91 protein-coding genes, 1 other RNA gene, 2 pseudogenes and 1 other annotated feature (1 of these 95 running past the window's edge) are annotated in these 115,343 nt (G+C 45.0%); of the genes and pseudogenes, 63 read left to right on the top strand and 31 right to left on the bottom strand.

The features are described from left to right. Together KHN78_RS05920 and rpsU are read right to left on the bottom strand one after the other, a co-directional pair. Positions 1–79, bottom strand: partial view of a GatB/YqeY domain-containing protein gene (locus KHN78_RS05920; RefSeq protein WP_211915443.1) — the 5' portion only. 365 nt of this gene lie to the left of the window's left edge; the window shows 79 of its 444 coding nt (coding positions 1–79); its start codon is at positions 77–79; the stop codon falls past the left edge of the window. A gap of 28 nt (positions 80–107) precedes the next feature. Then, positions 108–323 carry a 30S ribosomal protein S21 gene (gene rpsU, locus KHN78_RS05915; RefSeq protein WP_001145625.1) on the bottom strand — a complete coding sequence of 72 codons (216 nt, stop codon included), beginning with the start codon at positions 321–323 and terminating at the stop codon, positions 108–110. A gap of 230 nt (positions 324–553) precedes the next feature. Here rpsU and tsaD point away from each other — a divergent pair, with 230 nt between their 5' ends. After that, positions 554–1,570: a tRNA (adenosine(37)-N6)-threonylcarbamoyltransferase complex transferase subunit TsaD gene (gene tsaD, locus KHN78_RS05910; RefSeq protein ID WP_211916517.1), complete on the top strand. Its 1,017-nt coding sequence runs from the start codon at positions 554–556 to the stop codon at positions 1,568–1,570. Positions 1,571–1,689: 119 nt separating this feature from the next. After that, entirely contained in the window at positions 1,690–2,508 is an 819-nt protein-coding gene (locus KHN78_RS05905; RefSeq protein ID WP_211915442.1) for an alpha/beta fold hydrolase, read from the top strand. A 28-nt stretch (positions 2,509–2,536) separates the two neighbouring features. Here the strand turns inward: KHN78_RS05905 and plsY are convergent, their stop codons facing one another. Beyond that, on the bottom strand, positions 2,537–3,148 hold the full coding sequence (gene plsY / locus KHN78_RS05900) for a glycerol-3-phosphate 1-O-acyltransferase PlsY (RefSeq protein ID WP_128811710.1): 612 nt from the start codon (positions 3,146–3,148) through the stop codon (positions 2,537–2,539). A gap of 266 nt (positions 3,149–3,414) precedes the next feature. Here plsY and folB point away from each other — a divergent pair, with 266 nt between their 5' ends. From folB to KHN78_RS05885, 3 genes are read left to right on the top strand one after another with little or no spacing between them, the layout of a single operon-like run. After that, positions 3,415–3,774 (top strand): bifunctional dihydroneopterin aldolase/7,8-dihydroneopterin epimerase, encoded by a 360-nt coding sequence (gene folB / locus KHN78_RS05895; protein WP_005436044.1) that lies wholly within the window; start codon positions 3,415–3,417, stop codon positions 3,772–3,774. Then, entirely contained in the window at positions 3,771–4,253 is a 483-nt protein-coding gene (gene folK / locus KHN78_RS05890; RefSeq protein WP_211915441.1) for a 2-amino-4-hydroxy-6-hydroxymethyldihydropteridine diphosphokinase, read from the top strand. Before folB ends, folK begins: the two co-directional genes overlap by 4 nt. A gap of 15 nt (positions 4,254–4,268) precedes the next feature. Then, a complete protein-coding gene (locus KHN78_RS05885; RefSeq protein WP_211915440.1) occupies positions 4,269–5,072 on the top strand; it encodes an undecaprenyl-diphosphate phosphatase in 804 nt (267 codons plus the stop codon). 103 nt (positions 5,073–5,175) lie between these two features. On the opposite strand, the gene KHN78_RS05880 is transcribed toward KHN78_RS05885, so the two are convergent. After that, positions 5,176–6,399, bottom strand: coding sequence for a multifunctional CCA addition/repair protein (locus tag KHN78_RS05880; RefSeq protein ID WP_211915439.1), 1,224 nt, complete (start codon positions 6,397–6,399; stop codon positions 5,176–5,178). 137 nt (positions 6,400–6,536) lie between these two features. On the opposite strand from KHN78_RS05880, the gene KHN78_RS05875 reads away from it, so the two are divergent. Together KHN78_RS05875 and KHN78_RS05870 are read left to right on the top strand one after the other, a co-directional pair. After that, entirely contained in the window at positions 6,537–8,186 is a 1,650-nt protein-coding gene (locus KHN78_RS05875; RefSeq protein ID WP_211915438.1) for an ExeA family protein, read from the top strand. Then, complete coding sequence (locus KHN78_RS05870; protein WP_211915437.1) at positions 8,186–8,932, top strand: general secretion pathway protein GspB; 747 nt, start codon at positions 8,186–8,188, stop codon at positions 8,930–8,932. The genes KHN78_RS05875 and KHN78_RS05870 overlap by 1 nt, the downstream gene beginning before the upstream one ends. 97 nt (positions 8,933–9,029) lie before the next feature. On the opposite strand, the gene KHN78_RS05865 is transcribed toward KHN78_RS05870, so the two are convergent. From KHN78_RS05865 to KHN78_RS05855, 3 genes are all read right to left on the bottom strand, one after another. Next, positions 9,030–9,641 (bottom strand): TIGR04211 family SH3 domain-containing protein, encoded by a 612-nt coding sequence (locus KHN78_RS05865; protein ID WP_128811706.1) that lies wholly within the window; start codon positions 9,639–9,641, stop codon positions 9,030–9,032. A 195-nt stretch (positions 9,642–9,836) separates the two neighbouring features. Beyond that, complete coding sequence (locus KHN78_RS05860; protein WP_128811705.1) at positions 9,837–11,096, bottom strand: inorganic phosphate transporter; 1,260 nt, start codon at positions 11,094–11,096, stop codon at positions 9,837–9,839. A 130-nt stretch (positions 11,097–11,226) separates the two neighbouring features. Continuing rightward, positions 11,227–11,907: a TIGR00153 family protein gene (locus tag KHN78_RS05855; protein WP_164837221.1), complete on the bottom strand. Its 681-nt coding sequence runs from the start codon at positions 11,905–11,907 to the stop codon at positions 11,227–11,229. A 206-nt stretch (positions 11,908–12,113) separates the two neighbouring features. On the opposite strand from KHN78_RS05855, the gene KHN78_RS05850 reads away from it, so the two are divergent. The 4 genes from KHN78_RS05850 to hldE all read left to right on the top strand — a co-directional run bounded on the left by KHN78_RS05850 (position 12,114) and on the right by hldE (position 19,674). Further along, positions 12,114–13,646, top strand: a complete 1,533-nt coding sequence (locus KHN78_RS05850) for an inorganic triphosphatase (RefSeq protein ID WP_128811703.1) — start codon at positions 12,114–12,116, stop codon at positions 13,644–13,646. A gap of 328 nt (positions 13,647–13,974) precedes the next feature. Further along, positions 13,975–15,231 (top strand): methyl-accepting chemotaxis protein, encoded by a 1,257-nt coding sequence (locus KHN78_RS05845; protein ID WP_211915436.1) that lies wholly within the window; start codon positions 13,975–13,977, stop codon positions 15,229–15,231. 102 nt (positions 15,232–15,333) lie between these two features. Further along, positions 15,334–18,177 (top strand): bifunctional [glutamate--ammonia ligase]-adenylyl-L-tyrosine phosphorylase/[glutamate--ammonia-ligase] adenylyltransferase, encoded by a 2,844-nt coding sequence (gene glnE / locus KHN78_RS05840; protein WP_211915435.1) that lies wholly within the window; start codon positions 15,334–15,336, stop codon positions 18,175–18,177. A 66-nt stretch (positions 18,178–18,243) separates the two neighbouring features. Then, positions 18,244–19,674: a bifunctional D-glycero-beta-D-manno-heptose-7-phosphate kinase/D-glycero-beta-D-manno-heptose 1-phosphate adenylyltransferase HldE gene (gene hldE, locus KHN78_RS05835; RefSeq protein WP_211915434.1), complete on the top strand. Its 1,431-nt coding sequence runs from the start codon at positions 18,244–18,246 to the stop codon at positions 19,672–19,674. A gap of 149 nt (positions 19,675–19,823) precedes the next feature. Here the strand turns inward: hldE and tolC are convergent, their stop codons facing one another. Next, entirely contained in the window at positions 19,824–21,155 is a 1,332-nt protein-coding gene (tolC, locus tag KHN78_RS05830) for an outer membrane channel protein TolC (protein WP_211915433.1), read from the bottom strand. Positions 21,156–21,385: 230 nt separating this feature from the next. Between tolC and nudF the strand changes: the two genes are divergently transcribed. The 6 genes from nudF to parC all read left to right on the top strand — a co-directional run bounded on the left by nudF (position 21,386) and on the right by parC (position 28,410). Continuing rightward, complete coding sequence (gene nudF, locus KHN78_RS05825; RefSeq protein WP_211915432.1) at positions 21,386–22,036, top strand: ADP-ribose diphosphatase; 651 nt, start codon at positions 21,386–21,388, stop codon at positions 22,034–22,036. After that, positions 22,036–22,479: a DUF1249 family protein gene (locus KHN78_RS05820; RefSeq protein WP_211915431.1), complete on the top strand. Its 444-nt coding sequence runs from the start codon at positions 22,036–22,038 to the stop codon at positions 22,477–22,479. The genes nudF and KHN78_RS05820 overlap by 1 nt, the downstream gene beginning before the upstream one ends. Before the next feature lie 63 nt (positions 22,480–22,542). Continuing rightward, positions 22,543–23,349 (top strand): 3',5'-cyclic-AMP phosphodiesterase, encoded by an 807-nt coding sequence (gene cpdA / locus KHN78_RS05815; RefSeq protein WP_211915430.1) that lies wholly within the window; start codon positions 22,543–22,545, stop codon positions 23,347–23,349. A gap of 54 nt (positions 23,350–23,403) precedes the next feature. Further along, positions 23,404–23,988: an esterase YqiA gene (gene yqiA, locus KHN78_RS05810; RefSeq protein WP_211915429.1), complete on the top strand. Its 585-nt coding sequence runs from the start codon at positions 23,404–23,406 to the stop codon at positions 23,986–23,988. A gap of 249 nt (positions 23,989–24,237) precedes the next feature. After that, positions 24,238–26,118 (top strand): DNA topoisomerase IV subunit B, encoded by a 1,881-nt coding sequence (parE, locus tag KHN78_RS05805; protein WP_128811694.1) that lies wholly within the window; start codon positions 24,238–24,240, stop codon positions 26,116–26,118. 3 nt (positions 26,119–26,121) lie between these two features. Next, complete coding sequence (parC, locus tag KHN78_RS05800) at positions 26,122–28,410, top strand: DNA topoisomerase IV subunit A (protein WP_211915428.1); 2,289 nt, start codon at positions 26,122–26,124, stop codon at positions 28,408–28,410. A gap of 49 nt (positions 28,411–28,459) precedes the next feature. Here parC and degS read toward each other — a convergent pair whose 3' ends face one another. From degS to zapG, 3 genes are all read right to left on the bottom strand, one after another. Then, complete coding sequence (degS, locus tag KHN78_RS05795) at positions 28,460–29,527, bottom strand: outer membrane-stress sensor serine endopeptidase DegS (protein ID WP_211915427.1); 1,068 nt, start codon at positions 29,525–29,527, stop codon at positions 28,460–28,462. Between the two features lie 118 nt (positions 29,528–29,645). Further along, positions 29,646–31,013, bottom strand: a complete 1,368-nt coding sequence (locus KHN78_RS05790) for a DegQ family serine endoprotease (protein WP_211915426.1) — start codon at positions 31,011–31,013, stop codon at positions 29,646–29,648. 196 nt (positions 31,014–31,209) lie between these two features. Then, the gene (gene zapG, locus KHN78_RS05785) at positions 31,210–31,653 is read right to left on the bottom strand and encodes a Z-ring associated protein ZapG (RefSeq protein ID WP_128811690.1); all 444 of its coding nucleotides are present in this window, start codon (positions 31,651–31,653) and stop codon (positions 31,210–31,212) included. Between the two features lie 198 nt (positions 31,654–31,851). Between zapG and zapE the strand changes: the two genes are divergently transcribed. From zapE to sspB, 8 genes are all read left to right on the top strand, one after another. Beyond that, positions 31,852–32,955, top strand: coding sequence for a cell division protein ZapE (zapE, locus tag KHN78_RS05780; protein ID WP_211915425.1), 1,104 nt, complete (start codon positions 31,852–31,854; stop codon positions 32,953–32,955). 252 nt (positions 32,956–33,207) lie between these two features. Further along, complete coding sequence (gene rplM / locus KHN78_RS05775; protein ID WP_005372872.1) at positions 33,208–33,636, top strand: 50S ribosomal protein L13; 429 nt, start codon at positions 33,208–33,210, stop codon at positions 33,634–33,636. Between the two features lie 15 nt (positions 33,637–33,651). Continuing rightward, positions 33,652–34,044: a 30S ribosomal protein S9 gene (gene rpsI / locus KHN78_RS05770; protein WP_005436094.1), complete on the top strand. Its 393-nt coding sequence runs from the start codon at positions 33,652–33,654 to the stop codon at positions 34,042–34,044. Between the two features lie 544 nt (positions 34,045–34,588). After that, a complete protein-coding gene (gene petA, locus KHN78_RS05765; protein ID WP_211915424.1) occupies positions 34,589–35,179 on the top strand; it encodes a ubiquinol-cytochrome c reductase iron-sulfur subunit in 591 nt (196 codons plus the stop codon). After that, positions 35,179–36,444 (top strand): cytochrome b, encoded by a 1,266-nt coding sequence (locus KHN78_RS05760; RefSeq protein ID WP_211915423.1) that lies wholly within the window; start codon positions 35,179–35,181, stop codon positions 36,442–36,444. The genes petA and KHN78_RS05760 overlap by 1 nt, the downstream gene beginning before the upstream one ends. Further along, positions 36,441–37,178, top strand: a complete 738-nt coding sequence (locus tag KHN78_RS05755) for a cytochrome c1 (protein WP_211915422.1) — start codon at positions 36,441–36,443, stop codon at positions 37,176–37,178. The genes KHN78_RS05760 and KHN78_RS05755 overlap by 4 nt, the downstream gene beginning before the upstream one ends. A 96-nt stretch (positions 37,179–37,274) precedes the next feature. Continuing rightward, positions 37,275–37,910, top strand: coding sequence for a stringent starvation protein SspA (gene sspA, locus KHN78_RS05750; protein ID WP_005436105.1), 636 nt, complete (start codon positions 37,275–37,277; stop codon positions 37,908–37,910). A gap of 19 nt (positions 37,911–37,929) precedes the next feature. Continuing rightward, on the top strand, positions 37,930–38,409 hold the full coding sequence (sspB, locus tag KHN78_RS05745) for a ClpXP protease specificity-enhancing factor (protein ID WP_211915421.1): 480 nt from the start codon (positions 37,930–37,932) through the stop codon (positions 38,407–38,409). Between the two features lie 62 nt (positions 38,410–38,471). Here sspB and KHN78_RS05740 read toward each other — a convergent pair whose 3' ends face one another. From KHN78_RS05740 to KHN78_RS05725, 4 genes are read right to left on the bottom strand one after another with little or no spacing between them, the layout of a single operon-like run. After that, the gene (locus tag KHN78_RS05740) at positions 38,472–39,074 is read right to left on the bottom strand and encodes a BON domain-containing protein (RefSeq protein ID WP_211915420.1); all 603 of its coding nucleotides are present in this window, start codon (positions 39,072–39,074) and stop codon (positions 38,472–38,474) included. A 22-nt stretch (positions 39,075–39,096) separates the two neighbouring features. Further along, on the bottom strand, positions 39,097–39,687 hold the full coding sequence (locus KHN78_RS05735) for a phosphoheptose isomerase (RefSeq protein ID WP_128811682.1): 591 nt from the start codon (positions 39,685–39,687) through the stop codon (positions 39,097–39,099). A 3-nt stretch (positions 39,688–39,690) separates the two neighbouring features. Then, positions 39,691–40,056, bottom strand: coding sequence for a YraN family protein (locus KHN78_RS05730; protein WP_128811681.1), 366 nt, complete (start codon positions 40,054–40,056; stop codon positions 39,691–39,693). Continuing rightward, positions 40,046–41,857: a penicillin-binding protein activator gene (locus KHN78_RS05725; protein ID WP_211915419.1), complete on the bottom strand. Its 1,812-nt coding sequence runs from the start codon at positions 41,855–41,857 to the stop codon at positions 40,046–40,048. The genes KHN78_RS05730 and KHN78_RS05725 overlap by 11 nt, the downstream gene beginning before the upstream one ends. 68 nt (positions 41,858–41,925) lie before the next feature. On the opposite strand from KHN78_RS05725, the gene rsmI reads away from it, so the two are divergent. The 16 genes and pseudogenes from rsmI (at position 41,926) to lpxC (ending at position 60,380) form a co-directional block, all read left to right on the top strand. Next, the gene (gene rsmI / locus KHN78_RS05720; RefSeq protein WP_211915418.1) at positions 41,926–42,789 is read left to right on the top strand and encodes a 16S rRNA (cytidine(1402)-2'-O)-methyltransferase; all 864 of its coding nucleotides are present in this window, start codon (positions 41,926–41,928) and stop codon (positions 42,787–42,789) included. 282 nt (positions 42,790–43,071) lie between these two features. Beyond that, an RNA gene (gene rnpB / locus KHN78_RS05715) (RNase P RNA component class A) lies at positions 43,072–43,518 on the top strand. 177 nt (positions 43,519–43,695) lie between these two features. Then, a complete protein-coding gene (rsmH, locus tag KHN78_RS05710) occupies positions 43,696–44,646 on the top strand; it encodes a 16S rRNA (cytosine(1402)-N(4))-methyltransferase RsmH (protein ID WP_128811678.1) in 951 nt (316 codons plus the stop codon). A gap of 5 nt (positions 44,647–44,651) precedes the next feature. Continuing rightward, the gene (ftsL, locus tag KHN78_RS05705; RefSeq protein ID WP_128811677.1) at positions 44,652–44,969 is read left to right on the top strand and encodes a cell division protein FtsL; all 318 of its coding nucleotides are present in this window, start codon (positions 44,652–44,654) and stop codon (positions 44,967–44,969) included. Continuing rightward, positions 44,966–46,762, top strand: coding sequence for a penicillin-binding transpeptidase domain-containing protein (locus KHN78_RS05700; RefSeq protein ID WP_211915417.1), 1,797 nt, complete (start codon positions 44,966–44,968; stop codon positions 46,760–46,762). The genes ftsL and KHN78_RS05700 overlap by 4 nt, the downstream gene beginning before the upstream one ends. Before the next feature lie 72 nt (positions 46,763–46,834). Further along, a complete protein-coding gene (gene murE, locus KHN78_RS05695) occupies positions 46,835–48,316 on the top strand; it encodes a UDP-N-acetylmuramoyl-L-alanyl-D-glutamate--2,6-diaminopimelate ligase (RefSeq protein WP_211915416.1) in 1,482 nt (493 codons plus the stop codon). After that, positions 48,313–49,676: pseudogene (locus tag KHN78_RS05690) on the top strand (UDP-N-acetylmuramoyl-tripeptide--D-alanyl-D-alanine ligase). Before murE ends, KHN78_RS05690 begins: the two are co-directional and overlap by 4 nt. Then, positions 49,676–50,758 (top strand): phospho-N-acetylmuramoyl-pentapeptide-transferase, encoded by a 1,083-nt coding sequence (gene mraY / locus KHN78_RS05685; protein WP_211915415.1) that lies wholly within the window; start codon positions 49,676–49,678, stop codon positions 50,756–50,758. Before KHN78_RS05690 ends, mraY begins: the two are co-directional and overlap by 1 nt. A gap of 38 nt (positions 50,759–50,796) precedes the next feature. Continuing rightward, positions 50,797–52,110, top strand: a complete 1,314-nt coding sequence (gene murD / locus KHN78_RS05680) for a UDP-N-acetylmuramoyl-L-alanine--D-glutamate ligase (RefSeq protein ID WP_211915414.1) — start codon at positions 50,797–50,799, stop codon at positions 52,108–52,110. Between the two features lie 18 nt (positions 52,111–52,128). Further along, complete coding sequence (gene ftsW / locus KHN78_RS05675) at positions 52,129–53,325, top strand: cell division protein FtsW (RefSeq protein ID WP_211915413.1); 1,197 nt, start codon at positions 52,129–52,131, stop codon at positions 53,323–53,325. Then, positions 53,312–54,379: an undecaprenyldiphospho-muramoylpentapeptide beta-N-acetylglucosaminyltransferase gene (gene murG / locus KHN78_RS05670; protein ID WP_211915412.1), complete on the top strand. Its 1,068-nt coding sequence runs from the start codon at positions 53,312–53,314 to the stop codon at positions 54,377–54,379. Before ftsW ends, murG begins: the two co-directional genes overlap by 14 nt. 22 nt (positions 54,380–54,401) lie before the next feature. Then, on the top strand, positions 54,402–55,862 hold the full coding sequence (gene murC, locus KHN78_RS05665; RefSeq protein ID WP_164837220.1) for a UDP-N-acetylmuramate--L-alanine ligase: 1,461 nt from the start codon (positions 54,402–54,404) through the stop codon (positions 55,860–55,862). 186 nt (positions 55,863–56,048) lie between these two features. Next, positions 56,049–56,834, top strand: a complete 786-nt coding sequence (locus KHN78_RS05660) for a cell division protein FtsQ/DivIB (RefSeq protein ID WP_211915411.1) — start codon at positions 56,049–56,051, stop codon at positions 56,832–56,834. Beyond that, complete coding sequence (gene ftsA, locus KHN78_RS05655) at positions 56,827–58,095, top strand: cell division protein FtsA (RefSeq protein ID WP_128811668.1); 1,269 nt, start codon at positions 56,827–56,829, stop codon at positions 58,093–58,095. Before KHN78_RS05660 ends, ftsA begins: the two co-directional genes overlap by 8 nt. Before the next feature lie 30 nt (positions 58,096–58,125). After that, the gene (ftsZ, locus tag KHN78_RS05650; protein WP_211915410.1) at positions 58,126–59,361 is read left to right on the top strand and encodes a cell division protein FtsZ; all 1,236 of its coding nucleotides are present in this window, start codon (positions 58,126–58,128) and stop codon (positions 59,359–59,361) included. A 101-nt stretch (positions 59,362–59,462) separates the two neighbouring features. After that, positions 59,463–60,380, top strand: a complete 918-nt coding sequence (gene lpxC, locus KHN78_RS05645) for a UDP-3-O-acyl-N-acetylglucosamine deacetylase (RefSeq protein ID WP_128811666.1) — start codon at positions 59,463–59,465, stop codon at positions 60,378–60,380. Positions 60,381–60,496: 116 nt separating this feature from the next. On the opposite strand, the gene KHN78_RS05640 is transcribed toward lpxC, so the two are convergent. Then, positions 60,497–60,955 (bottom strand): DUF721 domain-containing protein, encoded by a 459-nt coding sequence (locus KHN78_RS05640; protein ID WP_211915409.1) that lies wholly within the window; start codon positions 60,953–60,955, stop codon positions 60,497–60,499. A 419-nt stretch (positions 60,956–61,374) separates the two neighbouring features. Between KHN78_RS05640 and secA the strand changes: the two genes are divergently transcribed. From secA to KHN78_RS05610, 6 genes are all read left to right on the top strand, one after another. Further along, on the top strand, positions 61,375–64,104 hold the full coding sequence (gene secA, locus KHN78_RS05635; protein WP_211915408.1) for a preprotein translocase subunit SecA: 2,730 nt from the start codon (positions 61,375–61,377) through the stop codon (positions 64,102–64,104). Between the two features lie 73 nt (positions 64,105–64,177). Next, the gene (gene mutT / locus KHN78_RS05630) at positions 64,178–64,576 is read left to right on the top strand and encodes an 8-oxo-dGTP diphosphatase MutT (protein ID WP_211915407.1); all 399 of its coding nucleotides are present in this window, start codon (positions 64,178–64,180) and stop codon (positions 64,574–64,576) included. A gap of 112 nt (positions 64,577–64,688) precedes the next feature. Next, positions 64,689–65,498 (top strand): 4-hydroxy-tetrahydrodipicolinate reductase, encoded by an 810-nt coding sequence (gene dapB, locus KHN78_RS05625; RefSeq protein WP_211915406.1) that lies wholly within the window; start codon positions 64,689–64,691, stop codon positions 65,496–65,498. 481 nt (positions 65,499–65,979) lie between these two features. Then, complete coding sequence (gene carA / locus KHN78_RS05620; protein WP_128811661.1) at positions 65,980–67,119, top strand: glutamine-hydrolyzing carbamoyl-phosphate synthase small subunit; 1,140 nt, start codon at positions 65,980–65,982, stop codon at positions 67,117–67,119. Between the two features lie 16 nt (positions 67,120–67,135). Next, on the top strand, positions 67,136–70,369 hold the full coding sequence (gene carB, locus KHN78_RS05615) for a carbamoyl-phosphate synthase large subunit (RefSeq protein WP_211915405.1): 3,234 nt from the start codon (positions 67,136–67,138) through the stop codon (positions 70,367–70,369). A 200-nt stretch (positions 70,370–70,569) separates the two neighbouring features. Next, positions 70,570–71,349: a TSUP family transporter gene (locus KHN78_RS05610; RefSeq protein ID WP_211915404.1), complete on the top strand. Its 780-nt coding sequence runs from the start codon at positions 70,570–70,572 to the stop codon at positions 71,347–71,349. On the opposite strand, the gene KHN78_RS05605 is transcribed toward KHN78_RS05610, so the two are convergent. The 10 genes and pseudogenes from KHN78_RS05605 to gltB (KHN78_RS05560) all read right to left on the bottom strand — a co-directional run bounded on the left by KHN78_RS05605 (position 71,285) and on the right by gltB (KHN78_RS05560) (position 88,413). Next, positions 71,285–72,145 (bottom strand): LysR family transcriptional regulator, encoded by an 861-nt coding sequence (locus tag KHN78_RS05605; protein WP_211915403.1) that lies wholly within the window; start codon positions 72,143–72,145, stop codon positions 71,285–71,287. The genes KHN78_RS05610 and KHN78_RS05605 overlap by 65 nt on opposite strands. Positions 72,146–72,274: 129 nt before the next feature. Next, complete coding sequence (locus KHN78_RS05600; protein WP_128811657.1) at positions 72,275–72,895, bottom strand: TRIC cation channel family protein; 621 nt, start codon at positions 72,893–72,895, stop codon at positions 72,275–72,277. A gap of 76 nt (positions 72,896–72,971) precedes the next feature. Next, positions 72,972–73,796, bottom strand: coding sequence for a vitamin B12 ABC transporter substrate-binding protein BtuF (gene btuF, locus KHN78_RS05595; protein ID WP_211916516.1), 825 nt, complete (start codon positions 73,794–73,796; stop codon positions 72,972–72,974). Beyond that, positions 73,796–74,749, bottom strand: coding sequence for a cobalamin biosynthesis family protein (locus tag KHN78_RS05590; protein ID WP_211915402.1), 954 nt, complete (start codon positions 74,747–74,749; stop codon positions 73,796–73,798). The genes btuF and KHN78_RS05590 overlap by 1 nt, the downstream gene beginning before the upstream one ends. Positions 74,750–74,763: 14 nt before the next feature. After that, positions 74,764–75,459 (bottom strand): 5'-methylthioadenosine/S-adenosylhomocysteine nucleosidase, encoded by a 696-nt coding sequence (mtnN, locus tag KHN78_RS05585; RefSeq protein ID WP_128811655.1) that lies wholly within the window; start codon positions 75,457–75,459, stop codon positions 74,764–74,766. 65 nt (positions 75,460–75,524) lie between these two features. After that, positions 75,525–75,954: pseudogene (locus KHN78_RS05580) on the bottom strand (DUF1499 domain-containing protein). Positions 75,955–76,044: 90 nt separating this feature from the next. Beyond that, positions 76,045–77,457 (bottom strand): FAD-dependent oxidoreductase, encoded by a 1,413-nt coding sequence (locus tag KHN78_RS05575; protein ID WP_211915401.1) that lies wholly within the window; start codon positions 77,455–77,457, stop codon positions 76,045–76,047. A 20-nt stretch (positions 77,458–77,477) separates the two neighbouring features. Continuing rightward, positions 77,478–81,941 (bottom strand): glutamate synthase large subunit, encoded by a 4,464-nt coding sequence (gene gltB / locus KHN78_RS05570; protein WP_211915400.1) that lies wholly within the window; start codon positions 81,939–81,941, stop codon positions 77,478–77,480. Positions 81,942–82,393: 452 nt separating this feature from the next. After that, positions 82,394–83,863: a glutamate synthase subunit beta gene (locus KHN78_RS05565; protein ID WP_211915399.1), complete on the bottom strand. Its 1,470-nt coding sequence runs from the start codon at positions 83,861–83,863 to the stop codon at positions 82,394–82,396. Then, positions 83,863–88,413 (bottom strand): glutamate synthase large subunit, encoded by a 4,551-nt coding sequence (gene gltB, locus KHN78_RS05560; RefSeq protein ID WP_211915398.1) that lies wholly within the window; start codon positions 88,411–88,413, stop codon positions 83,863–83,865. Before gltB (KHN78_RS05560) ends, KHN78_RS05565 begins: the two co-directional genes overlap by 1 nt. A 551-nt stretch (positions 88,414–88,964) precedes the next feature. On the opposite strand from gltB (KHN78_RS05560), the gene KHN78_RS05555 reads away from it, so the two are divergent. The 3 genes from KHN78_RS05555 (at position 88,965) to KHN78_RS05545 (ending at position 93,031) form a co-directional block, all read left to right on the top strand. Then, complete coding sequence (locus tag KHN78_RS05555) at positions 88,965–89,909, top strand: TIGR01212 family radical SAM protein (protein ID WP_211915397.1); 945 nt, start codon at positions 88,965–88,967, stop codon at positions 89,907–89,909. A 310-nt stretch (positions 89,910–90,219) separates the two neighbouring features. Then, positions 90,220–92,580, top strand: coding sequence for an aerobic respiration two-component sensor histidine kinase ArcB (arcB, locus tag KHN78_RS05550; protein WP_211915396.1), 2,361 nt, complete (start codon positions 90,220–90,222; stop codon positions 92,578–92,580). Between the two features lies 1 nt (position 92,581). Next, positions 92,582–93,031, top strand: a complete 450-nt coding sequence (locus KHN78_RS05545; RefSeq protein WP_211915395.1) for a hypothetical protein — start codon at positions 92,582–92,584, stop codon at positions 93,029–93,031. Positions 93,032–93,100: 69 nt separating this feature from the next. On the opposite strand, the gene arcA is transcribed toward KHN78_RS05545, so the two are convergent. Further along, positions 93,101–93,817, bottom strand: a complete 717-nt coding sequence (gene arcA, locus KHN78_RS05540) for a two-component system response regulator ArcA (RefSeq protein ID WP_211915394.1) — start codon at positions 93,815–93,817, stop codon at positions 93,101–93,103. Positions 93,818–94,178: 361 nt separating this feature from the next. On the opposite strand from arcA, the gene KHN78_RS05535 reads away from it, so the two are divergent. Then, on the top strand, positions 94,179–94,586 hold the full coding sequence (locus KHN78_RS05535; RefSeq protein WP_211915393.1) for a DUF3293 domain-containing protein: 408 nt from the start codon (positions 94,179–94,181) through the stop codon (positions 94,584–94,586). A gap of 53 nt (positions 94,587–94,639) precedes the next feature. Continuing rightward, positions 94,640–95,122, top strand: coding sequence for a putative 4-hydroxy-4-methyl-2-oxoglutarate aldolase (locus KHN78_RS05530; RefSeq protein WP_128811645.1), 483 nt, complete (start codon positions 94,640–94,642; stop codon positions 95,120–95,122). Here the strand turns inward: KHN78_RS05530 and KHN78_RS05525 are convergent. Then, positions 95,119–95,589, bottom strand: a complete 471-nt coding sequence (locus KHN78_RS05525) for a ribonuclease regulator (RefSeq protein WP_211915392.1) — start codon at positions 95,587–95,589, stop codon at positions 95,119–95,121. The two genes, KHN78_RS05530 and KHN78_RS05525, sit on opposite strands and share 4 nt — an antisense overlap. A 428-nt stretch (positions 95,590–96,017) precedes the next feature. Further along, positions 96,018–96,137 (top strand) — a sequence feature (Thr leader region). Positions 96,138–96,190: 53 nt separating this feature from the next. Here KHN78_RS05525 and thrA point away from each other — a divergent pair. The 3 genes from thrA to thrC are packed head-to-tail and all read left to right on the top strand — an operon-like array spanning position 96,191 to position 100,904. Beyond that, positions 96,191–98,650, top strand: coding sequence for a bifunctional aspartate kinase/homoserine dehydrogenase I (gene thrA, locus KHN78_RS05520; protein WP_211915391.1), 2,460 nt, complete (start codon positions 96,191–96,193; stop codon positions 98,648–98,650). 20 nt (positions 98,651–98,670) lie between these two features. Beyond that, a complete protein-coding gene (gene thrB, locus KHN78_RS05515) occupies positions 98,671–99,627 on the top strand; it encodes a homoserine kinase (protein WP_005447861.1) in 957 nt (318 codons plus the stop codon). After that, a complete protein-coding gene (thrC, locus tag KHN78_RS05510) occupies positions 99,624–100,904 on the top strand; it encodes a threonine synthase (protein WP_211915390.1) in 1,281 nt (426 codons plus the stop codon). Before thrB ends, thrC begins: the two co-directional genes overlap by 4 nt. 126 nt (positions 100,905–101,030) lie before the next feature. Here the strand turns inward: thrC and grcA are convergent, their stop codons facing one another. Next, positions 101,031–101,408, bottom strand: coding sequence for an autonomous glycyl radical cofactor GrcA (grcA, locus tag KHN78_RS05505; protein WP_128811641.1), 378 nt, complete (start codon positions 101,406–101,408; stop codon positions 101,031–101,033). A 326-nt stretch (positions 101,409–101,734) separates the two neighbouring features. Between grcA and nfo the strand changes: the two genes are divergently transcribed. The 3 genes from nfo to KHN78_RS05490 all read left to right on the top strand — a co-directional run bounded on the left by nfo (position 101,735) and on the right by KHN78_RS05490 (position 104,334). Continuing rightward, positions 101,735–102,622, top strand: a complete 888-nt coding sequence (gene nfo / locus KHN78_RS05500) for a deoxyribonuclease IV (RefSeq protein ID WP_128811640.1) — start codon at positions 101,735–101,737, stop codon at positions 102,620–102,622. Positions 102,623–102,960: 338 nt separating this feature from the next. Then, a complete protein-coding gene (gene ung / locus KHN78_RS05495) occupies positions 102,961–103,653 on the top strand; it encodes a uracil-DNA glycosylase (RefSeq protein WP_128811638.1) in 693 nt (230 codons plus the stop codon). Between the two features lie 129 nt (positions 103,654–103,782). Further along, positions 103,783–104,334: a hemerythrin domain-containing protein gene (locus tag KHN78_RS05490; RefSeq protein WP_211915389.1), complete on the top strand. Its 552-nt coding sequence runs from the start codon at positions 103,783–103,785 to the stop codon at positions 104,332–104,334. A 226-nt stretch (positions 104,335–104,560) separates the two neighbouring features. Here the strand turns inward: KHN78_RS05490 and KHN78_RS05485 are convergent, their stop codons facing one another. Beyond that, positions 104,561–104,746 (bottom strand): DUF3545 family protein, encoded by a 186-nt coding sequence (locus KHN78_RS05485; protein WP_211915388.1) that lies wholly within the window; start codon positions 104,744–104,746, stop codon positions 104,561–104,563. Between the two features lie 718 nt (positions 104,747–105,464). On the opposite strand from KHN78_RS05485, the gene KHN78_RS05480 reads away from it, so the two are divergent. From KHN78_RS05480 to KHN78_RS05460, 5 genes are all read left to right on the top strand, one after another. Continuing rightward, on the top strand, positions 105,465–106,901 hold the full coding sequence (locus KHN78_RS05480; protein WP_128811635.1) for an alanine/glycine:cation symporter family protein: 1,437 nt from the start codon (positions 105,465–105,467) through the stop codon (positions 106,899–106,901). Between the two features lie 186 nt (positions 106,902–107,087). Then, positions 107,088–108,314 (top strand): tyrosine recombinase XerC, encoded by a 1,227-nt coding sequence (gene xerC, locus KHN78_RS05475; RefSeq protein ID WP_211915387.1) that lies wholly within the window; start codon positions 107,088–107,090, stop codon positions 108,312–108,314. Next, positions 108,311–110,056 (top strand): hypothetical protein, encoded by a 1,746-nt coding sequence (locus tag KHN78_RS05470; RefSeq protein ID WP_211915386.1) that lies wholly within the window; start codon positions 108,311–108,313, stop codon positions 110,054–110,056. Before xerC ends, KHN78_RS05470 begins: the two co-directional genes overlap by 4 nt. A gap of 2 nt (positions 110,057–110,058) precedes the next feature. Next, a complete protein-coding gene (locus KHN78_RS05465) occupies positions 110,059–112,221 on the top strand; it encodes a site-specific integrase (RefSeq protein ID WP_211915385.1) in 2,163 nt (720 codons plus the stop codon). Then, positions 112,221–112,628, top strand: a complete 408-nt coding sequence (locus tag KHN78_RS05460; protein WP_211915384.1) for a hypothetical protein — start codon at positions 112,221–112,223, stop codon at positions 112,626–112,628. The genes KHN78_RS05465 and KHN78_RS05460 overlap by 1 nt, the downstream gene beginning before the upstream one ends. A 381-nt stretch (positions 112,629–113,009) precedes the next feature. Here KHN78_RS05460 and KHN78_RS05455 read toward each other — a convergent pair whose 3' ends face one another. Next, entirely contained in the window at positions 113,010–115,226 is a 2,217-nt protein-coding gene (locus tag KHN78_RS05455; protein ID WP_211915383.1) for an AAA family ATPase, read from the bottom strand. Positions 115,227–115,343 lie beyond the last annotated feature (117 nt).

Raw genomic sequence — 115,343 nt, 5'->3', positions numbered from 1 at the left:
GAATAGTGCCAAGGCGCAATTTGTCCTTGGCTTTCATCGCTAATTTTTGCTCTTCTTTGAGTTGATCAATCAGAGCCATAACTAAATTCCTTTCGGGAGCTCAGTTATTAGTACAGGCGAACGCGACGAGCGTTTTCGCGAGCTAGCTTCTTAGCGTGACGCTTTTGAGCTGCTGCTTTAGCGCGTTTGCGAACTGTAGTTGGTTTTTCGTAGTGCTCACGACGACGCACTTCAGAAAGGATACCTGCTTTTTCGCAAGAGCGCTTGAAACGACGTAGTGCAACGTCGAACGGTTCGTTTTCACGTACTTTAACTACTGGCATATGCCTTTCACCTCAGGGGTTATTCGTTAACGCTGGCGTTCAATGGACCAAATCACAATTGTTTGATCACTTACCAGCTTGATCAAAAATGGTGCGGAATTTTAATCCGATCACAACAGCTTTGTAAAGCCTTTTATCGTTTATTGTCTGTACAAAATTTGTTTGAAAGGGAAAGGCAGGGTAATATGACGCCCAAATTTCCTCTAGACAGAAAGCATACTGAGAAAACCATGCGCATTATCGGTATTGAAACCTCTTGTGACGAGACAGGCATCGCAATCTATGATGATGAAAAAGGCTTGTTGTCACACCAATTATACAGCCAAATTAAGCTACACGCAGATTATGGTGGCGTTGTTCCTGAGTTAGCTTCACGTGACCATGTTAAGAAGACCATTCCTCTTATTAAAGCAGCGTTGAAAGAAGCAAACTTAACGCCGAAAGATATTGATGGTGTGGCGTACACGGCGGGTCCGGGTTTAGTTGGTGCGTTATTGGTTGGAGCAACGATTGGCCGCAGTATTGCTTACGCGTGGGGAGTGCCAGCCGTACCTGTTCACCATATGGAAGGTCACTTGTTGGCGCCTATGCTCGAAGATAACCCACCACCGTTCCCATTTGTGGCGGTATTGGTGTCAGGCGGCCACTCTATGATGGTCGAAGTAAAAGGCATTGGTGAGTATAAGATCCTTGGTGAGTCAATTGATGACGCCGCGGGTGAAGCCTTTGATAAAACCGCTAAACTGATGGGCTTGGATTACCCAGGTGGTCCATTACTGTCTAAGCTGGCAGAAAAAGGCACGCCGGGTCGCTTTAAGTTTCCACGTCCGATGACGAATGTACCTGGTTTGGACATGAGTTTTTCTGGTCTAAAAACCTTTACAGCAAACACGATTGCAGCCAACGGTGATGATGAACAGACTCGTGCCGATATTGCTTACGCATTCGAAGATGCGGTATGCGCAACACTCGCGATTAAATGTAAGCGAGCACTTGAACAAACCGGTATGAAACGCATCGTTATTGCGGGTGGCGTGAGTGCTAACCGTCGCTTGCGAGCGGAACTTGAGAAGTTAGCGAAGAAAGTTGGCGGCGAAGTTTACTACTCACGTACTGAATTTTGTACAGATAATGGCGCGATGATTGCGTACGCTGGTATGCAACGCCTGAAGAATGGCGAAGTGTCTGACATGGCTGTAGAAGCACGTCCGCGTTGGCCGATTGATCAACTCAAGCCGATTGCGTAGTCTTGACTAAAATGATTCGTTAATTTGAAAGGTCTCTGAATGCAGAGACCTTTTGTTTATGGTCTCTTTGGACACCGTTGAAATGATGGATACGTTCAAACCGACACATGGAAATAAGCATGAACAAAATTGAAATTGAAGGTCAGTCACTCGCATACTTAGATAAGGGAAAGGGGCCAGTATTACTGTTTGGCCACAGTTATCTTTGGGATAGCCAAATGTGGGCGACTCAAATCGAAGTATTGAGCCAATCATATCGCTGTATTGTGCCAGACCTTTGGGCGCATGGTGAATCCGATAACGCACCGAGGTCTATGCGTTCGTTGGTGGATTATGCTCAGCACATGTTAGCATTGATGGACCACCTAGAAATCGAGCAATTCTCTATTATTGGTTTATCGGTTGGTGGTATGTGGGGAGCTGAGTTAACTTCTCAAGCACCACAGCGAGTGAAATCCTTGGTACTGATGGATACTTTTATCGGTTTAGAGCCGGAAGTGGCACACAAGAAATACTTCACAATGCTTGATACCATCGATGAACTTCAGTCTGTACCAGCATCGATTGTGGATGCGGTAACGCCATTGTTCTTTGCGAATAATGCCGAGCAAATTAATCCCGAACTGGTTGCATCATTTAGACAGAGGCTTGAATCATTACATGGCGAGCGAGCGGTCGAAGTAGCCCGAATTGGTCGCATGGTATTTGGTCGTCGTGATGTGATTGAAGATTCTGAAATGTTTGCTTTGCCAACCTTGATTGCTGTTGGTCGAGAAGATAAACCGCGTCCAGTGTTTGAGTCTTACTTGATGAGCGATTGTATTACGGGCAGCAAACTGGTGGAGATCCCACAAGCAGGCCACATTAGCTCACTTGAACAACCAGAATTTGTGAATCAGATGCTGATTGATTTCTTAAATAGCGTGCACGTGCAGTAGGGAATCAATCCCAAACGAAAACTCGGTATTATGCCGAGTTTTTTTCTGCCAGTTTTTTCTCACCGATCTTTGGTTCTTCACCAGAAAGTAGCCGACGAATGTTTTGGTGGTGTTTAAAGACAATCAAACAGCACAGCATGGCAACGGGCAAGGTGTATTGCGGCTTAAACATCCAAGCATAGAAAGGCGTGACCAGTACCGTCACTAAAGCGGCAAGCGAAGAGTAGCGGAATAATACGGCCACTAAGAGCCAAGTGATCATCACCAGACCAGTTAGGTCTAATCCGATAGGTGCAATTGCGCCTAATGCGGTTGCGACGCCTTTCCCTCCTTTAAAATGGAAGAAGATAGGGTACATGTGACCTAAACAAGCGGCTATGGCGATGACCCCAAGAATAATTGGATCGATGCCTAAGAAATAGCCTCCCCAAACAGGGATGGTGCCTTTGAGCATATCGCAAAGCAGTACAGACGCAGCAGCGCCTTTGCCCCCGATGCGCAGAACATTGGTAGCTCCAGGATTATGAGAGCCGACATCACGAGGGTCTGGCAGTTTTAACAAACGACAAATCAATACCGCGCTGGAGATCGAGCCCAGCAAGTATGCGGCCATTGTCATTATGAGAGCCAGTGCGTCCATAGAGGTCCTTGATGGATTGGAAATTAATGCTCAGTTCCAGAGTAGTTGCTATCATAGCGCGATTCTGCGGTGATCAAAATCACTCTCTGCGATTGAACTTGCATTATGAGTTTTCTTGTATATAAAGGGGCTTCACCGCTTCTATACCCAAGCGGCTTTTTCGCCCTTGCTATTTGGCTGTCGGTCACTTAGGTGGCTTGGGTATAGAATTTTACGATCAAATTGCCCTAAATGGGTATCCGACCTCTGAAACAGAAGGACACAAGATGGCTCTGGATAAAGTCTTTATTGAACAACTTGAAGTGATCACAACAATCGGCGTTTACGATTGGGAGCAGCAGATCAAGCAAAAGTTAGTTTTAGACATTGAAATGGCACATGACAATAAGCCAGCAGGCAAGAGCGATGATGTGCAAGATGCTTTGGATTACTCACAAGTGAGTGAAGCGGTATTGAATCACATCGAGAATGGTCGCTTTTTGTTGGTAGAGCGCGTTGCAGAAGAAGTTGCAGAGCTGATCATGCAACGCTTTTCTGTGCCTTGGGTGAAAATTCGCTTAGCGAAACCGGGTGCGGTTCCTCAAGCTCGCGCCGTAGGTGTCGTGATTGAACGAGGCCAAGCATGATAAAAGCCTATATCGGAATAGGTACGAATATTGATAGAGAGCGACATGCGAAGATAGCTTTCCAAGAGTTACAGCAGTTAGGCTCTGATCTTTGCGTATCGCCGATATATGAATGCGAGCCTATCGGGTTCAGCAGTTCTCGTTTTTATAATTTTGTCATCGGCTTTTCTACTCATTTATCACTTAACGAGCTCAGTGATCGTTTACGTGAAATCGAATACAAATGGGGACGAGAAGAAGATGCACAGAAGTATCAAGATCGCACGTTAGATCTCGATATCGTTTTGTTTGGTGAGTGTGTTTCGCAACAAAAACCTGAGCTACCTCGCAGTGATATCTATAAATATCCTTTTGTCACAAAGCCTCTGTATGATCTCGAACCTCATTTGGTGATACCAGGTGATGGACGAACAATCGCAGAGGTTTGGCTAGCGATGCAGCCTATCGACTCACTCAAACCCGTTTCTTTTTCTTTTTAATTTTGAGCTATTTACATGAGTTATTTTGAAGCCTTTATTTTGGCTCTTATTCAGGGGCTTACTGAGTTTTTACCGATCTCTAGTTCAGCACACTTGATCTTGCCATCGGCGATTTTTGGTTGGGAAGACCAAGGCTTGGCATTTGACGTTGCGGTTCACGTGGGGACGTTAATGGCGGTGGTGATTTACTTCCGTCAAGAAGTGATCACGCTGTTTCGCGCACTATTTGGTTCGATCTTTAAAGGCGAACGCAGTAAAGAGTCTAAGCTTGCATGGATGATTGTGATCGCGACGATCCCTGCGTGTGTGTTTGGCCTATTAATGAAAGACATCATTGAGGTTTACCTGCGCAGTGCTTATGTTATTGCGACCACCACCATCATTTTTGGTTTGCTGCTTTGGTGGGTAGATAAGAACGCGAAGCTCATTGCTGATGAGTATCAAACTGGTTGGAAAAAAGCCTTGTTCATTGGTATTGCGCAGGCTCTGGCGATGATCCCTGGTACATCTCGCTCTGGCGCAACTATCACTGCTGCACTTTACCTTGGCTTTACTCGTGAAGCTGCCGCTCGATTCTCATTTTTAATGTCTATTCCGATTATCACACTAGCGGGTGGTTATTTAGGGATGAAACTTGTGACGAGTGGAGAGCCGGTGCACGTTGGTTTCTTATTGACGGGTATTGTCACGTCGTTCATCAGTGCGTACATCTGCATTCACTTCTTTTTGAAGATGATTTCACGCATGGGTATGACGCCATTTGTTATCTACCGTCTGATTCTAGGTTTTGGCTTGTTTGCCATCTTACTGAGTGCGTAGCTCACAGCTCGATGAAGAACGCTGTTCTACCAAGAGCGTCAGATAAATTTAAAATGCCCACTCAGTTGAGTGGGCATTTTTTTGGTTACTTATTCGGATTGGTTTAGGTTCTATTTAGTGCAATGCAAACCGACTCAATGCGACGTTTTTCTTGTTCATCGCGAATGGCTGGCCCTTTGAAACCATCTTTGATAATGGCTTGAACCTCAACGGATGCCGCGGCTTGGTAAGCTCGCATAAACAAGCTGGCTTGCGGATAAGGTTGGTTTTCTGATCCTTTGCGCCCTGCATGGTCGGCTTGGCAGCAAATGAGAATATCTTGTAAGCGTTGGGGCTTGCGCCATACATCAAACTTGTTGAGGATCTTGATGATAGTTTGTGGCTTTAGCTCCGCAGCACGATGAATATTCGAATGTTGTTCACACACCATTAAGGCTAAATCACGGAACTCATTGGGAACTCGAACGCGATCGCACAAATTTTTGATCAGTTTTAATCCAGTATGGCAGTGCATTTTGTGGCTTGGCCATTCACTTTCTGGTGTCACACCTTTCCCTAAGTCATGCACTTGTGCCGCAAACCTAACGGGTAAGGAATCACTCAGTTTCGCAGCTTGCTGAGCGACCATTAAGGTGTGGATTCCGGTATCGATTTCTGGGTGCCATTTCTCTGGTTGAGGTACACCAAATAGCGCATCAATTTCAGGAAGAACAATGGCTAACGCGCCACACTCTTTTAAAACGGATAAGAATACATCTGGACGAGAGGTTGAAAGTGATTTGTGCCACTCTTGCCACATTCGTTCTGGTGTTAGTGTGCTTAATTCTCCGTTGTGAACCATATCGCGCATCAGTTGCATGGTTTCTTCTGCGACGTGAAAATCGAGGTGTGCCAGTTTTGCGGCAAAACGAGCCACCCGGAGTACGCGTAATGGATCTTCGATAAATGCCGCTGAAACATGACGAAGTACTTTTGCTTGTAGATCTTTTTGGCCGCCATAAGGATCATAGAGTTTACCCTCGTTATCCATTGCCATGGCATTGATGGTCAGATCGCGTCGAATCAAGTCATCTTCAAGCGTGACACTTTGATCAAAGAAACATTCGAATCCCGTATAACCGGCCCCTGATTTTCTTTCAGTGCGCGCTAGGGCGTGTTCTTCTTTTGTTTTTGGATGAAGGAATACGGGGAAGTCTTTGCCAACGGCGGTATAACCTTGGCTGAGCATGATCTCCGGGGTGGAACCCACCACGACCCAGTCTTGGTCATAACTACGGATTCCGAGCAAATGATCTCGAACGGCGCCACCAACTAAATAAACTTGCACGAATTACCTCTGAATTTATCGATATGACGTTGGACATTGTAGCAAGCAATGATACTTTTCTTTACTCCTAAGATCAGATGCTAGCCTACTTTGCCCAGTTCTGATGTTATGCGATCGTTTTTTTACTGGAGATCCTAATGTATAAGGACTTTTTCGGGTTTGCTGAACTGCCATTTTCGATTGTTCCAAACTCGCGTTATTTGTATCTAAGTCAACGCCATAAAGAGGCGATTACGCATCTGCAGGCGGGGTTAGGTGATGGTGGTGGTTTTGCCATGCTAACGGGCGAAGTGGGTACCGGTAAAACCACGGTCGCAAAAGCGATGTTGGCGAATCTGAATGAGAACACTAAGGCAGGGTTAATCCTTAATCCAACATTTTCTAGCCGTGATTTACTTGAAGCGATTTGTGATGAGTTCAGTGTGGCTTACCCACAAGATGCGACCTTGAAGCAACTTAATCAGGCGATCCATGGTTACTTACTCGATAATCACAAGTTGGGTTGGCAAACCTTATTGGTGATCGATGAAGCCCAGCATTTAGCTGCTGATGTGCTTGAGCAATTACGACTGTTAACCAATTTAGAGACGGACACCAGAAAGCTACTTAAGGTGTTATTGGTTGGTCAGCCAGAACTGCAAAGATTGCTACAAACGACTCAGCTTCGTCAACTCGCACAGCGCATTACGGGGCGCTATCACCTTCTACCTCTTGATGAGAAAGAAACTGCGGATTATATCGCCTTTCGTTTGCATACCGCTGGTGGCGATCAGCAACTGTTTGATCGGAGTTCGACTAAGCTCATTGCCAAATACAGCCATGGCATCCCTCGTTTGATTAACCTGATCTGCGATAAGTCGCTTAATCTGAGTTACTACAAAGGTAATCGAACGGTTGATAAGCAGACGGTCACTCAGGCTTGTGAAGAAGTGATGCAGTTCCAAGCCGAGATCTATCAGCAGGATAAGCCGAATCAGACGTTTGAATGGCCAGTCTGGGGCTCGGTCGCTATTGGCGTCTTAGCCGCTGTTGGCATTGGATGGGGGGTTACGCAGCAACTGACGTTAAAGCCATCATTGAATGTTCAGCCGCTCAATTCCGCGCAAACAGAGCTTCAGATGAGCTCACCAAAAGTGAGCGAGCATACCGTGATTGAGCCGCTAATTTACGATCAGCTAACGAACGAACAGCGCGATTTATTGTTGGAACAAAATCAGTCGAGTCTCGCGATTAATGAGCTTTATCAGCTTTGGGGTTATCGAGCATCGGTGCGTGACAATTTATGTTTATCGGAGCCGCAATCGACGATGCGTTGTCAGCGTAAAATGGCAACCTGGCCACAATTGGTGCAGCAAAATCGCCCTGTGGTGTTGGAGCTCAATTACCAAGGTCGGGTAGGCTATGTGATTTTGTACGCGATTGGTGACGGCAAAGTTGAAGTGCTTAATGGCAGCGAGCGCTTACGTTTACCGACGTCATGGCTAAAACCTCTTTGGCAAGGCAATATTCTTGAGTTGTGGCAAGCGCCACTCAAAGAGACGCTTCGCTTAGGGATGGAGGGGCCTGCTATTGCAATCCTTGATCAACTCTTAGCACAGGCTGTCAATGAACCAGCGATTGGAACTGAAAAATTCGATGCAGCCCTTCTTGAGCGTGTCGAGCTGTTTCAGCGTTGGCAAGGTATTCGCGTGGATGGCATTGCTGGTCAACGCACTTTGGAACTGTTACAGCAAGGCGTTCAACCTGACGCGCCAGAGTTAAAAGAAATTACAGAGGAGCAGGCATAATGTCAGTCATCAAACATGTTGGACTCTTCTTATTGCCTGTGACGATTACCGCAGTCGGTGCAGCTTGGTATCTGGAGTTGTTTGCTTTAGAAACTTCGACCGCAGCTGTGGAGAACAAAGCGAATCAAGAAGTCGAACTTAGCAAAGCAAGCAATGTAAGCAATGCCCTCTCTGCGATTAAACCTAAATTCGAAGTATTAAGTTATCCAGAGGTGACACAACTTGCTCAATTGTCGCGTGAATGGCCAATGGTTGAATCACCGTTAGATATGGAGAGTTTTGCTGGTGAAACTTTCACGCATGATCAGTTAGTACAAGATGAATACGAGCAGTTTGCATTGGATGGACAAGTGAAGAAAACGAGCCCAACAATGGAAAGCCAAGATGATTTAGGGTTATCTCTCGATGAGCTCGACTTGTCTTCTTTGTCTCCAGACTTAGCGTTAAAAGTTGAAAATGCACTGACGAACTCAGGTCAGACACCTGAACGTCAATTGACGAAAATGGATGATTTAGAGCAAGACGCACAGGAATGGCATGGTCGACTGCCGGCACTTAACTTACAAACTCACATGTACTCAAGTGATGTAAAACGACGTTGGGTGAAAATCAATAATACCGAGTATTATCAAGGTGACGTCGTGGATGGGCGAATCACGCTGAAAGAAATTCAGCCGCAAGCCGTCATTGTCGAATTCCAAGGCCAGCAAATTCGTATTCCAGCGTTGTACGAGTGGAAAGGGTAGTTTCGAGTCGTATTCTCTTCTGAAAACAAAAAGCCAGTCGATAGTCGACTGGCTTTTTAATGGATTTAGCTTTTTATTAGAATCGAGCTTGAGACGATTATGCCCAACCTGCTGGCGATTTCTTTCTACGAGGAACCACGTGAGGAAGAAGCAAACCGAATAGCAGACCAAGACCCGCAACACCGCCACCGTAAGTGAAGTACTTAAGCAACATGTCGTCTTTTTGCGTGTCTAGCTTCGCGCGAAGTTCGCGGTTTTCTGTCTCTACGGAGGTCAGTTGTTCACTGATTTCTGAATACTTCTTCTCGAGATCTGAAATCTGCTGATTACGAGTCTCTAAAGACGTCACTAAACCTGCTTTTTCTGTGTCTGAGTTTTGACGAGCATTTGCCAGCTGAGCTTTGACTTCAGTTAGTTCTTTTTCGATACGCGGCAAACGGATTGCCATGCTCTCTTGCTTGGTCACGAACTTGTTTTGAACCCAACCAGTACGGCCACGAGCATCACGAACTTGCGTGTAACCGGTGTCTTTGTTGGTTTGCAGAAGTTGTACTTTAGAGCCTGCGTTAACACTACCAATGATACGGTAAGTGTTGTTTGGACCAGAGTGCATAAAAGTGAATAGGTCATCAGAAATATAACGGTCTGCCGCTAGTGCCGCTGGCGCTGCTAGCAACGTAAACAAAACCGTGATGAATAGTTTTTTCACAATAAATCCCTTAACGATTTTCTTGGATACAGCTTAGGCACCGTATGATTGGAGCCGGAAATAGACGAATAGTATGCAGTTTCAAACGTTGGTGCAACAAAGAAGGGAGGCGAAGCCTCCCTTTCTGTGCGTTTGAGTCAATAATGACAAAGCGCTTACATTGTATTGACTCAGTACGTCAGCACCAACGTGTTCTTACGAGAACGCAGCTTGGATGCCGTAGAAGAATACAACCGCCAATAGTGCGCCTGCTGGTAACGTAACGATCCATGATGCCACGATGTTACGAACCACGCCTAGGTTAAGTGCTGCGATACCGCGAGCAAAACCTACACCTAGAACCGCACCAACAAGAGTTTGAGTTGTAGAAATAGGTAGACCAGTACCAGACGCTAGAACTACGGTACATGCTGTTGCTAGCTGAGCGGCAAAGCCACGGCTTGGCGTTAGTTCAGTGATACCTGTACCAACGGTTGCCATTACTTTATGACCAAGCGTTGCAAGACCAACGACGATACCAAAGCCGCCTAGAGGAAGGATCCACCATGCGATTGTGCTTTTCGCGGTCACTTCACCCATGTGTTCAACCGTTGAAACAACAGCAGAAAGTGGGCCGATCGCGTTAGCTACGTCGTTTGAACCGTGAGCAAATGCCATTGCACATGCAGTGATAACCATAAGTACGCTGAAGATACCTTCTACACCAGCAAAGCCACGGTCTTCTTCACGGTTTGCGAATTTCTTCTGAATGTAGAAGTAACCACCAATCATAACTGCTGCTGAAACGACACTTGCCCATACCCATGCTTCACCGTTTGTTAGGTGAAGACCAACGTGTTTTAGGCCTTTTTTGATCGTTACTAGTGCAATCACCATAGTCGTGATGAACATGTAAACTGGTACAAAACGTTTTGCGTTGAATAGTGGGTTCTCTGTATCAAAGATCAGACGCTGCGCGCTGACAAAGATGACGTAAGCGAAGAAGCCAGAGATAACCGGAGTAATGATCCAGCTACCAACAATCCCTTGAACACTGCTCCAGTCGACAGCTTCAGTACCTACAGACACACACGCAAAACCGATGATCGCACCGATGATTGAGTGAGTAGTCGATACCGGCCAACCCATGTAAGAAGCAAGAAGTAGCCACGTACCAGCTGCAAGAAGCGCTGACATCATACCGTAGACAAGAACGTCAGGTTGGCTAGCAAATAGAGATGTTTCGATAACACCTTTACGGATAGTGTCGGTTACTTCACCACCAGCAAGATATGCACCCGCAAATTCGAAGATCATCGCAATGATGATCGCTTGTTTTACGGTTAGCGCTTTTGAACCTACAGATGTACCCATCGCATTGGCTACGTCGTTCGCGCCAATACCAATTGCCATCATGAAACCAAAAATCGCTGCAACAATAATCAGGACAGTGCCGTAGTTCGCAAGGATATCCATCGTAATACCTAGTTGTTTTATAACAAGCGGAGCAAAATTTGACGCGCATTAACCCATTAGACGATGAAAATACTCATCGTCCATGTGACAGGCGCTAATCGTGCTCTTCGTTATGTCGTTAACTTATGTTTTAAGATCGAGATAGCATGACTTCCAAACGAGCACCTACGCGCTGCGCTTGGTCGGCAATACCACCTACCCATTCAAGAATCTTGTACAAGAACATGACATCGATAGGGTTCATGTCAGATTCAATCGCCATTAATTGTTGGCGTAGTTCAATCTGCATTGCATCGGTGTCATCTTCAATTGCGTCCAACTGATGAATCATTTCAGCAACGAGCGTTACTTCACGGCCTTTGAAGCCGGTCTCTAGTAATTCATCAAGTTCATTGATTACTTTTTGCGCTTGGTTAGCCGCATCAAGACAACGTTGAACGTAAGCGAGGAAGTTTGGTTGGAGTGCCTCAGGAATGACAAGTTGGCGACCATATACACGGCCAGCAATATCTTTTGCCAAGTTCGCTAGTTTGTCCTGTTGAGTAAGTAGCTCAAGCATGTCTGTACGATCGACAGGCATAAACAAACCGCGAGGCAGTTTTAGACGAATTTCACGTTTTAGCACGTCCGCTTCTTTCTCTAGGTGAGAAATTTGAGCACGGATTTCAGATGCTTTTTCCCAGTCACCTTTAGAAGAAACTTCAAAGAACTTAACTAGGTGTGAACAACATTCGTTGACACACACAACGTGGCGTTGCAAAGGCTTAATAGGGGACTTTGCAAATAACCCCATAATTGTATTTACTGGCATGGTCATTCAACCTAATAGCTATAACCTTAAAAAAACATACACCATTTCTTGGCGAAATGTTGAACGGATGGCTATAAAGGCGCGCATGTTAACGCATTCAATGGCTCTTTAAAACTGTTTTAGATCATCATTCTGGTGATATTTCTTTCTTGCCGAGGGGGAAAATAGGCAATATCCTGTTTCTATCTGCTTTGAAAGGTATGGCTATGGAAACCGAGATAGAACTGAAGTTTTTTGTTTCTCCAGAATTTTCAGAAACTTTGAAAAACAAAATTTCTGAAACCAAAGTACTTCAGCACAGTTGTCGAGACTTGGGTAACACTTACTTTGATACCGCTGATAACTGGCTACGCAAGCACGATATTGGCTTAAGAATTCGTCGTTTTGATGATGTATTTGTTCAAACAGTAAAAACAGCCGGGCGTGTTGTTGCGGGTCTTCATCAAAGACCAGAATATAATGCTGAGCACATTAATAATGATCCTGAGCTCACACTTCACCCATCTGATATCTGGCCAGCAGGTAAAGACATCGCCACGCTGCAATCTGAACTAACGCCTCTTTTTTCGACCAACTTCACACGTGAGCAGTGGTTAATTGGTATGGCTGATGGCAGTCAAATTGAAGTGGCCTTTGACCAAGGGGCGGTTATTGCCCAAGGTGAAGATGGTGAAGAAAGACAAACGCCAATCTGCGAAGTGGAGTTAGAGCTAAAATCGGGCCAAACGGATGCGTTATTTACGCTTGCTCGCAGTTTGTGTGAGTCAGGTGGTATGCGCCTTGGCAATATGAGTAAAGCGGCGAAAGGTTATCGTTTAGCAACAGGTTATGCGGGTGATGAGGTCAAGCCACTGGCGTTAGTCGACAGTACCAAGCACGACACCGTGGAATATTGCCTTATTAATTCTTTAGAGCACGCTCTTGCACATTGGCATTACCACGAGCAAATTTACACCGAACGTGATTGTGTTGAAGCGTTGCGTGAAATTGTTAATGCCATTCGTTTTATTCGTCAGACATTTACTATCTTTGGCAGCATAGTACCACGTCGAGCGAGTGCGATTCTGCGCCAAGAAATGAAGTGGCTTGAAGAAGAGCTAGAGTGGCTCGATGAGCATGCACATTTAGAAGAGTTGTTGGATGATAAAGGTAACGTACTGCGTAAGCTTGATGCGCGTAAGTTCCTTGTATCAGAGCTTACTCAGCAACTTGAAGAACTGCCAAGCCGTGAACAAGTATTGGAATTGTTGAGCTCTGCGCGTTACACCGGACTTCTCTTAGACTTGAGTCGTTGGATTTTGACCCGTGGTTGGCAACCGTTTTTGGACGATAAAGCCCGCGAGAAGATAACCAGTAACATTCAACCGTTTTCCGTTATGCAGTTGGATCGAACTTGGGCAGAGCTAATGGAAGCATTTCCTGCAGAGCGTCAGTTGTCTGCGCAAGAATACATCGATCAGCGTTATCGTTTATTACGTAACTTGTACACGGGCATTGGTTTTGCGAGCTTGTACGATGCGGAAGAGCGCAATAGTTTTCGTTTACCATGGGCTGATTTAGTGCACGGTATCGATGATCTTTTAATGCTAAATCATCTATTGCCAATGGTGGGTATGCTTGAGGACGAAGAGCAAGAGCAATTAGAGCGTTGGTTAACGCGTCAGGAGCGATCAATTTTACATGCCATGGATCAGACTCGCGCTATCGGTGTTGAAGTTGAGCCATATTGGCAAGAATAAAGATTGAATAAGAAATAGGGCCTTGAGCCCTATTTTTTTTGTGCGGTATTTCGGTATGGAGCTTTTTCTCGTTCTCATTTCATGCGTAAGGTCACAGCTAAAAAGAGTGAGCGCATAAAAGTCTACAGTTTATAAAATTAACGCCGATAGAATGATTGAGCATTTGAGAACCAATGGCGCGGAATCAATGAGATGTCACATTTGAGACGATTAATGAGGGTAAGAATACCTAGATTAGAGATGTCTTTGATACCATGGTTCGTTCGCTAATATTGAAGTAAATAGAACGACTTAAGCAGTAGAAGTATAAATAGACGGAGGATGGACGATGGAAAAGCTGGCATTTAAGCCGTGGGAAAGGGTGATATCCGACATTAAGCTTGTCCCTAAAATGGTCATGCTGATGGTGTTCAGTACCGTCTTAATCGTGGCAAAGCAATTGTGGGATGCAAATACATTTCATGATTCATTATTAGCAGCCACACACAATGAGCAAATTGCCCAACAACACTATGAAGCTTACCTAACTCAAGTCGCATGGCAGACCGTGATCTTGATTATTGTCTTTGTTGTATTATTGCTTGCTGCAGCGCGAGTGATGCTACGTCAGACGCAGTATTTAAGTGAGGCCATAAAGCTGATGGCTAGTAAAAACCTTTCAGTGCCGTTTGATATGGACTGTAAAGATGAATATGGCGATGTAGCTCGTGAGCTAGAGATAACACGCCGCCAACTGCACGATGTGATTCAGCTGCAGATCACTGCATCTGATGAGTTAGCAACACTCACTGAAGTCATGACGATGAGCATGTCAGAAACCAAAGACTCCGCGCAAGATGAGTTCAACGAAATCGATCAGTTAGCGACGGCCATGAGTGAAATGTCCTCTACGGTTCAAACTGTGGCAGAGCATGCTCAAACTGCTTCATCGCTCACGGAACAAGCCTCAAAGCAGGCGGTGACTGGGCAGCAGTTCTTGCAAAAAACCATGTCTAAAATGAGTGAGCTTTCTACTGACATTAGCTCTTCTGCTAATGCCGTCAATCAAGTAGAAGAGCGCGTTGAAGCCATCGGCAGTGTTGTTGGTACTATTCAAGGCATCTCTGAACAAACCAACTTGCTGGCTTTGAATGCGGCAATTGAAGCGGCGCGTGCTGGTGAAGCGGGTCGTGGTTTTGCGGTTGTTGCGGATGAAGTTCGTAATCTTGCTCAGCGCACTCAACAAGCAACGATTGAAATTCAAGAGATGATTACACAGCTGCAAAATAGTGCAGAGTCTGCCGTTGAGCTCATGGAAAAAAGCGTGGTGGAAGCTGCAGAGGGCGTTGAGCTGGTGTCTAATGCGGGTACTGAATTAGATGGTATTGTCGGCCAGGTTACCCAAATTAATGACATGAACTTCCAGATTGCGACGGCATCTGGTCAGCAAAGTAGTGTCGCAGAAGAGATGAGCCAAAACCTGACGAATGTTCGAGAACTGGTTGAGGGCTCAGTGGTAGTCATGACAGAACTGCTAGAAACGGCAGAAATGATGCAAAATAATGCTGGCGAACTGGATAAGAAGATAAACTCATTCCAAGTTTAATCTCGCTTCGTTTTGATAAAACGCCCGCAAACATTTTGTGGGCGTTTTTATTTGTCTTAACTCTGGTATAAATAGAGTGTGCTTTTCAAACAAGGAAGAAAAATGCAACTGCCATCGTCACTGATTTCTGTCGCGGATTCTGCCGTTCAACATGCGGAAAATGCAGGATACTTTCAACATTGGCCAACAGAAGTTGCCGAACAATTTCGTTTTGTGTCCGGCTTAAGCAAGTTTATTTCCGAAGCAATTCATCGCGATGAATTGCTCGCTCAAGATTTGCCAACAATGCTGATAGAAAGCAGTCGATCGTCTAGTTATCGAGAACGTCTTGCGGCGCTATTAACAGAATGCCATGACGAAATGTCGGGTCACCGAGTATTACGTCAGTTCCGTAACCGTGAGATGGTGTATATCGCGTGGAAAGACTTTACTCAAGCTTGGACGTTGGAAGCCTCTCTTAGCCATCTGTCTCAACTGGCCGAAGCGATGATTTTCGAGACCTACCAGTGGCAGTACAAGATTTGTTGCAATGAGTGGGGCACCCCAACCAATGCCGCTGGCGAAGCGCAACCGATGCTGATTATTGGTATGGGAAAGCTAGGCGGTGGTGAACTGAATTTTTCTTCTGATATTGATTTGATCTTCACTTATCCAGAGAACGGTGAAACCCAAGGCGCACGCCGCAGTCTTGCTAATGCTCAGTTCTTTACTCGTTTGGGTCAGCGCATTATCAAGGCATTAGATCAACAGACTTTTGATGGTTTCTGCTACCGAGTCGATATGCGCTTACGTCCATTTGGAGAAAGTGGGCCATTAGTGATGAGTTATGCCGCATTGGAAGATTACTACCAAGAGCAAGGTCGCGATTGGGAACGTTACGCCATGATTAAAGCGCGAGTTATGGGGTGCGAAATGTACCCACAATATCAAGAGTTGCGCCAAATGCTGCGTCCGTTTGTATTTCGCCGTTATATCGATTTCAGTGCGATCCAATCTTTGCGTCGTATGAAGTCGATGATCAGCAGTGAGGTGCGTCGTCGAGGCTTAAGCAATAATATTAAATTGGGTGCCGGTGGCATTCGAGAGATCGAGTTTATTGCGCAGGTTTTCCAACTGATTCGAGGGGGACGAGAGCCCTCATTGAGAGGCCGCGGGCTACTGGAAACCTTAAATGCTATTGGTGAATTAGGGTTACTTGCGAAACACGAAGTGACGAACCTTGAGCAGGCGTACAAGTATTTACGTCAACTTGAGAACTTACTGCAAGCCATGGCGGATAAGCAAACTCAAACCTTACCTGATTGTGATGAGGACCGTCTCAAGCTTGCGACGGCCATGCGTTTTGAATCGTGGGAGGCATTGGTTACTCAAACTCAGCAGCATATGAGCAAGGTACACAATGTGTTTGAGACGCTCATTGGTGATGATGAAGATGACGAAACGGAAGCGGTGCCACGACACTTTCATGAATTATGGGACATGGCAGCGAAACCCGATGTGTTAGAGCATGTTCTGCAAAACGACGTTCATGCCGATAACTCGCAAGAGTTGGCAAAAACCATCATGCAGTTCAAAACGGATCTTGCGAAGAAGACGCTTGGCCCTCGTGGACGAGACGTGTTAACTAAGCTGATGCCGAAAGTCTTCAATGCGGTTTTTGCTCATCCAGATGCCCAGTTTGGTTTACCACGTGTTTTACATTTGCTACACAATATTTGTACGCGTACGACTTATCTTGAACTGTTGGACGAACACCCAGCAGCGTTAGTTCAATTGGTGCGTTTATGTACTGCAAGTCCGATGATTTCCGAGCAGCTTTCGCGCTATCCAATTCTGCTTGATGAGCTAATTGATCCGCAGCACCTGTATAATCCAATTCCGTTAGAAAGCTACCGAACAGAACTGCGAGACTTTCTTGCACGTATTCCAGAAGATGACATGGAACAGCAAATGGAAGCGTTGCGTCAGTTTAAACAGATTTGTATCTTACGCATTGCCGCCGCCGATATTGCAGGCGTATTACCTGTGATGAAAGTGAGCGATCACTTAACCTACTTAGCAGAAGCGGTGGTTGAAGCGGTGATCAATCAAGCTTGGCTTCAAGTGTCCGAAAAGTATGGTGAACCTACTCACGTGAAAGACCGTGAGGGGAAAGGTTTTGCCGTGATCGGCTATGGGAAAGTGGGCGGTTGGGAGTTAGGCTATAACTCAGATCTTGATATCGTGTTTATGCACGACTGCCCAGTGAACGTTTACACCGATGGCAAAAAAGAGATCGATGGGCGTCAGTTTTATCTTCGCTTGGCGCAGCGCATTATTCATATTTTTTCTACCCGAACGGCATCTGGCATTTTGTATGAAGTCGACACGCGACTGCGTCCATCGGGGGCATCAGGCCTATTAGTAAGCCCAACTGACGCATTTGATGATTATCAACATCAAGATGCTTGGACATGGGAGCATCAGGCGTTAGTGCGTGCACGTATGATTTATGGCGATGAACCGCTTGCGATTGCTTTCCACAACACGCGTCATGATGTGCTGTGTAAAACGCGCGATCAAGATGCACTGAAGAAAGAGGTGGTCGATATGCGCGAGAAAATGCGTGGTCACCTAGGTGGTAAAAAGTCCGGTCGCTTTATGCTTAAACAAGATCAAGGCGGTATTACAGACATTGAATTTCTCGCTCAATATCTGGTACTCAACTACAGTCACAGTAAACCAAAACTGATCCGTTGGTGCGATAACGTGCGTATTTTCGAAACCTTAATTGCTCAAGGTGTGATGGAAGAAGATCAAGCAATGCAATTGACGCGCGCCTACACGTCTATGCGTGACGAAATTCATCGTCGAAACTTATTGAACCTAGATGCTGATGTGGCAGAGGACAAGTTTGTGGCTGAACGAGAGTGGGTGAAACATGCATGGAATCATTGGTTCTCTTAACCCTAAGGTTCTGCCTAGAAAAAGGCTGTGTTAAACTCACTGCGATTAAATTTTTGGAGACCAATAATGAAACCAATTCTACCTGATTACAGCAGCGCGGGTGTACTTATCATCGGCGATGTCATGCTAGATCGTTACTGGTATGGCCCGACTGGACGTATCTCTCCTGAAGCGCCAGTGCCTGTTGTAAAAGTAGAAAACAATGAAGAGCGTCCTGGTGGTGCAGCGAACGTTGCGATGAACATTGCGTCATTAGGTGGCCACGCTCACATTGTTGGTCTAACGGGTATGGATGAGCCAGCAAAAGTGCTGACAGAGACGCTCACGTCTTTGAAAGTGAAGTGCGATTTTGTCGCTTTACCTGAATACCCAACCATCACTAAATTACGTGTTATGAGTCGTGGTCAGCAGTTGATTCGCCTTGATTTTGAAGACAAGTTCGAAAATACCGATCCTGAGCCAGTCATTGCTCGTATGGAAACCGCGCTTCCAAGCGTAAAAGCTGTGATTTTATCGGACTACGCAAAAGGCACGTTAGAGCATGTACAGGCGTATATTCAAAAAGCGCGTGCAGCGAATGTCCCTGTCTTTATCGATCCAAAAGGTGCGGACTTTGAACGCTACCGTGGTGCGACACTTCTGACTCCAAACATGAAAGAGTTTGAAGATGTTGTCGGCAAAGTGAAGTCTGAGCAAGAGCTCGTGGAAAAAGCATTGGCATTGGTTGAAGAGTTTGACTTCGAAGCCTTATTGGTGACACGCAGTGAAAATGGCATGACGTTGATTCGTCGTGGTCAAGAGCCGTTCCATCTTCCGACCCAAGCAAAAGAAGTGTACGACGTGACGGGTGCTGGAGATACGGTGATTTCTGTATTGGCATCATCATTTGCCGCGGGCAAATCATTTGAAGAAGCGTGTGCATTAGCGAACGCGGCAGCGGGTGTTGTGGTTGGTAAACTGGGGACATCAACGTTATCTGAAATTGAATTGGCAGAAGCGGTGCACGGCAGTCAAGATACCGACTATGGTGTAATCACAGAGCAAGCCTTGATTGAAGCAGTGAAGAAAGCACGCGCGAAAGGCGATACCGTCGTTATGACTAATGGGTGTTTCGACATTTTGCACGCGGGTCACGTCTCTTACCTTAACCACGCTGCAGAACTCGGTGATCGCTTAATTGTTGCCGTCAATACAGATGAGTCGGTAAAACGTCTAAAAGGTCCAGGTCGCCCTGTTAATCCAACCGATCGTCGTATGGCGGTACTAGCGGGTCTTGGTGCTGTGGATTGGGTGGTGCCGTTTAGTGAAGACACACCACAACGTTTGATTTCAGAAGTACTACCAAGCTTGCTTGTTAAAGGTGGTGACTACAAACCAGAAGAGATTGCGGGTGGTAAAGAAGTGATTGCCGCAGGTGGCGAAGTACGAGTATTAAACTTTGAAGATGGTTGCTCTACGAGTGAAATCATCAATGCTATCAAAGGTGGCAAGGGGTAATTCCTTACTCGCCAAACTGATTGTTAAAACTGATTGTTAAAGGTCGCTTTCGAGTGACCTTTTTTATTTGGTATTGCTAAAGCGTAATAAAAACGCCAGTGGGGAAACCAACTGGCGTTTTGTATTTGTTTAGTTAGATAAACAGACTGTTAGCTTGCTGGTTTTAGGCCGGCATTCACATCTAGGATATCTTGCTCACTCAGCGTACCTACCGCTTGGCGTAGTTGAAGTACGCTTAGGATGTAGTCGTAACGAGCGTTGGATAGGTTTTTGTTTGCATCGTATAGACGACGTGTTGAATCTAATACGTCGACGATAGTACGAGTACCCACATCAAAACCCGCTTCTGTTGCTTCTAATGCAGAACGTGCGGAAACAACAGACTGCTCATACGCTTTTAGCGCACCGATAGATGCATTAATGTTGTTGTTTTGTGCGCGAACATCTTTAACGACGCTACGGTACTCTTTCTCTAGGTCTTCACTTGCTGCAACGTACGCGAACTCAGCTTGTTTGGTTTGCGATGTAATGTTACCACCTGTGTATAGTGGTACCGCTAGGTTCACACCAATGTTAAAACCATCTGTTGTATTGTCGTTGATGCTGCTTGAAGTATTCGATGTGTCGGAATAGTTGTAGCCACCATCCAGCGACAGCGTTGGCAGGTGACCAGAGCTTGCTAGTGAGATATTGTCACGCGCGATATCTTGAGAGATACGTGCTGATAATAGGCTTAGGTTGGTTGTTTTTGCTTCATCAACAAGAACATCTGCTGGGCTGTTTGAGCGACTTGCAGAGAAACGTGCTGTATCTAGTACGTTTAGGTTTTTGTGTTCTTGGCCTGTGATCTCACGTAGAGATTCGTAGCTGTTGATCAGAGAGTTTTGTGCCAAGATCTCATCCGCAAGTACGCCATCGTACTGCGCTTGAGCATCATGAACGTCAGTGATTGCCGATAGACCGACTTCAAAGCGTTGTTTGGTTTGCTCTAGCTGACGGCCAACCGCTGCTTTTTCTGCGCGGACAAAAACCAAGTTATCTTGCGCACGTAGAACTTCGAAGTAAGCTTGTGCAACGCGAAGAATTAGGCCCTGTTGAGTCGCCGCGTATGATGCATCTGCCTGACGAGCGGTTTTTTCTGCCGTATCTAGCGTGATCCAAGACGCACGGTTGTACAGCTCTTGGGAGAAGCCAACACCTGCTGATAATACGTCCTGATCGGTAGACGCTTTAGGACCAGAATCCGGTTCTCGATCGCCACGAGTTAGGTTGTAACCCGCAGTCAAGTTGATTTGTGGCAATAGGGCACTGCGGCTAGAAGTGATTGCTTCAAATGCAGCATCACGTTGTGCAGCAACGCTGAGTAGCTGAGGATCGTTTTGTTTTGCTAAGTCATAAATTTCAGCAAGAGAGTCTGCCCATGCAGAGGTACTCATGCTGCCTAGCGCTGCACTGATAAATAGTGGAAGCAGTTTTTTCATTTTCCATTCCCGCGGTCAATAGATTGGTTAATTCTCAGTAGTTTAACTCAATTTGAACGATATTTACTCTAAACTTTGCACTTTTTTACATGTAATTGCCCATCTGTGCAATAAAATTTTTTGCAAAGGCTTAAAATTATTTGTAACTATTGTACAAAAAGTTGAGCCAAGTCCTTTGAGCAAGTCAATAACAATGAGTAAACTACAAGATTCACTCAGAGAGGTGCTCGATGCAACAGTGTGACAAGCAACAGAACGATTTTACTTCCCAAGATGTGGAAATAATCTCAAAGGAAACCGTATTTAAAGGTTTTTTTAAAATGGTGAAATACCGTTTTAAGCATAGATTATTTGCTGGTGGTTGGAGTGGGATTGTCGAACGAGAAATGTTCGAGCGTGGTCACGCTGCCGCAATGCTGCCCTATGATCCTATTAGGGATCAGGTCGTTATCATCGAACAGATCCGCGTTGGCGCATTAGAGCATAAGCATCCATGGCAACTCGAAATTGTCGCAGGCATGATTGACCGAGACGAATCTGCGGAAGAGGTTATTCGTCGTGAAGCGGTAGAGGAAGCTGGTATCGAAGTTCAACGAATGGCTCCTGTGACCTCATACTACCCATCTTCAGGCGGTTGCTCAGAAAAACTCGATGTCTTTGTCGGTGAAGTGGATGCATCTAAAGCGTATGGCATTCATGGTTTAGACTATGAAGATGAAGATATTCGAGTGCATGTGATCAGTCGTGAAACGGCGTATCAATGGGTGAAAGATGGAAAATTCGAAAACGGTGCTTCAATTATTGCACTGCAGTGGTTGCAACTTAATCATCAAGAATTGACATCACAGTGGGGGATTCCCCAAAAAGCGGAGAGTAAATAATGGTGCAAGCAGCAGTAAAACAGCGTTACCACGTTGACTTAGCGGGTCTAATGAGAACTTACGAGACCAATTACGCTAAGCTGAATGCTTTGCTGCCTGTTTCCGCCGAAGTTGGTGATGTTCGCTGTTATCAAGCTGCGAACATGATTTACCAACTGACCGTGAATGAAATCACAAAATACACTACGGTTGTTGAGATATGTCAGAGTGATGACACGCCGGTATTTCCTTTACCGACAATGTCTGTCAGGCTTTATCACGATGCGAGAGTTGCGGAAGTATGCTCAAGCGGAGAGTTCTCTCGTATCAAGGCGAAATATGATTATCCCAACGATCAGTTGATGCAAAAAGATGAGAAGCATCAACTTAATACGTTCCTTGGGGAATGGCTGACATTTTGTCTACGAAGTGGGATAAGTAGAACCCCACTTGCCTTCAATTGATTGTCATGTCATTACAGGATAATAACTAAAAAAACGAAATAGTAGACGAGTCAGGTTTTCATTTTGCAATCATCAAGTGACAGCATTAAGCTTTTACAAATTACAGATACTCATTTGTTTGCCGCCGATGAGGGAAGCTTGCTTAGCGTAAGAACCGCAGATAGTTTTTATGCTGTGGTACAAGAGATTCTTAAGCGTCAGGTGCAGTTTGAATATATTTTAGCAACTGGCGATATTTCACAAGATCATAGCGCAGAGTCTTATCAGCGTTTTGCTGATGGGATTGCCCCGTTAGAAAAAGATTGTTTTTGGCTTCCAGGTAATCATGATTACAAGCCGAACATGGGCAGTGTGCTGCCATCTTCTCAGATTCAAACGGTAGAGCATTTATACTTGGGTGAGCACTGGCAAGTGATCTTATTGGATTCACAAGTTGTCGGCGTTCCACATGGTAGACTTAGCGATCAGCAACTTTCTTTGCTTGAAGAAAAGTTGGCTGAAAACACAAATCGACACACGCTTGTCTTGCTGCATCACCATCCACTTTTAGTGGGTAGTGCTTGGCTTGATCAACATACGCTAAAAGATGCCGATGCTTTTTGGCAAGTCGTTGATCGTTTTGATAACGTAAAAGGCATTGTGTGCGGCCATGTTCATCAAGATATGAATGTGGTTCATCATGGTATTCGTGTGATGGCTACCCCATCGACTTGTGTTCAGTTTAAACCAAACTCAGACGATTTTGGGCTTGATACCTTATCGCCAGGTTGGCGAGAAATAGAGCTTCACCAAAGTGGTGACATCACGACCCAAGTTAATCGCCTAGGTGAGGGGCAATTCCAGCCAGATTTCACCTCAAACGGATACTAATCTAATCTTTTGCCCGAACCTGTTGTTCGGGCTACTTTTTTACGTGAGGCTCCTATGAGTAAACCCTCATTACTGCTGTATATTCATGGTTTTAACAGCTCTCCTCTTTCGATGAAAGCGAACGTGATGAAAGCGTACTGCGAGCAACATCGTCCAGATATCAAAGTTATCGTTCCCCAATTACCGTGTTTTCCTCAACTCGCAGCGCAATGCTTGTTAGATATCATTGAACAATACAAGAATGACTTTAACATTGGCTTAGTCGGAAGCTCGTTGGGCGGCTATATGTCAACATGGTTGAATGCTCAATTTGGATTTAGAGCGGTGGTGATTAACCCTGCGGTGAAGCCTTATGAGTTGCTCGTGGATTACTTAGGCGAGCAAACTAACCCATACACGCACGAAACCTATACACTTGAAGCCTGTCATATTGACGAGCTAAAAGCTCTTGATGTACAAAGCATCGCATCGCCTCAGTCTTTCTGGCTTTTGCAACAAACAGAAGACGAGGTATTAGATTATCGTCAAGCGGTCGACAAATTTGCGCAAGCGAAACAAACAGTAGAAAACGGCGGTGATCACAGTTTTATTGGCTTTGAGCGTTATCCTGCGCAAATCATTGAATTCCTGAAACTGTAACAATAGTGAGGCGATTGGAATAGGCTCATAGTTTTTAGTGCGATATCCAACCGTTTCTTGACATAGTTGGCCTGCTTTCCGACTATGTTTTGCCAAAAGATCTTAAGGGCGTATAAGCCCGACCCATTTTGTTTGCTTTTTCTCGTAAGAAACGAGAGGCAGATGAAGTGGCTTTTTCGTTTCTCGAGCGCGGAGCACGAACGGTGTCGTGCTCGAGATACAAGTAATCATTGAGAACAATTCCGTATTATGACTGAACAATATAATGCTGGGGCCATTGAAGTACTGAATGGCTTGGAGCCAGTACGTCGCCGACCAGGGATGTATACGGATACAGCGCGCCCGAACCATTTGGGCCAAGAAGTTATCGATAACAGTGTCGATGAAGCGCTAGCCGGACATGCCTCAAAAGTACAAGTCATCTTACATGCAGACCAATCACTAGAAGTGATCGATGATGGTCGAGGCATGCCAGTTGATATCCACCCAGAAGAGAAAGTATCAGGCGTTGAACTGATCCTATGTAAGCTTCATGCTGGTGGTAAGTTTTCCAATAAGAATTACCAATTCTCTGGTGGTTTGCACGGTGTAGGTATCTCGGTAGTAAACGCACTGTCTAAGCGTGTTGAAGTGACCGTACGCCGTGATGGTCAAGTGTACGATATTGCTTTTGAGCATGGTGAAAAGGTTGAAGATCTAACGGTAACGGGCACGTGTGGTCGTCGTAACCGTGGTACTAGTGTGCATTTTTGGCCTGATGCTAAGTACTTTGATTCAGCAAACTTCTCAGTAACTCGTCTTGTTAATAACTTACGTGCAAAAGCGGTACTTTGCCCGGGTTTAGAAATTACATTCACAGATAAAGTGAATGGAAAAGATTACCAATGGCTCTACGAAGATGGCCTAAAAGACTATCTGGCTGAGGGTGTAAAAGGCTATCCAGTAATGCCAGAGGAACCATTTACGGGTGAATTCTCTGCAGAAACGGAAGCGGCAAATTGGGCGGTGATCTGGCAGCCTGAGGGCGGTGAGATGATCACCGAGAGTTACGTGAACCTTATCCCGACGGCTCAAGGTGGTACGCACGTAAACGGTCTTCGCCAAGGCCTATTGGATGCAATGCGTGAGTTCTGTGAATTCCGTAACTTGTTGCCTCGCGGTGTTAAGCTAACCGGTGATGACGTATTCGACCGTTGTTCGTACGTGCTGTCGGTTAAGATTCAAGATCCTCAGTTTGCAGGCCAGACCAAAGAGCGTCTGTCTTCTCGTCAAACAGCAGCGTTTGTATCAGGCGTAGTAAAAGACGCATTCAGCCTGTGGTTGAACGAAAAGCCACAATTGGCTGAACAGTTAGCGGAAGTGTGTATCGCGAATGCACACCGTCGTATGCGTGCGAGCAAAAAGGTTGTACGTAAGAAAGTCGCATCAGGTCCGGCACTGCCAGGTAAGTTGACGGACTGTTCTGTGCAAGACCTTAACCGCACAGAAATCTTCTTCGTGGAGGGGGACTCGGCGGGTGGTTCTGCTAAACAAGCACGTGATCGTGAGTTCCAAGCGGTGATGCCACTGCGCGGTAAGATCCTAAATACGTGGGAAGTGTCAGCAGACCAAGTTCTTGCATCTCAAGAAGTGCACGATATTTCAGTCGCTTTAGGTATTGATCCTGATAACGATAATCTGGATGGCTTACGCTACGGTAAAGTTTGTATCCTTGCCGATGCGGACTCGGACGGTCTACACATTGCAACGCTGCTATGTGCGCTGTTCACGCGTCATTTCCGTGCTCTTGTTGAAGCCGGCCATATCTATGTCGCCATGCCGCCTCTATACCGTATCGACTGTGGCAAAGAAGTGTTCTATGCCCTAGATGATGACGAGAAAGAGGGTATTCTAGAACGTTTGTCTAAGAAGAAAGCCAAGATCAACGTGCAGCGATTCAAAGGTCTGGGTGAGATGAACCCTCTTCAGTTGCGTGAAACCACCATGGATCCAAATACGCGTCGTCTGGTTCAGTTAACCATTGATGATTCAGAAGCGACTATGGAAATGATGGACATGCTGCTTGGTAAAAAACGAGCAGATGATCGTCGCTCTTGGCTACAAAGCAACGGCGATATGGCAGAGGTTTAACGGATGTCTACAGAAATTACTTATGATGGCGTTGAACAATTGCCAATGCGCAAGTTCACCGAAGACGCTTATCTGAACTACTCGATGTACGTAATCATGGACCGTGCATTGCCTTACATTGGCGATGGCTTGAAACCGGTTCAACGACGCATCATTTATGCAATGTCGGAGCTTGGTCTTTCGGCATCAGCAAAATACAAAAAATCGGCACGTACCGTTGGTGACGTGTTAGGTAAATACCACCCGCATGGTGACTCAGCATGTTACGAAGCGATGGTATTAATGGCGCAGCCGTTCTCTTACCGTTACCCTCTGGTGGATGGTCAGGGCAACTGGGGTGCGCCGGATGATCCGAAATCATTCGCGGCAATGCGTTATACCGAAGCAAAATTGTCTAAGTTTGCGGAAGTTCTGCTAGGCGAATTAGGTCAAGGTACAGTTGAATGGCAACCTAACTTTGATGGCACGATGAAAGAGCCTCAAATGTTGCCAGCACGCCTGCCTCACATCTTGCTAAATGGCGTAACTGGTATTGCTGTTGGTATGGCGACCGATATCCCGCCTCACAACGTTCGTGAAGTAGCGGAAGCAACCATTCATTTGATCGATAATCCTAAAGCGGATTTGTCCGATGTAATGCAGTTTGTGAAAGGTCCCGATTATCCAACGGAAGCCGAAATTACATCACCAAAAGCGGAAATCGAGAAGATTTACCGTAACGGTCGCGGCAGCATCAAGATGCGCGCAGTATGGCATAAAGAAGGTTCAGATATTGTTATCACTTCTTTGCCTCACCAAGTATCGGGCGCAAAATTGCTTGAGCAAATTGCGAACCAGATGCGCGCTAAGAAACTGCCAATGGTTGACGATCTTCGTGACGAATCGGATCACGAGAACCCAACGCGTATTGTTGTCGTGCCTAAGTCAAACCGTGTCGATTGCGACTTGCTGATGAACCATTTGTTCGCATCAACGGATCTTGAGCGTAGCTACCGAGTTAACTTGAACATGATAGGTTTAGATAACCGTCCTCAAGTTAAAGGCCTAGTGCAAATTCTGTCTGAGTGGATCGAATTCCGTCGTACAACCGTGCGTCGCCGTTTACAGTATCGCCTAGATAAAGTAATGGCTCGTCTACACATCTTGGAAGGTTTGTTGATTGCTTACCTAAACCTAGATGAAGTGATTGAGATCATTCGTACAGAGGACGATCCAAAAGCCGTACTGATGGCTCGTTTTGGTATTACCGATATTCAGGCGGATGCGATTTTAGATACCAAACTTCGTCACTTAGCAAAACTCGAAGAGATGAAGATCCGTGGTGAGCAAGATGAGCTAGAGAAAGAGCGTGAGAAGTTAGAACAACTACTCGGTTCTGAGCGCCGTCTAAATACACTACTTAAGAAAGAAATCAAAGCAGACGCAGAGAAATACGGTGATGACCGTCGTTCACCAATGGTTGAACGAGCAGAAGCAAAAGCATTAACCGAGCGTGATCTCGTACCAAGTGAGCCAATTACGGTTGTTCTTTCTGAGAAAGGCTGGATTCGTCACGCGAAAGGTCACGATGTGGATGCCGAAGGTTTGAACTACAAGTCGGGGGATAACTACCTAGCGCACGCGCGTGGTAAGAGTAACCAGCAAGCGGTGTTCTTTGGTAGTGATGGTCGAAGTTACTCATTGGAATCGCATTCATTGCCGTCCGCTCGAAGTCAAGGTGAACCGATTACTGGCCGCTTGAACATCACGGCAGGCAGTAGCATCCGCCAAGTGATCATGGGTGAAGAAGAGCAGTTATGGTTAGTTGGCTCAGATGCAGGTTATGGCTTTGTGTGTAAAGGTTCTGAATTACTATCGAAGAACCGCAGTGGTAAAGCACTGGTGACGTTACCTGCGAATTCTGAAGTGATGACGCCAAAAACCATTGCTGATTTGGACTCAGATGAAATCCTTGCGATCACGAATCAAGGTCGTATGTTGTTGTTCCCAATTAAAGATCTGCCGCAGTTAGCGAAAGGTAAGGGCAATAAGATCATCAATATTCCAGCGGCAAAAGCGAAAGAGCGAGAAGAGGTTCTGTCGCACTTGATGGCTCTACCACAAGGGGCATCACTGATATTATACGCTGGTAAACGTAAACTAGGTCTTAAGCCAAGTGATCTGGATAATTTCCGTGGTGAACGTGGCCGTCGAGGCAGTCTACTACCGAGAGGCTTGCAACGCGTGACGCGTATTGATGTTGAGATGGGCGTAAGCTCTGATGCATCAGAACAGCCAAGTGATAGCGAATAAGCACCCATATCCTAGTTAAAAAAAATCCCAGCCATTTGGCTGGGTTTTTTTATGCTTCTTGTTTGTCTTCGGCGATGGTGACTTTTAATGTCATTTCTTTTCCTTGACGAATGATCCCTACATCAACCGTGGTTCCTGGTCTCAGGTCGGTAACAATATCCATAACACTTTGGCGACCCTGAACTTTTGTGCCATTGATGCTAATGATAATGTCTTGCTTCTGGAAGCCAGCTAAACTCGCAGGGCCATTTGGATCTATGCCGAGAACGACGATGCCGCCGATATGTTGGTTACCCAGTAGGCGCGCGGTGACAGCATTGATGTCCTGACCATCGATACCAATATAACCACGAATAACACGACCATCGGCAATGATCTTTTGCATGATTTTATTCGCTAACGGGTATGGGATGGCAAACGATATTCCATAGGTTTCTAAATCTGTCGCTTGTTGGAATGAAGCGGTATTAATCCCGACAAGTTCACCTTGTGTATTGACTAATGCACCACCGGAGTTGCCCTCATTAATTGCCGCATCGGTTTGAATAAATGCTTGTCGACCATCACTAATAGATGAGCGTCCTGTCGCGGAAATGATGCCGAACGTGGTTGTTTGGCCTAGGTTATATGGATTACCAATCGCAAGAACCACATCACCGACTTGAGGTGTGTATGTTGTATTCAGTGGGATAACAGGAAGATTCGTACCATCAACGCGCAAGATAGCGATGTCTGTTCGTTTGTCGGTACCGACAAGTTGCGCAGCGGCTGCACGACCATCTTGTAGGGCGACCACAATTTGATCGGCTTGAGCGACCACGTGGTAGTTGGTAATGATGTAGCCTTTTTCACTGACGATGACACCAGAGCCAAGCCCCTGAGTGGATAACTTGCTTCGATCATGTTCAACGTATTTACGGCTGTATATATTCACCACTGCAGGTGCCGCTTTCCTAACGGCTTGGTTAAAAGAGACCTCAAGGGAGGCGATATCACTTGGCTGTGGATCAACGAGCGCGGCAGGGATTACGTTGCTACGTAGTGATGGGACGGCAAGCAACACAATGGTAGCGGTCGCTAAGCCTAAAAAGACAGAACGTAACAAAAAGCTAAGCATATCCTCTCCATGCTTGAATGCCAAAATGGCATAGAAAATTGAAAGATAGCATTACATTGATAAATAACAAAAGGGCAGTATGCCATCATACTGCCCTTTAGAGAGGTGGTTCAAATGATTAACGCACGATGAGATAGATCGTTTGGTCTCCACGTTGAATATTAAGCGCTAAAACACCTTTGTGATTTTCTGCAATCGAGCGCAATTCTGCTAGGTTTTTCACGCGTTTTCGGTTTACACCTATGATGATATCACCTTGTTCTAGCTGATATTGAGCGGCAGGTGAATTTTCTGTCACGCTGGTGACTTTCACCCCTTGGATTGCATCACTAGGAGCGGTGTTGCTTAACTCCGCCCCTTTTAGACCCTCATGCAGTGTTTCAGCTTTGGCTTTTACGGTGCTGGCTTCACCCAGTGTCACCTTGAATGATTTATTTTTGCCATCACGAATCACGCCAAGAGATATCTCTTTTCCTGCACCTAGCGTTGCGACTTTTGCTCGAAGTTCAGAGAATGTTTCAATGGTTTTACCATTGACGGAGATAATCACATCCCCCGCTTTTAACCCGGCTTTATCCGCCGCACCATCTGGCACGACTTGGCTTACGAATGCCCCTTTGCTCGATTCATAACCGAGTGCTTCTGCAAGCTCTGAGGTCACCTCGCCACCTTGAACGCCTAACATGCCGCGTTTGACTTCACCGAATTCCAAAATCTGATCTGTGAGGTTTTTCATCATGTTTGATGGAATGGCAAAGCCAATGCCCACGTTACCCCCGTTCGGTCCTAATATCGCAGTGTTGATACCAATCAGTTCACCATTTAGATTCACAAGGGCACCGCCCGAGTTACCGCTGTTAATCGCGGCATCGGTCTGGATAAAGTTTTCAAAATTCTCGACATTTAAGCCGCTTCGCCCAAGCGCTGAAACAATGCCTGACGTAACCGTTTGTCCTAGACCGAATGGGTTACCGATCGCCACAGTAAAATCACCCACGCGAAGCTTATCCGAGTCCGCTACTTTAATTTGAGTCAGATCTTTGGCTTTTTCTAACTTCAGTAGTGCAATGTCAGACATTTCGTCCCCACCCACAAGTTCTGCATCGTATTCACGGCCGTCATATAAACGAACACGAATCTCATCAGCGCCTTTGATTACGTGGTAATTTGTGACGATTTGGCCTTTTTGGGCGTCAATGATTACGCCGGAACCTAGCCCTCGGAAAGGACGCTCACGGGTTTGTTCTGTTGGGAACTCTGGCCCAAAGAAAAACTGAAACTGCTCAGGGATGCGACTGGTTTGAACTTGCTTCCCCTCTACTGCAATGCTGACCACGGCTGGGGTCACTTTTTCGAGCATTGGAGCAAGGCTAGGCAATTGTTGCCCATCAACACTTAATGGAAGTGCTGCTGATACAGTTATTGGGGTGATGATTGAACTCAAGCTTAAAGACAGAACGGTTAACGCAAGCAAAGGTTTTTTCATCGAGTAACTCCTCTTGATACAAGTCTGCCAAAAAGAAAAATCCTAACCACTATTAACATGGGAATGGGTCGGGAAAGTCAAAGGGGATGGCAGTTCACTGCAATTTAGAGATGAGTTATGCAAGAAAGTTCAAATAGGGCTAACACAAATTAATAAAAAATGCGTATTAATTAGCCCTATTAAAGGGGATGGGGAGTTAAGAGGCTTTTGCTGTCACAACATCAGGAGCATTAATGATTTCTTTTTCCTGATCTTTCAAAAGACCGGTCGCACCGTTAGCGTAGTCTTTTGGTTGCTCGTTAGCATCGGCTTGATCTTCTTCAATCTGCTCCGATGACATTGCCGTTTTCTTATCGAATGGGTTGTCTTGTTCTGGCAGATTTGGCAGAAGCTCAGAAGAGGTCTTCGCCATGTGCTGATAGAGTTTAGTGTAATCTTTACCCAAGGTATCCAGCATTTCTGCGGTTTGTGCAAAATGATCAACGAGATCTTGGCGTTGTTGTTCTAGCTCAAATTTTGCTGATTCCAGCTCTTTTTGCACAGACTTTTGTTTTTTGTATCCTGGGGTGGTTAATCTACTTACGACCACGCCTACGATGGTTCCGACCAGCAAACCCGCAACGGCATAAATCCAAGGCATAACTGCTCCTTATAGTTGTATTTAACAAGTCTTTTACTACTTAGTTACACGCAGTGCTTGACCATGTTACTATGGCTTGCACAGTCGATAAAGAAAAATAGAAGCGATGTTTCTGGAGTGCAAGTACCCTCTACAGAATGAAACAAACTGACTGTTGCGTGACACATTTTCTCTGTACCTCTGATACGACGTAATGCTATGACACCATTAAAACGATACCAAAGAGACATTGCAGAACATGGATTCCAGCCTGATGAAGCTCAACATGCTGCTGTTACCGCTTTAGATAAACTCTATTACGCCATTGCGGAATTTCAAACCGCCCCCATCCCTCAGCTTAGTACCTGGCAAAAGTTGCTTGGCAAGAAAGCAGAATTACCCGAACCACCCAAAGGCCTGTATTTTTGGGGGGGAGTGGGGCGCGGAAAGACCTATCTGATGGATGCCTTTTATGATGCTTTGCCAACAGAAAAGAAAATGAGAGTGCATTTTCACCGATTTATGTATCGTGTGCATGATGAACTCAAGCGGTTGGGAGAGGTTGAGAATCCACTGTCGAAAGTGGCTGACCAATTTAAAAAGGAAGCGGATATTGTCTGTTTTGACGAGTTCTTCGTGTCCGACATTACCGATGCCATGATTTTGGCGACGTTATTACAAGAGATGTTTAAGCGCCAGATGATTCTTGTTGCGACATCCAATATTGAACCGGAAAACTTGTATCGCAATGGCCTGCAACGCGCTCGTTTTCTTCCTGCTATCGCATTAATTCAGCAGCGCTGTGACATTCTTAATGTTGATAGTGGTGTGGACTATCGCTTAAGAACCTTAGAACAAGCAGAGATTTATCATTACCCGCTTGATGAGCAAGCTGCAATCAATCTAAACCGCTATTACCAACAGTTAATTGGCGAACGAAAGGTCGCGAGTAATGTGATAGAGATTAATCATCGTGATATTGCTGTCATGGAAGCCAGCGATGGCGTGCTGCATGCGACGTTTGAGCAACTCTGTCAAACCCCACGTAGTCAGAATGACTATATTGAAATCTCGCGTATCTACCACACTGTATTGTTAGGTGGTGTCAAACAGATGGATGGCAAAATGGATGATGCAGCAAGGCGTTTTATTGCGTTGGTCGATGAGTTCTATGAACGTAACGTTAAATTGATTATTTCCGCAGAGGTCGCAATGCCGTTACTTTACTCGGATGGCCTGCTGGAGTTTGAGTTTAAGCGTTGTTTATCTCGCTTGACGGAGATGCAGAGCCACGATTACCTCACTAAAGAGCATCTGGCTTAAAATAATCAGCAGTTATAAAAAAAGAGAAGAAAAAATTAGTGATTTGGCGCAAAAAAAGGTGATTTTTTCTTCGGTCTTCTCTATAATCCTGCGACCCACCGTTACTGCAGACCTGATTATCGAAGTTATTTCGACATAGAAGGTCGAGAGAACCAACGACTCGAAGGGGTGATGACTGGGCTCTTAGACAGTGTGGGAGCACTATTGGGTGTTCCTTAAAGTTTAAATTTTAATTAACGGGTTATTATTAGCATGAAAACTTTCGTTGCTAAACCAGAAACTGTAAAACGCGACTGGTACGTTGTAGACGCAGAGGGTAAAACTCTAGGCCGTCTAGCAAGTGAAATTGCATCTCGCCTACGTGGCAAACACAAAGCTGAATACACTCCTCACGTTGACACTGGTGATTACATCATCGTTATCAACGCTGAGAAAGTTGCTGTAACTGGTAACAAAGCTAAGAACAAAGTGTACTACCGTCACTCTGAATTCCCAGGTGGTCTAAAATCTATCACTTTTGAAAAGTTGATCGATCGTAAACCTGAGATGGCTCTTGAGCTTGCAGTTAAAGGCATGCTTCCACGTGGTCCTCTAGGCCGTGCTATGTACCGTAAGCTTAAAGTTTACGCGGGCGCTGAGCACAACCATGTTGCTCAACAACCACAAGTACTAGACATCTAATTGGGGATTTCGAAAATGGCAGAGAATCAATACTACGGCACTGGCCGTCGCAAAAGCTCAGCTGCGCGTGTTTTCATCAAACCAGGCAGCGGCAACATCGTAATCAACAAGCGTAGCCTTGATGAGTACTTCGGTCGTCCAACTTCTCGCATGGTTGTTAAACAACCTCTTGAGCTAGTTGAACTAACTGAGAAGCTAGACCTATACGTTACTGTTAAAGGTGGCGGTATTTCTGGTCAAGCTGGTGCTATCCGTCACGGTATCACTCGCGCTCTTATGGAGTACGATGAGTCTCTACGTCCTACTCTACGTGCAGCTGGTTACGTTACTCGTGACGCTCGTTGCGTTGAACGTAAGAAAGTTGGTCTACGTAAAGCACGTCGTCGTCCACAGTTCTCTAAGCGTTAATTTCCTCTTATCGGAAATTATGCTGGTCCAGAGTTACTCTGGAAACTGTGCATCAAAGCTCGGCTATATGCCGGGCTTTTTGTTTTCTAGTGTTTTAAACACGCCTCTTTAAGTCACCTCGTGTTACACGCTTTAATTAATATCATCGCAACATTTCTTGGTTTTATAAGCAGAGTTTTTGTTATTTCATGTGCTACAACCTTGTTCCAATAGAAAGGCGTAGTACGCAGCAATTGCTGCTCAATACATTACCTAATCACCTGAAAATAACCGATTTAAGGGGAAACTAAGCTCTCTTTTTACGGTTATTGATTTTGCTTTCTTGTTGCAAATCACATCTATTTTTTAGAATTATGCTGCTTTTGTGACGGCGTGGGCGATTTGCCTCACAAATGTTACAAAAAGGTAGCTTTATCTTGTCAAAAAGTAGGGTTTTCTTTATCATTTCTCTCCAATAAATAGAACTAAATTCATTATTTGTTAGCCATGCTCTTATTAAGCGGAATAATAACGATCCAAAGGGAGCAAATGGGAGAATGTTTGGATGAGCAACGCGCCTTTAAATAACGGTCGCAGGCGTTTTCTAACCGCTACAACGGCAGTTGTTGGTGGTTTAGGAGCAGCTGCCGTCGCCGTTCCTTTTATAAAATCATGGAACCCGAGTGCCAAAGCAAAAGCGGCTGGCGCGCCGGTGGAAGTGGATATCAGTAAAATTGAAGCTGGCCAGATGGTCCGAGTTGAGTGGCAGGGTAAACCTGTATGGGTAGTACGCCGAACTCAAGAAGTGGTGGATAACCTAAAGAACATTGATGGACAGCTTCGCGATCCAAAATCAGAAATGGAACAACAGCCAGTTTACGCTCAGAACGAGTATCGCTCGATAAAACCTGAGTTTTTTGTGGCGGTTGGCTTCTGTACTCACTTAGGTTGTTCACCGACTTACCTACCTGATACCTTTGCTGAACAAGTTCAGGGTGTTAAGTCTGGTTTCTTCTGCCCATGTCATGGTTCTAAGTTTGATATGGCTGGTCGAGTGTTTCAGGGAGTGCCTGCTCCACTGAACCTTGTGGTTCCTAAGCACATGTATTTGAGTGACACGAAGCTCATGATCGGTGTTGATGAGGGAGACGCATAATGCAAGCACTATTAGACTGGGTAGAAAAACGACTTCCAGCGATGAATGCCTATAAAAAGCATTTGTCTGAATACCCAATGCCAAAGAATTTCAACTTTTGGTACCTTTTTGGTTCTTTGGCGATGTTGGTGTTGGTTAACCAAATCCTAACGGGTATTTGGCTGACAATGAACTACGTACCGTCTGGTGATGGTGCGTTTGCCTCTATCGAATACATTATGCGCGACGTTGAGTACGGTTGGTTGCTGCGTTATATGCACTCAACAGGTGCGTCTGCGTTTTTCGTTGTGGTATACCTGCATATGTTCCGTGGTTTGATTTACGGTTCATACCAAAAACCTCGTGAGTTATTGTGGATCTTCGGTATGTTGATCTTCTTAGTTCTCATGGCTGAAGCATTCATGGGCTACCTATTGCCATGGGGTCAGATGTCCTACTGGGGTGCACAGGTAATTATTTCTCTGTTTGGTGCTATTCCTGTTATTGGTGATGATTTAACGCTTTGGATCCGTGGTGATTACATCATCTCTGGTGCAACGTTGAACCGTTTCTTCGCACTACACGTTATTGCTCTGCCTATCGTGCTACTTCTTCTTGTTGTGCTACACGTATTGGCGCTGCACGAAGTTGGTTCTAACAACCCAGATGGTATCGAGACTAAGCTACCAAAAGGTTCAATGGGCGACGATTACAAAACGCAATTCAAGTTCCACGATTACTACACGAAGAAATACGACATCATCGATTCTATTCCTTTCCACCCGTACGGTACAGTTAAGGACTTGGTTGGTGTGGCTGGCTTCTTGTTCTTCTTCTGTTACGTGCTGTTCTTTAATCCAGAGATGGGTGGGTACTTCCTTGAGCCGCCTAACTTTGAAGCAGCAAACCCACTGAAGACACCTGAGCATATCGCTCCGGTATGGTACTTCACTCCGTTCTACGCAATCTTGCGTGCGGTTCCAGACAAACTATTGGGTGTTATCTTAATGGGTGCGTCGATTGCAGTACTGTTTGTTCTACCGTGGTTGGATCGCTGTAAAGTACGTTCTTACCGTTACCGCAGTAAGATCCACCTATTGAATATCGTTCAGTTCACTATCGCCTTTATCGCTCTAGGTATTTTGGGTGCACTACCGGCAACGCCGCTGTACACAATATTGTCTCAGATCTTTAGCTTGTGTTACTTCATGTTCTTTGTGTTGCTGTTCTTCTACAGCAAAAATGAAGCGACCAAACCATTACCAGAGAGGGTGACATTCAAATGAAGAAGTGGATTGTAATTCTATTTGCTATGTTGCCATCTCTTGCGATGGCAGCGGGGGCCAACGTACCGCTAGATAAGGCAAACGTAGACCTAACGGATAAGGCTTCGCTGCAAAATGGTGCGAAGCTATTCATGAACTACTGTTTTGCTTGTCACTCTACACAGTATCAGCGTTACGAGCGAGTGGCGACAGACTTGGAGATTCCAATTGATCTAATGAAAGAAAACCTTATTTTCGATCCAGAAGCGAAAGTAGGTGATCTTATGGTCAATGCCATGCCAGCAAAACAAGCCGGTGATTGGTTTGGTGCTCCACCACCAGATCTTACGTTGGTGGCGCGAGTTCGTGGTGCAGATTGGTTGTATACTTATTTACGTGCTTTCTATGTTGACCCATCTCGTCCATTTGGCGTGAACAATTTAGTTTTCCCAAGCGTGGGTATGCCTCATGTTCTTGAAGAGCTCCAAGGCATTCCAATGCCGGTTTATGGCACAAAAGTTGTCGATGGTGAAGAAGTCCAAGTGGTTATTGGTACAGAAACTAACGGTACTGGCGAGCTGAGCGCTGGAGAATACGACAAAGCGGTCGGTGACCTAGTGAACTTCCTTGTTTATTCAGGTGACCCGGTTCAACTAGAGCGTCATGCGCTGGGCTGGTGGGTAATGGGCTTCTTAGTTCTATTAACTATTGTTGTCGTGTTGCTCAAGAAAGAGTATTGGCGTGATGTGCATTAATTGTGCTATCATACCGTGCTAATTCCCAATTTTAATTGATGGATAATGGAGGCTTAGCCTCCATTATTTTTATTTGTAAGTGTACTGGAGGGCTCCATGGCTGTAGCTGCCAATAAACGTTCTGTGATGACTCTTTTCTCAAGTGCATCAGATTTGTATAGCCATCAGGTTCGCATCGTACTAGCTGAAAAAGGCGTAAGTGTAGAAGTTGAGCTTGTTGATGAAGCAAACCTTCCTGCTGAACTTGTAGAGCTAAACCCATACAAATCAGTGCCAACTCTTGTTGACCGTGAGCTAGCTCTTTACGATTCAAAAATCATCATGGAGTACTTGGACGAGCGTTTCCCTCATCCACCTCTAATGCCTGTATACCCAGTTGCACGTGGTAACAGCCGTTTGATGATGTACCGTATTGAACGTAACTGGTACTCACTCGCTGAAAAAGTTGTTAAGGGTAATGCTGAAGAATCAGAAAAAGCACGTACTAAACTACGTAACGATCTTCTGACTCTAGCGCCAATCTTCGCTGAATACGAATACTTCATGAGTGAAGAATTCAGCCTAATTGACTGTTACCTAGCTCCACTACTGTGGCGTTTGCCTCAACTAGGTATTGATCTTGTTGGCCCTGGCTCAAAAGAGATCAAAGTTTACATGAACCGTGTATTTGAACGTGACTCATTCCTTGCTTCTCTAACTGAAGCAGAGCGTGAAATGCGCCTAGTTCGCTAAGCGATTTAGATAACACGTTATGGATATTGCAAAAATGACTGCTCGCCGTCCGTATATGCTTCGCGCATTTTACGAATGGTTAGTAGACAACGACTTAACTCCTCACTTGGTTGTTGACGCAACATTGCCGGGTGTACGTGTGCCAGTTGAGTTTATTCAAGATGGTCAAATTATCCTGAATATTGCTCCTCGTGCAGTCGGACAGCTTGAGTTGGGTAATGATGCGATTACTTTCCATGCTCGTTTTAGCGGTCGTCCGCATTCGGTTATTGTGCCGATGTATGCGGTTCAAGCGATTTACGCTCGCGAGAATGGCGCAGGTACCATGTTTGAACCAGAGGAAGCGTACACTCATATTGAGGAAGAGGGGATTGTTGAAGAAGAGCAATCACCATCATTCACAACCGTGAGTGGCGGTTCAGACACTGATGAGTCAGAGTCTGAGGAGGAAGAAGCGCCTCGTCCAAAAGGTCGACCAAGCTTAAGAGTTATCAAATAAAAAAAGCAGCACGAGTGCTGCTTTTTTATTGCGATTTATTTACCTTTCAAGACAGTGCTTACCTACTCAAGCGCTTCTTTTTCAGTTGCATTCACTTCTGTCGCTTCACCATATTGAAAGCCTTTGATCACTTGTTTTACACCTGAGATATTACGTGCAATCTCTGTCGCTCGTTCACTCTGCTTTGGTGTCACGTAACCGAATAAGAAGACATCGTTATCTTCAGTGATGACTTTGACTTTTACGCCATTAAGCTCGCTATCGGTGAGAAGTGCGGATTTTACTTTCGTTGTAATCCAACTGTCGTTGCTGATTTGAGTCACGCTTAGCGGCTCTTTTTGCTTAATTTGGTTGTGAATATTTTTCACGCCCTCAATATCACGAGCTCTGCGTTCAAACTCATTGATCAGCTCGTCGGTAGGCGCCTGCCCCATCAGTACGACCGTTCCGTTATACGAGCTTGCGACAATACGAGTTTTGCCTTTGAAAGGTGCTTTGTTACCAATGGCGGCAATTTCGAATTCGATATTGTTATCTTGCCAAATTTCTTTGGTTGTACGTGTATCAGTGACGATATTGGCAGTGGTTGCAGCCCCTGCGATAAACAAACCAGCACAGCCGCTCATGCTGAGCGCAGCGCATAAAATGACAAGACTACGTATCATAATTCTAAACTCTCAATATTGGTTATTCTTCGTGAGCGGGGAAAAGTACTTGGTCGATAAGATCGCACAGGCAGTGAAGGGTCACCATATGAACTTCATGAATTCGTGCTGTACGATGCGATGGGATACGAATCTCAACATCGTGTTCACCAAGTAAACCAGCCATTTCACCACCATCCTTACCCGTTAAGGCAATAATGGTCATATCACGTGTTACTGCGGCTTCCATTGCTTTAAGAACGTTTTTGCTGTTACCACTGGTTGATATCGCTAATAAGATATCGCCAGGTTGGCCAAATGCGCGTACTTGTTTAGAAAAAATCTCTTGATAGTGATAGTCATTTGCTACAGCAGTCAGTGTTGTGTTGTCTGCCGTTAATGCCATTGCTGGTAAGCTTGGGCGCTCTGTTTCGAATCGATTTAAAAGACAAGATACAAACTGTTGCGAGTTCGATGCACTGCCACCGTTACCACAGCATAGAATTTTGTTGCCATTAAGTAGGCTTGAGACCATCGCTTGGGCGGCATGAGTAATGGCATCTGGAAGTGCTTCCGCTGCCGCAATTTGAATTTGAATACTTTCAGTAAAGCTGTCTTTAATGCTGTCTAGCATTGGTTATCCTTCAGAGATTGCATTTTGTATCCAGTTAATGTCTCGCCCCTCATTGTGAATGGCAATCACATCAAACCGATAATCTAAATTTTGAGCGTTGTATTGCTTTTGTCGAAGCCAAATATGCGCTGTTTTTACCAGCTTACGCATTTTAGTGTAAGTGACCATTTCAGCCGCTGACCCATAATGGTCGTTTTTACGGTATTTGACCTCCACAAAAACAATAGTTTCACCTTGTTGGAAGATTAAATCAATCTCGCCGACTTTGGTCAGGTAATTTTGTTGGAGAAAACGTAAGCCCTGGCGTTGCAAGTATTGCTTAGCCAGGGCTTCATATTGGTTTCCGATATGGCGTTTACTAAAGAGCACCGCGCTCCGCCCAACTGAGTTCGCGTTGAACGACACAGTTGTTATCAATACTCAGTACCCCAGTTTGCCCGTTGGTTGAGTAGCCAGGAACGGCTTTCATCTGTGGCAATTCACCAATCAGTTTATACGCATCCATACCTAGTGCTTCTAAGCGTTTTTCCATATTCGATTGCTCAGACCATAGTTCATTCATTTCAGATGCAATGGTCGGGTCGGCATTGATCAGCAACGGAATGTCACTGTACGTTACGCCTGAAAGATCTTCATACGTTGCACCACCAGTATTACTGCGGGAGTTCGAAAACAGTTTAGGTGGCTTAGCATCAGGGTTAATGGCGACCTCAATAAATGGCTTGATAAGCGTAAGCTCAGAACTTCTTGCTACGATATATACCGCATCCACATCTCTTCGGCTACGAGGTTGGGTTTCTAGCGGGATGCGCATCAAGGATTGCATTTGAGCAATACGCTGTTGGCTTTCTTGTAAACCAAAGACGTCGTTGATGTTCTTTTGTAATTGGCGCTTATCGCCAAAGTAACTGGTTGCAACCTTGTTTGAGCTGTATTTATCCCATTCTTCATCAAATGCTTTTACAACACGCTGACCATAACTGCCAGTTGGAGCCAAAATGAGTGGATAACGGTAGCCTTGACTGAATAGGTATTTCGCCGCCTGTGCCACTTCCTGTTCTGGTGATAGCGCTAGGTAGCACATGTTTGTGCCAGGTTGGACATCCTCTGGAATGTTGAGAGCAAGCGCAGGTATTGCAACGCCTGTTTCAGAACCATCGAGCGTGGATTGCAATAACTCGACGTTTTCTTTTTGTAGTGGGCCCACAACAAAATCGATGTTTTCATTGATCAGGCGTTGTTTGATTTCATCAGCGCTGTACGCATGTGTATCAATGACGGTTAATGTCGCGCTTGGATCTCGAGTTGCATCATTCATCATGGCAAAAATAAAACCATCACGAATGAGCTGAGCCTGCGGTGCAAACTTACCAGAAAGTGGCAATAACAGTGCGGTTGCGTTCGGTTTTACAATGTCTAGTGACAGAATGCTTTGAATTTCACTTGGCGTATAGATGGCCGCTGGATGCGATGGATTTTCGCTAAGCCAACGCTCTAGCGTCGTTTTTAACTGAGGAATGTTATTCGCCAGAGTTTTGGCGTAAATCGCTAATTGCAACCAACCGTCTAGTACTTCTTCACTTGGATCGGTTTGCAGAGCGGTAAGTTCGTATTCTGAATAGCTAGCAAAATTCATCCAAATGCGGCTAGAGATTTCACGTTGCTCGGCAGATGATGCATATTGGCTTTCTGAAACCAACTGACGGTTGGCTTCAAAAGGCTGGTTTAAGCTCTGGTAGGCCTCCGCGCGCAGGGAGTAGTAATCTTTCCATTGCTCACTTGGTAGTTTCCACCAAGGTTGGAAATTGAGTAGTTTCAGCAATTGTGAGTAATTGCCTTGTTTTTGCTGTATGGTCGCGCGGGCCAGTTGCCACTCGGCTTGCTGAACTTCGGTCAATTGTTGACGAGCAAGACGTTTGATGAGCAGTTCAGCTTGATCCAATTCATTGGCTTGGATCGCTGCTTTTGTTGCCATGATCAACCAGTCGTTTTGTAAGCTACCTTCGGTGCTGTCCGCTTGAATCATGTAGCTCTGAGCTGATTGTGTCGGCTCAAGAGTAATGTCTACGCTATTTGGTTGGCGCGGTCCTGAAGAACAGGCTGCGAGTGTAATTGCCAGTGCAACTGGAGTAAGTAAGCGTGGTACACTGAGTCTCTTATGGTTCATCATTGCCGTGAGTTCTCTATAATTTTGTACAAAATTGTCTCTATATTAATCGTTGAAGTGATGGTAAACAAATGACAGATAAAAATAAGTTGCCGAATGAGGGGCCAACTCTCTACATCGTACCGACTCCAATCGGAAATTTAGCGGATATCACTCAACGTGCTATCGAAGTTCTGTCTACAGTGGACATGATTGCCGCTGAGGATACTCGACATACAGGCAAATTACTGTCTCACTTCAATATTCAAACCAAAACTTTTGCACTGCACGATCATAATGAACAGCAAAAAGCGCAAGTTCTGGTTGAGAAGTTATTATCAGGTCAGTCTATCGCTCTCGTCTCTGATGCTGGTACACCGCTAATCAGCGATCCAGGATACCATTTGGTGACAAAATGTCGTCAAGCGGGCGTTAGAGTTGTGCCGCTTCCTGGTGCGTGTGCGGTCATTACAGCGCTAAGTGCTTCTGGCCTCCCGTCGGATCGATTTAGCTTTGAAGGCTTTCTACCACCGAAAAGCAAAGGCCGTAAAGATAAGTTCTTAGAAATTGCGTCTGTTGAACGAACTTGTATCTTTTACGAATCGCCACATCGCATTTTAGACTCTCTACAAGATATGTTAGACGTTCTTGGCTCAGAACGAGAAGTCGTATTAGCACGAGAGCTCACTAAAACCTTTGAAACTATTCAAGGAATGCCTCTTGGTGAGCTTATTGAATGGGTGAAAAGTGACGACAACCAACAGCGCGGAGAAATGGTACTGTTGATTCATGGCCATCGTGAGTCTAGTGACGAGAGCCTACCTGATGAAGCAACGCGCACGCTTGGTATTTTGACCAAAGAGTTACCTCTTAAAAAAGCGGCGGCACTGGCGGCGGAGATTTACAACGTAAAGAAAAATGCATTGTATAAGTGGGGTTTAGAGAATCTAGGCTGATTTAAGTGATAGATTGACCGCTATAATGTCATGGGCCGATGTGAATGCATCGGCCCTTTGTTTATTTGAAACCAACGCTGTCTTCGAAATATCGTCATCAAGCAAAGCAGAGTTAAGCAAAGTAAAGAGAACAGAGCAGAAGATAAATAAACGTATTGCTGTTCCCCTGCACCTAATGTAACGCTAAAGTATCGTCTAAAAAAACATCATTTGATTCGCGCATTTCATCATATCTGTGATCTGACTAGACTCTGAGGGGATAACTCTATACAATCCGCCCTCGGAGCTGACTGGGTAGTCGCTGCTTTGTTGATGTCCTTCGGGAGACTGACGTTGAGGTCCCTTTGGGAGACTGACGTTGACGTCCTTCGGGAGACTGACAAAGGGGAGGAAAGTCCGGGCTTCATAGAGCAAGGTGCCAGGTAACGCCTGGGGGGCGCAAGCCTACGACAAGTGCAGCAGAGAGAAGACCGCCGATGACTCTCTTTTTCATTAGAGAAAGGGAGAACAGGTAAGGGTGAAAGGGTGCGGTAAGAGCGCACCGGACGACTAGTAATAGTTCGTAGCAGGGTAAACTCCACCTGAAGCAAGACCAAATAGGCCTCCACATTGCGTTGCTCGCGTAAGGAGGCGGGTAGGTTGCTCGAGCCAGTGAGTGATTGCTGGCCTAGACGAATGGCTACCGCCGCGCAAGCGGAACAGAACCCGGCTTATGTGTCGGCTCCACCTATTCGAGACCCATCATTACGTTATGTAATGATGGGTTTTTTGCATTTTATTGACGTAAACTATGTCATTGCCAATAAACTTGGCACTAAATCACGTCTAACTTTAGACTTCTAGTGGCGATGATGTGGGAAATCAGTACACTAAAGAATCGCTTCAAGATCATTCAACGAGAAAGCTATGACCGAAACCTTCCAACATATCTCCGTGTTATTAAATGAATCTATCGATGGCTTGGCTATCAAACCTGACGGTATTTATATCGACGGAACATTTGGCCGCGGCGGTCACAGCCGGACAATCTTGTCAAAATTAGGCGAAAATGGGCGCCTATACAGCATCGACCGTGACCCACAAGCGATTGCTGAAGCAAACAAAATTAACGACCCTCGTTTTACTATTATTCATGGCCCGTTCTCAGGCATGGCGCAATACGCACATGATTATGATCTAGTGGGTAAAGTTGACGGCGTACTGCTTGATCTTGGTGTATCGTCTCCTCAACTTGATGATGCGGAACGTGGCTTTAGTTTTATGAAGGATGGCCCGCTAGATATGCGTATGGATCCAACGTCAGGTATTCCGGTGTCTCAATGGCTGATGGAAGCTGATCTTGACGACATTACTTGGGTTATTCGCGAATTTGGTGAAGACAAACACGCACGTCGTATCGCTAAAGCCATTGTTGCGTACCGAGAAAATGAAGAAAACGAGCCAATGGTTCGTACTGGTCAGTTAGCAAAACTGATTTCGGAAGCGGCACCAAAGAGTTTCAAAGAGAAAAAACACCCTGCGACTCGTGCTTTCCAAGCATTTCGTATTTACATCAATAGTGAATTAGAAGAAATTGATACAGCACTAAAAGGTGCAGCGAGTATACTCGCTCCAGAAGGACGCTTATCCGTAATTAGTTTCCATTCACTAGAAGATCGCATGGTGAAGCGTTTTATTCGCAAAGAAAGCAAAGGTCCGGAAGTGCCGCATGGTATCCCGATGACGGAAGCGCAAATTCAGGCTTTAGGCAGCGCTAATATGAAGCCAGTTGGCAAAGCGATTAAGCCAACGAAACAAGAAATTGAACTCAACCCGCGCTCGCGCAGTTCGGTGTTAAGAATTGCCGAAAAGCTTTAATTGCTATGACGAAACCCACTCCTAATCTTGCTAAATTGATTGCAATAGACTTGCTTACTGTTGGTCGTTGGTCTTTGGCGTTGATGCTATTGATATTTGCATCTGCGATGGGAGTGGTTTTTGCTACCCATCATGCGCGTCAAGCCATCACTGAAAAAGATCTAACATTGGTTGAACGAGAACGTCTGGATAGTGAATGGCGCAATCTGATGTTGGAAGAAACTGCGCTTGCAGAACATAGCCGTGTTCAAGACCTAGCCAAAAAGGATCTTGAAATGAAGCGTCCAGATGGCGATAAAGAAGTGGTTATCACGCTAAAATGATTGGAAAAAGAGCCAAATCTAAACAAGGAAAACCGCGCACTAAGTTAGCGACAAAAGAGAAAGTTGCCGCAGCGAAGTCGCAAACTCCCCCTCCAGAAACTGATCCTATTGAGCCTGAGTCATTTTTGATTCGCTGGCGTTTTCAATTACTGTTGTTTTTTGTCTTTTGCGCTTTCGCTCTTTTGGTGGGTCGTGTTGCATATATTCAAATTATTGAACCAGATAACTTGATAAAGCAGGGCGATCTACGTTCTGTTCGCGTTAAAGCGATCCCATCCGCTCGAGGTATTATTTCCGACCGTAATGGCGAACCTCTTGCGGTTAGTGTGCCTGTAGAAGCGGTATGGGCCGATCCAAAAACGATTTTTAAAGAGGACGCGCTCGCCAGAACTCAAAGTTGGTATGCGCTTGCCGATGTCCTTGGTTTGAACCGACAAGAGTTGATCGACAAAATCAAGCGTAACGAAAATCGTCGTTTTATCTACCTTCAGCGTCAAGTTAGCCCAGCGATGGCGAACTATATCCGTGAGCTCAAATTGCCGGGTGTCGGTCTAAAGTCTGAATCTCGTCGTTATTACCCTGCGGGTGAAGTCAGTGCTCACCTGGTCGGCGTGACAGGGATCGATGGTCATGGTCTTGAGGGGGTCGAGCGCAGTTACGATAAATGGTTAACTGGAGAAGCGGGTAAGAAGACCATCCGTAAAGATCGATATGGTCGAGTTGTAGAAAACATTGCCTTGGAAGAAAAACAAGAAGGTAAGCCGCTACAACTGACCATTGATCAACGTTTACAAGCCATCGCTTATCGCGCAATCAAGCAAGCTGTTGCTGACCATCGAGCAACATCAGGTTCGGCGGTGATGCTCGACGTTAAAACCGGAGCCGTACTGGCAATGGTGAATGCGCCATCATATAACCCAAATAATCGCAGCGATTGGCAAAGTTACAAGATGCGCAATCGAATCATAACGGATTCGATGGAACCAGGTTCCACCATTAAGCCATTTGTTATCTTAGCGGCTTTAGAAAATGGGGTTGCGGATAAAGATACCGTGGTGGATACCGGTAATGGTATTTTGCAGTTAGGCGGTAGTCGAGTTCGAGATGTGTCGAAAGTGGGTAAGGCGAGTCTCACTCAGATCTTGAAAAAATCGAGTAACATCGGTGTGACCAAGCTAGCGATGCAAATGCCTGTCGAAGCGCTTTTAGGGTTGTATAACTCTGTTGGCCTCGGAGAGCTTTCTGGGCTTAACTTGATTGGGGAAGTGACGGGTATTTTCCCGACTCGCACACGTTGGTCTCCTATTGAGCGAGCAACGATCTCATTTGGTTATGGTCTGTCGATTACACCCATTCAATTGGTTCATGCTTATGCGACGTTAGGCAACTTAGGTAAATATGAGCCTGTCCATATGATCGAAAGCAACGATATGGACATGTCTCGTCAAGTGGTGAGCAAAGAACATGCACGCCAAGTATTGGATATGCTAGAAACGGTAACACAAAAAGGCGGTTCTGCACGCAAAGCGGCAGTGCCGGGTTATCGTGTCGGCGCCAAAACAGGTACCTCGCGTAAAGCGACAGCGGGTGGATACAGTGATGAATACATTACGTATACCGCCGGTCTTGCACCTGTCAGCGATCCTCGAATTGCACTTGTCGTTATCGTCAATGAGCCACAAGGTGATGACTACTACGGTGGTTCGGTTGCATCTCCCGTCTTTTCTGAAATCATGAAAGGCGCGCTGCAAATTTTGAACATTGCTCCTGACGAAAATAAATTCCAACAATAAACTGTGTATTGATGTGCACTGCTTATTAGACACAAAGTTAAGAAAAGCTGAGCGAACGCTCGGAGAACAAATATGACCAAAGCCATTAGTATGGATACGCTGCTTTCAACGTGGGTTGATTGTCCAAGCTTGTCATCCATTCGTGTCTCTGAATTGGAACTCGATAGCCGAAGAGTTCAATCAGGCACAACGTTTGTTGCTCTTATCGGCCATGTCGTCGATGGGCGTAAGTTTATCCCTGCCGCTATTCAACAGGGTGCGAACGCGGTTATCGCGCAAGCGTGTGGAGAGCATTCACATGGCACCATTGACATCATTGAAGATGTGCCAGTGGTTTACATTGAGGCTCTCGATAAGTGTTTATCTGCAATTGCTGGTAAGCTTTATTCTTATCCAGAGATGGCGCTGATTGGTGTTACTGGAACTAATGGCAAAACCACCATTACTCAGTTAATTGCCCAGTGGATGGATTTGGTTGGCTCAAGTGCTGCGGTAATGGGCACGACAGGTAATGGCTTTCTCGCTAACTTGAAAGAAGCGGCAAATACGACAGGTAATGCTGTTGAAATTCAAAAAACACTCGCGTCACTTGCTGAGCAGAATGCGAAATACACAGCACTTGAAGTTTCCTCTCATGGCTTGATTCAAGGTCGTGTAAAAGCCTTGGCTTTTGCGGCGGGGGTCTTTACCAATTTGAGTCGCGATCATCTAGATTACCACGGCACCATGGAAGAGTACGCCAACGCGAAACGGATGTTGTTTACTGCGCATCAATGTGAGCAGGCGATCATTAACGTCGATGATGCGGTTGGTGCAGCTTGGGCGAAACAACTTCCTAATGCGCTAGCGGTGTCACTCAAGCCAAATTCAGAATTTGAGCAGGCCGTCTTTGCTAATCATATTGCTTACGCTGAATCAGGTATTTCGATTGAGTTTGATGGCAAGTTCGGTGACGGTACGTTGTGTGCACCACTTATCGGGGAATTCAATGCAGCTAACCTAATGCTGGCATTGACCACTTTGCTCAGTTTGGGTTTTGACAAACAAAGGTTATTGGCAACGGCCGCGAAACTGCAGCCGGTACTTGGCCGTATGGAGTTGTTCCAAACGGTAGGGAAAGCAAAAGTGGTTGTGGATTACGCACACACGCCGGATGCCTTAGAAAAAGCCTTACAGGCTCTACGAGTGCATTGCCAAGGTGAGCTTTGGGCTATTTTGGGCTGCGGTGGTGATCGTGATGCAGGCAAACGTCCGATGATGGCAAACATCGCCGAACGTCTAGGGGATAAGGTTGTTCTAACGGATGACAACCCTCGCAGCGAAGACCCTGCTCAGATAATGAAAGACATGCTTGCTGGCTTGTCTAACCCGGCACAAGCGATTGTTCAGCATGACCGTTTTAAAGCGTTGTCTTACGCGCTAGAAAATGCGGCATCACAAGATATTATCTTACTCGCTGGCAAAGGCCATGAGGACTATCAAATATTGAATAGCGGAACCATTCATTACTCTGACCGCGAATCAGCGATGCAACTCCTGGGGCTTTCGTCATGATCTCTATTACGCTTTCTGAAATTGCCAACATCACGGCTGGTGAGTTAATTGGCAATGATATATCTATCGAATCGGTCTCAACGGATACGCGCGCCGTCGAACAAGGGGCATTGTTTGTCGCCTTGGTTGGCGAACGATTTGATGCACATGATTTTTGCCAACAGGCGATTGAGTCGGGGGCGGGAGCCTTGCTGGTGCAAAAAACGTTAGATGTGAATGTGGCACAAGTGCTTGTCGCAGATACTAAGGTCGCATTGGGTAAGTTAGCCGCTTGGGTTCATCAGTCGTGTCAAACGTCAACAGTGGCGATTACAGGAAGTTGTGGCAAAACTACGGTAAAAGAAATGGTTGCGAGTATTTTGCAACGCAAAGGCCGTGTGTTATTTACCGCAGGTAACTTCAATAATGATATTGGTGTCCCACTGACACTACTGCGTTCGCAACAAGATGACGACTATGCGGTGATCGAACTTGGGGCCAACCATATCGGTGAAATTGCTTATACGACTCAATTGGTTAAACCTAATATTGCTATGGTGAACAATGTCGCGGCAGCGCACCTTGAAGGCTTTGGTTCTATTGATGGCGTTAAACAGGCCAAAGGCGAAATCTATCAAGGACTGCCGGTGGTGGTAAGGCAATTGTAAACTTAGATAGCAATGGCGGAACGCTATGGGAAAGCGTGTTAGCGGATAAGGAAGTCATCACGTTTTCATCTCACAACACAGAGGCGGATTTTTATGCCTCTAATATTGTGATGAACTCTGCAGGTGAAGCGAGCTTTAACCTACATATCGCAGCAAGTTCACAAGAAATTGAACTGTCTCTGGGTATTATCGGTCAACATAATGTTGCCAATGCTATTGCGGCTTCCATTATTGCACTGCAATTTGGTGCGACGCTTGAAGACGTGCGCTTAGGTCTTAAGCACTTAAACAAAGTCAAAGGCCGCGTTGAGGTCGATGAATTGAACGATAAGATTAAACTCATCGATGATAGCTATAATGCGAGCGTGCCTGCGATGAAAGCGGCAGTTGACTTGCTAGGTGCATTCCAAGGTGAGCGTTGGCTAATTTTGGGTAATATGGCGGAGTTAGGGCAGGAAAGTCTTGCACTTCATCGTCAAGTCGGGGAACATGCTGCCCCACAAAAATTTGAACATGTTCTCACGTATGGTACAGACGCAAAGGTGATCAGTGAGCTTTGCGACGGTATTCATTTTGAGACGCATCCAGAGATGATTGACTACATCAAGCAGCATCTAGACCTATCTGCATCAGAAAACCACACACTACTGGTTAAAGGTGCGAACGGCGCACGTATGTTTGAAGTCGCTGCTGCTCTGAAGGAGTATTATTAATGATTATTTGGCTTGCTGACTTGCTACAGCCATACCTCTCTTTTTTCCGATTGTTTGAATACCTCTCTTTTCGAGCAATCCTAAGTGTATTGACTGCGTTAGGTCTGTCTTTATGGATGGGACCAATCATGATCAAGCGTCTTCAGATGCTACAAATTGGTCAGGTTGTTCGTAACGAAGGTCCGGAATCCCATTTTAGTAAACGTGGCACGCCTACAATGGGCGGTATCATGATCTTAGCAGCAATCAGCATTACCATTCTTTTGTGGTCCGATTTATCGAACCCGTATGTATGGGCGGTGCTGACTGTTTTGCTTGGTTATGGTGCGGTCGGTTTTGTGGATGACTATCGTAAAGTCGTGCGCAAGAATACCGATGGTCTGATTGCTCGCTGGAAGTACTTCTGGCAATCGCTTATCGCCTTTGTTGTGGCTTTTGCGTTGTATGCGTATGGTAAAGACACCGCCGCCACTCAGCTTGTGGTGCCATTCTTCAAAGACATCATGCCGCAACTTGGTTTGATGTACATTATCCTGACTTACTTTGTCATTGTCGGCACCAGTAACGCGGTAAACTTAACTGACGGCCTAGATGGTTTGGCTATCATGCCGACGGTTCTCGTTGCGGCGGGTTTTGCTGTGATTGCTTGGGCAACGGGTAACGTGAATTTCTCAGAATACCTACATATTCCATACCTACCACACGCTTCTGAGCTGGTTGTCGTATGTACTGCCATTGTTGGTGCAGGTCTAGGTTTCTTGTGGTTTAACACATACCCAGCACAAGTGTTCATGGGCGATGTCGGCTCACTAGCACTTGGTGGTGCGCTTGGTACGATCGCGGTACTGGTTCGCCAAGAGTTGGTATTGGTGATCATGGGTGGTGTATTTGTAATGGAAACGCTGTCGGTCATTTTACAGGTTGGTTCTTACAAACTTCGTGGTCAGCGCATTTTCCGTATGGCTCCAATTCACCACCACTATGAGCTTAAAGGTTGGCCAGAGCCTCGTGTTATCGTGCGCTTCTGGATTATTTCTATGGTTCTTGTTTTGGTTGGTCTAGCGACATTGAAAGTACGTTAATCGCACTTTCCAGAACAAGATAAACTGTGTGAACAAATATGGAACGTTGGCAAAACATACGTAAAGTCGTTGTTGTAGGGCTCGGTATTACCGGGCTCTCTGTCGTTAAACACCTAATAAAAAACCAGCCTCAACTGGCGGTAAAAGTCATTGATACTCGTGCTAACCCTCCGGGTGCAGAGCACCTGCCTGCGCAGGTCGAGTTGTACAGTGGTGGTTGGAATATTGAGTGGCTAGCAGGCGCTGACTTAGTGGTGACTAACCCCGGAATCGCCTTAGCAACGCCAGAAATTCAAACGGTACTTGCTAAAGGTACGCCTGTTGTTGGTGATATAGAACTGTTTGCTTGGGCAGTACAGAAACCTGTTGTCGCAATTACCGGATCGAACGGTAAGAGTACGGTGACGGATCTGACAGGTGTGATGGCGAAAGCGGCAGGATTAACCGTTGGTGTGGGTGGCAATATTGGTGTGCCCGCGTTGGACTTGCTAGAAAAAGATGCAGACTTGTATGTGCTTGAATTATCAAGCTTTCAATTAGAAACTACTTCGAGCTTAAAGCTAAAAGCGGCGGCGTTTTTAAATCTTTCTGAAGATCACATGGATCGCTACGAAGGAATGAACGATTACCGAGCATCGAAACTGCGTATCTTTGATAATGCTGAGTTAGCCGTCGTTAACCGTGATGATCAAGAAACATTCCCAGATGTTGATATGCCAGTTGTGACGTTTGGCAGTGATGAACTCGCGTACGGTCTCGAATCAGATGGTCATCGTACTTGGTTAGTTGACGATGGTCAGCGTGTGATTGCAAGCGATGAGTTAAAGCTGGTGGGTAAACACAACTTAGCAAATGCATTAGTTGTACTGGCTCTACTCAAAGCGGCGGATGTTGATTACCACAAGGCTTTGAATGCACTGAAAACTTACACGGGTTTGACACACCGATGCCAAGTAGTTGCGGATAATCGCGGTGTAAAATGGGTGAATGATTCCAAAGCAACCAATATTGCAAGCACTATGGCTGCGCTTTCTGGGCTCGAATCCAAAGGTAAACTGTATTTGCTTGTTGGTGGCGTTGGGAAAGGTGCGGATTTTACACCGTTACGACCAATCTTAGCGACGCTCAATTTACAGCTTTGTTGTTTTGGTGCAGATGGCGATCAATTTATGCCTCTGCATGAATCCGCCATTCGTTTCGATACGATGGAAGATGTGATTCAGCAAATATCTTCGCAGTTAAAAACAGGCGATATGGTGATGCTGTCTCCGGCATGTGCTAGCTTTGATCAATTCGATAACTTTATGGCAAGAGGCGATGCATTTGCAGCTCTTGCTGAGAAATATGCATAATTAAAGGTCACACACTTCGTGGGTTTAGGTAACGTTAAACGCAGCATTGGCACTTGGCTTAAGCATCCTGCACCAGAAGCGCTCTTTGATCGCCAACTCGTCTGGATAGCGCTAGGTTTGATGTTAACTGGCTTGGTGATGGTGACCTCTGCCTCCTTTCCTATCAGCTCACGCCTGACGGATCAGCCATTTCACTTTATGTTCCGTCACGCGACGTTTCTTGTTTTGGCGCTTGGCGCTTCTGCCGTTATTCTTCAAATACCGTTACAACATTGGTTTAAAAAGAGTCACTACTTATTGTGGTTCTCATTTGGTTTGCTTATCGTCGTTTTAGTCGCAGGCAAATCCGTTAACGGTGCCTCTCGTTGGATTCCTCTTGGCTTGTTTAACCTACAACCTGCCGAGGTAGCCAAACTTTCATTGTTTGTTTTTATGTCCGGTTATTTAGTGCGTAAACAGGATGAAGTTCGGCAGACATTCTTTGGTGGCTTTATGAAACCCATCATGGTGTTTGCTGCGTTGGCTGTATTACTTTTAGGACAACCAGACCTGGGAACTGTAGTTGTAATGTTAGTGACGCTGTTTGGCATGCTGTTCATTGCCGGGGCTAAGTTAACGCAGTTTTTAGCATTAATGATCGCCGGTATTGCAGCGGTGGTGGGGCTTATTCTTATTGAGCCTTATCGTATTCGTCGTGTCACTTCATTTATGGATCCATGGGAAGACCCATTTGGGAGTGGTTACCAACTTACCCAATCATTGATGGCTTTTGGTCGCGGTGAATGGTTTGGTCAAGGCCTTGGTAACTCGATCCAAAAATTGGAATACTTACCAGAAGCACACACTGACTTTGTGTTTGCAGTTCTGGCAGAAGAACTCGGCTTTGTTGGCGTCGTCTTAGTGCTGATGCTAATTTTCAGTTTGGTATTGAAAGCCATTTATATTGGTAAACGCGCCTTTGAAGAGGGCGAAATGTTTGGTGGCTATCTTTCGTTCGGTATTGGCATTTGGTTTGCCTTTCAAACGTTGGTCAACGTAGGTGCTGCTGCTGGCATTGTACCAACCAAAGGTCTTACTTTACCGCTGATCAGTTATGGTGGCTCAAGTCTCATTATTATGTCCGTCGCAGTATCTATATTACTGCGTATTGATCACGAATGTCGTGTAAAGCGCGGCGAGAAAGAATCAGAACAGCAAGTTAATGAAGAAAAATAAACGTTTGATGGTGATGGCTGGTGGAACTGGCGGTCACGTATTCCCAGGTCTGGCGGTTGCCAAACAATTGCAAGAGCAAGGTTGGGAAATTCGCTGGTTAGGAACTGCGGATAGAATGGAAGCGGATTTAGTACCGAAACATGGTATTGAAATCGACTTTATCAAAGTAAAAGGTCTACGAGGTCAAGGTGTTAAGCGTCTTCTTGCGGCACCATTTCAAATCATTAATGCCATCAAGCAGGCTCGTGCTCATATGAAGCGCTGGCAACCAGATGCGGTACTTGGTATGGGTGGTTACGTGAGTGGTCCTGGTGGTATTGCGGCTTGGATGAGCGGCATTCCTGTTATTCTGCATGAGCAGAACGCTGTCGCGGGTCTAACGAACCAATGGCTATCAAAAATTGCCAAGAAAGTATTTCAAGCGTTTCCAGGTGCTTTCCCTCATGCCGAAGTGGTTGGTAACCCAGTGCGTGAAGACGTCACTCAGCTCGAAAGCCCAATAGTACGCATGCAGGAGCGACATGGTCCGATTCGTATTTTGGTGATGGGTGGTAGTCAAGGTGCTCGCATTCTTAACCAAACGTTGCCAGAAGTGATGGCGAAATTGGGTGAGGATTACTGTATTCGTCACCAAGCAGGTAAAGGTGCAGCGGAAGAAGTGAATGCGGCATATCAAGCAAATGGCGTAGTTAACGCAGAAGTCACCGAGTTTATTGATGATGTTGCAGAGGCCTATGCATGGGCTGATTTACTGGTTTGTCGTTCAGGAGCGTTGACCGTCTCTGAAGTTTCAGCGGCAGGTGTCGGTGCTATTTTTGTTCCGTTTATGCACAAAGATCGTCAACAAGCGTTGAATGCTGACCATCTTGTGGACTGCGGCGCAGCGAAAATGATTGAACAACCAGAGTTAACTGTTGAGTCGTTGACCCAACAGATCCAACAATTGGATCGAAAAGCTTTACTTACAATGGCTGAGCAAGCGCGTGGCGCTGCAAAATTGAATGCTGACCGAGTTGTCGCACAAGCTATTGTCGCTTTGACCGAAAAGCGCTAACGAATAACTGAGAATAGAATTAATGACAATCCAACATACACAAGACTTAGCTCAGATTCGCGCAATGGTGCCAGAGATGCGCCGCGTGAAATCCATCCACTTCATCGGTATCGGTGGTGCGGGCATGAGCGGCATTGCAGAAGTGCTGTTGAACGAAGGCTACCAGATCACAGGCTCTGACCTATCAGAAAACCCAGTGACAGAGCGTTTAGTCTCTAAAGGTGCGACCGTCTTCATTGGTCACCAGGCAAGCAATGTCGAAAAAGCCAGTGTTGTTGTGGTTTCAACGGCGATCAACGAAGAAAACCCAGAAGTGATGGCCGCACGAGAGTTGCGTATCCCAATCGTGCGTCGTGCCGAGATGCTTGCTGAGCTGATGCGCTTCCGTCATGGGATTGCGGTTGCAGGTACTCACGGAAAAACGACGACAACCGCGCTAGTGACGCAAATCTATTCTGAAGCGGGCCTTGATCCAACGTTTGTCAACGGTGGTCTTGTAAAGAGCGCGGGCACGAACGCACGTTTAGGTTCTAGCCGAATTTTGATTGCTGAAGCAGACGAAAGTGATGCTTCATTCTTGCATTTGCAACCTATGGTAAGCATCGTGACGAACATCGAAGCTGACCATATGGATACCTATGGTGGTGATTTCGAAACTTTAAAGCAGACCTTTATTGATTTTCTACACAACCTACCATTCTACGGTCAGGCGATCGTGTGTATCGATGATCCTGTGATTCGTGAGTTGATCCCACGCATCAGTCGTCAAGTGATCACGTACGGTTTTTCCGAAGATGCCGATGTGCGCATTGAAAATTATCACCAACAAGGTCAGCAAGGTAAATTTACGGTTGTGCGCGAGGGCCGCGCAAACTTAGATATTACATTGAATATCCCGGGCCGCCACAATGCGTTAAATGCCTCAGCCGCGATTGCCGTCGCGACAGAAGATGACATTAATGATGATGCGATTTTAAAAGCCATGGCAGGTACGCAAGGTACTGGTCGTCGCTTTGATCATCTTGGTGAGTTTGATACTGGAAATGGTCAGGCAATGCTGGTGGATGATTACGGTCATCACCCAACAGAAGTCGGTGTCACAATTAGTGCAGCTCGCAGTGGTTGGCAAGACAAGCGATTGGTTATGATTTTCCAGCCGCACCGTTACAGCCGAACTCGTGATCTATATGATGACTTTGCGAACGTACTTGAACAAGTTGATGTGCTGATTATGTTGGATGTGTACGCGGCGGGAGAAAAACCAATCGCAGGGGCTGATGGACGCGCGCTATGTCGCACAATTCGCAGCCGAGGCAAAATAGATCCAATTTTTGTTCCAGAAATTGAGCAATTACCGTCTGTTTTAGCTAACGTTATACAAGATGGCGACTTGATCTTGACTCAAGGAGCAGGGGATGTTGGTAAAGTGGCCAAACAGCTTGCCGCTCTTGAGTTGAATGTTAATAAGATGCTTGAGCAGTAGCGAAGTTTGACGTAAAGCTCAGAGAAAGACCTAGATCTCGATTTTGCGTCAAGAACGTTGTGAATTATCGCTATCAGTGTTTGATAGTTTACAAGAGCTCAGTATAATCCCAAGGTTATAGTCAATACTTTTACTGCTGCAACGTATGACAGTAAAAGGATGGGGCAAAATCAGGAAACGAAAACGTTGTTGAATGTAGCACTGAATGAAGAGCGGCCTAAATCGGATCATAACCGAGGTCGCCAAGAGAAAATCTTGGGTGCGGTATTTTTCGTCATCGTTGTGACCTTAATTAGTTCCGTTTTGTACTCAGCGATCAGTTGGATGTGGGATGACCAAAGGTTACCTCTCTCCAAAATAGTACTTCAGGGAAAACTGGAGTATGTCACTGCGGACGATGTCCAATCGGCATTTGGCAATATCGACCATATCGGTACATTTATGTCGCAAGATATCGATGTACTGCAACAAAGCGTCGAAGCGCTTCCGTGGGTTGCTCATGCAGCCATACGAAAGCAGTGGCCAGATACGGTAAAAGTATTTTTGACAGAGCATCACCCTGAAGCCATTTGGAATGGTATTGAACTGTTGGATGGCAACGGTTTTGTATTTGAGGGGGATGTCGGCCTACTAAAGGAAGAGAAAGTTAAGTTATATGGACCTAAAGAAACTGGGCCGGAAGTCTTGCAAACCTACCGCGAACTTCGACCGAAATTTCAAAAATTAGGTTTAGCTATATCGTCTCTGGTATTAAACGAGCGACGAGCTTGGCAAATCATCCTTGATAACGGTATTCGACTAGAGCTTGGTAAAGAGTCACTGGATGAGCGTATAGAGCGCTTTATTTCACTCTATAACAAGCTTGGCAGTGATACGCAAAGAATCAGTTATATCGACCTCAGGTACGATACAGGAGCCGCGGTTGGCTGGTTTCCTGAACATGAGTTAGAACAAGAGAGTACAGATGACTAAGGTCGCTGATGACAATATTATTGTTGGCCTTGATATAGGCACTGCAACCGTTTCAGCTCTAGTGGGCGAAATTCTACCGGATGGCCAAATCAACATTATTGGTTCGGGTAGTAGCCCATCACGCGGCATGGATAAAGGCGGCGTGAACGATTTGGAATCGGTTGTAAAATCAGTACAACGCGCAATTGATCAAGCTGAGCTAATGGCTGAATGCCAAATTAGTCGAGTATTCATTTCGTTGTCTGGCAAACATATCGCAAGCCGAATTGAGAAAGGCATGGGCACCATATCGGATGAGGAAGTCTCTCAAGAAGATATGGATCGCGCTATCCATACCGCAAAATCGATTAAAATCGGTGATGAGCAGAGAATTCTTCACGTTATTCCTCAAGAGTTCACCATCGATTACCAAGAGGGCATTAAAAACCCGCTTGGCTTATCTGGGGTAAGAATGGAAGTGAGTGTCCATTTGATCTCCTGCCATAATGATATGGCACGCAACATTATTAAGGCAGTAGAACGCTGCGGCCTGAAAGTTGAGCAACTCGTATTTTCTGGGCTTGCTGCAAGTAATGCAGTAATCACCGAGGATGAAAGAGAGCTTGGGGTTTGTGTGGTTGATATTGGCGCAGGTACGATGGATGTTTCTATCTGGACCGGCGGCGCACTTCGCCATACTGAAGTATTTTCTTACGCAGGAAATGCGGTTACTAGCGATATTGCTTTTGCTTTCGGTACACCGGTGAGTGATGCCGAAGAAATCAAAGTCAAATATGGTTGTGCCCTTAGTGAACTGGTCAGTAAGGATGACACGGTTAACGTTCCAAGCGTTGGTGGTCGACCTTCTCGCAGTCTGCAACGTCAGACCTTGTCGGAAGTGATTGAACCACGATATTCAGAGCTAATGGGACTGGTTAACCAAACTATCGACTCCGTACAAGCGAAATTGCGCGAAGAGGGTATTAAGCACCATCTCGCGGCGGGTGTTGTACTCACCGGCGGCGCAGCGCAAATCGAAGGAGTGGTAGAATGTGCGGAACGCGTATTCCGCAATCAAGTTAGGGTTGGCAAGCCGCTGGAAGTTAGTGGGCTTACTGACTATGTAAAAGAGCCGTATCATTCTACGGCTGTTGGATTACTTCATTACGCAAGAGATATGCAGTCTAGTGACGATAGCGATTATAATGAACCTAAGCGTTCATCGTCGTCAGTTACTGGCTTTATCGGTAAACTGCGTAATTGGATAAAAAATGAGTTTTAACCTGAGTTGCAGGATAAACGGAGACAACACATGTTTGAACCGATGATGGAAATGTCTGACGATGCAGTAATCAAGGTCGTTGGGGTTGGTGGCGGCGGTGGTAACGCTGTTGAACACATGGTGCGTGAATCCATCGAAGGAGTGGAATTCATCAGCGTCAACACTGATGCGCAAGCACTTCGTAAGACAAGCGTTGGCAATGTCATCCAGATTGGTGGTGATATCACTAAAGGTCTGGGTGCTGGTGCAAACCCTCAGGTCGGCCGTGAGGCAGCTCTCGAAGACAGAGACAGAATTAAAGATTCCCTAACTGGTGCCGATATGGTGTTTATCGCAGCAGGTATGGGTGGTGGTACAGGTACTGGTGCAGCACCTGTTATTGCTGAAGTGGCAAAAGAGCTTGGCATTCTGACTGTTGCGGTTGTAACAAAACCGTTCAGTTTTGAAGGCAAAAAGCGTTTGGCATTTGCAGAGCAAGGTATCGATGAGCTGTCTAAGCATGTCGATTCATTGATCACAATTCCAAACGAGAAATTGCTGAAAGTTCTTGGCCGCGGTGTAACTCTACTAGAAGCTTTTGCAAGCGCGAACGACGTTCTTAAAAACGCAGTTCAAGGTATTGCAGAGTTGATTACTCGTCCAGGCATGATCAACGTCGACTTCGCAGACGTACGTACCGTGATGTCTGAAATGGGTCATGCAATGATGGGTAGCGGCATCGCGAAAGGCGAAGACCGTGCAGAAGAAGCGGCTGAAATGGCAATTTCTAGCCCACTTCTAGAAGACATCGATCTAGCGGGCGCGCGTGGTGTTCTAGTTAACATCACAGCTGGCTTGGATATGCGTCTTGATGAGTTTGAGACAGTGGGTAACACAGTGAAAGCATTTGCTTCTGACAATGCAACAGTGGTTATCGGTACTTCTCTAGATCCAGATATGACAGACGAAATCCGTGTAACAGTAGTAGCGACTGGTATCGGTAACGAGAAAAAGCCTGATATTACACTAGTGGCTGGTGGTAAGGCGAAAGTTGCACCGACAGCGGCACCACAAGTGCAACAGCAAACAATCGCACCGCAATCTGAAGAGAAACCGGCGCAGACCTTGCAGTCGACTCCAATGCAAGAGAAAGCACAGGTAACTCCTCAGTCTACAAATACCGTTTCTTCTTCGGTTCCTGCTAGTCAAACGTCAGCAGCACCTAAGCAAGAGAAAGAAAGCGGCTATTTAGATATTCCGGCATTTTTGCGTCGTCAGGCTGATTAATCTTTAACCCGTAAATTTGACATAGCTCAAAATTATGGTAGCATTCACGGTCGACGTTACAGACGGCCGTGTTTTGTAGCATTTTTTAGAGAGGCAAGCAGATGATCAGACAACGTACTCTGAAAGAAATAGTGAAAACAACTGGTGTGGGCCTCCACTCTGGTCGTAAAGTCACACTTACTCTGCGCCCAGCTGCTGCAAATACAGGTATTATTTACCGTCGTACAGATGTAAATCCACCTGTAGATTTTCCAGCTGATCCGGCATCTGTTCGTGACACAATGCTATGTACAGCATTAGTCAACGATCAAGGCATTCGTATCTCTACTGTCGAGCATTTGAATGCAGCACTTGCTGGTATGGGTATCGACAACATTGTTGTTGAAGTTGATGCTCCTGAAATTCCTATTATGGATGGCAGTGCAAGCCCATTCGTGTACTTGCTTCAACAAGCAGGTATCGAAACACAAAATGCACCTAAGCGTTTTATTCGTATTAAGAAACCAGTTCGTTTTGAAGATGGCGATAAGTGGGCAGAGTTTGTTCCATTTAACGGCTTCCGTATGGACTTCGAAATTGATTTTAATCACCCTGCGATTGAATCAGACGAGCAACGTCTTATGTTTGATTTTTCATCTCAAGGTTTCGTTCGCGAGATTTCTCGTGCTCGTACGTTCGGTTTCATGCGAGATATTGAATACTTACAATCCCAGAACCTTGTTCTAGGTGGTAGTTTTGATAACGCGATCGTTTTGGATGATTACCGCATTCTTAACGAAGAAGGTCTTCGCTTTGAGAATGAGTTTGTTACTCATAAAGTACTTGATGCAATTGGTGACCTTTACATGTGTGGCCATGCAATTATTGGTGAATTCCGTGCTTACAAATCAGGTCACGGTTTAAACAACCAACTTTTACGTGCTGTTCTTGCTGATCAAGAAGCATGGGAATGGACAACATTCGAAGAAGAAGTTGGCTCACCAGTGGCTTTTGCAGAACCTAACATGGTGCTTGCGTAATTTACAGACGCAAATGAATTAAAAAAACCAGGCTACGGCCTGGTTTTTTTGTATCTGGTAGTTATTTACTACGATTGGTACTCATCATGATCTGACTGGATTTAGATTGTGAGAGATTAGAGTTCGCTTTTTTTCTCGGCCATATCCGCCAATCGTTTTAAACGCTCTTGAATTTTAGGTGGCGCCATATCCGCAATGATCATTAATGAGTTAGCTGCGGCTTCTGTTAGTGGAGGGCGTTTTGGTCGGTCATCATGCTCAAAGCGATTTCGATACAAAGATGGGTTGATTCTTACCTCGACACTCATTAGCTTCGCGTAGCCTTGTGTTCTCAGTTTATTGAGGATCATAAGGCGATCGTAGTCGATCTTCATCTTTAATGAAGCGCTAGCCACGTCAATGAGTAAATGTCCGTTACGGATATTGGCTACTCGGCAGTGATCTGCTGTGCCTTTAGGTAGGATCTCTTGCAGTGCTTGATTGAGTTGCAAGATATCTCCAGCGTGTTCTTGGATCTGCTTAAACTGAGATTCGGCAATAAGATCGTCTGTTGAGGTGGGGCGATGATCACGCATAGGTAAAATCTAATTTTGTGGACTTGCCGTTATTCTAGAGCAGCTTTCTTCCTAGGTATAGTTTACATTATGGCCTTTATTTTCAGCTCAACTAGGTATCTTGAATTCAGTAGGCCGAATCGGATTGCTTTTAATGACAAAGTTTACGTCTCTGTATCAGGTAAATACTGGCGAATCCGTCATCACTTTGTTAAAAAACTTCCGAGTGCTTCAAACAAATACGTCTATTTATGGTTGTATTGATGAAAAATCCTTACACTAAGCCACATTGATTCAAAGTTAAGCCTTGAAATATGGATGTTTGAACTCAATATCTTTGATAAATGATTTATCTCAGTATTCTTAGTTCCAAATTGGTAGAGACTGAAAGCATTACGAGTAGATCGGGAACGGTCTGATTAAAGAGAGATTCACGAAAAATGATAACTAAGCTACTGACAAAAGTTATTGGCAGTCGCAACGACCGAACACTGCGCCGCCTTAGAAAAATTGTAAAAGAGATCAATAACTACGAACCAACATTCGAAGCGCTTTCGGATGAAGAGCTAAAAGCGAAAACTGTTGAGTTCCGTGAGCGTCTAGAGCAAGGCGAAACTCTTGATAAGCTGCTTCCAGAAGCTTTTGCTACGGTTCGTGAAGCATCGAAGCGTGTTTACGGTATGCGCCACTTTGACGTACAGCTTATCGGCGGTATGGTTCTGAACGCAGGCCAAATCGCGGAAATGCGTACTGGTGAAGGTAAAACTTTAACTGCAACTCTTCCTGCTTACCTAAACGCATTGCCAGGTAAAGGTGTCCATGTTGTTACGGTGAACGATTACCTAGCAACTCGTGACGCGGAGACAAACCGCCCATTATTTGAATTCCTTGGTATGACGGTTGGCATTAACGTGCCGAACATGCCCCCTCAAGCGAAGAAAGAAGCGTACCAAGCTGACATCCTTTACGGCACAAACAATGAGTTTGGCTTCGACTATCTACGTGACAACATGGCTTTCCGCAATGAAGACCGTGTTCAACGTGAGCGTTTCTTCGCAGTAGTCGATGAGGTGGACTCGATCCTTATCGATGAAGCTCGTACCCCTCTTATTATTTCAGGCCCTGCTGAAGATAGTTCTGAACTGTACACTCGTATCAACTTACTTATTCCGCACCTTCAAAAACAAGATAAAGAAGATTCAGAAGAATACCGTGGGGATGGTCACTACACTGTTGATGAGAAGTCTAAGCAAGTGTACTTGACTGAAACGGGTCAAGAGTTTGTAGAAGAGTTGATGGTGAAGAATGGTTTGATGGAAGAGGGCGACACGCTTTACTCTCCAACAAACATTAGCTTACTGCATCACGTTAACGCTGCTCTTCGTGCGCATGTGTTGTTTGAACGCAACGTAGACTACATCGTCAATGACGACGGTGAGGTGGTCATTGTTGACGAACATACTGGTCGTACAATGCCTGGTCGTCGTTGGTCTGAAGGCCTTCATCAAGCGGTTGAAGCAAAAGAAGGCGTTAAGATTCAAAACGAAAACCAAACGCTGGCATCGATTACTTTCCAGAACTACTTCCGTCTATACGAAAAGCTGTCAGGCATGACAGGTACCGCAGATACAGAAGCATTCGAATTCCAATCTATTTACGGTCTAGAGACGGTGGTTATTCCAACCAACAAACCTATGATCCGTAACGATATGCCAGATGTGGTTTACCGCACAGAAGCAGAGAAATTTGCTGCAATCATCGAAGATATTAAAGAGCGTGTTGAAAAAGGCCAACCATCTCTTGTTGGTACGGTTTCGATCGAGAAATCAGAGCTTTTATCTAACGCACTGAAAAAAGCAAAAGTTAAGCACAATGTACTAAACGCTAAGTTCCATGAAAAAGAAGCAGAAATCGTAGCAGAAGCCGGCAAGCCTGGTGCAGTTACTATCGCAACAAACATGGCGGGTCGTGGTACTGATATCGTGTTAGGTGGTAGTTGGCAAGCAAAAGTGGAAACACTAGAAAACCCAACTAAAGAACAGATTCAAGAAATCAAAGCTGAGTGGAAACAAGTTCACGATCAAGTACTAGAAGCAGGTGGTCTACATATCATCGGTACTGAGCGCCATGAATCTCGCCGTATTGATAACCAGCTACGTGGTCGTTCTGGTCGTCAGGGTGATGCAGGTTCATCACGTTTCTACTTATCAATGGAAGATTCTCTACTTCGTATCTTTACTTCTGATCGCATGGCTAGCCTTATCCAAAGCGGTATGGAAGAGGGTGAAGCGATTGAATCTAAGATGCTATCTCGTTCAATCGAAAAAGCTCAGCGTAAAGTTGAAGGCCGTAACTTTGATATCCGTAAACAGCTTCTTGAATACGATGATGTGGCGAATGATCAACGTAAAGTCGTTTACGAACTGCGCGACGAATTAATGAACGTTGATGATATCAGCGAAATGATCGAGCAAAACCGTGAAGACGTTATTACCGCGATTATTGATGAGTACATTCCACCACAATCTTTAGAAGATATGTGGGATGTTGAAGGTCTTCAAGAACGTTTGAAAGCTGACTTCGATCTCGACGCACCGGTTAAGCAATGGCTTGAAGAAGATGACAAGCTGTATGAAGAAGCGTTACGTGAGAAGATCATTAACCTAGCGGTTGAAGTATACAAAGCGAAAGAAGAAGTCGTAGGCGCTCAAGTTCTACGTAACTTCGAGAAATCGGTGATGCTTCAAACTCTCGATACGCTATGGAAAGAGCATCTTGCGGCGATGGATCACCTACGTCAAGGTATCCACCTACGTGGTTATGCTCAGAAGAACCCGAAACAAGAGTACAAGCGTGAATCGTTTGAACTGTTTGAAGGTCTTCTAGAAGCGTTGAAAACCGATGTGATTACTGTGCTATCACGTGTACGAGTTCAGCAGCAAGAAGAAGTTGAACGTATGGAAGAGCAGCGCCGTGCTCAAGCTGAAGAAGCAGCACGTCGTGCTCAAGCTCAGCACGCTGCGGCACAAAACCCATTAACGGAAGGCGAAGAACCGGAAGAGGCAAACCACCAACCAATGGTTCGTGATGAGCGTAAAGTGGGTCGTAATGAGCCTTGTCCATGTGGCAGTGGCAAAAAGTACAAACAGTGTCACGGTAAAATTGACTAATACAGTCAATAGACAGAAACAAAGAGTCGCTTAGGCGGCTCTTTTTGTATCAACAGATCTAGGAACAAAAACCATGAAACGAATTCACATTGTTGCGGCGATCATTTTTAATCAAGATAAGTCGCAAATATTTATTACCAAGCGACCTGATGATAAACATAAAGGCGGCTTCTGGGAGTTTCCTGGTGGAAAAGTAGAAAATGGTGAAAGTGCTGAGCAAGCAATGATTCGTGAGCTGGAAGAAGAGATTGGCATTCAAGTCACAGAGCAAACTTTATTTGAGCATCTTGAGCATGATTATCCAGAGAAGTCTCTAAAGTTTGATTTTATGCTTGTCTCTCAATTTGAAAGCCAGCCTTATGGTCGAGAGGGGCAAGAAGGGCGCTGGGTCGATGTTAGCGCATTACTTGATTATGTCTTTCCGGAGGCAAACGTACCGATTCTGGAGCGCGTAGTTAAAGAGTTTTCTTAGCTCACGGCTAACTGCCTTGTGGTTAACACCGGATATTGTTAGTTTAAAAACAATCAGCGAAACGAAGAGAACGAGTGAAAGCCTCGTTATCCAGAGAAGGAGAGAAAGCGCAATGGTTCGTATTGCAATCGCAGGAGCTGCAGGCCGAATGGGCCGCAATCTAGTTAAAGCCTCACATCTACATTCAGAAGCCTCGGTTACCGCTGGCTCTGAACGTCCAGAATCATCGTTAGTTGGTGTGGATATTGGAGAATTGTGTGGTGAGGGCAAGTTTGATGTTTTTTTGACAGATGACTTAGCTAAAGTAGTCGACAACTTTGATGTGGTCATCGATTTTACTGCTCCAGTGAGCACGCTAGCGAATCTAGAGCTTTGCAAGCAACACGGTAAGAGTATCGTCATTGGTACAACCGGCTTTAGTGAAGAAGAGCGTGAACTGATTGATGACGCCGCTAAGCAAGTGCCTATCGTAATGGCTCCAAATTACTCAGTAGGTGTCAACCTTGTCTTCAAGTTACTTGAGAAAGCTGCAAAGGTGATGGGGGAGTATTGCGATATCGAGATTATTGAAGCGCATCACCGCCACAAAGTCGATGCGCCATCTGGGACCGCTATTGGTATGGGTGAAGCGATTGCTGGCGCAATGGGCAATAAACTCAGCGATGTTGCGGTATATGCACGTGAGGGCATTACGGGTGAGCGCACTAAAGATGAAATTGGCTTTGCGACAATTCGCGCTGGTGACATCGTAGGTGAGCATACTGCGATGTTTGCTGATATCGGCGAACGAGTCGAAATTACTCATAAAGCCACAGATCGTATGACGTTCGCGAATGGTGCGGTGAAAGCTGCAGTTTGGTTGAATTCTAAACCATCAGGCTTTTATACCATGACCGATGTTCTAGGGTTAAATGAACTGTAAATACATAATTATTCGCCGGCGTAAGCCGGTTTTTTTATGTTTGCATCTATACATGTAAATAAAATGAGTGTGATTTTCTTCGTTTTACCACTGACTTTAGTTTGGTTTATGCTAGTTTTTTGGTGTTTTTGTTTTGTAGTGATTAAAAGTTGCAGTTGTTTTCTTGTGGCGAACGTTTGCGTGAAAATATCATAGAAATATGTGATCTCTGATATGTTCAATTTTGTAAAATTAATAAAAGTGGCATCTTGATAGGTAAGTGGTTATGTGAAACTTACTTTTTTGGGTCTTTTTGTGTTGAAATGACCTTACTTCCCAGAAAAACATAATTTATTTTTCGAGCGGTATTGACAGTTTCTAAGTCCATCCTTAGAATACCGCCAATTTGTCAAAAATACCTGTTTATGTAGATATTCAAGGTATAGGAAGGCATATTTGCAACTTAATTTATTTTTTATGCATTTTTATTCTGGAGGTTGTCTTGGGTAAATTAGCACTGTTAGTCCTAGAAGATGGGACAGTGTTCCGCGGTGTGTCCATTGGAGCAGATGGTATTTCCGTTGGTGAAGTTGTTTTTAATACCTCGATGACGGGGTACCAAGAAATTCTCACTGATCCTTCCTATTCTCAACAAATCGTTACTCTTACTTATCCTCACATTGGCAATACCGGAACCAATTCCGAAGACGAAGAATCCTCTTCAATCCACGCTCAAGGCCTTGTGATTCGCGATCTCCCTCTTATCGCTTCTAACTTCCGTAATGAACAATCCCTTTCTGATTACCTTAAGTCGCAAAATATCGTCGGCATTGCAGACATCGATACTCGTAAGCTAACTCGTATCCTGCGTGAGAAAGGTGCGCAAAACGGTTGTATCGTTGCAGGTAACAACCTAGATGAAGCTTTGGCACTAGCGAAAGCAAAAGAATTCCCTGGCTTGAAAGGAATGGATCTTGCGAAAGAGGTTACAACAAAAGAAGCGTATCAATGGAAACAAGGTTCGTGGACGCTTGAGGGTGGACTTCCTGAAGCGCAAGACGACAGCGAGTTGCCATATCACGTTGTTGCCTACGATTTCGGCGCAAAACGTAACATCCTGCGAATGTTGGTTGACCGAGGCTGCCGCTTAACGGTTGTTCCTGCAGAAACTTCAGCTGAAGAAGTCCTCGCAATGAATCCTGACGGCGTCTTCTTATCGAATGGTCCTGGCGACCCAGCGCCATGTACTTACGCTATCGAAGCAACAAAAGTATTTTTAGAAAAAGGTCTACCAATCTTCGGTATCTGCCTAGGGCACCAAATCTTAGCGTTAGCATCTGGCGCTCAAACAGTGAAAATGAAGTTTGGTCACCATGGTGCCAACCACCCAGTAAAAGATTTGGATCGTAATGTTGTGATGATTACGTCTCAAAACCACGGTTTTGCAGCCGATGAAGCAACATTACCTGAAAATCTACGTGCTACTCACGTATCGCTATTTGATGGCTCTCTGCAAGGTATTCACCGTACAGACAAGCCAGCATTTAGCTTCCAAGGTCACCCAGAAGCGAGTCCTGGTCCACACGACGCAGCACCGCTATTTGACCACTTTATCGAACTAATCAAAAAACACAGCGCTTAATTCGGAGTAGTAGATAATGCCAAAACGTACTGACATTCAAAGTATTCTTATTCTTGGTGCTGGTCCGATTGTTATCGGTCAGGCATGTGAGTTTGACTACTCTGGCGCACAAGCGTGTAAAGCACTGCGTGAAGAGGGTTACCGAGTTATCCTAGTGAACTCGAACCCTGCAACCATCATGACAGACCCAGACATGGCGGATGCAACTTATATTGAACCAATCCAATGGGAAGTCGTTCGCAAGATCATCGAGAAAGAGCGTCCAGATGCCGTACTGCCAACAATGGGTGGTCAAACTGCACTTAACTGTGCTCTAGACTTAGAGAAGCATGGCGTTCTTGCTGAATTTGGCGTAGAGATGATCGGTGCAACGGCGGATGCGATTGATAAAGCAGAAGACCGTTCTCGCTTCGATAAAGCGATGAAGTCTATTGGTCTTGAGTGCCCTCGTGCTGATACTGCAAAAACCATGGAAGAGGCTTACAAAGTTCTCGATATGGTTGGTTTCCCTTGTATCATCCGTCCGTCTTTCACCATGGGTGGTACAGGCGGTGGTATCGCATACAACAAAGAAGAATTTGAAGAAATCTGTCGTCGTGGTCTCGACCTTTCTCCAACGAACGAGCTTCTGATCGATGAATCTCTAATTGGTTGGAAAGAGTATGAGATGGAAGTGGTTCGTGACAAAGCGGACAACTGTATCATCGTATGTGCGATTGAAAACTTTGACCCAATGGGTATCCATACTGGTGACTCTATTACGGTGGCGCCAGCACAAACTCTGACGGATAAAGAATACCAGCTAATGCGCAATGCATCGCTAGCAGTACTTCGTGAAATCGGTGTTGAAACGGGCGGTTCAAACGTACAGTTTGGTATCAACCCGAAAGATGGCCGCATGGTTATCATTGAGATGAACCCACGTGTATCTCGTTCTTCTGCTCTTGCATCGAAAGCAACGGGTTTCCCAATCGCGAAGATTGCAGCGAAACTAGCAGTTGGCTTCACACTAGATGAATTGCAAAATGATATCACTGGTGGTGCAACGCCAGCATCATTCGAACCAACTATCGACTACGTAGTAACTAAGATTCCTCGTTTTAACTTTGAGAAATTTGCCGGTGCTAACGACCGTCTAACGACACAAATGAAGTCAGTTGGTGAGGTGATGGCTATCGGCCGTAACCAGCAAGAATCTCTACAAAAAGCGCTTCGCGGCCTAGAAGTTGGCGCGACTGGCTTTGACGAAATGGTTGACCTAGATGCACCAGATGCACTGACGAAAATCCGTCATGAGCTGAAAGAAGCTGGCGCAGAGCGTATTTGGTACATCGCGGATGCATTCCGTGCGGGTATGTCAGTCGATGGCGTATTCAACCTAACGCAAATCGACCGTTGGTTCCTCGTTCAAATCGAAGACATCGTTAAACTTGAGCAAGAGCTGAAAGCGAAAGGTTTTGCTGGTCTAAACAAAGACGAGTTAATCAAGCTTAAACGCAAAGGTTTTGCGGATGCGCGCCTATCTAAGATTCTCGGTGTTGCGGAAAGTGAAATCCGTCGTTTACGTGACCAATATGACATCCACCCAGTGTACAAGCGTGTTGATACGTGTGCGGCAGAGTTCTCATCGGATACGGCTTACATGTATTCCTCTTACGATGAAGAGTGTGAAGCGAACCCATCAGACAAAGACAAGATCATGATCCTAGGTGGCGGTCCAAACCGTATCGGGCAAGGTATTGAATTTGATTACTGTTGTGTACATGCGTCACTAGCGCTGCGTGAAGATGGCTACGAGACGATTATGGTTAACTGTAACCCTGAGACCGTTTCAACCGACTACGACACCTCTGATCGTTTGTACTTTGAACCAGTCACTTTGGAAGATGTACTAGCGATTGCTCGCGTAGAGAAACCAAAAGGCGTTATCGTTCAATACGGTGGTCAGACTCCACTTAAATTAGCACGTGCACTTGAAGCGGCTGGCGTGCCTATCATTGGTACTAGCCCAGACGCAATTGACCGTGCAGAAGACCGTGAGCGTTTCCAAGTTGCTGTTGACCGTTTAGGTCTTCTACAGCCACAAAATGCGACAGTAACGACGATGGAACAAGCGGTTGAGAAGTCACGTGAAATCGGCTTCCCTCTTGTTGTTCGCCCATCATATGTACTTGGTGGTCGTGCGATGGAAATCGTATACGATGAGCAAGACCTACGTCGTTACTTCAACGAAGCGGTAAGCGTATCAAACGAATCTCCAGTACTGTTGGATCGCTTCTTAGATGACGCAACAGAAGTGGATATCGATGCTATCTGTGACGGTGAGCGTGTCGTCATCGGTGGTATTATGGAGCATATCGAACAAGCGGGTGTTCACTCAGGTGACTCAGCATGTTCACTTCCTGCATACACGTTAAGCCAAGAAATCCAAGACAAGATGCGTGAGCAAGTTGAGAAGCTTGCATTCGAATTGGGTGTACGTGGTCTAATGAACACGCAGTTTGCGGTAAAAGACAACGAAGTGTATCTCATCGAAGTAAACCCTCGTGCTGCTCGTACTGTTCCGTTTGTCTCGAAAGCAACAGGCGCACCGTTAGCGAAAATCGCTGCACGTGTAATGGCGGGTCAATCTCTTGAAGCTCAAGGCTTTACGAAAGAAATTATCCCTCCTTACTACTCAGTGAAAGAAGTCGTACTGCCATTCAATAAGTTCCCTGGCGTTGACCCATTATTGGGCCCTGAAATGCGCTCAACGGGCGAAGTGATGGGGGTTGGTACCACATTCGCAGAAGCTTATGCGAAAGCTGAACTTGGCTGTGGCAATGTATACCCTGAAGGTGGTCGTGCACTATTGTCTGTTCGCGAAGGTGATAAGCAACGTGTGGTAGACCTTGCGTCTAAGCTAACGAAACTTGGTTACCAGTTAGATGCAACGCACGGCACGGCGGTTATCCTTGGCGAAGCGGGTATTAACCCACGTCTGGTAAACAAGGTACACGAAGGTCGTCCTCACATTCTTGACCGTATCAAGAACAACGAGTACACCTACATCGTGAACACCGCGGCTGGTCGTCAAGCGATTGAAGACTCTAAAGTACTTCGTCGTGGCGCGCTTGCTGAGAAAGTGAACTACACCACGACGCTAAACGCTGCATTTGCAACATGTATGGCACATACCGCAGATGCGAAAAGCTCTGTAACCTCTGTTCAAGAGTTGCACGCGAAAGTGAAAGCAAGCCTAGAAGCTTAATAAAATAAAAATCAGTAGGCTCACTAATTAGAGCCTATATGACAACCTCATTGCCCGCTCATTCGAGCGGGCTTTTTTGTCTCACTATTTTATTAATGAAAATTTGGAATAGGTTGATATCTCGAGTTTCCTTTTGGCCTTATTGATATCAGTGCTACCGTTGCGGTTCTTCCGATACAAATTTTGACAAGGATGCATAAGTGGAAATCACTTTTGAGATTTTAATTGCTCTGTTTTTTGTCGCATCAGCGGCTGGTTTTATTGATGCCATGGCTGGAGGAGGTGGTTTGCTGACGCTTCCAGCACTATTAGCAGCAGGTCTCAGCCCAACTCAGGCTTTAGCAACGAATAAACTGCAAAGTTCTTTTGGAAGCTTTTCCGCTAGCTTGTACTTTGTGCGTAACGGTATTGTCAGCTTGAAAGAGATGCGACTCGCCATTGCTTGTACATTTATTGGCTCAGCTATTGGTGCAGAAGCGGTGCAATTCATTGATGCCGGTATATTAACAAGCCTTATTCCTGTGCTTTTGATTGCGATTTCCCTTTACTTTTTACTTGCTCCAATCTCGAAAGTGACGAACGATGAAGCCAAGATATCTGAAGCTATGTTCGCTTTATGTGTTGGTGGTGGCGTTGGTTTTTACGATGGTTTTTTTGGCCCGGGAACGGGGTCAATTTTTGCACTTTGTTTTGTTGCACTTGGTCAATTCTCGTTAGTTGATGCAACCGCTCGAACTAAAATACTGAACTTTACCTCAAACATCGCGGCGCTACTTTTCTTCATTTTAGCTGGCTTGCCGGTATGGGAAATTGGTTTGACCATGGCGGTAGGTGGTTTTATCGGTGCTCAGCTTGGTGCCAAAGTGGTCGTGACTAAGGGGCAAAAATGGATTCGACCACTTGTGATTACCATGTCTATGTTGATGGCGGCAAAACTTCTTTGGCAACAACATCAGCAATGGCTTCTATCATGGTTTTAATACGATCATTACGGTAGGCGTTGTGTCGTAAACAAATACTTATTGGCCTAATGAGAGAGGATAGCTCTTCAAATTCGTAGCAATATTGAGGGGCAATCTTTAGCGTCTTTATAATGGATTTTGGTATGAGAGCGGGTGCCATGCCCCCTAATGCTAATTGGGCTGCGGCTGTATATGAATCCATTTCCATTAAGGGCTGAATATTGTGTTTAGACAATACAGCTTGTTGATAGGTATTGGCTGGGTTACTTAAATCATTGGTTAAAATAGCGGTTGGCAGAGAGCCTAAGGCGTGTTTACTGATGATAGAAAAGGGTTCATCGGCCAAATGGAAACTCATGAGCCCATGATGTGGTGGTAAGTAGCCAGCACAAAAGCCCAGAGTAGCTCTGCCTGATTTTACATTTTCTACGATGCGTGGCGTGTGATTGGTTGAGATGCGAATGTAAGGATCTTGTACTAAACGGGCTTCCATGATCAAACTAAGATAGCCTGCAACTAATGTTTCAGAGCAATCGAGTTTTATCAACGAGGTGTCTTCCAGTTCTTGCTGGTCGTAGATTTGTCCTCTTAACTCATTGAATGTGGGTTCAATCGTACGGATAAGAGCAACGGCATCGGAAGTCAGTTTGATGTGACGGCCATGTGGTTCAATCAGTTTTTTACCCAGTTTCTTTTCTAAATTAGCAATTCGTTTACTTACGGCCGATTGACTAATGTAGAGTTGGCTGCCTGTATGACTCATGGTTTTTTCTTTACTCAAAACCAATAGTGTTTCAATGCTTTCCAATAACATGTTTATCCATGAATGTTGGGAATGATAGCCCAATATAAACAAGCTTTAAGTAAGAAGCGAATGGTGTTTATAGAAACAAAAAAGAGCCATTTCATATTGGCTCTTTTTAGTGAATGGGTTTGCGAGTTATTAGCGATTAATGGCAAAGGTCGGTAAAGATAAGTGCCAGCGAATAGCGCCGAGGCGGATCACTAATGTTGAAATGACACCGGCCAAGAGTGCAGCAGAATGGTCATATCCCATAGTCAACGCTGTGGTATGGAAAATACCACCAATGATACACGCCGTCGCATAGACTTCGCTTCTCAGTACCATCGGGACTTCGCGAGCCAGAACATCACGAATGATACCGCCACCACAGCCAGTAATGACGCCCATGATAACTGCAACCATACCTGACGCGTTGTAAGCGAGGGCTTTCTCAACACCAATCCCAACGAATACCGCTAGGCCTATCGCATCACAAACGGGCAACACCCACCAAGAAAGGCGCTTGGGACGGCGTACCAATATCATGGTGAGTAAACAGGTGATGAAAATGACCCAAAGATACGTGGTGTCAGTAATCCAGAATACAGGGGTTGCGCCGAGAGCCATATCGCGAATCGTGCCACCTCCGATGGCTGTGACACAACCGAGAACGATAACGCCGAAAGGATCCATCTTTAGTCGGCCTGCGAGCAAAACGCCAGAAACCGCAAAGACAGCAGTACCGAATAAATCGATCATATAAAGCAGCATGGAGTCCATGTTACTTGGTACCTTATAAACAAATTGTGGGGAACAAAAATTGGACGGAAATTTTACGGGATTTCCGACGAAAACGTTAGCGTTTTTGCCTTATGCTTTCAAAGTGTTCACACACCTCTGTGATCGCGTTTAAAGTTCTGGGGGTTGGACGGTTAATCCAGTCGGAGTTGAGCGTCCAAGTATGGTTATTTTTGAGTGCAGGGATCTCATCTTTCCATGCCACCCACATTCCATCATGGCTCATTGCATGTTGTGATGTGAACAGTACTTCAGGTTGACGAGTGATGATTTGCTCGATGCTGACTTGTGGGTAGGGTGCTGTGCCTTTGGCAAAGATGTTTTTGCCACCACAAAATGTGAAAACTTCACTTGGCCAGTTTTTTCCAGCCACAGTGATGATTGGCTTTTCACTGAGTTGATAGAAATAACTGACTTTATCTTCGGTATTGTATTTTTCTTTTAGTATTTCTAATTGTGCACGAAACGCTGCTGCCGCTTTTTGGCCAACTTCAGGTTTCTCACTATACAGGCTTAACTGTTCAATATTTGTGGCGATGTCCTCAAGCGAACCAGTGGTTGAGTAGTAAATCGGAATATTAAACTGTGCCAGTTTTTCAAGCTCTTTGGCGGGATTGCCTGCAGGCCAAGCGATAACCAAGTCGGGCTGAAGAGCGATAATGCGCTCTAGCTTGATGCCCTGATAGTTGGAGACTTTCTCTAATGCTTTGGCTTGCTCGGGATAATCACTCATTTCACTCACGGCAATCAACTTATTGCCTAGACCTGCTGCGTATGCAATTTCTGTCGCATGAGGGGCTAGGCTGATGACGCGCTGCACTGGCTCATTTGCAAATGAAATGGTTGAAAAAAGAAGAGAAAAGGCAAAGCCAAGTTTTTTCATCATAGTCCTTGATAAATGAGTCCGAGGATAAGACTTTGGATAACAATCCAAGCAAAGATACGCCACACCACGAGCGTTTGGATTTGTGCCAAATGAATGGCTGATGGTGCAATTCGCCCTCCAATTTTCGCTCGCTCAGCGCGTTGCCCTTGATATAACGCAGGGCCGCCAAGTGATAATTGAAGCTTGTTACCAATTGAGCACAGCAACCATGCTGGCCCAGGAAGTGGCCAAGATTTCGCTTGTTGAATCATGGACGTGAAAATACTTGATACGTTTTTACCCACACCAATGAACATTGCGAATAATCTCAATGGAATGATTTCTAGCGCTGCTGTTAATTGAATTACCGGCTTACCAAATGGGGAATATTGACGACGACTCGGCGACCACGCTCGAGCAAGTTCAGCAGTAAGGCGATACATCAGAGCGCCAATTCCACCAGTCAATCCATACCAGAACAACACGCACACAACGTTACGTCCGTAGCCCATGATGATGGTCTCAGCGCCTGCTTTGCCAATCCCTAATAGCGACAAGCTCTCTGTATCGCGGTTAAGGTAAGGTTTGAGTAGTGCTCGGCAATGCGCTTTGTTCTCATTCGACATCGCGGTGACGAGTTGTTTGGCCAGTGATTCGTTATTACGCCAATCAAGAGCGATAAGCATGAGTGCCAGCTCAAATAAAGGTGCTTGCCAAACCAAAGGTTTCATCGCGATCAGCAATAACAAGCAAGGCAGAAGCATGACAAGTAACGCGAGTCCGCCAGAGATAACACTCTGTGAGTAGCTGTGGTTGGTATTGACCTTGTTCGCCAGTTGCTCGGCAAACTTGTGCCAAAGCGTCACTGGGTGAGCAGAGTGAGGAATGGGGATAAGCAGGTGAAATAACAATGCGCCCCACATGACGAGGAGCGCACCGTTGGCATAGATCTGTTGAAAGGTTTCTTCCATGAAATCTGAGAGACTTACTTAGTCAGTTCCAACATTTTGAACACCATTTCTGAAGAGCTTTTCGCTGCTAGCGGTAGGAATTCTTCGAAGCTCATTGGCGATTCTTTGTCTGCTACGTCAGAAATAGCACGAACAACCACGAATGGCGTGTTGAACTGGTGACAAGTTTGCGCAATAGCAGATGCTTCCATTTCTACAGCGATAACTGATGGGAAGTGTTTACGAATGAACTCTTGACGCTCTGCAGTGCAAACAAAAGCATCACCAGTACAGATCAGACCTCGAACTGCGTGGGTGTTTTCCATTTGAGCCAATGCTTTTTCAGCAAGGTCCATTAGCTTCTCATCCGCTTTGAATGCTGCTGGTTGACCTGCCATTTGACCGATTTCGTAACCAAATGCCGTTACGTCTGCATCGTGGTGACGAACTTCAGTCGAGATGACTACATCACCTAGGTTTAGGCTTGAGTCAAAGCCGCCCGCAGAGCCAGTGTTAATAACAACGTCAGGTTGGTATTCATCTAGAAGAACAGTTGTGCCAACCGCTGCCGCTACTTTACCGATGCCAGATTGAAGCAGTACCACATCAACGTCGTTAATCTGACCAGAGAAAAACGTACAACCTGCTTTGTTTACGGTTTGGCAGTTTGTCATTGCTTCTTTCAGGATGGTGACTTCTTGTTCCATCGCACCGATGATACCAACTTTCATAACACTCTCTTTCGATAAAAATTAAAGTTGGCGAGAGTATACCACTCTGCACCGAGATGTGGTTGTTATTTGATTAAGTCAGCATTGGTTAACAATAAACGCAATTGATCCGCTCGTTTTCGGTTAACCCCAAAATCTGAATAACCAACGCGAGATTCTGAGCGAACAATTAACTGGTTGTCTTCAATCTTGAGCTCTAAATCATCCACAAAGCGCATGATTTTAGATGTGGCACTCGATACGTAGGTAATTACCATCTTTAACCGCAGTTTTAGCACCTGGCAGATCAAGCGCCACTTGCTCAATAGCATCGATGCTCGCTGATTCGGTAAGAGTGAATGGCGTTAGGTTATATTCTTCTCGCGTATCTTGGGTGGAAACGCAGTTGGGTTTGTCACCACAAGGTGATTGAGAACGATCCGTCATGGTTGTGACTCCTTGGCTACAAGCGGTTAAGCCGAGAAAAGTGATGGAAAGGAGAGCGGCTTTTTTCATTATTCTATTCCTTATATTAGGAATTTAATTATATGTAATAAAAGAAAAAAGGATCCAAAAATAGGATCCTTTTTGAGATATTAGCTGTGATTAAACTTCGAGGTAATCGAGAATACCTTCTGCGGCTTTTCGACCTTCATCAATGGCAGTGACGACCAGATCTGAGCCTCGTACAGCATCACCTCCAGCAAAGATCTTTTCGTTGCTGGTTTGGAATTGGAACGTTTGTTTCGCAGGCGCATTAATGCGACCCCATTGGTCTAAATCGACATCAAATGGCGCTAACCAATCCATTTTGTGAGGTTGAAAGCCAAACGCCATGATCACGACGTCTGCCGGTAATACATGTTCGCTGCCCTCCACTGGTTCCGGACGACGGCGACCGGCTTCATCAGGTTCACCGAGCGCGGTCTTTACGACTTTCACACCTGATACGTGACCTAGAGCATCCACTTCAATCCCGAGCGGTTGCACGTTGAACATGAATTTCACGCCTTCTTCTTTGGCATTTTTTACTTCACGACGAGAACCAGGCATGTTGGCTTCATCACGGCGGTAAGCACACACTACATTTGATGCACCTTGTCGAATCGAGGTTCGCACACAGTCCATCGCAGTATCACCACCACCAAGAACAACGACGCGTTGGTTTGCCATATCGATAAAGGATTTATCGTGTGGTAAGTCCATGACTTTGTAAGTATTAGAAATTAAGAACGGCAGTGCGTCATAAACACCGGGTGCGGTTTCGTTTTCTAATCCAGCTCGCATATATTTATAGGTGCCAACACCTAAGAAGATCGCATCGTACTCATCAAGTAATTCTTGCATTTGTACATCTTTGCCCACCTCCACGTTCATGCGAAATTCAATGCCCATTTCAGAGAAAATACGGCGACGGTTTTCCATCACACCTTTCTCCAATTTGAATGATGGAATACCGAAAGTGAGTAGGCCGCCAATTTCTGGATAGCGATCAAATACTACGGGTTTTACGCCATTACGTATTAATACATCAGCCGCAGCAAGTCCTGCTGGGCCCGCGCCAATAATGGCCACCTTTTTGTCGGTCCATTCCACTTTGGACATATCTGGCTTCCAACCCATCTCGAAAGCTTTGTCGGTAATGTACTTTTCAATGTTGCCTATGGTGACTGCACCAAAGTCGTCATTTAAAGTGCAGGAACCCTCACACAAGCGATCTTGTGGACAGACTCGGCCACAAACCTCAGGCAAGCTGTTGGTTTGGTGTGAAAGTTCTACGGCTTCAAGAATACGGCCCTCGTTGGCAAGTTTAAGCCATTGAGGTATGTAGTTATGGACTGGACATTTCCACTCACAATATGGGTTACCACAATCCAAGCAGCGATCCGCCTGCGCAGTCGCTTGTTGCTTAGTAAATGGTTCATAGATTTCAACGAACTCGATCTTACGAATCTTGATGGGTTTCTTCGCAGGATCTACGCGTTGAACATCGATAAATTGGTAAACGTTCTGACTCATGATTCAAACATCCTCCATGATTACTGGGCTTGAACGCGCAGTTCTGCGGCACTGCGACTCTGGTGACCAAGTAGCGTGCGTAGATCGGCCGCTTGTGGTTTCACCAAGTAGAACTTTGGAATCCATTCATCAAAGTTCGCTAAGATATCTTCTGCGTGGCTAGAGCCGGTTTCTTCAAGATGTTCGGCAATCAGACCGCGTAAATGCTCTTGATGGATGTAGAGATCTGACAGAGAAATCGCTTCAACTGATTCGTTGTTCACGCGACCTTGGAAGTCTTGATTCTCATCCAATACGTAAGCAAAGCCGCCGGTCATACCTGCGCCGAAGTTCACGCCTGTCGCGCCAAGAATGGCAACAATACCGCCCGTCATATACTCACAAGCGTTATCGCCGGCACCTTCAATGACGGCAATTGTGCCCGAGTTTCGTACGCCGAAACGCTCACCTGCCTTACCTGCCGCAAATAGCTTACCGCCTGTTGCCCCGTACAGACAGGTGTTACCAATGATGGTCGCTTCATTACACTTAAATGTCGTGCCTTGGTGTGGCTTGATAACCACTTTACCACCAGCCATGCCTTTACCGACGTAGTCGTTCGCATCACCTGTGAGGTAAAGCTCTACGCCACCCGCGTTCCAAACGCCAAAGGATTGCCCTGCGGTTCCATCTAGGTACAACTTGATTGGCGTTGCCGCCATGCCTTGGTTGCCGTAACGCTGAGCAATTTCTCCCGATAGGCGGGCACCTACGGAACGGTCAGTGTTGATCACGTTGTAGAAAAAGCTAGCAGATTGGCGTTTCTCAACCGCTTGCAACGCATCTTCTATGATTTTGTTGTTTAGTTCTGCTTTATCAAATGGTTTGTTTGGCTGCGTCCAGTAAAGAGGAAGCTCCTCTGGAGAGACTGGAGCCTCAAGGATATTAGACAGGTCTAACTTGGTTTGTTTCGCTGTTAGGCCATCAACGGTTTCCAACAAATCTGTACGACCAATCAAGTCCGTCAGTTTCTCAACGCCAAGTTCAGCAAGCAATCCGCGCACTTCGTCCGCCAGACCAATGAAGTAGTTCATCACCATTTCTGGCAGACCTTTGAAGTACTCTTTACGCAGCGTCTCGTCTTGAGTCGCAACCCCAGTAGCACAGTTGTTGAGGTGACAAATACGTAAGAACTTACAACCCATTGCCACCATTGGCGCCGTACCAAACCCGAAGCTTTCCGCACCGAGAATCGCCGCTTTCACCACGTCTAGACCGGTTTTTAGACCACCATCTACTTGCAGTCGGATCTTATGGCGCAAACCATTAGCTACCAGCGCTTGTTGTGTCTCTGCCAGTCCTAGTTCCCAAGGGCTACCAGCGTATTTCACTGAAGTTAGTGGACTTGCTGCGGTGCCGCCGTCGTACCCAGAGATAGTAATGAGGTCAGCGTAAGCTTTGGCTACACCCGTTGCGATGGTGCCGACGCCTGGCTCAGAGACTAGCTTCACGGAAACCAGTGCATTTGGATTGACTTGTTTAAGGTCGAAGATCAACTGAGCTAAATCCTCAATCGAATAAATATCGTGGTGCGGAGGAGGGGAGATCAGAGTGACCCCTTGTACCGAATAACGCAGTTTAGCGATTTCTGCCGTGACTTTGTGTCCTGGTAACTGACCACCTTCGCCTGGTTTCGCCCCCTGAGCCACCTTGATTTGCAGTACATCCGCATTAGTTAGGTAATGAGGTGTTACGCCAAATCGTCCCGATGCAATTTGCTTGATGCGCGAGTTACGTTCTGTACCGAAGCGGCGTGGATCTTCACCACCCTCGCCCGAGTTTGAGTGACCTCCAAGACGGTTCATCGCCATCGCTAATGCTTCGTGCGCTTCTGGGCTGAGTGCACCAATGGACATCGCCGCAGAATCAAAGCGTTTAAAGAGTTCAGTGTTAGGCTCAATTTGCTCTAAAGGTAGCGGGGAGCCTGATTTTTTCAGTGCCATTAGGTCACGCAGCATGGCAACAGGGCGTTGGTTCACCTGTTTAGCAAAACAGTGGTAATCGTTACTTTCACCTGATTTCACGGCGGTTTGCAGTGTGCTTACTACGTCAGGGTTGTAGGCGTGGTATTCACCATTGTGGACGTATTTCAATAAGCCTCCATGCTCAATGGCTTTGCGTTTTGCCCATGCTTTACGAGAAAGGTTGTATAAATCTTGTTGGAAGTCTTCGAAGCTTGCCCCTTCAATTCGAGTCGTTACGCCTTTAAAGCACAAGTCGACCAGTTTTTGGCTCAAGCCAACCGCTTCAAACAGTTGTGAACAGCGGTAAGAGGCGATGGTCGAGATCCCCATTTTCGACATGATCTTGTAAAGACCTTTGTTGATGCCGTGTTGGTAGTTTTGCATCACATCGCGATAGGCTTTTTCTAGTGCTTTATCATCAATCAGCTTACCTAATGCTTCATAAGCAAGGTATGGATAAACTGCAGTGGCGCCAAAGCCAAGCAAGACGGCAAATTGGTGCGGGTCACGTGCTGTGGCGGTCTCAACAACAATGTTGGCATCACAGCGTAAGTTTGCATCGATCAGACGAGTTTGAACCGCGCCAACTGCCATGGCAGCAGGGATTGGTAGCTTGCCTTTGACTAAAGCACGATCCGATAACACCACGAGAACCGTTCCCTCACGCACCACTTGTTCGGCTTGGTCGCACAAATCATCAATGGCTTGTTTGAGATCTTTCTGCTGTGGATCGTAGTTGATATCGAGAATGGTATTACGGTAGTGATCGTCTCCAAGTTCGAGTAATTGCTGCATGTCTGAGTAAAGCAATACCGGTGAATCGAAAGTCACTCGGTAGGCGTGACCATCGGTTTCGCAGAAGACATTCATCTCCTGACCGATGCTGGTCGCCAATGACATCACGTGTTTTTCACGCAGAGGATCGATTGGCGGGTTGGTTACCTGAGCGAACTTCTGACGAAAATAGTCGGTAATTAAACGCTCTTTAGAAGATAGAACGGCCATTGGTGTGTCATCACCCATAGAACCGACCGCTTCCTGTCCCATATCGCCAAGGACACGCAGTACTTGATCGACTTCTTCATTGCTCATGGCAAATTGCTTTTGGTAAGTCTTAAGCAAGTCTTCGTCAAAGCTGCGTTCGCCCACTTGATCTTCAGGTAGCTGAGAAAAAGGCGTGAGTTTACGAACGTTGTTTTCCATCCATTCGCGATAAGGGTGGCGAGACTTCAGATCGTTATCGATCTCACTTGATTGCCAAAGTTTGCCTTTGCGCGTATCGACAACCAACAGTTCGCCTGGGCCCACTCGGCCTTTTTCGGCTACTTCATCGGGCGCATAATCCCAAATGCCAATCTCAGAAGCTAAGGTAATGAATTTATCTTTAGTGATCACATAGCGTGCAGGGCGCAGCCCGTTACGATCTAAGTTACATGCAGCGTAACGGCCATCGGATAGTACGATGCCAGCCGGGCCATCCCATGGTTCCATGTGCTTGGAGTTGAAGTCATAGAACGCACGTAGATCCGGATCCATGTCTGGATGATTTTGCCATGCTGGTGGCACAAGCATGCGCATAGCTCGGAAAATATCCATCCCGCCAGAGAGGAACAGATCCAACATGTTATCTAGGCTTGAAGAGTCTGAACCCGTCTCGTTAACAAATGGTGCTGCAGTTTGAAGATCTGGCAACAGTGGCGATGAAAACTTGTAAGCACGAGCTCGCGCCCATTGGCGGTTACCTTCAATGGTGTTGATCTCACCATTATGAGCGAGGTAGCGGAACGGTTGAGCCAGAGGCCAACGAGGTTGAGTGTTGGTTGAAAAGCGCTGATGGAACAGGCAGATAGCAGACTCCATGCGTAGATCAGCAAGATCAAGATAGAAGCGCGGTAAGTCTGCAGGCATGCACAGACCTTTGTAGACCAGTACTTGTGTCGATAGGCTACAAATGTAGAAATCAGGATCTTCTGTGATTTGTTTCTCGATGCGACGGCGAGCAATGTAAAGTCGACGTTCAATGTCACGCTCGCGCCAACCTGCTGGTGCAGAAATAAAGACTTGCTGAATATTGGGAAGTGAATCGGCGGCGATAGGACCGAGGACTTCAGAATTGGTTGGGACCTCGCGCCAGCCTGCGACGGTTAAGGTCTCTTGGGCGAGCTCTTTATTAATAATGTCTTTAGAAATCTGTGCTTTTACAGGGTCTTGGCTAAAGAAGATCATCCCTATGGCGTATTGTTTACCAAGATTGTAGCCGTTTTCTTCGGCAATAAGACGCAAATAAGAATCGGGCTTTTGTAGAAGAAGTCCGCAGCCATCACCTGTTTTCCCATCGGCGGCGATACCTCCGCGGTGGGTCATGCGGTCAAGTGCAGAAATTGCTGTACGAACCAGCTTGTGACTTTGCTCACCTTCCATGTGTGCGATTAAGCCAAATCCACAGTTGTCTTTCTCAAGACTTGGATCATAAAGAGCCATTGCAATTCTCCCTTTGCTTATCTGCCATTCCGACAGATATATCAACACTACGCGAGTTGATAACGATGACTAACTATGCGTCATTTTTATGATTTAATGAGTATACATGCAATAAAAGTTGCAAGTTATTTTAACAAAACCTGCGCGTTTTATTTGCACTAACTTCACAAGCTATAGCTTATGGTAAAGAAGGTCAAGTTATTAGTGAATCATCGCGCCAATATGCGATTTACCGTTTATTTGGCTAAATTTATTGTTTTATATCAGTAAGATAAAAAACCAACCGTTACAAAAATGCAACATTTGATTTTACGTGAATAAAAAAAGACCAGCATCAAATGCTGGTCAAAATAAAAAGACTGGAAAGAACGGTTTTCTTTCTTCGCTACCAACCATCGATACTGTTGATGGCTGGATTTAATACTCAGAAAGAGGAAGTGAGAACACTCCCTTTACGCAGAAAGCATCAGTGAATCTGCTTTTGCTTCTAGGTTTGTACTACCCATGAGATAGTCATCGATAGCACGAGCACATTCACGCCCTTCGTTGATACAACGAACAACCAGAGATTGGCCTGTTCGCATATCACCAGCAGCAAATACGCCTTCTTGATTCGTCGCAAAGCCTTGAGTTGCTACGTTGCCGCGATCATCTAAAGCGATATCCAGTTGAGCAAGCACACCTGTTGGTTCTGGGTGCAGGAAGCCCATCGCTAGGAATGCCATATCACATGGGATCACTCGCTCGCTACCTTCTACTTCTTTGAAGTTCGGACGCTCGCCTGGTTTCGCATCTTGCCAAACGATGTCAGCTAAACGAAGACCTGTAACTTCACCCTTGTCATTACCAATGAACTCTTTGGTCAGGATGTTCCAGTGACGATCAACGCCTTCTTCATGGGAAGTCGATGTGCGCATGATCATTGGATACTGTGGCCACGGCATGTTTGCAGGGCGTTTTTCTGGCGGAATCGGCATGATCTCAACCTGAGTGATGCTTGCTGCGCCATGACGGTTTGATGTACCAACACAATCAGAACCAGTATCACCGCCACCGATGACAACCACATGTTTACCTTTTGCGTGAATTTCTTCCGTTTTTAGGTCCATGTTATTTGCACGACGGTTGTTTTGACCAAGGAACTGCATCGCAAAGTAAACACCATTTAGCTCGCGCCCAGGAACTGGAAGATCACGTGGAACGGTTGAGCCACCAGTAAGAAGCACAACATCGTATTCTTGACGAAGTTGTTGAGCGTTTACGTCGACACCGATATGTTGGTTTACTTTGAATTCAATGCCCGCTTCTGCCATCAGGTTGATCTTGCGATCAATGACATCCATGCCCAGCTTGAAATCAGGGATACCAAAACGTAGTAGGCCACCCACTTTCTCGTCTCGTTCGAATACAGTCACAGTATGACCAGCGCTGTTTAGCTGCTCAGCAGCCGCAAGGCCAGCAGGACCCGAACCGATGATCGCGACTGTTTTACCAGTGCGAGAACGCGGTGTTTTTGGTTTGGCGTATCCTTCACGATACGCTGTTTCTACGATGGTTTTCTCGATATTACAGATAGTAATTGGGTCTTGGTTGATGCCTAGTACACAAGCACTCTCACATGGAGCCGGACACACACGACCAGTGAACTCTGGGAAGTTATTGGTTGAGCTTAGAATGTTCCATGCTTCTTCCCAGCTATCACGATAAACCGCATCGTTAAACTCTGGGATGATGTTACCGATAGGGCAGCCGTTATGACAAAACGGCACACCACAATCCATACAACGAGAAGCTTGAGTATTGATCTTGTCACCAAACTCCTCGTTCAGAACAAACTCTTTGTTGTTCTTGATACGTTCAGCTGGGTCGATCTTCTGTGGCAGTTCACGACCATGCTCTAAAAATCCAGTAGGCTTACCCATTATACTGCCTCCGCTTGAGTTTCGTTTCCTTGAGACTGCGCTTCAGCTTTACGTTTTTGAAGAACCGCTTTGTAGTCACGCGGCATCACTTTAACCATAGAGGCTAAGCTTGCTTCAAAGTTGTCTAGGAAAGACTGAGCGACTTCACTTCCTGTGAATTGAACATGCTTGGTTAGCATGTCTAGTAATAGATCTCTGTCTTCTTGCTCGATAGGGTCTAGGTCAACCAACTCTGAGTTTAGTTTTGACTCAAAGTCGCCTGATTTATCCCATACGTAAGCCACACCACCACTCATACCTGCGGCAAAGTTACGGCCTGTTGAACCAAGGATGATGGCTGCACCACCAGTCATGTATTCACAACCGTGGTCACCAACACCTTCGACGACGACTTTCGCACCTGAGTTACGAACACAGAAACGTTCACCAGCCATACCGCGAATGAAAGACTCACCCGAAGTTGCACCGTAGAAACACACGTTACCAACCACGATGTTGTCTTCCGCGACAATGCTTGATTTCGCATCTGGATAAAGTACTAAGGTACCGCCAGATAAGCCTTTACCCCAGTAGTCGTTCGCGTCGCCTTCTACTTCGAACTTCACGCCCTTAGCTAGGAATGCGCCGAATGACTGACCTGCAGAACCTTTGAACTTCACGTTCATTGGTTGAGGTAGACCTGCATCTTTGTACACTTTCGAGATTTCGTTCGACAGCATAGTACCCGCAGAGCGGTCCGTGTTAACGATTGGGAACTCGGCATTTACCGCTTCACCTTTCTCGAGAGCAGGAATGGCGGCTTGAATCAGTTTGCGATCCAAGACATCTTCTAAGTTGTGGTTTTGCTGTGTTTGATTGAACACGCCATCCGCTTCGCGCGCTTGTTCAACGTGAAGAACTGGTGATAGGTCAAGATTCTTGTATTTCCAATGAGATACATCTTGGCGAACTTTTAGTTTCTGTCCTTGACCAACCATTTCGTCGATCGTACGGAAACCAAGTTCCGCCATGATTTCACGGAGACCTTGTGCCATGTACTGGAAGAAAGTTACGACGTCTTCTACACGACCATCAAAGCGTTCGCGAAGTGTCTTATTCTGAGTTGCGATACCAACTGGGCAAGTGTTCTTATGACACTTACGCATCATGATACAACCCTCAACCACTAGGGCTGCGGTTGCCACGCCCCATTCTTCTGCACCTAGTAGTGTTGCCACTGCAAGGTCGCGAGGTGTCTTCATCTGGCCGTCCGCTTGAACCACGATACGGTTACGCAGACCGTTCTTCAGTAGCGTTTGGTGCGTTTCTGCCAAGCCAAGTTCCCAAGGAAGACCAGTATGGCGGATTGAAGACATTGGAGATGCACCCGTACCGCCGTCGAAACCTGCGATAAGCACAACGTCCGCTTTCGCTTTCGCGACACCAGAAGCGATCGTACCTACGCCAGCTTCCGATACTAGCTTCACATTCACACGACCTGCGCGGTTGGCGTTCTTCAAGTCGTAGATCAGCTGAGCCAAATCTTCGATTGAGTAGATATCGTGGTGTGGCGGTGGCGAGATAAGGCCAACGCCTGGAGTTGAGTGACGTGTTGCACCGATCCAGTCATCTACTTTATCACCTGGTAGCTGACCACCTTCACCTGGCTTCGCACCTTGAGCCATTTTGATTTGCAGCTCTTCCGCGTTAGTTAGGTAGTAAGAGGTTACGCCGAAACGACCTGAAGCTACCTGCTTGATTGCAGAGCGTTCCCAATCGCCGTTCTCTTTGCGCTCGAAACGCATTGGGTCTTCACCACCCTCACCAGAGTTCGATTTCGCGCCAAGGCGGTTCATCGCAACAGCCAGTGTTGAGTGGGCTTCGTAAGAGATAGAGCCGAATGACATCGCACCGGTCGCGAAGCGTTTCACGATGCTTTCAATTGGCTCGACTTCGTCGATAGAGATGGAACCTGCTGGGTTCTTAATAAACTCAAGTTGGCTACGCAGGGTTACCGCGTTGTCACCTTGCTTATCGACCGCTGTTGCGTATTGCTTGAACTGTTCGTAGTTCTTGTTGCGCGTAGATTCTTGCAGTAGCGAAATGGTTTCTGGGTTGAACAGATGCTTTTCACCACGCTGTTTCCATTGGTAAACACCACCAACGTCCAGCATTTGGATTGGGATTTCGCGTTGTGGGTAACCAATACGGTGACGGATCAGCACTTCTTTCGCAATGTCGTCTAGTGTTAGACCTTGAATGCGCGAAACGGTACCGGTGAAGTACTTGTCTACAACGGATTTGTGAATACCCAAAGCTTCGAAAATTTGCGCGCCATGGTACGACTGTAGCGTCGAGATTCCCATCTTCGAGAAGATCTTCAGAAGACCGCCATTGATCGCTTTACGATAGTTGTTGAACAGATCGCGAGGGTTCGCTTCTGGATCCAACTTCTTAGTACGTTGAAGTTCAATGATGGTTTCAATCACTAGGTAAGGGTTAACCGCATTCGCACCGTAACCAAGTAATGTTGCAAAGTGGTGTGTCTCACGTGCGTCACCGGTTTCAACCACGATGTCACACTTCGCACGTAGACCTTTGCGGATCAAGTGGTGGTGTACTGCGCCAACTGCCAGCATTGCTGGGATCGCCGCGTGGTTTGAGTTCACTGCACGGTCAGTTAGTAGGATGATTGAGTAACCATCGATAACCGCGTCTTCTGCGTATTGGCAAATACGTTTTAGTGCGCGCTCAAGCTTACCTTGATCTTCATTGGCTTGGAATACGATATCCAACGTCTTCGCTTGTAGGTGCTCGTTATCGATCGCACGCAGTTTCTCAAGTTCAGAGTTCGCCAGAACTGGTGATTCCAATTCAACTTTCTGACAGTGAAGTGGTGTTTCAGTCAGAAGGTTTTGGTCTTTACCCAAGTAAGTGTTCAGCGACATAACCATACGCTCACGGATCGGGTCGATCGGTGGGTTAGTTACCTGTGCAAACAGCTGCTTGAAGTAGTTTGAAAGATGCTGAGATTGATGAGATAGAACCGCAAGAGGCCAGTCGGCACCCATTGCTGATAATGGCTCTTTCGCATCATTCGCCATTGGAACGATGATTTCGTTCACTTCTTCAGTGCTCACACCGAAAGCTTGTTGACGGTGTAGCAAGCGCTCAGGAGAAGGTTGGCTGAACTGGTTGCTCGCATCTGGCAACTTCTTCAAGCTCAGTAGGTTTTCTTCTACCCACTTCTCGTAAGGCTGCGCCGTTGCAATGGTGTCTTTCACTTCTTCATCAGAGATGATGCGACCTTGCTCTAGGTCTGCAACGAAGATACGACCTGGTTGTAGACGACCACGGAACTCAACGTTCTCTGGCTCAATATCCACAACACCAGATTCAGATGCCATTACTAGGAAGTTGTCTTTGGTCACTGTGTATCGAGAAGGGCGCAGACCGTTACGGTCTAGTGTCGCACCAACTTGAACACCATCAGTAAAACATACTGAAGCAGGACCATCCCATGGTTCCATGATGTTCGCGTGGTACTGATAGAACGCGCGACGTTTAGGATCCATGTTTTTGTTTTCTTGCCATGCTTCTGGGATCATCATCATCAATGCGTGTGGCAGGCTGCGACCAGAAAGAACTAGGAGCTCAAGTGCCATGTCAAAGTTAGATGAATCTGAACTGCCTTCCTGACAGATTGGAAGAAGCATGTCGATTTCAGCCTGAGTAAACAGGTCTGATTCTAGAATTGCTTCACGGGCTTTCATCCAGTTCAAGTTACCGCGAACTGTATTGATTTCACCGTTGTGGGCAATGTAACGGAAAGGCTGCGCAAGACGCCATTTCGGGAAAGTATTGGTAGAGAAGCGAGAGTGTACCAGTGCCAGTGCGGTCACCATGGTCGGGTTTTGCAGATCAAGGAAGTACTGAGGTACTTGCTCGGTCGTTAACTGACCTTTGTACACCAATGTCTTGTAAGACATGGAGTTAATGTAGAAGTCGTCACCAATGTTCGAAACGCTTTCTAAGCAAACACGTACAGTGTAGTTACGAAGTACGTACAGTTTGCGCTCTAGCTCTTCAGGTGTGATGCCAGGGCCACCTGAGATAAACACATGCTCAAACTGAGGTTCTGTGCTTAGTGGGTCTGCACCGATCATTGAGTTGTCGGTTGGCAATACACGGTAGCCGATAACTTCAAGATCTAGACGTTGTGCGTTACGTTCTAGAATGTCACGGCATTGTTCGCGTTTGTATTCGTCTTTCGGGAAAAGAACGACACCAACACCATACTTTTCAAACGAAGGCAGTTTAATGCCTAACTTAACGGCTTCTTCTAATAGGAATTCATGAGGTTTTTGTAGCAAGATACCCGCACCATCACCGCTGCATGGGTCACAGCCTTGACCACCACGGTGTTCCATGCGAGCCAGCATATCCAATGCTTGAGTCACTACTTCATGAGATTTACGGTTTTTAAGGTGAGCAACAAAACCGATACCACAAGCGTCATGCTCCAGCTCCGGAGTGTACAGACCCTGTGAATTTTGCTCTCTATCTACCATAGATACATCCTTCCAGTTCAATGTCGACGCAAGAATTCCAGACAGATCTTGGCTGTCTTGTACGTTCTGTACGTCTTGTCCTTTATATTTATGATTCGAAACCGACCTAGGTTGGCCAGTTTTGATTCCTTTCCGTATCTCGCAGGAAAAGTATTGCGAGAAAAACAATCCTTGGTGATATCCCTTAGTTTATTGTCACAATTTAGTGACTTATATGGGGGGGGCGGGATAACGCCGACAAATCTTGTCGTTGATAGTGTAATAAAATCTAAAAAAACGACTGCTTTGTGTAAGTATCCTACAATTTTGTGACTTCCGATTGCAATGAAAAGTCGCTTTTGTGACCCAAATTTTTCGTTTAATTATGCATTTTTTGTTTAACATTTGCGCAACAATGCCGGTTTTGAATTGGTTTTATGCAGTTTTATTGATTTCGTACCGTTCCGTGCTTGTTTGAATTGATTAGAATTGCCTGTTTTTTCTTGCAGGGATGTAATTTAGTTACACTAATCGTAGTGAGATTTATTACGGTTTACTATTGGTGAGAATCTATGCAGTTACATGAATTGGTTAATACGCTTGGCCAAGATCTTCAGCGTCGTTATGGCGAGAAAGTTCATAAGTTGACTTTACACGGTGGCTTTAGCTGCCCAAACCGCGACGGCACGATTGGTCGAGGCGGTTGTACATTTTGTAATGTTGCTTCGTTTGCGGACGAAGAGGTGCAGATCCAAAGTATTCATGATCAATTAAAGGATCGAGCTGGTGAGATTCACCGTGCGAAAAAGTACCTTGCATATTTTCAGGCTTACACCAGTACCTATGCAGAAGTTCAAGTGCTTAAGAACATGTATGAAGAGGCACTGAAAGCCGCTGATATTGTGGGTTTATGCGTGGGGACGCGTCCCGATTGTGTTCCTGATGCGGTATTAGATTTGCTCTCTGGCTATGTAAACCAAGGCTATGAAATTTGGTTAGAACTGGGGCTGCAAACGGCGAACAACAACACGCTCAAGCGCATTAACCGTGGCCATGACTTCGAGTGTTACGCAGAAATTACCAAACGTGCTCGGGCACTAGGCATTAAAGTGTGTACTCACCTGATTGTCGGCCTACCAAAAGAGACTCGAGATGACAACGTCGACACGCTACGTAAAGTGTTAGAAGTGGGCACAGATGGTATTAAGCTTCATGGGCTGCATATCGTTGAGGGTAGTACGATGGCGAAAGCGTGGCGAGCAGGAAAACTGGAAGCGCCAGAGCTTGAAGAGTATGTTGCGATCGCCAGTGAGTTGATTCGTATGACACCCAAAGAGGTGGTTTACCATCGAGTATCTTCTGCTGCCCGTCGTCCAACTTTGCTCTCTCCTCTATGGTGTGAAAACCGCTGGTTGGCGATGACGGAGATAGGACGAGCGCTTGATCGAGAGGGTGCCCAAGGCAGTTTGAATGGTGATGCGTTTCTCTATACCAAGCCTGAACTAAAATCTGAATAATCCAACGAGAGCGAGCGTCGATGTATGCCTCGCTCTTTTTATATACAAAGCGAATTCATACTTTCCGCTATTTAGACGCTTGCTTTGTGACCATTTGCTATAAGTTGATCACAGACTGTTTAAACTCAAGTATTAAACACGTTACACTGCGTGGACTTGAGTGAACTCTTGCGCTGGCCCTGAAGCGTGTTAGTTCTTCATCGTATCATCCAGAGAATCAAACAGAATGTGTCAAATTCAGACACAGATGGATGCCTATCTCAATCAAAGGTTCAGGGCTCTTTGTCATGCTTATTCCATGGAGTAGTGAATGAAGCCCATGAAAAATCTCGCCCAGTATTATGTTGATCTACTTGTTAAGCTGGGGATTGTCCGTTTCTCAATTTTGCTTGCATTAGCGCTGGTGGCTTTGGCCGTTGTTGTTCAGGTGGGTATTACTCTAGCACTGCAAGGTAGTGTGGGTGATATCGACTTGGTTCGTTCGGTCTTTTTTGGCCTATTGATCACGCCTTGGGCGGTGTATTTTCTTTCCGTTGTGGTTGATCAACTGGAAGAATCCCGTCAACGTTTGACCAAATTGGTGTCGAAACTGAAAGACATGCGCTCACGCGATCAAGAGTTGAACTTTCAGTTGCAACAAAACATTGAAAAACTGAACCAAGAGATCGAAGAACGAATTAAGGCAGAAGAAGGCCGTGAAGAAGCGATGCAAGATCTTGAGAATGAGGTCTTTCAACGTGAGCGTACACAGGTTGAATTAGCTGAGCGTACGGCGCTGCTTCGCTCTTTTATTGATGCGTCGCCCGATCTGATTTATTACCGAAATGCGGATGGCGTTTTTTCTGGCTGTAACCGAGCAATGGAAGAGTTAACCGGTAAGAAAGAACATCAACTCGTCGGGTTAAGCCCATGGGATGTCTATAGCAAAGAAGTCGCAGAGCATATCGTCGATACAGACCAGAAAGTGTTCGATGATAATCAAGCGATCACTTATGAGCAGTGGCTTGATTACCCTGATGGTCGTAAACATTACTTTGAGCTGCGTAAAGTGCCTTTTTACAGCAAAGATGGGCGCCACCTTGGTTTGGTCGGCTTTGGGCGCGACATTACGGAACGCAAGCGCCATGAAGAGTCATTAGAGAAAGCCAGTCGTGACAAAACCACTTTTATCTCAACCATTAGTCATGAACTGCGTACCCCTTTAAATGGTATTGTGGGTTTGAGTCGAATGTTGCTCGATAGTCAACTTACGGAAGAGCAACGCAAACACATGCAAACCATCAATGTCAGCGCAATCACACTCGGTAATATCTTCAATGACATCATCGATATGGATAAGTTTGATCGTCGAAAACTGGAGCTGTTGCCAGCCCCACTTAACTTTGAAGATTTTGTCGCGGAGATAGAAAGTATTTCCGCACTGATGGCGGAGCAAAAAGGGCTACGCTTTGATTTAGAACGCTTGAGCGCTCTACCACAAGTTATCGAAGTGGATGCGACGCGTTTGCGCCAAGTCATTTGGAATCTTGTTAGTAACGCGATGAAATTTACCAAAGAGGGCGGTGTGGTCATGACCGTCAGCGCAGAAGTCGATGAAGATTACGCGACCATCATTATGGAAGTTGAAGATACCGGTATCGGCATCCCTGAAGAAGAACTCGATAAGATTTTTGCCATGTACTATCAAGTGAAGTCAGGCAAAGACAATTTACATGCGGTAGGTACAGGTATCGGCTTAGCGGTGTCTCAGCAGTTGATCAATATGATGGATGGTGAAATTACCGTCACGAGTGAAGAGGGGTTTGGCAGTACCTTTACGGTGTCTATCCACATCCCTGTTGTTGAACAACAAGCCCCTACCATTGATGTTGAACGTGAAAGCATGCATCTGAATATCTTTATGGTGGAAGATATTGAGCTGAATGTCACGGTTGCTAAATCGTTACTTGAAAGTTTAGGTCATTCCGTGACTGTCGCAATGACAGGTAAAGAGGCACTGGTGAACTTTGTTCCAGAAGAATATGACTTAGTTTTGCTGGATATTCAGCTGCCCGATATGACGGGCTTTGATGTTGCAAACTACTATCGAGAGCATTACGACACTTTACCGCCGCTGGTTGCACTTACGGCCAATGTGGTGAAAGAGCGTCGTGAGTACTTGGATAATGGTATGGATGATGTGATCAGTAAACCATTGGCCGTTCAAGCGATTCAAACCGTCATTGATAAGTTTCTTTTACAAAATGATGAGAGCAAACCGATGGTTACTTCGAGCTTCGATGAGGTTGAAGAGAGTGTTGTTGTCTCATCACCTATGATTAATACACATTTGCTCGATCTGGATATGTTAGAGTCTTATGTAGACATCGTCGGCGTAAAACCTGTTTACGATAGCATCAATATGTTTGAAAAAATGATGCCTGACTATATTGATGTTTTGGACTCCAATATGATGGCCAAAGATCAAGAGGGTATTGTTTCCGAAGCGCATAAAATAAAAGGTGCGGCAGGATCGATCGGCCTTAAACACATTCAAAGCGTTGCACAGAAAGCGCAATCACCCGATATGCCTGCTTGGTGGGAAAACATTTCTGATTGGGTAGAGGAAATAAAAAACGAGTATCAAAACGATATTCAAGTCTTAAAAAGTTGGTTGGAACAGAGGAAGTAACATGAAAAAATTTGCATCGGTAGCATTAGCCATAGCGTTGCTGGGTGGTTGTAGTACCACGCCTCAAGTGGCGTGGCATGAAGATAGTCAAACCACGATAAACAAAGTGAATGTAGAGCTAAAAAGTAACCTTTGGGTAAACTTGATGCCGACTATCGGAGAAGTACAAGAGCAGAATGTCCATGGTGCATTGTACTTGCAAGCGAATAGTGAACTTCCAGCTAACCTAACTGTTGATACCTTGATCATTAAGCAAGGGGATTCCGAGTGGGAGATCGACGGTGACTTACTCGAGTTGCGCACTCACACAGAAAATCAATGGGAAGTTGCATTTGTATGGCAGATTGACGCTGATATGGAAAAGCGCGTTGATCTAGCGCTGCTACTCGATGATGCAGGTAACAAAGGTTGGTTAGTCGAGAAAGGCATTAAGATCGACAAGGTTTACTAGAACCGTCAAACAGCAGATAGAAAAAGGGCTTGCTCATTGAGCAAGCCCTTGTTGTTTGTACTGGGCAGATTAGTCTTCTAGATCGCCACAGAAGCGGTAACCTTCACCGTGAATTGTCGCGATGATTTCTGGTGTACCTGATACAGATTCGAAGTGCTTACGAATACGACGAATAGTTACGTCTACTGTGCGGTCGTGAGGTTTAAGTTCACGGCCAGTCATCTTCTTAAGAAGATCTGCACGAGTTTGAATCTTACCTGGGTTCTCACAGAAGTGCAGTAGTGCACGGAACTCTGAGCGAGGCAGTTTGTAGCTTTCACCAGCAGGGCTAACAAGAGAGCGGCTGTTGATGTCTAGAACCCAACCGTTGAATACGTACTTCTCTACAGAGCGTTTTTCTTCTTGTACTGCATTAGTGCTCATTGAGCGGCTTAGCAAGTTACGCGCACGGATAGTCAGTTCACGTGGGTTAAATGGTTTGGTGATGTAATCATCAGCACCAATTTCAAGACCTAGGATCTTGTCCACTTCGTTGTCACGACCCGTTAGGAACATTAGAGCGATGTTCGCTTGCTCACGAAGTTCACGAGCTAACAGCAGACCGTTTTTGCCTGGAAGATTAATGTCCATGATCACCAAGTTGATTGTATTTTCAGACAATACTCGGTGCATTTCTTCGCCGTCACTGGCTTCAAAAACAGCGTATCCCTCTGCTTCAAAAATACTCTTAAGAGTGTTACGAGTTACTTGCTCATCTTCAACGATAAGAATCTGCGGGGTTTGCATTGGCGGTACCTAAATTTGTGACAAAATTGTGCTAATAGAATAAATTCTAGGCAAAAATATAACATACAGGTAATGTGATTTTGATAATAAAACAACTTGTTCAAAAAAACACTTCTTTAAGTTATCCGCCTTCCTTGGAATTTTGCCAACTCACCAGTATCCAATGGCGACGTTTATTCTATAGGGTTGGCTTATCTTTCATTTTCATGCTTTGACATAAGCTGAAACATAAACCCCCTAAGATATGGAGCGGATTTTATATTGTTAACAGCATGCTAACAATGCTCAAATGTTAATTCCATTCACTTTGTTGATTTACATCAATTGATGAATTGTAACAGTTATTAATCGTTTAAGAGTTATGATAGAAAAAAGTAACATGAAGATAGACGCATCGTTATGGCATGCTTATTCAGACCCATTCTTTCATTTTTACCGGAAATGGAATGAGGTTAACTATGCGGTGATAACTGCTTGGAACCCTTATAGCAATTTGCGGTCCAAAGAAGAGAATTGCATAAGTAATCATAAGCTAGAAGAACAACTGTATCACGTTGATTATGTGCCGGTTTTAGTTGGTGATAAGTTTTTTGAGTGGTCTGAAGAAAGTTACGCAACAGCGGTGTCTGTTGAGATCGCCGTTCAATTGGCTAATCATTTTCAGCAAAATGCGATTTACTATGTCATGAATAACGAACTCTATTTGATTGTCTGTGCTGACCCTAAGGTTATGCATGAATTAGGAGATATTAGGCCACGGCTTGTATAGACGAATACCACTCAGCAAAGTGTCGCTTTGATGAGACAATTCACGGAGGAACCATGAGAGACATAACACCAGATATTTGTGACCAATATGAAGAGCAAGTGACGCAGTTGAGTTTACCATTGCAAAACTACGGTCAACGCGCTGCATTTTTTGGAGAAATCGTTACCGTGCGTTGTTATCACGACAACTCTATGGTGCGAGAAATATTGAGTGAAGATGGCACTGGCAAAGTATTGATTGTGGATGGGCATGGTTCCTGCCAACGAGCCCTATTAGGTGATCAGTTGGCCATTCTTGCTATCGAAAATGGTTGGGAGGGGATCATTGTCTATGGTGCGGTTCGAGATGTGGCTCAGATGTCACAGATGGACATTGGTATTCAAGCATTAGGAACTTGTCCGTTCAAAACAGAGAAGCGCGGTATGGGCGAAGTCAACGTTACATTGACCATGCACAATCAAATTGTGCAACCAAAGCATTACGTATACGCGGATTGGAATGGGGTGTTGATTTCGAAAGACGAGCTATCGTTTTAAAAGCGAAAGCCTAAGCCAACTTCAAAACCTTGTTGCCAATCTTGATAGTCCAAAGTGGCGTGAAGATCTAAGTTGTCAGTGATCTTTACGCGGCTTGATACTTCAGCTGCAAGGTTACGATCTTCTTCACGGAGGCCTTCAAGAGCCTCTCCTTTATAAGAGCGCACAGTACTTTTTACAGTTACGCGATCATTAAAATGATAACTGATCCCACTTAAAAAGCCGCTTTGATTTTGGGTTGGAGAGTTGTTAACTCGAGCACCAACATACAGATCAACGGAATCAAACAGTTCATACGAGTAGCCACCATCAATATTCCACACATCGAAACTGTCAGTTTGGTAGTTTTCACTAGAAATGAAGAGTTTATGAGGGGATGGTGTCGTTTTACCTGGTAATGACGGTAATTCGGTCGCAACAGAAATAGCAGGCACAACTAATAGTAACAGAAAAATCCATCTTTTCATGTTAACCACTCCTTGTGTCTAACTTTGTTATTAGTATGTGCTAAAAGCTTCTCACTATTAAAGCATAGAATATGAAAGCCGGCTCATTAAATTATGATTTAATTTGATCCTATGAATCTTGATCACAGTTAATGTACTGTTAAATTCTATCAGTTTAATAGCTGCAATCCCTTTTGAATATCTTCAACGCGTGTGATTTGAAAATGGACATTTTTGAACGCTTAGTGAACGTGATAAAAAAGGAAATATTAAGATTTTTCGTTTAAGTTATTGTTAATGGTGGTTATTTTCTCTATGTTGGTGAGGTGGGTATTGTGGCGTGACGGTAAAATAAACAATTTTTAGTTGACTCTGTTTAGGAAACTCGGTAAACGTAGAGTTAAGCAAACACATAATTATCGTTGAATATTTATTTATGACATCTCTCAGCCAGCTAGTAATGACCACAACCATTATTATTACCGACACGACATATGTTGGGGCAGGCTGCTGAGCGAAAGAAATTCACAAAAAAGGCCTGTATCCAACAAGATACAGGCCTTTTTTTATACATTTTTAAACAGAATTTAGACAGATTTAAAAAAATACATCGGAGGAAGGGATGCGAGTATTGAAGTTTGGTGGCTCATCATTAGCAGATGCAGATCGCTTTTTAAGAGCGGCGGATATCATCGCCAATAATGCACAGCAAGAAGAAGTCGCGGTGGTGCTTTCAGCGCCAGGTAAAACGACGAACAAATTGGTCGCAGTGATTGAGGGAGCGTTACGTAATGGCGAAGCTGAGCTGCAAATCAACGAGCTAGAAGCATCGTTCAAGGCACTTTTTGCGGACATACACACGGTGCTGCCGAATATCGACGGCTCTGCGTTTGATAATCAAGTGAAAACCTCACTTTCTCAATTGCGTCAATTTGTTCACGGTATTAACCTTCTTGGCATGTGTCCAAATAACGTCAATGCACGTATCATCAGTAAGGGTGAACGCGTTTCGATTCAGTTAATGAAAGCGGTACTTGAAGCGAAAGGCCAACCAGCGCATCTAATCGATCCCGTTGAATACCTATATGCAAAAGGCGATCATCTTGAAGCGATGGTCGACGTTGAGGTATCTACTCAGAATTTCCGCCAAAACCCTCTTCCTCAAGGTCATGTGAATATCATGCCAGGTTTCACTGCCGGCAATGCAAAAGGTGAACTTGTTACACTTGGTCGTAATGGTTCTGACTATTCTGCGGCGGTTCTTGCGGCGTGTCTACGTGCAGATTGTTGTGAAATATGGACTGACGTTGATGGTGTTTACAACTGTGACCCGCGTTTGGTTGAAGATGCTCGCTTACTTAAATCTCTTAGCTACCAAGAAGCGATGGAGCTTTCTTACTTTGGCGCATCCGTTCTGCATCCAAAAACCATCGCACCAATCGCACAATTCCATATTCCTTGTCTGATCAAAAACAGCTTTAACCCTCAAGGTGCGGGCACGTTAATTGGTCAAGACACAGGCGAAGATAACCTAGCCATCAAAGGCATCACGACGCTGAACGACCTAACTATGGTTAACGTGTCTGGCCCGGGTATGAAAGGCATGGTAGGCATGGCTAGTCGTGTATTCGGCGCAATGTCATCTGCAGGTGTGTCTATTGTTCTGATTACTCAATCTTCTTCTGAGTACAGCATCAGCTTCTGTATTGAAGCAGACGACAAAGCAAAAGCACAGCAAGTATTAGCAGATGCGTTTGAATTAGAACTTAAAGATGGATTATTGGAGCCAGTTGAGTTCATCGATAATGTTTCTATCGTGACGCTAGTTGGTGATGGCATGCGAACTTCTCGTGGCGTGGCATCTCGCTTCTTCTCATCTCTTGCAGAAGTGAACGTAAACATTGTAGCAATTGCACAGGGCTCATCTGAGCGTGCTATCTCAGCCGTGATTCCAGAAGATAAGATCTCTGAAGCAATCAAAGCGTGTCACGAGAACCTATTCAACTCTAAGCACTTCCTAGACGTATTCGTGGTTGGTATTGGCGGCGTTGGTGGTGAGCTGGTGGATCAGATCGAGCGTCAACAAGCGAAGCTTGCGGAAAAAGGTATCGTAATTCGCGTATGTGGCTTGGCAAACAGCAAAGGTCTTCTGCTGGATAGCGAAGGTCTACCACTAGAGCATTGGCGTGACCGTATGTCGGCAGCGACAGAAGAGTTCAGCCTAGCGCGTTTGATTTCTTTGGTTCAACGTAACCACATCATCAACCCAGTATTGGTGGACTGTACGTCAAGTGAAGATATTGCGAATCAATACGCAGACTTCCTAGCAGCAGGTTTCCACGTAGTCACGCCAAACAAGAAAGCAAACACCGCCAGCATGTCTTACTACCATCAGCTTCGCGATGTCGCGCGCAGCTCTCGTCGTAAGCTGATGTACGAAACAACCGTAGGCGCAGGTCTACCGGTAATCGAAAACCTACAAAACCTAATTTCAGCGGGCGATGAACTAGAGCGCTTCAGCGGCATCCTTTCTGGCTCTCTGTCATACATCTTCGGCAAGCTAGATGAAGGCATGAGCCTAAGTGAAGCCACTAACATCGCTAAGCAAAACGGTTTTACGGAACCGGATCCTCGTGACGATCTATCGGGTATGGACGTTGCGCGTAAGCTTCTGATCCTTGCTCGTGAAGCAGGCATGTCTCTAGAGTTAGAAGACGTTGTGGTTGATCAGGCTCTGCCACCAGGCTTTGACGACTCAGGCAGCGTTGATGAGTTTATGGAACGCTTACCAGAAGCGGACGCGTACTTTAAAGAGCTGTCAGCTAAAGCGGCAGAAGAAGGCAAAGTACTGCGTTACGTGGGTGAAATTGTCGATGGTAAATGCACAGTAAGCATTGCAGCGGTCGATGAAAACGATCCGATGTTTAAGATCAAAGATGGTGAAAACGCACTGGCTTTCTACAGCCGCTACTACCAACCAATTCCACTAGTACTGCGTGGTTACGGTGCAGGTACTGAGGTCACGGCTGCTGGCGTATTCTCTGATGTGATGCGCACTTTGGGTTGGAAGCTAGGGGTATAACAACAATGAGTTCAAGTGATATGGATGTAGTGGTTTATGCCCCGGCATCAATTGGCAATGTAAGCGTTGGTTTTGACGTTCTGGGGGCGGCGGTGTCTCCAGTCGATGGCACACTATTGGGTGACCGAGTATTGGTTAAGTCTGGGGCTGAGCCGTTCAGTCTAAAGACCGCGGGTGATTTTGTTGAGAAGCTACCAACCGAGCCGAAAGAGAACATCGTTTACGATTGTTGGGTAGTGTTTGCTCGTGAGCTAGATAAAAAAGGCGTTGAGCTAAAGCCACTTGAAATGACGCTAGAAAAGAACATGCCAATCGGCTCTGGTTTAGGTTCAAGTGCTTGTTCTATCGTTGCTGCATTAGATGCATTAAACCGATTCCATGGTCAGCCGCTTAACGAGACAGAGTTGCTAGCGCTGATGGGAGAAATGGAAGGCAAGATCTCTGGTGGTATTCACTACGATAACGTTGCGCCGTGTTACCTTGGCGGTGTGCAGTTGATGCTTGAAGAGCTAGGTATCATTAGTCAAGAAGTGCCTTGCTTTGACGATTGGTTCTGGGTGATGGCGTATCCGGGTATCAAAGTATCAACAGCAGAAGCGCGTGAGATCCTACCATCTCAATACCGTCGACAAGATATCATTGCTCATGGTCGTCACCTTGCAGGCTTTATTCATGCGTGTCATTCTGGTCAGCCAGAACTTGCTGCAAAAATGATCAAAGACGTGATCGCAGAACCGTATCGTGAGAAACTGCTTCCAGGCTTTGCGAATGCACGTCAATACGCAGCGTCTGCGGGGGCATTGGCTACCGGTATTTCTGGCAGTGGTCCGACACTGTTCAGTATTTGCAAAGAGAAAGATGTCGCTGAGCGAGTTGCTCGCTGGTTAGAACAGAACTACGTACAAAACGAAGAAGGATTCGTCCATGTTTGTCGTCTGGATAAACAGGGTTCGAAAGTAACAGGAAGTGAGCTATGAAGCTTTACAATATAAAAGAAAATGATGAACAAGTCTCCTTTGGCCAAGCCGTTCGCCAAGGATTAGGCCGTAACCAAGGTCTATTTTTCCCATCGGAATTACCAAAGTTTGAAGACGTCGATGCGCTGCTGGCAGAAGACTTTGTCTCTCGTAGCACGAAAATCCTATCAGCACTGATTGGCGATGAGTTGGCGGAAGAGCAGGTTAACGCATTGGTTGATGCTGCATTCCAATTCCCAGCACCAATTAACCAAGTAAAAGACGGTGTTTACGCATTGGAGCTGTTCCATGGTCCAACGCTTGCGTTTAAAGATTTTGGTGGTCGCTTTATGGCGCAATCTCTTGCTGCGGTTTCGGACGGTGGCAAGATCACTATTCTGACTGCAACTTCTGGCGATACTGGCGCAGCCGTTGCGCACGCTTTCTACGGTATGGAAGACATCAACGTTGTGATTCTTTACCCGAAAGGCAAAATCAGCCCACTGCAAGAGAAGCTATTCTGTACGCTTGGTAAGAACATTCACACTGTCGCGATCGATGGTGACTTTGATGCGTGTCAGGCTCTGGTTAAGCAAGCTTTTGATGATTCCGCACTGCGTGAAGAGATCGGCCTGAACTCTGCAAACTCAATCAACATCAGCCGTTTGATGGCACAAATCTGTTACTACTTTGAAGCAGCCGCGCAAATGAGCAAGCAAGAGCGTGAAAACCTAGTGGTATCAGTACCAAGTGGTAACTTTGGTAACTTAACTGCTGGTCTACTGGCAAAAGCACTGGGTCTGCCTATCAAACGTTTTATCGCTGCAACGAATGCCAATGACACTGTACCGCGTTACCTACAAACGGGTAAGTGGGAGCCAAAACCAACGGTCGCAACGACATCGAACGCGATGGACGTGAGTCAACCAAACAACTGGCCTCGTATCGAAGAGCTATGCCGCGTGAAAGAGTGGGGCTTGGAGACGCTAGGTAAAGGTGCAGTGTCTGATGAGCAAAGCGCTCAGTCGGTGAAAGACCTATACGCACTTGGCTACCTATGTGAGCCACACGGTGCGATTGCTTACCGCGTTCTTGAAGAGCAGCTGCAAGAGGGTGAAACGGGTCTGTTCCTATGTACTGCACACCCTGCAAAGTTCAAAGAAGTCGTAGATGACATTCTTCAATCTGACATTGACCTTCCTGCACCATTAGCGAAGCACGCTGCGATGGAACTCTTATCAGAAGATCTCGACGCAGACTTTGACGCGTTAAAGCAAGTACTGCGCCGTGTGCAGTAAGTGACAAGAGAGAAATACATAGAATAGAAAGGTGGAGCGGTGTCTTCACCTTTTTATTATTGATGTGCAAAGAAAAACGGCGCTCTCAGAGCGCCGTTTTTAAAATCTTACTGAAAGATATCTCAATTATAGAGACTCAGTAAATGTACGAGCGATTACGTCACGTTGTTGTTCTGCAGTTAGCGAGTTGAAACGTACTGCGTAGCCAGAAACACGGATAGTTAGCTGTGGGTAGTTCTCTGGGTGAGCAACTGCATCTTCTAGAGTTTCACGCTTAAGAACGTTAACGTTTAGGTGTTGACCACCTTCGATGCGTGGAGCTGTTTCGATTGCTACTTCGCGGCTTTCGTATTCACCTAGATCGCTGATTGCGATAACTTGGTCAGCTTCGTAAGTTGATGCTGCTGCAACACAACGTGCTTCGTTTTTCTCGCTATCTAGTAGCCAGATTGAGTTTAGTAGTTCGTCGTTAGCTGCTTTAGTAATTTGGATACCTTGGATCATTACTGTCTCCTAGACCACTTCTGTGGTGATTATTGGTGTTAATTTTCGAATTTTTGTTGAGCTAGGTATTATATAGCCAATATCCATTATATTAATATTGATTTAGGTCAAAAAACAACTAAAAACCTTAATTTTTTGGAGGTAATTTTCTTGAGTTAAATCAATAAAACGTTTGAAAACATACTATTTACAATTTATTTGATAATATAAAAAATATTTAAAAGTTAAATTTGTTGTAAATTTACTACATTTTTAGTTTAAACTTTAACCAAGAGAATGCAACCCTCTGTATTTTGGTAACCATACTGAAAGTCAAAAGTGATTAAATGACGAACATTAAAAATAGACTTGGAAATAAATTTATTGGTGCTCATGTGTCTGCCGCTGGTGGTGTAGATCAAGCCCCTTTGCGTGCAAGAGAAATTGGTGCAAATGCGTTTGCTCTGTTTACGAAGAATCAGCGCCAATGGGTAGCAAAACCACTGGAAGAGAAAACCATTCGCGCATTTAAAGCCAATTGCAAGATGCTAGGGTTTAGCGCCGAACATATTCTTCCGCACGACTCTTACCTGATAAACTTGGGTGCGCCCGAAGAAGAAAAGCTCAACAAATCACGAGCCGCGTTTATTGATGAGATGGAGCGCTGTAACCAACTTGGTTTGACATTACTGAACTTCCATCCAGGCAGCCATTTAAAGAAAATATCAGAGCAAGAGTGTTTGGCGACTATTGCGGAGTCGATCAATCTTGCCCATAGAGCTGTACCGAATGTCATCGCGGTAATAGAAAATACGGCAGGGCAAGGTACAAATTTAGGTTGGAAGTTTGAACACCTTGCAGAAATCATTGATCAAGTCGAAGACAAAGAACGTGTCGGTGTTTGTTTAGATACATGCCATACTTTTACTGCGGGTTATGATTTACGCACGAAAGAAGATTGTGAACGTACATTTGCTGAGTTTGATCGTATCGTTGGTATGCACTATTTAAGAGCAATGCATCTTAATGATTCAAAAGTAGAGTTTGCAAGTAAGGTGGATCGCCATCATTCACTCGGTAAAGGTGAAATCGGCTGGAGTTGTTTTGAATATATAGCGAAAGATCCGCGATTTGATGGTATCCCATTGATTTTAGAAACCATTGACCCAGATATCTGGCAGCAAGAAATTAGCGCACTGCGTCAATACCATCTAGATGAAATAGTGGGTGAGTAATAGATTGAAAAAGTTGGCATCTTTCTTTCAATATCTTTCTTTCAAGTAAAGAGTAGAGTTTTAATTGAATACGTAGCATGACCATTCTGGTCGTGCTAACTAGGAGGATGTCGTTATGTCTCGACCTGTATCTTTTGTTTCTGCGACACAATCTCGACGTGTCGTTCGTTTACCCATGCCTAACCGACATATTACTGGACCGGGACATTTTCGAACGCCTCAGCGTCATTAGTCTATCCTATCTATACCATTTTTCGGCATTGTTCATCAGAGGCAAGCTTTGTCTGTTTGAGTTTCGCTCGTTAGAATAGAGAGAAATGATAGGACAGGAACTTTCCATGAATCAGTTACCCACTTGGCACGATGTGATCGGTGAAGAAAAGCAACAGAGCTACCTTATTGATACGCTAAAATTTGTTGAAGCAGAGCGCGCGTCAGGCAAAGCAATTTTTCCTCCAGAGGAAGACGTGTTTAATGCTTTTCGCTTTACTGAATTTGGTGATGTGAAAGTTGTAATATTAGGGCAAGATCCATATCACGGGCCACATCAAGCTCATGGATTGTGTTTCTCTGTGTTGCCTGGCATTAAAACGCCCCCATCTTTAGTGAATATGTATAAAGAACTTGCGCAGGATATTGATGGGTTCCAAATTCCGCAGCACGGCTTTTTGCAAAGTTGGGCAGAGCAAGGAGTGTTGCTGCTCAATACGGTATTGACCGTAGAACAAGGCAAGGCACATTCACACTCAAAAACCGGTTGGGAGACGTTTACCGATCGAGTCATTGAAGCGATCAATCAACATCAGCATGGTGTCGTATTCTTACTTTGGGGAGCACACGCACAGAAGAAAGGACGTTTTATTGATCGTTCAAAACATCATGTGCTTGAAGCTCCACATCCATCGCCACTTTCTGCACATAGAGGCTTCTTTGGCTGCCAACATTTTTCGCAAACCAATCAAATTCTTGAGCAACAAGGTCTAGAGCCGATTAACTGGCACTTACCGGTAGCGATATCGTTTTTTGATTGATCTTCAACCGCTTGTTTGAAAGAGTACAGCGAACGTGACATTACGATCGCTGTTTTTTTGAGCGCGGTCGAGACGAGGTGATGTTTTCTCATATACACTTATTAAAAGTAGGTGTAATGGAGAAGCTCTATGATGATCGAACGAATTAGACGTGAACACGGTTATATGGTTCGTCTTTTGGCGATACTTCGTCATAAACTGAATGAAATAAAACAAGAACATGCCATCAACTACTCTTTGGTGAGTGAGATTGTAGATTATTTGTCTAATCATTCGGAGAAAGTCCATCACCCTAAAGAAGATATCTTGTACCACTATTTTCTAGAGCATTATGGGCAGCAAAAAACCATTGAAAATCTTGAGTTAGAACATAAAGAGCTGGCGGAGAAAACGAAGCAGTTTGCATTGGTCGTAGAGATGATTTTACAAGATGCGGTTGTTCCTCAAGAAATGTTTACTCAGCAACTAGAAGATTTTATTACGACTCAAAAACGACATCTTGATTTGGAGGAAAGACAAATTCTGCCGTTGATTGAGGAATTGTTTACTAGCGAGGACTGGCTGAATGTTGAAAGTCAGTGGCAAGAAAGCGAGGATGACCCAGTGTTTGGTGACACGATTGCTGATCGCTATAAACAGCTTGCAGAACGTGTACGCCAAAGTAATGTTGAGTTTGTGTAGTAGCAATGTGCGAGGTAATCGTTTGCCTTTTTTGTGTTCTTATGGGTTAAATTCTCATTTAATGAGAATTTACAAGAATTTTATTTTGAAGAATAAAGAGTCAAAAGTGGGTTTAATTCTCACTAGTTAAGAAAATGGTAATTTGACGTTTTGTCGATACAAACAGAGCAATAGTTTGATGTATCGAAAAAGAACAAAAGGCACCCTAAGGTGCCTTTTGTGTTCATTATAGTTTGATATCTTCTAAGGTAATGTCATTACAAACGTCTAACTCTCGCAGCTCTCTGAGTAAGTTACGTCGGTCATTCATTTCTTCAATTTCACGCCATTTGCGCTTCATTCGTTTATTGCGAGAGCGAGTTGCTGAGGTAGTATCTAGGTCAAATACATCATCGAGTTGAAAGCCTTCCATAAGCCACCTTTCCCTTTTATTTATCCAAACTTTGTAGTCAGTTCGTGTGGAGCTTTTTTAGTACCACAATAGGGATGAGCATAACTGCGATAGGTTTCGCATTTGTGTCTCTAACATGACAGTTTCGTGTAAAAGTACTTCTAGAATCACATTTTTATGACTAGAGAGTGCATAAAAAACAAACATATAAATATACGAAATCGTTTAAATCGACGAATTATTTATGTTAACGCAAAGTGTAGTAGTACCCATGAATAACAGGATCATGTAGGAGCCGTGTTACTTTGTTAGAAGCGGGGAAAAACGCAAATGCTCTTTAGAACAAGAAATAGTTGAAAGCCTTAAGATACCAGACTTTTTTGACCAGTTAAGTTGCAAATATACTTTCGTCTTTCGCCCGTTTATATTTTTAAATCATCGTTGTTATGTTGGTTTTTTGTTGATTGACCACTTGTTTTGTTGTTAATTTTTAGTGAGTTTCTAGTGAAAAATTGCACCTAAATGTAAGTTGTTGCATATTGATTTTTACTGGCCGAGCCTGCATTATCCGCCCGTCAAAAAATACGCTGGTACGTAACATGGATGCATGAAGCGACGTTTACGATTCTAGATTGCGCAATAAACATTACTCAAAAAGCTAAGCACACTTTGACACTTAGCGGGCAATCTAGTGAAGAGCTTGGAAGCAAAAGCTAGCGCAACTCACTTTGAGGTACACATGACAGACTTAATCAATTTGATGAACGATCTCCTTTGGGGTTCGATTCTGGTTTATCTTCTTGTTGGTGTAGGAATCTACTTCACCGTTCGATTGGGATTCATCCAATTCCGCCACTTCGGCCATATGTTCTCTGTTCTTAAGAACAGCCGTAAAGCAGACAAAGCTGGTATTTCTTCTTTCCAAGCGCTTTGTACTAGTCTTGCTGCTCGTGTAGGTACAGGTAACATGGCTGGTGTCGCTGTTGCTTTGACTGCTGGTGGCCCAGGTGCAATTTTCTGGATGTGGTTAATTGCGATGCTTGGTATGGCGACGTCGTTTGCGGAAAGTACGCTAGCGCAGCTATACAAAACCAAAGATGATGATGGCAACTACCGTGGTGGTCCTGCTTACTACATGGAAAAAGGTTTGGGCATGCGTTGGATGGGCGTGCTTTTCTCTGTTTTCCTTATCATCGCTTTTGGTTTGGTATTCAACGCCGTTCAAGCAAACTCTATTGCAAATGCGATGAGCAACGCATTTGGTTGGGATGATTTATACGTAGGTATTGCGGTTGTTGCACTATCAGCGGTGGTGATTTTTGGTGGTATCAAGCGTATCGCGAAAGTTGCAGAGCTAGTTGTGCCTGTAATGGCATTAGCGTACCTTGCGCTTGCACTGTTCGTTATGTTCGCAAACCTAGATAAGTTACCTGCCGTTCTGATGCTTATCTTTAAGAGTGCTTTTGGCTTACAAGAAGCAGCAGCTGGTGGTTTAGGATACGCAATCGCACAGGCGATGATTAATGGCATTAAGCGTGGTCTATTCTCGAACGAAGCTGGTATGGGTTCTGCGCCAAACGCAGCAGCATCAGCGACACCTTACCCGCCACATCCTGCGTCTCAAGGTTATGTTCAAATGCTTGGTGTCTTTATGGATACCATCGTTATTTGTTCTGCTACTGTAGCTATCATCCTAATGTCTGGTGAGTACGTAGGCCAAGCAACAGAAGTGACGGGTATTGAACTGACTCAGCGAGCATTAAGCTCTCAAGTTGGTGAGTGGGGCAGTATTTTCGTTGCTGTCGCGATTTTCTTCTTTGCGTTTACTTCGATTATCGCGAACTACTCGTACGCCGAAACAAACCTTATCTTCTTGGAGCATAACCATAAAGCCGGTTTGGGTCTTTTCCGCGTGGTTGTTCTTGGTATGGTGATGTTTGGTGCATTGGCATCTCTACCAGTGGTTTGGTCATTGGCTGATGTATCAATGGGTCTAATGGCGATAGTGAACTTGGTGGCAATTCTATTGTTGTCAGGTATCGTGATTAAGCTTGCTAAAGATTACAATCGCCAACTGCGCGAGGGTAAAGTGCCAACATTTGATGTGAATGATTTTCCAGAGTTAAAATCACAACTAGAAGACGGCATTTGGCATAACACGAAAAAAGAAGATTAAGTTGATGCCAACCCATCGTTGAAAACTATCAACACGATTCAAAAAGCCATGCAGACAATGCATGGCTTTTTTTACAGCCAACATATCTAAATAGTTGTTTGACATAGATAACAGTATCTATGTTTTTATTTGATTGATTTAGATTGATAGTCTAACTTTAATTTAGATAATTGGATTGGGTATTGTATGGAACACTTTTACCACCTTGTAGCAACAAGTCGATCAATAGAAATTGGTGACATTGAGTTAGGTGATTCACATGACTCATTAGACTTCACTGTGAGTAAACCGATGCGTTTTGATGGCGTTAATCTGTTGTTTTCCTCTAGCGGTGAGCCAGAGTTCTATGCCAATGCGTTTATTATGAGCCGTCGCATTGTAGAAGGGGTTAAAGATACGGAGCCAACGTCGTATGCTCTGCTTCGCTTTTTTCGTTATTTAGGAAAGAACAATCTCAATTGGAATGATGAGAATGAAGAGCTTGAGCGTTACCCCATTTATCTCTTCAGAAATTATTTAGACAAACAGATTGCTAAAGGAAACATGCGCCGAAGTGTCGGGGCATCGACCTTATCTGTGATCCGAAGGTTTTATGTATTTTGCTACCGTCATGGCTATGTGGAGAAACTTCCGTTTGTGGTGCATGGTCATAACAAGTACGGTCAAATGCTCACAGATATTACACTCAAGAGTCCGAAGCAAGAAACCGAACTTACGCCAATGAATGACTTGGACATAAGGCACATTCGAGATAACTGGCATCGAGCAGGAATTTCAGGCGAGTTTCGATTATTGGTGGCGACTGTAATTAATTCTGGTCTAAGAGCGATTGAGGTTGCGGATATAAAGCCTCGGCACTTCAAAGTACCCAAGGGCTTTAAGGGTAAAACTTACACCGATATTAAGATTGGCTCTTCTTATGGGTGCTATACCAAATACAGCAAAGACCGCATGATTTCGATGCCTGTTTGGTTAATGGAGCAAGTCACTCAATACTGCGAAAGTGAGCGGTACAAAGAGCGTAAACGGCTCTACTTTTTCAATACAGGTGATGAAGATGCGCCTGTATTTATTACAAAGGAAGGGAATCGATTTAAAGAAGAGGGGCAACGGTCAAATTCCATTGATACGCTATGGGGGCGGTTAAGAAATGCGATTAAGGAAAACAGCAACCCTCACTTCGACCACGATTTCCATGATACGAGAGCGACTTATGCGGCTAATAAGCTCGACCTGTTGCTCAATATACCAGACTTGAGTACGACACAGGCGCTGAAACTGCTAAAAGATGAACTTGGACACAAGGACTTATCTGTGACCATGCGTTATTTAACGCATTGGGAAGGCAATCCAACCAAGAACCAAGTGCCTGAGTTAATGATGGCGTTATTGGAAGAGGAACGCATCATATGACGGAGAGCTTCGACTCAGATAAGCCTGATAACGTTCGTACCTATCGCTCTATTCCGACCGATGAAATGCAATCAGAAAACCCACTGTCCAAGATTCATCAGTGGACATATCTTTGGGTGAATGGTAATGGTGCCAACCTCACATGTGACTTCAAAGAGTGGCTTAAATACAGCACTAAGCAGCATGTTTCACTGCTGATTTCTAAATTTGAACAATCAGGTTGGTCAGAGGCGAGTAAAGCCCAAAACTTTAAGTATATTGGTAACATTTTAAAGCATAGCTTCAACAGTCAACCCCAAAAGCGCAAGTCTAAGGTCGAGTTCTCACCAGAATCGTGTGTAAACTATATTCATGCTGCATGGCTATCTCAGCGCACAACAGGTGTCGGATTGCATGGTAAGCCGATAAAAGCCAACACGTTGGGATGGATGTCTTCAAGCTACAATTCAATCCTAAAGAAGTTTGGTTTTGGACAGATACCTAAAGCAGCTCGAAACCTAGATACTGTGAGTGCATCGTTAGATTCCAATAACTACACTAAGAAAGAGTTAAAGCGCATCGCTCGTGCGCTATTGTCGGATAGAAAGCTGCTATACAAAGAGTATTTAGATAAGACCATCAGTGAAGGTAAGCGAACAATCGTATTTAATCGCCTTATCTCCAATGCGGTGTTCCTCTATGTGTATTACACCGCAGTGGGACAAACAGAGGCGCTGAACACCTTTGTAGTGGAGGATGGTTGGAGTGTTGATAAGGCAGGTGGCAAGCGAATATCGGTAAAAGGCTTGAAAACCCGTGGCTACAAAGAAGAACCTCGCTCCTTCACTCCAAGAGCGGTATCTAAAACTTTTTTTGAAGAGCACTTCGAATTGTCGAGGCTGAGCGCTGTTGATCTGGGTTTAGATAAGCATTATCTCTTTAGGCGACGCAATGGCAAGAAGCCAACTGTTGATAATCTCAACACCTACAAAACGGGATTAATGCAGCGCTCGGTTTTACTGCAAACAATGAAAGGAGAAAACCCTGATTTCTCTTTAACCTGCGAGCGCTTGAAATCTTCTATTAAGCAGTACGCTGAAGAAAAGCTGGGGCGACAAGGCGCGATGGAGAGCAACCGTAATGCATCTGAAAGCACATGGAATAATTCAGACTACAGTAAGAACTCAAAAGCCGTAGCACATCGTGAATTGGCTTTTGGAGCTGCCACACTCTTTGCGTTGGGCAGTAACCCAACTGGAGGGGTTACAGCAGCGATAGCAACAACGAAAGCGCAGTATTGTGAAGTTTTGTCTAGTGAAGAAGCTGATGCACTTAGAGCATCTTCTAGCGTGCTTGTGGACGATATTGCTAACGGTGGAGTATGTAAAGGTGAAGATGTTCCGCAAAAACGAGAGTTTCAAAAAAGCAATCTAGAAACGGGATTGCTAGATGATGACGATGTGAAAAATACCGCTTGTGGTTATGTCATTAAATGCTTCATATGCCGAAATTTTGCAGTTGTTGATGAGGTTCATGATATTTGGCGTTTGCTCTCGTTTGAGCTTCGTCTCAATGAGGCGGTAGCCGCCCATAAAAGTCTTGACCACTTCATAAAGAATTTTAGTGAGGTGAAGTCTGCGATTCGAGACATAAAGAAGCGTTTTAAGAAAAGAAACCTCAAGGCCGCAGAGAAATACCTAGAGCGCCAGGGCTGCCACCCTCTTTGGGATGAAGACTCTATTCAAGACATTTTTAAGGGGTAAGTATGTATAGCATTAGCCACGACTATGCACTGTTTGAACAATACGCTTTGCCTAACGATGAAGCTTACCCCATGCCAACGGCGAAAAGCGTAGTCAGCGTAAAGCGGGATGGCAGTCCTGCCTCTTACTTTGAGGATGATTGCTGGGATTTTAATGATTTGTTCAACACCAAAAACGAGATCAAATCGCTATACAACTTAACGTTCCAAGCAAACAAACATAACCCTAAACTGCTTTTAGAGTTGAAGCAGCGAATGTATTGGTTGATATGGGGCGGCAAAGAGACGTTGCTCAGTATGGAGGGTAAAACCTTCAGGAAGGTGGAGCAGATTAAGGCCATACAGGTAAATAGCGATTTGCTACTGAGAGTTTTTGCTAATACCTCTATCAACGCTTTTTCTTATATTTCAAATGACATTGTATTTTCGCAAATCAAAGAGTCACTACGTGGGGGGAGTGAAGAGGTTATTGCCAAGAGACTGGGTGCTCTCAATGTACTCACGCAGGTTAATTCCCATTTTCCAGAGAGCGCTAGGTTTCACATTCCCTACCAAGAAGGCGAGAGCGCAAGAAAGATTGCCAAGAAGTATGCCGCTCACGGTAAAGGGCATTATCCTACGGTAATCCCCGTTATTTACGAACAATATCTTTCCCGTTTAATTCAGGATGTGGAGTATGTCTACCGAGATTTCCTAGGCGGGCGTGGCCTCGAAGCGGATGTGGAGGCAGAATATTGTTCATTAGTGTCTGATAATGATATCGAACAAGAAATCGAAACTCTGTATCAGGAACTCATTGTCGATATTGAGGTTAAGGAAAAAGCAAAAAGCAGCGGCATTTCCCCTCAAGAGGTGCTTGATGACTATCGAGATAAAGCCAAGGACGAAGTTGAGTCTATCTATCGCAGTAAAGCCCATAAAGGCGTTATTGATGCCTATAAGAAAGATAATATTTTGTTGGACGTGAAAGCGTATGCCCAATCAAAAGGGGTGACTGAAAAACAAGCCATTGATGCTTTTAGAATGATTGAAGGAGCGTGTTTTGGCGCTTGCTCGGCATTCACGGGAATGAGGGTAAGTGAATTAACCCAGATTGATGGTAACTCATACAAAGAGGTTGATATTGATGGCGTTAAGCTCTGCACAATGCGTTCTTGGACGGATAAATTAGAAAAGCTAAGTCGTGAGGACACATGGGCGTGTGCGCCAATTTGTGAGAAGGCGTTATTAATACTCACTGTGCTCAATGATAAATATCGCTCTGTTTCGGGTGATATTCACCTCTCGCCGCGCTTTTCATTCAAAGGTGAAAGTAGGGGATGGACTGGCGATACTATTAATCGTCAGTTAAAAGATGCTCAACTCAATACTCAGAATTTAAGTAAGCTTTTCCATAGTTACAGTCTTCATATCGATATTCGCTACGTTCCAGAAGAAATGGATGAGGTTTTTAACCTGCTAAACACTATCGTCCACAAGAAGTTTGATCCAATACAGAAAAATGAGCATGGAGAGTTGTACTGGCGCTTTAAAACTCACTCGTTAAGACGAACATTTGCTCATTTTGTGGTTGGTCATGGGTTAGTGTCATTAGCCTCGTTGAAGCATCAATTTAAGCATATACACCTTGCAATGACAGCCATTTACGCGAGTCATTCTGAGGTATTAACGCTACTCGGCATTCAAAATCCAGCCAAAATTAAAGAGAAAATCCAAGAGCAAGAAATAGAGTCTCACGCTGAGTACCTTAAGGACATGATTGAGCATCCAGAAGAACAATCAGGTGGCTTCATGAAGTTCATGAGTGGATCGCCTATGGTGGTTGGTGACGCAAGGTTTAATCAGTTGGTTGAAGACACGAAAGGCGCAAACAAATCGACAGGGTTTGGCACTTGTTTTTCTGGTGAGCTATGTAGCATGGGGCATTTGTTTGAGCCTTCTAAATGCGTAGGCAGGGACTGTGAGAACCTGAATGTAAACAAGGTTGAAGCTGAAAACTGGGTGATAAGGCGAGAGAGATGTATTGAAAAAATAAAAAAAATGAAAGAAATGGGAATGTTCAACCGCAGCTCACTCGCTACGCAACTAAGTGATATAAGGACTGCGGAAAAAGTGATGGCTGACCATAACATTCAATTTGAAAAATATCGAGTAGAGGCTCTGTAATGGCGACGGTGGCAACAAAGCTAGAGAATGCGTTTAAGGCTCTTTTGAAAGAGGGCAAGAAAATCAGTCCTTATGCTGTTGAAAGGCGAGCGGGAGTGTCTAATGGTTCGTTGAAGAATCACATTGTTCTTCTGGAGATGGTGCTAGCGGAAAAAGAGAAGTACGCCACCAACCCAACGAATGTCGGGGTTGTAAAGGCTAAAGCTAATAAAGCTAAGGTAAAAGTTTCAAAGGATAAGTACCAAGAGCTTTTGGATAAAAACGAAAAACTTCGAGCTGAGAACGAGCAGTTCAAAGGTGAACTGAAGGTAATGGCAGATAAAGTCGCTCAGATGACTTGGGAGTTGCACCGCTACAAAACCAAAACACGCAAAGACTCAACAAACGTACATAACTTGAAAGCATAAATTCGCACGGTCTTGGCGTATATCGTGGCGGATCTTTGGCTGTCGCGTTTCTGCCTTGAGATAATTTATGACTTTTCAGCAGAATAATCGATATCGTGCATTCATTTTTTTGTAGTCATAAACGTCTGAATTTGCTATAAATGCGCTGGGGCTACCGCCTACTATCAATAACAATTGCAACAATTACAGCTTGTAAATGGCTTGCAAGAGTTGTCAGTGACTATCACTGTCGCAGATATGCGAGGTAGCTAACATGAAACCGAAGGTTGTAAACGTTAGAAAATATCAACGCTATCGCCTAGGAAAATGGGAAGATGTTTGTCAACATCTTCGCTCACTGCCTAGACGATAAGTGTTATCGGTAGCCCCAACCATCTTCAATTAAGCAGGCTCAGCTTCTACTTCAATTTTCGGCGTGCTTTCAATCCCCATCATGCTGTTGTAGTGTTCCTTGAACCCCGTTTCTTCAAAGATCTGTTTGAACTTTTCAATGTATCTTTCAGTATTGATCTTTTCAAAATCTACTAAGTTAATCGAATCAGAGTGAGACTCTCTATTTATGTACCTAAATAAAGGCTTAAAATCTGACTCTGTTTGCCCTAATTGCTCCAATGTTTGCTTTAGAGAATCTTTCTTATGAACAAAGTTGAAATAGTGCTCCAATATATTTCTCATTGCGTTGGGTAGCATGTGTGCGTAGCTAGGGTTAGAAGAACTATCTTTGACGATTTGCCAATACATTTGGTAATCATTTTGAAGCTCATCCCTCTTTAAATCATAAACGGAGCTAAACTGGGATTTAGCTACTCTATACAGTTTATATCCAGCAGGGCATTTGTTAGATGCATTCTTTAGCATTAATAATTCGTGGAAAAAGAACAGATTATGCGTCAATAGGAAAATTTGTTTGAAGTTTTCGCTAAAGACCTTGTGATGTATCAGGGCTGCAATGTCATAGACATAATTGTGTGACAAACTAGAAATAGGGTCATCAATTACAACGATTCGGTTGTTTAGTAACACAGGAGAGGATTCGTTTGTTGAACCTGAAGCACACTCTAGGAAATACAGAAAGCTAATGAGTGTTTTTTCTCCTTCACTAAGAGTGTTATATACGCCAATACTTTCACCTGTAGGACGGGCAATTTTGTAACGTTGCTGATCGTTTGCTGCTTTAACAATTTTAAAACTATGTATACCTAGTTCAATCAATTGTTGATTGATATTGTTTATTGATGAATCGATGTTAGTTATTTTTTTCTGGTTTTCAGTGATGATATTTCTTTGAGCAATCTTTTGGCTACGAAGCAGCTCGATTTCATCGGATAGTTTTTTTACTCCAGCTTGAAGTTCGTTAACCTTTTCATCTGAAGCCGCGATGAGAGCGCTAAACTGTTCATTCAGGATCACCCAAAACTCCGAAGCTATTCTATTTAAATGGCTTTTTTTATTTCTGATCCTATCGTTGAATCTATCGATATCTCTTTGTATTTCGGCTATCGCAGTATTAACATCGGCTACCAAATCGCTCGTATCTGTAAGCGTAACAACTGTACTCGGGTTGCTGATTTTAAGATCAATCTGAGACAAGTTGGCTGATAATTTTTCAAGCAGTAGCTCTCTTTTATCTTCGAAGCCATATGTACTTATATCACCTTCAAAATTGTATGCTGAAGCAGATAATTTGCTTTTAATATCATCAATATAAGCTCTGTAGCTGTTAGATAACTCTTCTATCTGACTGACTTTTTGGGAATATGTCTCGTCAAAAAGTTGATTGATCGCTTCAGTAATCGATGAGCTTAACTCTTGCTGGCAGAAAGGACATGGATTATCGGATTTCATGTATTCCAGACCTGATTTTACCCAGTCAGAATTGCCCAGTTTTTCGACTAAGTCGGATAGATATGAATCCTTAGAACCTACGATAATTTGAGTTAAAATCGGAGCGTTTTCAAAGCTACTGACATCAAGGCTAATTTTAGGTACGTTTGGAAGTAGACTTCCGTCTTGTCCCGTTAACTCACGAGCCTCTTTTTGCAGAGATTCAATTGTAGATGTGACCCTTCCACTACTTGATCTGACTTTGTTTAGAAAGCCAGCTTTGTTTCTCCGTAAGCCTTCCAGACAAAAATCTAGTGCGCTATTTTCATATGTAACTTTTGCTTTCCAAACTGATTCTTTTAATGAGGTCTCCTCATTACTTATGTCACTGTTTTTGCGACTTATCTTTGTATTGGAAGCCTCTATGTTTTGGTGTAGATGAGCTGCTTTCTCTGTTGCCTCTTCAATTGCTTGCTCTGCGTCTTTGTTTTCTTCGCTTAGAGTAAAAACCCCCTGAAAGTCAGGGATTTCATAGAAATTGCAACGTATGAAATCTTGATTGTAAACCAAGATATCTTCACCTAACTCATTAGGATGAATGGAACAGTTTTGGAATTCTGGTTGTTCAGGAGAATGTAAAAATTTACCAATTGTAGACTTACCAGAACCATTTAAGCCATAGAACAGATTTATTTTCTTGCTGTCAGTTTGAATAACCACTTGCGAAGTTGGTGAATAACTAGCTACACCTTTTAATGTTATGGTGTTAATCATTTTTTAACTCTTTTTACAATTTAATGCATGATTGCAATCAATTGCATTGTTATGCTTCTCACCTAGAAAAGCAGTGACGCAGATCAGTTCTTTGGGTACTTACGAAAGAATGACCGC

Origin of the sequence: Vibrio sp. B1REV9 (assembly GCF_905175395.2) — a bacterium.
GTDB classification, from domain to species: Bacteria; Pseudomonadota; Gammaproteobacteria; order Enterobacterales; family Vibrionaceae; genus Vibrio; species Vibrio alfacsensis.
This window is presented reverse-complemented; position numbering and strand designations above follow the sequence as displayed.

Bases quoted from the DNA above. Each gene is read 5' to 3' on its own strand.
- rpsU (WP_001145625.1), bottom strand. From the start codon at position 323: ATGCCAGTAGTTAAAGTACGTGAAAACGAACCGTTCGACGTTGCACTA.
- tsaD (WP_211916517.1), top strand. From the start codon at position 554: ATGCGCATTATCGGTATTGAAACCTCTTGTGACGAGACAGGCATCGCA.
- KHN78_RS05905 (WP_211915442.1), top strand. From the start codon at position 1,690: ATGAACAAAATTGAAATTGAAGGTCAGTCACTCGCATACTTAGATAAG.
- plsY (WP_128811710.1), bottom strand. From the start codon at position 3,148: ATGGACGCACTGGCTCTCATAATGACAATGGCCGCATACTTGCTGGGC.
- folB (WP_005436044.1), top strand. From the start codon at position 3,415: ATGGCTCTGGATAAAGTCTTTATTGAACAACTTGAAGTGATCACAACA.
- folK (WP_211915441.1), top strand. From the start codon at position 3,771: ATGATAAAAGCCTATATCGGAATAGGTACGAATATTGATAGAGAGCGA.
- KHN78_RS05885 (WP_211915440.1), top strand. From the start codon at position 4,269: ATGAGTTATTTTGAAGCCTTTATTTTGGCTCTTATTCAGGGGCTTACT.
- KHN78_RS05875 (WP_211915438.1), top strand. From the start codon at position 6,537: ATGTATAAGGACTTTTTCGGGTTTGCTGAACTGCCATTTTCGATTGTT.
- KHN78_RS05870 (WP_211915437.1), top strand. From the start codon at position 8,186: ATGTCAGTCATCAAACATGTTGGACTCTTCTTATTGCCTGTGACGATT.
- KHN78_RS05860 (WP_128811705.1), bottom strand. From the start codon at position 11,096: ATGGATATCCTTGCGAACTACGGCACTGTCCTGATTATTGTTGCAGCG.
- KHN78_RS05855 (WP_164837221.1), bottom strand. From the start codon at position 11,907: ATGCCAGTAAATACAATTATGGGGTTATTTGCAAAGTCCCCTATTAAG.
- KHN78_RS05850 (WP_128811703.1), top strand. From the start codon at position 12,114: ATGGAAACCGAGATAGAACTGAAGTTTTTTGTTTCTCCAGAATTTTCA.
- KHN78_RS05845 (WP_211915436.1), top strand. From the start codon at position 13,975: ATGGAAAAGCTGGCATTTAAGCCGTGGGAAAGGGTGATATCCGACATT.
- glnE (WP_211915435.1), top strand. From the start codon at position 15,334: ATGCAACTGCCATCGTCACTGATTTCTGTCGCGGATTCTGCCGTTCAA.
- hldE (WP_211915434.1), top strand. From the start codon at position 18,244: ATGAAACCAATTCTACCTGATTACAGCAGCGCGGGTGTACTTATCATC.
- tolC (WP_211915433.1), bottom strand. From the start codon at position 21,155: ATGAAAAAACTGCTTCCACTATTTATCAGTGCAGCGCTAGGCAGCATG.
- nudF (WP_211915432.1), top strand. From the start codon at position 21,386: ATGCAACAGTGTGACAAGCAACAGAACGATTTTACTTCCCAAGATGTG.
- KHN78_RS05820 (WP_211915431.1), top strand. From the start codon at position 22,036: ATGGTGCAAGCAGCAGTAAAACAGCGTTACCACGTTGACTTAGCGGGT.
- yqiA (WP_211915429.1), top strand. From the start codon at position 23,404: ATGAGTAAACCCTCATTACTGCTGTATATTCATGGTTTTAACAGCTCT.
- parE (WP_128811694.1), top strand. From the start codon at position 24,238: ATGACTGAACAATATAATGCTGGGGCCATTGAAGTACTGAATGGCTTG.
- parC (WP_211915428.1), top strand. From the start codon at position 26,122: ATGTCTACAGAAATTACTTATGATGGCGTTGAACAATTGCCAATGCGC.
- degS (WP_211915427.1), bottom strand. From the start codon at position 29,527: ATGCTTAGCTTTTTGTTACGTTCTGTCTTTTTAGGCTTAGCGACCGCT.
- KHN78_RS05790 (WP_211915426.1), bottom strand. From the start codon at position 31,013: ATGAAAAAACCTTTGCTTGCGTTAACCGTTCTGTCTTTAAGCTTGAGT.
- zapG (WP_128811690.1), bottom strand. From the start codon at position 31,653: ATGCCTTGGATTTATGCCGTTGCGGGTTTGCTGGTCGGAACCATCGTA.
- zapE (WP_211915425.1), top strand. From the start codon at position 31,852: ATGACACCATTAAAACGATACCAAAGAGACATTGCAGAACATGGATTC.
- rplM (WP_005372872.1), top strand. From the start codon at position 33,208: ATGAAAACTTTCGTTGCTAAACCAGAAACTGTAAAACGCGACTGGTAC.
- rpsI (WP_005436094.1), top strand. From the start codon at position 33,652: ATGGCAGAGAATCAATACTACGGCACTGGCCGTCGCAAAAGCTCAGCT.
- petA (WP_211915424.1), top strand. From the start codon at position 34,589: ATGAGCAACGCGCCTTTAAATAACGGTCGCAGGCGTTTTCTAACCGCT.
- KHN78_RS05760 (WP_211915423.1), top strand. From the start codon at position 35,179: ATGCAAGCACTATTAGACTGGGTAGAAAAACGACTTCCAGCGATGAAT.
- KHN78_RS05755 (WP_211915422.1), top strand. From the start codon at position 36,441: ATGAAGAAGTGGATTGTAATTCTATTTGCTATGTTGCCATCTCTTGCG.
- sspA (WP_005436105.1), top strand. From the start codon at position 37,275: ATGGCTGTAGCTGCCAATAAACGTTCTGTGATGACTCTTTTCTCAAGT.
- sspB (WP_211915421.1), top strand. From the start codon at position 37,930: ATGGATATTGCAAAAATGACTGCTCGCCGTCCGTATATGCTTCGCGCA.
- KHN78_RS05740 (WP_211915420.1), bottom strand. From the start codon at position 39,074: ATGATACGTAGTCTTGTCATTTTATGCGCTGCGCTCAGCATGAGCGGC.
- KHN78_RS05735 (WP_128811682.1), bottom strand. From the start codon at position 39,687: ATGCTAGACAGCATTAAAGACAGCTTTACTGAAAGTATTCAAATTCAA.
- KHN78_RS05725 (WP_211915419.1), bottom strand. From the start codon at position 41,857: ATGATGAACCATAAGAGACTCAGTGTACCACGCTTACTTACTCCAGTT.
- rsmI (WP_211915418.1), top strand. From the start codon at position 41,926: ATGACAGATAAAAATAAGTTGCCGAATGAGGGGCCAACTCTCTACATC.
- rsmH (WP_128811678.1), top strand. From the start codon at position 43,696: ATGACCGAAACCTTCCAACATATCTCCGTGTTATTAAATGAATCTATC.
- ftsL (WP_128811677.1), top strand. From the start codon at position 44,652: ATGACGAAACCCACTCCTAATCTTGCTAAATTGATTGCAATAGACTTG.
- KHN78_RS05700 (WP_211915417.1), top strand. From the start codon at position 44,966: ATGATTGGAAAAAGAGCCAAATCTAAACAAGGAAAACCGCGCACTAAG.
- murE (WP_211915416.1), top strand. From the start codon at position 46,835: ATGACCAAAGCCATTAGTATGGATACGCTGCTTTCAACGTGGGTTGAT.
- mraY (WP_211915415.1), top strand. From the start codon at position 49,676: ATGATTATTTGGCTTGCTGACTTGCTACAGCCATACCTCTCTTTTTTC.
- murD (WP_211915414.1), top strand. From the start codon at position 50,797: ATGGAACGTTGGCAAAACATACGTAAAGTCGTTGTTGTAGGGCTCGGT.
- murG (WP_211915412.1), top strand. From the start codon at position 53,312: ATGAAGAAAAATAAACGTTTGATGGTGATGGCTGGTGGAACTGGCGGT.
- murC (WP_164837220.1), top strand. From the start codon at position 54,402: ATGACAATCCAACATACACAAGACTTAGCTCAGATTCGCGCAATGGTG.
- ftsA (WP_128811668.1), top strand. From the start codon at position 56,827: ATGACTAAGGTCGCTGATGACAATATTATTGTTGGCCTTGATATAGGC.
- ftsZ (WP_211915410.1), top strand. From the start codon at position 58,126: ATGTTTGAACCGATGATGGAAATGTCTGACGATGCAGTAATCAAGGTC.
- lpxC (WP_128811666.1), top strand. From the start codon at position 59,463: ATGATCAGACAACGTACTCTGAAAGAAATAGTGAAAACAACTGGTGTG.
- KHN78_RS05640 (WP_211915409.1), bottom strand. From the start codon at position 60,955: ATGCGTGATCATCGCCCCACCTCAACAGACGATCTTATTGCCGAATCT.
- secA (WP_211915408.1), top strand. From the start codon at position 61,375: ATGATAACTAAGCTACTGACAAAAGTTATTGGCAGTCGCAACGACCGA.
- mutT (WP_211915407.1), top strand. From the start codon at position 64,178: ATGAAACGAATTCACATTGTTGCGGCGATCATTTTTAATCAAGATAAG.
- dapB (WP_211915406.1), top strand. From the start codon at position 64,689: ATGGTTCGTATTGCAATCGCAGGAGCTGCAGGCCGAATGGGCCGCAAT.
- carB (WP_211915405.1), top strand. From the start codon at position 67,136: ATGCCAAAACGTACTGACATTCAAAGTATTCTTATTCTTGGTGCTGGT.
- KHN78_RS05605 (WP_211915403.1), bottom strand. From the start codon at position 72,145: ATGTTATTGGAAAGCATTGAAACACTATTGGTTTTGAGTAAAGAAAAA.
- KHN78_RS05600 (WP_128811657.1), bottom strand. From the start codon at position 72,895: ATGGACTCCATGCTGCTTTATATGATCGATTTATTCGGTACTGCTGTC.
- btuF (WP_211916516.1), bottom strand. From the start codon at position 73,796: ATGAAAAAACTTGGCTTTGCCTTTTCTCTTCTTTTTTCAACCATTTCA.
- KHN78_RS05590 (WP_211915402.1), bottom strand. From the start codon at position 74,749: ATGGAAGAAACCTTTCAACAGATCTATGCCAACGGTGCGCTCCTCGTC.
- mtnN (WP_128811655.1), bottom strand. From the start codon at position 75,459: ATGAAAGTTGGTATCATCGGTGCGATGGAACAAGAAGTCACCATCCTG.
- KHN78_RS05575 (WP_211915401.1), bottom strand. From the start codon at position 77,457: ATGAGTCAGAACGTTTACCAATTTATCGATGTTCAACGCGTAGATCCT.
- gltB (WP_211915400.1), bottom strand. From the start codon at position 81,941: ATGGCTCTTTATGATCCAAGTCTTGAGAAAGACAACTGTGGATTTGGC.
- KHN78_RS05565 (WP_211915399.1), bottom strand. From the start codon at position 83,863: ATGGGTAAGCCTACTGGATTTTTAGAGCATGGTCGTGAACTGCCACAG.
- gltB (WP_211915398.1), bottom strand. From the start codon at position 88,413: ATGGTAGATAGAGAGCAAAATTCACAGGGTCTGTACACTCCGGAGCTG.
- KHN78_RS05555 (WP_211915397.1), top strand. From the start codon at position 88,965: ATGCAGTTACATGAATTGGTTAATACGCTTGGCCAAGATCTTCAGCGT.
- arcB (WP_211915396.1), top strand. From the start codon at position 90,220: ATGAAGCCCATGAAAAATCTCGCCCAGTATTATGTTGATCTACTTGTT.
- KHN78_RS05545 (WP_211915395.1), top strand. From the start codon at position 92,582: ATGAAAAAATTTGCATCGGTAGCATTAGCCATAGCGTTGCTGGGTGGT.
- arcA (WP_211915394.1), bottom strand. From the start codon at position 93,817: ATGCAAACCCCGCAGATTCTTATCGTTGAAGATGAGCAAGTAACTCGT.
- KHN78_RS05535 (WP_211915393.1), top strand. From the start codon at position 94,179: ATGATAGAAAAAAGTAACATGAAGATAGACGCATCGTTATGGCATGCT.
- KHN78_RS05530 (WP_128811645.1), top strand. From the start codon at position 94,640: ATGAGAGACATAACACCAGATATTTGTGACCAATATGAAGAGCAAGTG.
- KHN78_RS05525 (WP_211915392.1), bottom strand. From the start codon at position 95,589: ATGAAAAGATGGATTTTTCTGTTACTATTAGTTGTGCCTGCTATTTCT.
- thrA (WP_211915391.1), top strand. From the start codon at position 96,191: ATGCGAGTATTGAAGTTTGGTGGCTCATCATTAGCAGATGCAGATCGC.
- thrB (WP_005447861.1), top strand. From the start codon at position 98,671: ATGGATGTAGTGGTTTATGCCCCGGCATCAATTGGCAATGTAAGCGTT.
- thrC (WP_211915390.1), top strand. From the start codon at position 99,624: ATGAAGCTTTACAATATAAAAGAAAATGATGAACAAGTCTCCTTTGGC.
- grcA (WP_128811641.1), bottom strand. From the start codon at position 101,408: ATGATCCAAGGTATCCAAATTACTAAAGCAGCTAACGACGAACTACTA.
- nfo (WP_128811640.1), top strand. From the start codon at position 101,735: ATGACGAACATTAAAAATAGACTTGGAAATAAATTTATTGGTGCTCAT.
- ung (WP_128811638.1), top strand. From the start codon at position 102,961: ATGAATCAGTTACCCACTTGGCACGATGTGATCGGTGAAGAAAAGCAA.
- KHN78_RS05490 (WP_211915389.1), top strand. From the start codon at position 103,783: ATGATGATCGAACGAATTAGACGTGAACACGGTTATATGGTTCGTCTT.
- KHN78_RS05485 (WP_211915388.1), bottom strand. From the start codon at position 104,746: ATGGAAGGCTTTCAACTCGATGATGTATTTGACCTAGATACTACCTCA.
- KHN78_RS05480 (WP_128811635.1), top strand. From the start codon at position 105,465: ATGACAGACTTAATCAATTTGATGAACGATCTCCTTTGGGGTTCGATT.
- xerC (WP_211915387.1), top strand. From the start codon at position 107,088: ATGGAACACTTTTACCACCTTGTAGCAACAAGTCGATCAATAGAAATT.
- KHN78_RS05470 (WP_211915386.1), top strand. From the start codon at position 108,311: ATGACGGAGAGCTTCGACTCAGATAAGCCTGATAACGTTCGTACCTAT.
- KHN78_RS05465 (WP_211915385.1), top strand. From the start codon at position 110,059: ATGTATAGCATTAGCCACGACTATGCACTGTTTGAACAATACGCTTTG.
- KHN78_RS05460 (WP_211915384.1), top strand. From the start codon at position 112,221: ATGGCGACGGTGGCAACAAAGCTAGAGAATGCGTTTAAGGCTCTTTTG.
- KHN78_RS05455 (WP_211915383.1), bottom strand. From the start codon at position 115,226: ATGATTAACACCATAACATTAAAAGGTGTAGCTAGTTATTCACCAACT.